Source organism: Streptomyces sp. NPDC091279, assembly GCF_044757465.1.
Lineage (GTDB): Bacteria > Actinomycetota > Actinomycetes > Streptomycetales > Streptomycetaceae > Streptomyces.
This window is the reverse complement of record NZ_JBIVVA010000003.1, coordinates 629,628-744,970: the sequence shown is the minus strand read 5'-3', so window position 1 is coordinate 744,970 and position 115,343 is coordinate 629,628. Positions and strand designations below refer to the sequence as shown.

Genomic DNA, 115,343 nt, shown 5'->3' with positions numbered 1-115,343 from the left:
ATCAGCCCGACGGCACTGCCGAGCGCGAGGCTCCCGAGCAGGAGCGCGAGGGCCAGCCGTCCGCGCCGGGGTCCGGACATGGCCCGCACCCGGGCGAGCACCCGGCGCCGCCCGCCGGTCCCCTCCGGGACCACCGCACCGGCCGCGTCGCCCGACCCCGCCTCGGGCACCCGCCCGACGACGTCCGACGACGGCATCTCCGCCGCGGGCCTCTCCGCACCCGGCGCCGACTCCCCCTCGACGACCGGTTCCGTCAGCCGGACCACCCGGTCGGCCACGCTCAGCAGGGCGGGCCGGTGGACGACCAGCAGCACCGCCCGACCCTCGGTCAGGCGCCGTACCGCTGCCACGATCTCCGCCTCGGTCGCGCCGTCCAGCGCCGCCGTCGGCTCGTCGAGCAGCAGCACGGGACGGTCGGCGAGGAACGCCCGTGCCAGCGCCAGCCGTTGCCGCTGCCCGGCGGACAGCCCAGCGCCGTCCTCACCGAGCACGGTCCGCACCCCGTCGGGCAGCGCGTCCACGAACTCCCGCGCCCCGGCGTCCGCGAGCGCCCGGCACAGGGCGCTGTCGTCGGCGTCGGGCCGGGCCAGCCGGACGTTCTCGGCGATGGTCCCGGCGAACAGGTGCGGCCGCTGCGGCACCCAGGCGATCCGCGACCGCCACTGCGCGAGGTCGACGTCGGCGAGGTCGGCCCCGCCGATCCGGACCCGCCCCCCGGTCGGCCGTACGAACCCCAGCACGGTGTTCAGCAGCGTCGACTTGCCCACGCCGCTCGGCCCGACCAGGGCGACCGTCTCCCCCGGCGCGACGGTGAACGACACGTCCGCGACGGCATCCCGGGACCGGCCCGGGTAGCGGACCGTGACGCCCTCGAAGGCCAGGGCACCCGAGGGCACAGGACCGGTGCCGGAGGCGGGGACCGGTGTCTCCAGGACGGCGAAGATCTCCTCGGCCGCGGCCAGCCCCTCGGCCGCCGCGTGGTACTGCGCGCCCACCTGCCGCAGCGGCAGATACGCCTCGGGCGCCAGGACGAGGACGACCAGGCCGATGTACAGGTCCATGTCGCCGTGGACAAGCCGCATGCCGATCGTGACGGCGACCAGCGCCACCGACAGCGTCGCGAGCAGTTCCAGGGCGAAGGAGGAGATGAAGGCGATCCGCAGGGTGCGCATCGTGGCCTGGCGGTACTCGCCGGTGATGTGCCGGATCGACTCGGCCTGCGCCTTGGCCCGCCCGAACACCTTCAGCGTGGGCAGTCCGGCGACGACGTCCAGGAAGTGCCCGGAGAGCCGGGACAGCAGCCGCCACTGACGGTCCATCCGGGACTGGGTGGCCCAGCCGATCAGCATCATGAAGACGGGGATGAGGGGCAGGGTGCCCACGATGATCGCGGCGGAGACCCAGTCCTCGGTGACGATCCTCGCCAGCACCGCGACCGGCACCACCACTGCCAGCCCCAACTGCGGCAGATAGCGCGAGAAGTAGTCGTCCAGGGCGTCGATCCCCCGGGTGGCGAGGGCGACGAGGGACCCGGTGCGCTGCCCGCTCAGCCAGCCGGGACCCAGGGCGCCCGCCCGTTCAAGGAGCCGCCCCCGCAGCTCGGACTTGACCGCGGCGCTGGCCCGGTGGGCGGCGAGTTCGGTGAGCCAGGAGACCAGCCCGCGGCCGCCCGCGACGGCCACCAACAGCAGCAGGGGAGTGCGGAGTTCACCGACGGACAGCCCGTGCCGGAAGGCGCCGACCACCACTTCGGCGATGAGCATCGCCTGCGCGATGACCAGCCCGGCCCCGACGGCTCCCAGGGCGACCACGGCCACCAGGAACCGGCGGGTCGCACGGGCGTGACGCAGCAGACGCGGATCGATCGGTTTCACGTGAAACATGCCCTTCGGTCCGAGCGGGGTGTTTCACGTGAAACATGACGCGGCACGTGAAACACCCCGCTGCCAGACTCAGTGCGCGGCTTCGGCGGCGATGTGCTGTGTGCCGATCCGCTTGCGGAACACCCAGTAGGTCCAGCCCTGGTAGAGCATGACGATCGGCGTGGCGATCGCCGCGCACCAGGTCATGATCTTCAGGGTGTACGGGCTCGACGAGGCGTTGGTGACCGTGAGGCTCCAGCCCGGGTCGAGCGACGAGGGCATGACGTTCGGAAAGAGCGTCAGGAACCACATCGCCACCATCGCCACGATGGTGATGCCGGACAGCGCGAACGACCAGCCTTCCCGGCCGACCTGATTGGCCGCCAGCGCGACGACCAGCGCCGCCACGGCCACCACGAGGGCGACCAGGCTCGCGCCGTCCCCGCCGTCGGCCTGCGTCCAGGCCAGGAAGGCCAGGACCAGCAGGGTGGCGGCGAGGCCGACCTTGAGGGCCAGCTTCCGGGCGCGGGCCCGGATGTCGCCGACCGTCTTGAGGGCCGAGAACACCGTGCCGTGGAAGGTGAACAGCGTCAGCGTCACCAGGCCGCCCAGCAGGGCGTAGGGGGTGAAGAGGTCCCCGACCGTGCCGACGTAGTCGAAGTTCCGGTCGATCTTCACGCCCCGGACGATGTTGGCGAAGGCCACGCCCCACAGGAACGCGGGAATCAGGGAGGTCCAGAAGATCGCGGTCTCCCAGTTGCGCTGCCAGTTCTCCTCCGGCCGCTTGGCCCGGTACTCGAAGGCGACACCGCGCACGATCAGACAGACCAGGATGACCAGGAACGGCAGGTAGAAGCCGGAGAAGAGGGTGGCGTACCACTCCGGGAAGGCGGCGAAGGTCGCACCCGCCGCCGTGAGCAGCCACACCTCGTTGCCGTCCCAGACCGGGCCGATCGTGTTGATCAGCACCCGCTTCTCCAGCCGGTCACGGGCCAGCAGCTTGGTGAGGACGCCGACCCCGAAGTCGAACCCCTCCAGGAAGAAGTAGCCGGTCCACAGGACGGCGATGAGGACGAACCAGACGTCGTGAAGTTCCATGACTTGAGCTCCCTGGGCCTAGTAGGAGAAGGCCATCGGCTTGTCGGCGTCCCGGGAGTCGCCGCCGATCTTCGTGGGCGGGTTGAGGTCGGCCTCGGTGAGCTCGGGCGGGCCGGCCTTGACGTACTTCACGAGCAGCTTCACCTCGACGACGGCGAGGATGGCGTAGAGCGTGGTGAAGACGATCATCGAGGTGAGGATCTCCCACTGGGAGACCCCGGGGGAGACCGCGTGCCGGGTCTCCAGGACGCCGTAGACGACCCAGGGCTGGCGGCCCATCTCGGTGAAGATCCAGCCCCAGGAGTTGGCGATCAGCGGGAAGCCCAGGGTCCAGATGGCGACGAGCCAGTAGAGCCGGGAGAGCTTCGGGCCGAGGGCCTTCTTGCGGAACAGCACCAGGTGCGGGATCTCGTCCTCGCCGACCCGCAGATGCTGGGGCAGCAGGAACTTCTTGCGGGTCAGCCAGAGTCCGGCCGCCCCGATGGCGAAGGACGCCATCCCGAAGCCGATCATCCAGCGGAACGCCCAGAAGGTGACGGGGATGATGGGCCGGTAGTCGCCGGGTCCGTACGTGGCCTGTTCTGCCTTGTTGGTGTCGTTGATGCCGGGGACGTAGGAGCTGAAGTCGTCGTTGGCGAGGAACGACAGTATCCCCGGGACGGACAGCTCGACGGTGTTGTGCCCCTTGCTGACGTCTCCGTAGGCGAAGATCGAGAACGGCGCGGAGTCCTGGCCGTCCCACAGGGCCTCGGCGGCGGCCATCTTCATCGGCTGCTGCTTGAACATGACCTTGCCGAGAGTGTCCCCGCTGACGGCGGTGAGCAGTCCGGCGACGGTGACGGTGACCAGGCCCAGGCGCAGCGAGGTCTTCATCACCCGCACGTGCTTCTTGCGGAACAGGTGCAGGGCGGCGATGCCGACCATGAACGCCCCGCCGGTCAGGAACGACGCGGTGAGCGTGTGGAAGGCCTGGGCGAGCGCGGTGTTCTGGGTCAGGACCTGCCAGAAGTCGGTGAGTTCGGCGCGGCCCTTGGCCTTGTTGATCCGGTAGCCGACGGGGTGCTGCATCCAGGAGTTGGCCGCCAGGATGAAGTACGCCGACAGGATCGTGCCGATCGAGACCATCCAGATGCAGGCCAGGTGGATCTTCTTGGGCAGCTTGTCCCAGCCGAAGATCCACAGCCCGATGAAGGTGGACTCGAAGAAGAAGGCGATGAGCGCCTCGAAGGCGAGCGGGGCGCCGAAGATGTCGCCGACGAAGCGCGAGTAGTCGGACCAGTTCATGCCGAACTGGAACTCCTGCACGATGCCGGTGACCACCCCCATCGCGATGTTGATCAGGAAGAGCTTCCCCCAGAACTTGGTGGCCCGGAGGTACTTCTCGTTCTCCGTGCGCACCCATGCGGTCTGCAATCCGGCCGTGAGGGCGGCGAGCGAGATCGTCAGGGGGACGAACAGGAAGTGGTAGACGGTGGTGATGCCGAACTGCCAACGCGCCAAAGTCTCCGGCGCCAGGGCCAATTCCACGTCGTCAGTCTCCTTACGTCGCCGTGGTACAGCGGCAGTTTGCCCGTTCTGTTACACACATCACAGGAGCAACCGGGACACGCTTGTGAACGCGTTCACATTCACAAGCCATTATGACCTACCGATTTTCGCCACCCATCAGGGGGGTCCCCCCAAGACGTGTTCCAGCCACCTCGGCGCCGCCCTCCCCCGCACCACCCGACGGCACCCGCCCCACCGGCGCCCTGGTTCCACGTGAAACCACCGCCGGGGCAACCCGCCGACACCGCCCAGGAGTCAGTTCACCGCCCCCGGACACACCAAGTCCCCCCGAGGAACGAACCCGGGGGGACTGAGCCTGAGAGGTGAACCGGGGAGCCGAACCCCGGGAGGCCTCAGAGGGCGTGCACCGGGGAGCCTGAGCCCGTCCGAGAGGACTTGGGTGCCGGAGAGCCGCCCCGGCCGGGCTACGCCTCCTGACGGAAGCTCTCCGCCGCCTTCAGGAAGATGTCGTTCGCCTCGGTCTCCCCGATCGTCACCCGCACACCCTCACCGGCGAACGGCCGCACCACCACCCCGTGCCGCTCGCACAGCTCCGCGAACGCGGCCGTGCGCTCCCCCAGCCGCAGCCACACGAAGTTGGCCTGCGTCTCGGGCACCGTCCAGCCCTGGGCCCGCAGTCCGTCGGCCACCCGGGCCCGCTCGCCCACCAGCGAGCCGACCCGGCCCAGCAGGGCGTCCTCGGCCCGCAGCGAGGCGATCGCGGCCTCCTGGGCGAGCTGACTCACGCCGAAGGGCACCGCGGTCTTGCGCAGCGCCGCCGCCACCGGCTCATGGGCGATCGCGAAGCCGACCCGCAGCCCGGCGAGGCCGTACGCCTTGGAGAAGGTGCGCAGGACACAGACGTTGGGCCGGTCCCGGTACAGCTCCACGCCGTCCGGCACCTCGGCGTCCCGGACGAACTCCCGGTACGCCTCGTCCAGCACGACCAGCACATCGCCGGGCACCCGGTCGAGGAACCGTTCCAACTCGGCCCGGCGCACCACCGTGCCGGTCGGGTTGTTGGGGTTGCAGACGAAGATCAGCCGGGTCCGCTCGGTGATCGCGTCGGCCATCGCGTCCAGGTCGTGCGCCTCGTCGGGCGTGAGCGGCACCCGCACCGACGTCGCGCCGCTGACCTGCGTGATGATCGGGTACGCCTCGAAGGACCGCCAGGCGTAGACGACCTCGTCGCCGGGGCCCGAGGTGGCCTGCACCAACTGCTGGGCGACGCCGACCGAGCCGGTGCCGGTGGCCAGGTGGGTGACGGGCACGCCGAACCGGTCGGCCAACTCGTTCAGCAGGCCCGTGCAGGCGAGGTCCGGGTAGCGGTTGAACGACGAGGCCGCCGCCGTCACGCTCTCCAGCACGCCGGGCAGCGGCGGATAGGGGTTCTCGTTGGAGGACAGCTTGTAGGCCACGGGGCCGTCGGCCGCCGCGGGCCGGCCCGGCTTGTAGGTGGGAATCCCCTCCAGCTCGGCGCGCAGCTTGGGGCTCGTCTCGCTCACCGCAGTCCTCCTCGCGACCACCGGCGGGCGGATGTCAGGACCGCCGGGTACCAATGCTCCTCACCCTATGAGGATTCGGCGTTCCCGAGTACCGCCGGGCACCGACCTCGCCCGTCCCACCGGCATCACGGGCATCGCCGCACGAAGAGGCACGAAACGAGGGGCGCGTACACATATATCTATGCGCCGGTGGCACGCGCCGTGGCGCGCATCACCCGTGCAGGTGAGTTGAGACCTCTTCGAAACATCAGGGGCTTGGCAGGCTCATGCGTGTCGACAAGTCACGTAGCATCATTTCATCGTCCAACTGGCTTTGTTTCAAAGGTAGTTGGCAGCTAATGACCATGCAGAAACGTGCCTGTCAACGCGTGCATATGCGTCCGCCCTACCCGGCCGCATGAGCCCTACTATCGGCTCGCCATGACAGCAGCAGGGAAGCACCAGGTGAGCCGCGCGGAAACTTCACGTCGAGGCAGCCGGCCAGGTCGGGCGGGTATCAGGGACGTCGCCGCCGCCGCCGGAGTCTCCATCACGACCGTCTCCGATGCCCTGAACGGCAAGGGCCGGCTCCCGGACGCCACCCGACGCCATGTCCGCGAGGTCGCCGAACGGCTGGGCTACCGCCCGTCCGCGGCCGCCCGCACACTGCGCACGGGCAAGTCCGGGCTGATCGGCCTGACCGTCACGACCTATGGGGATGAACCTTTCACCTTCACCGAGTTCGCGTACTTCGCCGAGATGGCACGCGCCGCGACCTCGGCCGCCCTGGCCCGCGGTTACGCGCTGGTCATCCTCCCGGCGACCTCACGTCACGACGTGTGGTCGAACGTCGCCCTGGACGGCACGGTCGTCATCGACCCCTCCGACCAGGACCCCGTCGTCAGTGAGCTGGTCAGACAGGGGTTACCCGTGGTCTCCGACGGGCGCCCGGCCGGGACGCTCCCGGTGACCGCCTGGGTCGACAACGACCACGAGGCCGCCGTTCTCGGCATCCTCGACCACCTGGCCGACGCCGGCGCCCGCCGTATCGGCCTGCTGACCGGGAACACCACGGACACGTACACCCACCTGTCGACCACGGCGTACCTGCGCTGGTGCGAACGCGTGGGCCAGGACCCCGTCTACGAGTCCTACCCGGCCCACGACCCGTGTGCGGGCGCGGTGGCCGCCGACCGGCTGCTGGCCCGCCCGGACCGTCCGGACGCCGTCTACGGGCTGTTCGACCCCAACGGCACCGATCTCCTCGCCGCCGCCCGGCGCTACGGTCTGCGCGTACCGGAGGACCTGCTTCTGGTGTGTTGCAGCGAATCCACCGTGTACGCCGCCACCGAGCCGCCGATCACCACGCTCTCCCTCAAGCCGCGCCGCATCGGCACCGCGGTGGTGCAGCTCCTCATCGACGCCATCGAGGGGGTCGATTCGGACCAGCCGGTCGAGCAGGTGATACCGACCGAACTGATCGTGCGCACGTCGTCGCAGCGGCGTCCGCCGCGCACCACCGTCAGCCCGCCGCGCCAGCCCGAGGACACCTAGCGGCAGCGGCCGAGGGCGGGCGGCGATGATCGACGGACGGTCGAAGCCGGGCCCAATCGGGGCGAAAGCCGCACTGAAGTGGACTCTCGCTCCGATTCACCACCCCTGGGTCATCACATGGCGCGATCGGCATTCCTATGATGGGCGCACGACACCGCGGGCCGCTGCGACCAGGCAGTCCGAAGCGGTGCAGACGCGGCGTGATGGTGGAGGGGTCTGATGACTCAGGGGGCCGGTCAGGGACCCGAGGTGGAGCGGACGGCGACGTTGCGCGACTTCCGGGTGCCTGCGTACGTCCACGAGACCGGTCCGTACGACCCGAGCACGCATCCCGGGAACGCCGTTCCGGCGCACGAGGAGGCCTTCCCGGAGGGGTACACGCCCACCGAGCGGGATCTGCCCGTCATCCGCCGGGGGGACACCCTTCAGCTGCCCGTCGACCCGGCCACGCTGCCGGCGCCGCAGCCCGTCCCGCACGACGGCACGGGCCCGCTGTACGTCGTCGGTGACGTCCACGGCTATCTCGACGAACTGCTCGCCGCGCTCCGGGAGAAGGGCCTCGTCGACGACGAGGGCCGGTGGTGCGCGGGCAACGCCCGGCTCTGGTTCCTCGGCGACTTCACCGACCGCGGCCCGGACGGCATCGGCGTCATCGACCTGGTGATGCGGCTGTCCGCCGAGTCGGCGGCGGCCGGCGGCTACTGCAAGGCGCTGATGGGCAACCACGAGCTGCTGCTGCTCGGCGCCAAGCGGTTCGGCGACACCCCCGTCAACTCCGGCGCGGGCACCGCCACCTTCCAGGCGGGCTGGCTGCTCAACGGCGGCCAGAAGACCGACATGGACCGGCTTCAGGACCATCATCTGCAATGGATGGCCCGGCTGGACGCCGTCGAGGAGGTCGACGGCTTCCTCCTCGTCCACTCCGACACCACCGCCTATCTCGACTACGGCGACTCGATCGAGGCGGTCAACGACACCGTCCGCGAAACCCTCACCCGCAACAACGCGGACGAGTGCTGGGATCTGTTCCGCAAGTTCACCAAGCGCTTCTCCTTCCGCGACGAGGGCGGCGCGGACGCCGTCCGTTCGCTGTTGGATACGTACGGCGGCACGCGCATCGTTCACGGGCACAGCCCGATTCCGTATCTGTTGGGCGAAGTGGGCTCCGAGGACGACGAGGACGATTCGGGACCCGTGGTCGACGGACCGCACGTCTACGCCGACGGGCTGGCCATCGCGATGGACGGCGGCGTGACCATGGCCGGAAAACTGCTGGTCCAGCAATTGCCTCTGGAAGACTGAGCATCACCCGGAAGGCCGATCCATGCGCTGAGGCCGCGCGGGACAGCGCAGGCCAGAGGCCAATTTACGTAAACCCTCTGTCACCCTGTGGTGTCACCGCTCTACCATCGGCTTATCCGTAGCAGGCTCCCCTCCGTTTCTGCCCGACGGCTCGTTGGCATGCGAGCCCCAAGCCCTACGGAGCATCGGGGGATGCACATGAACAGCGTTCCGCAGTACCTGCTGAACGAGGACCGCCAGGAGTACGACCGCCTCCTCGACGAGGCGCTGCGCTCCGCACCGCACCGCCCGGAACTGGCCGCTGTCGGTCAGCGTCTCAACCCCGAACAACTGCGCACTCTGGCCCTCAACGCCACCGCGTTCATCACGGCGGCCGCGGCGACCGAGTACCAGCACTATGTGAAGGCCCGCGAGGAACTGCGTCAACCGGCGTCGGCCACCTCGTCGTCCGTCCATGAGTCCGACCCCTCGGAGCCGGGCGCGGGCACGATGGGCCTCGCCACCGGCATCGACGGGGCCGCCGAGACGGCCGGGGCGGGCGCCGTCGCGGTCGTCGCCGTGCTCGCTCCGGTCCTCGCCGGAACGGCCGCGGCGATATTCCTCCTCGTCGGCTACATACTCAGGATGCTCAGCCCCGAACTGGCTTTCGCCCAGACGATGTTGACCGCCGGCTGGGTGTTCGGCGCCGTAACGGCGGCGGCGATCCTGGTGGCCGCGATCGGACTGCTGGTCACCGCACTGCGCAACCGGCCCTCCCCGGAGGCCACCGAGTACGACGAGTTGACCAAAGAGGTGGACCGGGCCCGGGAGGCCTGGCGCAGCGCCCTGCTGGAACGCGGTTTCCTGCCGTTCCTGCGGGAGTCCCTCGCCGACCCCGAGACCGCCGCGACCCTGCGCGAGCCGACCACCCCGGCACCACCGTCGACGCCGTCGGCACGGGCCGGCCGGATACCGCAACTCGGCTACGGGCGGCCCGGTTTCAGCAGCCCGGACGACAGCTCGGGTACCGGCCACCGGCCGCGCTTCTCCAGCCCGGACTATTCCAGCCCGGACTTCGGGGGCCCGGAGAACAAGCCGGAGTGACCCGGGGCTCGCGCCCTCCCCTGCGGCCGGGAAGGCCCGGTGGGAGAGCGCAGGCCGTGGGTCGCCCGGGCACCGGCCCGGTGCTGTCCGACGGCGCCACCTCATGTGGACCTCAGAAAACAGATCCTCGCCTGGAACGGCATGCGATCACCCCATAGTGTCCCGATATCCGGCATCCGACCCCCGATCAGGAGCGGTCGACGAGGAGGGGGAGCCATGGACGCGGAGGCACGCCGAACGAGCGTCGCGACCACAGCGGTGGACGCGGCAGGGCCGCCCTCGACGACCGTGCCGCACAACGGACTCCTCTCCTGACGTACCGGCCGCTGCGGGTCCTCGGCATCGCGCCGGCACCGGTACTGCCCCTCACCGCCTGCACCTCACAGGCCGCCTCCTCCGACGGCACCGCCCCCTCGCCACCCGGCCGAGCGGCCAGGCCACGCAGAAGAAGCAGCTCACCTCCCAGGTCGAAACGGCACTCGGCCTCACCACCGGCGCCCACAGCGGCTCCTTCGTCGAGTCCGGGGTCGAGCGGGTCTCCGAGGGAATCCACACCCGCCCCGAACTCACCGACGGCGCCTACCGGTTGAGCCTGGTGTGCGCGGGCGGCGGAGCCGCGACAACGGTGATCACGGCGCCCGGCACCCCCACCACGAAGCGGCTCCCCTGCGACCAGTCCCTGGACTCCGAGCACCTGACCGGCGGACGCTCGTTCCGGATCGACGTCGTCGGCGCACCCGGCGCGACCGGCATGGCCGCCTGGCGCATCGACCGAACCTGAGCCGAACCGGACATCAACTACCGCACCGGACGGGGCAGTTCGAGCCGCGATCACCCCGTGCCCCGGGACCAGGCCGTTCCCGCCGGAACCACCCCACCACCCCACGTGCAGCGGGCAGACCGTGCCAGGAACGCCCCAACGCCCCCGGCACGATGCACCCCGGCACCGGCACGACCTCCCCGTCAGGGAAGGGCGTTGCCGGAGCATCGACGGCTCACTCGGCGATCGGCAGGTACACGCGGCTCCCGCTCGCCGCGAACTCCTTCGACTTCTGAGCCATTCCGTCCTCGATCTCCGCCCGACTCCCGCCGTGCTTGCGGCGAATGTCCTGGGAGATCTTCATCGAGCAGAACTTCGGCCCGCACATCGAGCAGAAGTGGGCGGTCTTGGCGGGCTCCGCCGGGAGCGTCTCGTCGTGGAACTCGCGTGCCGTGTCCGGATCGAGGGCCAGATGGAACTGGTCCTCCCAGCGGAACTCGAACCGGGCGTCCGACAGCGCGTCGTCCCACTCCTGCGCACCCGGGTGGCCCTTGGCGAGGTCGGCGGCGTGAGCGGCGATCTTGTAGGTGATGACACCGGTCTTGACGTCGTCCCGGTCGGGCAGGCCCAGATGCTCCTTGGGCGTGACGTAGCAGAGCATCGCCGTGCCCCACCAGGCGATCATCGCGGCACCGATGCCGGAGGTGATGTGGTCGTACGCCGGCGCGACGTCGGTGGTCAGCGGGCCGAGCGTATAGAACGGAGCTTCATCACAGATCTCCTGCTGAAGGTCGATGTTCTCCTTGATCTTGTGCATCGGGACATGGCCCGGGCCCTCGATCATCGTCTGTACATGGAAACGCTTCGCGATCCGGTTGAGTTCCCCGAGCGTGCGCAATTCCGCGAACTGCGCCTCGTCGTTGGCGTCCGCGATCGAGCCGGGCCGCAGACCGTCGCCGAGCGAGTAGGTGACGTCGTAGGCGGCGAGGATCTCGCAGAGTTCCTCGAAGTTCTCGTACAGGAACGATTCTTTGTGGTGCGCGAGGCACCACGCGGCCATGATCGAGCCGCCGCGCGAGACGATGCCGGTCTTGCGGTTCGCGGTGAGCGGCACGTACGGCAGGCGCACACCGGCGTGGACGGTCATGTAGTCCACGCCCTGTTCGGCCTGTTCGACGACCGTGTCCTTGTAGATCTCCCAGGTCAGCTCCTCGGCCCGGCCGTCGACCTTCTCCAGCGCCTGATACAGCGGCACCGTGCCGATGGGGACGGGGGAGTTGCGCAGCACCCACTCGCGGGTGGTGTGGATATTGCGGCCGGTGGACAGGTCCATGACCGTGTCGGCGCCCCACAGCGTCGCCCAGGTCATCTTCTCCACCTCCTCCTCGATGGAGGACGTCACCGCGGAGTTGCCGATGTTGGCGTTGACCTTCACCAGGAACCGCTTGCCGATGATCATCGGCTCGATCTCCGGGTGGTTGACGTTGGCCGGCAGGACCGCGCGACCCGCCGCGATCTCCTCGCGGACCACCTCGGGCGAGACGTTCTCCCGCAGGGCCACGTACTCCATCTCCGGGGTGACCTCGCCCTGGCGCGCGTACGCGAGTTGGGTGACCGCGCGTCCGTCCCGGCTGCGGCGCGGCTGGCGCGGCCGGCCCGGGAAGACCGCGTCGAGGTTGCGCAGGCCACCCCGGGGCGCGGTGTGCTTGATCCCGTCGTCCTCGGGGCGGACGGGACGGCCCGGGTACTCGGCGGTGTCGCCGCGGGCGACGATCCAGTTCTCCCGCAGCGGGGAGAGCCCCCTGCGGACGTCGGTGTCGATGGTGGGGTCGGTGTACGGGCCCGAGGTGTCGTACAGGGTGACCGACTGCCCGTTGGTGAGATGCACCTGACGGACCGGCACCCGAAGGTCGGAGCGCGAGCCCTCGACGTATCCCTTGTGCCAGCCGATGGACTTCCCGGTCTCCTGGGACGGCTGACCCGAGGCGGGCTGTTCGTCCTGGCTGGAGGCAGGCGTGCGTGCGTCCTTGATGGTCATGAGACCTACTCCCTACGCCGGCATTACCCGGTAACAGGTTCAGCGGTCGACGCAGCGGCTTCCGTCTGCCGACGCTTCGTGTGGAACATCACTCGGCTTGAGTGATGTTCCACGTGAAACATCGCTGGGACGGAGGTCAGCGCCCTCTCAGCCCGGTGCTCCGAGCTCCCGCGTGTACAAAGGTGCCTCCACGCTAGCGCCAATTCGGGCGCGGTGAACAGGGGGCCTCTGCCGTTCTTGCGATGATCTGGCGGTGACCACGACACCTCAGTCCCCATACCCCCCGCCCGAGCCGCCGCACGGGCACGACCGGGGCGGGCCTGGGCAAGGACCGGGTCGTGGCGGCCAGCCCGGGCAGGGTCCCGGCGGACAGGGACAACGCCCGGACGGCCCCGGACAGCGCCCTGTTGGACAGGGCCAGAGTCCCGGCGCCCCCGGGCAGGCGAGGCATCCTGGCGGTCCCGGGCAGGGGCAGCGCCCCGGCGCGCAGGGGGCGGGACCTGGTGGGCAGGGCCATGGACCTGAGCCCGGTCACCCCGCTCGCCCCGGTCACCCCGGCCGCAACGGTGCTCCCGGCACCGGAGCGGGGGGCGGCAACGGACCCGGCAGCGGGCAGCGGCCCCCGGAACACGCCCAGAGGCCCGGCCCCGGAGGCGTCCACGGGCCGGGGCCTGGCCTAGGACCAGGCGGCCCCCAGAGGCCGGTCGGCGGGTATCGATCGGTCGGCCCCCAGGGACCGGGTGGCGGACGTGGACCGGACGGCCCCCAAGGACCAGGCGGTGGGCAGGGCGCAGGTGGCTCCCCGGGGACGGATGACGGGTACGGCCCGCACAGTTCCCAGATGCCGGGTGGCGAGCGCGGCCCTGGCGGTCCCCAGACACCGGGCAGCGGCTACGACCCAACTGGTGCGCACGGACCGGGCGGTGGCCTTCGACCGGACAACGGACACGGACCGGACGGCGACCACGGATCGCACAGTGGCCACGGTCCCGGCGGCGGCAGCGGTGGCGGCGGGCACTCGCACGGACACAGTCACAGCCACGGTCCTGCGGCCCCCGTCTCCAAGCACCTGCGCAAGGTGATCGCCGCCGTCCTCATCCCGTTCGCCGCCGCCGTGGTCGTCGGCCTCGCGGTGCTGTGGCCCGGTGGCGCCCCGCCGCACCAGCGCACCGGCGTCGGTTTCGACCGGCAGAGCCAGCAGGCGACGGTCACTCAGGTCGTGACGCTCAGCTGCAAGTCGGTCAACGCGTCGTCCGGGTCCTCCACCGGCGACACCTCCACCACGGCGGGCTCCTCCGGCGAGCAACAGGAGGACGGCGACTGCAAGAAGGCGACGATCCGCGTCGACACCGGCAAGGACAAGGGCCGGACGTTCACCGAGATCGTGCAGCCGGACCAGACACGGCAGTTGCACCAGGGCGAGAAGGTCGTCGTCGCCTACGAGCCCTCGGCGCCCAAGGACCTCCAGTACTCGGTGACCGACGTCAACCGTCGGCTTCCGATGGCCGTGCTCGCCGGCATCTTCGCGCTCGCCGTCGTGGTGGTGGGCCGCATCCGGGGCGTCATGGCGCTGGTCGCGCTGGCCATCAGCTTCCTGATCCTCAACTTCTTCATCCTCCCCGCGATCCTCCAGGGCTCGAACCCGCTGATCGTGGCGGTGGTCGGGGCGAGCGCCATCATGCTGATCGCCCTGTACATGTGTCACGGCCTCTCGGCACGCACCTCGGTGGCGGTGCTCGGCACGCTGATCTCCCTGATCCTGATCGGCGTCCTCGGCTCGATGTTCATCGGCTGGGCCGCGCTCACCGGCAACACGGACGACAACACCGGCCTCATCCACGGCCTGTACCCGCACATCGACATGAGCGGTCTGCTCCTCGCGGGCGTGATCATCGGCTCGCTCGGTGTCCTCGACGACGTGACCGTCACCCAGACCTCGGCCGTCTGGGAACTGCACGAGGCCAACCCCTCGATGGGCTGGCGCGGGCTGTACCGGGCGGGCATCCGCATCGGCCGCGACCACATCGCGTCCGTCGTCAACACCCTCGTCCTCGCCTACGCGGGCGCCGCGCTGCCGCTGCTGCTGCTCTTCTCCATCGCGCAGAGCAGCGTGGGCACGGTCGCCAACAGCGAGTTGGTGGCCGAGGAGATCGTGCGGACGCTGGTCGGCTCGATCGGCCTGGTCGCCTCGGTGCCGGTGACGACGGCCCTGGCCGCCCTGGTGGTCTCGGCAGACCGGACGGGCCAGGCAACGCCCGTGAGCACGAGCGGGGGTCCAGGCACCGGGAACGGCGCGGGCGGGGCCCCGGCGTTCGGGGCCGGCGCGGGCACGGCTGCGGCGACGTCCAACGGCGACACGGCCCCGCAGCAACGCACGGGACGGGGCCGACGCCGGAAGCGGTGAGGGGTCGGCGGCCGAGGAGCGAACGCCGGTGCGGTGGTCGCCAGTTACCGGCCGACGTCGCGAGCGGCGCCCAGGGCCGGTCTCGTGACCGACGCCGTGGCGGCTGCCAGCGGCCGCCGGCAGCGACCGGTGACACCAGCCGACGTCACCCGTCCGCCCAAGGCCCGCCCACATCTCCGTCCGCCCGCAGTGCACCGGCCCGCGTCTCTCCGTCCGACGGCCTCCGCCTCCGACGCCCGATTACGCGGGCCCGCGTCTGAGGCGAGGCGGGCTCGGCTGAGGCAGGCTCGGCGTCACCGCTCACGCACCCGTCCACACAGGCTCACGTCTGAGGCGCCGCGGACCCGGTGTCCCCGTTCGCCCGCTCACGCACCCGTCCACGCGGCCCTGCGAGCCCCGTTCACGCGGCCCTGCGGACCTGTGGCCCTTCCGCAGCTCTCCTGCGCCACCGCGATGCACGCGCCCCGCAGAAGCGTTACTGCATAGCCCTGGCTCCCAGGAAAGCCCACTGGACCCACCACCGCTCGCCCGCACCGGCCTCGCGCCCCGCCCCGCGCCCGTCATCCCGCGCTCTGCTCCTCCGCCAGAATCCGGTCCAACGCCTCCTCCAGGTGGGCGTCGAAGTCGGCGAGCGCGCCCTCCTGACCGAGCGGGACCAACTTGTCGGTGCGGTCGAGGAACGCGATGACCGGCGCCGTCGAGGAACGGAACAGCGCCTGGTCCCCGCCGACCTGAAGGCGGATCAGGACCTCGCTCAGGGAGTCGCCGTCGGCGGGTTCGACCCGCACATCGCCCTCTCCGCACGGTCGGCCCACTCCGTCGATCAGCAGTTCCCGACCGAACGTCCAGGTCACCGGAGCATCGCCCGGCAGGTGGAAGGTAAGCCGCACCGCATAGGGATCACCACTCTCGTAACGCAGTTCGACCGGGATGCGGAAGGAGAGCTCCTCGGAGACGAGAAAGCTCATCATGACTTCTGCCTGTACGGACTCGCGCATCGCCTACCCCGTCGTTTAAAGCCGGTTGGCTGGGAATGATCCCCCCTGTCACTCCAGGCATCTTGCTGAACGTGCGCGTCAGATCACAAGGAGTGATTTTTCAGATACTGATAGAGAGCGACAGCGAGCCCAGAAGACGCCCCACCTCGCCCTGCAATCGACGGGCCACGGGCAGCAGTCGTTCGTCCTGGTGAGCAGGCAGGGACAGGCCGATCGCCGCGGCCGTCGTGCCCGCGGTGATGGGAATCGCGGCGCAAACCGTGCCCAGCGCATATTCCTGACGTTCCATCACCGGCTCCATCCGACTCACCCGTTCGAGTCGCCGGAGCAGGCTGTGATCGTCACGCACCGTGTACGGCGTGAGGGAGCGCACGGGGTAGCGCGCGAGGTGATCGCGCCGGGCGTCGTCGTCTAGTTGGGACAACAGGCACTGCCCGATCGCATGCGCGTGGGCCGTCTCCCGGAAGTCGGCCCACTCGGCGACCGCCGGGATGGCCGGGGTGTCGGCGACGCACTTGACCTCGACCTCGCCGTCCCGGTAGACGGCGTAGTAGATGGGCACCCCGAGCACGTCCCGCCAGGCGGCGAGGATGTCGACGACCGTGCTGCGACGTTTCTGCCGGGCGCCGCTGCTGCTCAGCCGCTCGGCCGCGTCCCCGAGGAAGAACAGGCCCCGTTCCCGGCTGAGGTAGCCCTCGTGGACCAGGGTCCGCAGCAGGTGGTAGGCCGTGGGGAGGGCCAGCCCGGTCTCGCGGGCCAGTTGTTTGGCGGGGGCTCCGTGCTGGTGCTCGGCGACGCGCTCCAGCAGGCGCACCGCGCGCTGCACCGAGCCGATGAGGGTGGCGGACGGCGCCTCGGTGGAGGAGCGCGGCCGGGGAGCCGCGGATGCCGGGCGGGGCCTTGCCGCTGGGGCGTCCGGAGGCGCGGACGCCGGGTGCGGCCGGGACGCGGGAGTTTCCGGCGCCGCCGCACGAGGCGGGGCGGCGTGGGACTTCGGGGGTGACGGATGAGGGCGGGCTACAGGGGCCTTCGAGGGCGCTGGTGGGGGCGCTGTTGCGGGCGCCGCCGGGGGCCGGGACGCGGCAGGACCCGAGGGCGGCGGATGGGGCCGGGACGCCATGGAGGTGGGCGGCGGTGTCGCGTGCGGCCCGGTCGTAGAGGGGGCCGACGGTGTCGCGTCAGGCCGGTTCGAGGAGGTGGTCGACGGTGTCGCAGTGGTCGGCCGTGCCGACGGCCCGGGCGTTGACGTGAGCGGGGGCGTGGGGGCCGCGCGTTCCTGGGCCGAGGGGCCCGGCTGCTCGGGGGGCCTGGCGGGGCGTCCCGCGACGGGGATGGCGAGGCCAGTGGGGCGGAGGGGCTGGCGGAGAGGCTGGTGGGGTGGGGCGTGGGGGCCGGTGGATGCGGTGTCTACCGTCACCAAGGGTCACTCCCGATGCGCGAGGGGGCAGCCCGTGCGGAGGAACACGGGAGGGCGTGTACGCCGCTCACGGGGTGGTCCCCGCGTCGATTTCCGGACTCTAACCGCCCGTCGCCGCCCGTGGACCGCCCGTCGGGAAAACTTCCCTCGCGCGAGGGAACCGGTGGTTCCCGTCGCCGGTCACCGGTCTCCCGCGCCCCTCACCAGTCGCCGCGTGACGAGGAGCTGGACGTGAACTTCCGTACGACGTAGACGAGTCCGGCGACCAGTGCCACGAAGACCAGCGCCTTGAAGAGCAGCCCGATGACGAAGCCGAGGACGCTCGTTATCAGACCGCCGAAGACGACCAGCGCGATGACGGGCACCGCGATCCACTTCACCCACCAGGGCAGTCCCGCGAAGATCTCACCCATTGCTCTGTCCTTACCTCTCTGCCCGTTCTCGCACCGGGTCGTTTGGTGTTCCGCACTCGATGCTAGATCCGGCAGGGGCCCTCGCGGGGGCGTCGCGTCCCTTGTCCTTCCCTGACTGATCCCCTAGGGGATCGGAGGTCGCGCCTCAGCTTTCCGGTGGAGAGAACACGACGAGAACCCGCAGATCCTCGCTGATGTGGTGGAACTTGTGGGCGGCTCCGGCCGGTACGTACACCACGCTGCCGCGCGCCACCTGCGTGGTCTCCGTGCCGACGGTGATCGCGCCCCGGCCGCTGACGACGAAGTACACCTCGTCCTGGCGATGGGGCTGCTGCGGGTCCTGGCTCCCGGCGTCGAGCGCGTAGAGGCCGACGGACATGTTCCGCTCCCGCAGGAACTGGAGGTAGGCACCGTCGTTGGCGGCGCGCTCCGCCTCCAGTTCGTCCAACCGGAATGCCTTCATCGTCCTGTAGCCCTCTCGCGACGTTCGTGACCGACCTCGTCTGCAACGATCAGACACATGAAGAATTTCCTAGTCAAGACGATCGCCAACGCGGGCGCCCTCGCCGTCGCCGTCTGGCTGCTCGACAAGATCACCCTGACCGGCGACAGCACCGGCAAGAAGGCCGTCACCCTCATCATCGTGGCGCTGCTCTTCGGCCTGGTGAACTTCCTGGTCAAGCCCATCGTGAAGGTACTGACCTTCCCCCTGTTCATCCTGACGCTGGGTCTGATCACTCTGGTGATCAACGCCCTGATGCTGTTGCTGACGTCCTGGCTGGCCGACAAGTTCGACCTGAGTTTCCACGTCGAGGGCTTCTGGACGGCGGTCGTGGGCGGACTGATCATCTCTGTCGTTTCCTGGGCTCTGAACGTCGTTCTGCCCGACGGCGAATGAGCGTGCGATGACCTATCGCGTCTGTTTCGTCTGCACGGGCAACATCTGCCGCTCCCCGATGGCCGAGTCCGTCTTCCGCGCGCGAGTGGCGGAGGCCGGTCTCGAAGGCCTGGTCGAGGTCGACAGCGCCGGCACCGACGGCTGGCACGAGGGCGACGGCGCCGACCCGCGCACGGTGGCCGTCCTTGAGGAACACGGTTACGACAGCGCTCATACGGCACGCCGGTTCGAGCCGTCATGGTTTCGACGGCTCGATCTCGTCGTCGCCCTTGACGTCGGCCACCTCAAGTCCCTGCGCGGGCTCGCGCCGACCGAGGCGGACACGGCGAAGGTGCGGCTGCTGCGCTCCTACGACCCGGCGGCGGGCGGCGACCTCGATGTGCCGGACCCGTACTACGGGGGCCGGGAGGGCTTCGAGGAGTGCCTCGACCTGGTGGAGGCGGCGAGCGACGGTCTGCTCGACGCGGTCCGCGAGCACGTGGAAGGAGGGGTGGCATGAGTGATTCCGCCGGACACCCGTCGGTGCACGACGGCGACGGCACGCGCGCGGTACGCGCGGGGCTGCCCGAGCCGGTCAAGCACGAGCCCACGCTGCCGGGACCAGTGTTCGCGGCCCACTTCCATCTGCCGGGCGAACCGACTGGGCCCTACACCTACGGCCGGGACGAGAACCCGACCTGGACGCTTCTGGAGCGCGCCATCGGCGAGCTGGAGGCGCCCGCCCGGGACGACGCCGAGACGCTGGTGTTCGCGTCGGGGATGGCCGCCATCTCGGCCGTGCTGTTCTCGCAGCTCCGCGCGGGCGACACGGTCGTCCTCCCGAACGACGGCTATCAGGTACTGCCACTGGTGCGCGCGCAGTTGGAGGCGTACGGCGTCGAGGTGCGCACCGCCCCGACCGGCGGCGACGCCCAGCTCGACGTCCTGGACGGCGCGAAACTGCTGTGGATCGAGTCGCCGTCCAACCCCGGGCTCGACGTGTGCGACATCCGGAGGCTGGCCGAGGCCGCACACGCGCGTGGCGTGCTCGTCGCCGTCGACAACACGCTGGCGACCCCGCTCGGGCAGCGTCCGCTGGAGCTGGGCGCCGACTTCGCCGTGGCCAGCGGCACCAAGCAGCTCACCGGTCACGGTGACGTGCTGCTCGGATACGTCGTCGGCCGCGACGCCGAGGCGATGACCGCCGTTCGCCGCTGGCGCAAGATCGTCGGCGCGATCCCGGGGCCGATGGAGGCCTGGCTCGCGCACCGTTCGATCGCCACGCTCCAGCTGCGGGTGGAGCGGCAGTGCGCGACCGCCCTGCTGGTCGCCCAGGCGCTGCGGGAGCGGCCGGAGGTGACCGGGCTGCGCTACCCGGGGCTGCCCGGCGACCCGGCGCACCAGGTCGCCGCACGGCAGATGCGGCGCTACGGGTGCGTGGTGTCGTTCACGCTGCCCACGCGCGCGTGTGCCGACGCGTTTCTCGGCGCGCTGCGGCTGGTGGACGACGCGACCAGCTTCGGCGGGGTGCGCTCCACGGCCGAACGGCGCGGGCGCTGGGGCGGTGACGCGGTGCCGGAGGGCTTCGTCCGGCTGTCGGTCGGCGCCGAGGACCCCGAGGACCTGGTGGCGGACCTGCTCCGCGCACTGGACACCTCCGCACGGTGACCGGCTTACCCCCGGCACCTCGTGTGCCCCACCGGATACGACGGACAGTCCGAACCTCCCCCCTCGTGGCTCGGACCGTCCTCGGTTCCGCGCGCGAAGAACCGCATACACAAGGCTAGTTGACTCTGTGTCAGTGTCCAATCACAGTAGCGACAGGAAGCTATCGACTTATTTATAGTTGGCCCCTGTCCGGGGGCTGGAAAACGGGTGGGACGAGGAGAGAACGCACCGTGGATCTGGCCTTGCTGCGCACGTTCGTGACGGTGCACCGGGCCGGTTCCTTCACTCGTGCCGCCGCCCTGCTCGGCCTCTCCCAGCCCGCCGTGACCTCCCAGATACGCACACTGGAACGGCAGTTGGGCCGCCCCCTGTTCCTGCGCCAGGCCCGCGGGGTGACCCCGACGACCATCGGGGACGAACTCGCGCACAAGGCCGCCCCGCATCTCGACGCGCTGGTGGAGATCGCCGGGACCGGTCTCGACGACGACCACGCCCCGCGCACCCTGCATCTCGCCGGTCCCCCGGAGTTCACCGCGGAACGGGCGCTGCCCGCACTCACCGCACTGACGGGAGAGAACGGCCGGGGCTTCGCGCTCCGCACCTCCTTCGGGACCGCCGAAGAGGCCCTGGAAGGACTCGGCGCCGGCCACCACGACCTGGTCATCAGCACGGCCCGGCCACGCGGCGCCCTGCTCACGGCGACCGCGCTGTGCGACGAGGAGCACATCCTGATCGCCGCCCCGCGCCACGCCACCCACCGCGAGAGTCCGGCCGAACCAGCGGGCATCCCGGTGATCGAGGTGCACGAGACGCTGCCGTTCGTCTCCCGCTACTGGGCCTCCGTCTTCGACTCCCGGCCGACCGCCCCGGGCACCGTGATCGTGCCGGACCTCCGCGCGGTCCTCGCTTGTGCCGTCGCGGGTGCCGGGCTCGCCGTGCTGCCCCGCTATCTGTGCGCGCCCGCCCTGGAACGTGGGGACGTGGTCGCCCTCCACGAACCTCCGGTGCCGCCCCTGCGTACGTACTTCCTGGCGGTCCGCACCGGCACCCTCGCCCTGCCGCACCTCGCGCGGGCCCACGACTGGCTGCTGCGGGCCGCCGCGGACTGGTCCTGACCTGCGATGTCCCGGCGATGTCGGGGTAGGCTCGGTCGATGACGTCCTGCGATGTTTCACGTGGAACCAGCCGGGCCACATTTCTCCCATGACCGTCCGACCCGTGGTCAAGCGCACCGCACGTGCCGTCCTCCTGGACGGCGGCCATCTGATCCTGATCAAGCGCACCAAGCCGGGTGTCGATCCCTACTGGATCACCCCCGGTGGCGGGGTCGAGCCCGAGGACCCCACTGTCGTGCACGCCCTGCACCGCGAGGTGCACGAGGAACTCGGCGCCAAGATCACCGATGTCGTCCCCTGCTTCGTCGACACCGTGGAGCACATCGGCGAGGACGCGGCGACGACCGGCGTGAAGGTGCAGCACTTCTTCGTCTGCCGTCTGGAGTCCATGGACACGTCCCTGCGCCACGGCCCCGAGGTGGACGAGCCCACCGGCGAGTACGAGATCGTCCGGGTGCCCTTCACTCGCGTCGGGATCGCCACCGTCCACCTCGTGCCGCTGTCGCTGCGGCACTACCTGGACGGCAACATCGAGGGCGTCCGCGCCCTGCACGCCCCCGATCTCGGCTGAGGAACGGCGCCGGATCAGCCGTCGATGGTGAGGAGTTCCTCGACCTCGTCATGGCGTATGCGTTCGGACGGGAACCCGACCGTGCGCAGGACGTCGACGCCGCTGCGGATCATGCCGGGCGGGCCGGAGAGATAGGCGTCGTAGCCGTTCCACGGGCCGTACTCGCGGACCGCGCCCGGCAGTCCGATGTGCCCCTGCTGGTCGATGATCGCGCGGACCGAGAGCCAGGGGTGAACCTGCTGGAGCCTGAGCATCGTGTCGATGTCGTACAGGTCGATGTCGGTGCGGGCGCCGTAGAACACCTCGACGGTCCGTCGTGCGCCGTGCCCGGCGACGTCCTCGACGAGTGCCTTGATCGGCGCTATGCCCGTGCCGCCGCCCACACAGAGCAGTCCGCTGTCGGTGGTGTGGTCCACGGTCATCGAACCGCCGGGCGGCCCGAGCCGGATGACATCGCCGAGCCGGGCGCGGTGCACCAGGGAGTTGGAGACCCAGCCCGCCGGCACCGCCTTCACATGGAACGACAGCAGCCCGTCGGAGCGGGGCGCCGAGGCGAACGAGTAGTGCCGCCAGACACGCGGCCACCACGGCGTCTCGACACTCGCGTACTGCCCGGCGAGAAACGGATACGGCTGGTCCGGACGGACCGTGACGACGGCGATGTCCGGCGTCCTGCGTTCGTGCGCGACCACCTCGGCGTGCCACCAGGCCGGCGCGCGCAACTGGTCAGCGGCGGCGGCGTCGATCATGACCTGCGAGATCGTCGTGTACGCCCGGACCCAGGCCGCCTCCATGTGCTGGTCCCAGACATGCGACGTGTACTTGCTCAGCGCGCCGATGAGGCACTCGCCGACGGCCGGATAGTGCTCGGGGAGCGTGCCGTACTTGCGGTGACCCCGGCCGAGGTTCTGTAGATAGGCGACCAGCACCTCGGTGTTGTCGATGTGCTCGGCCGCGGTGAGCAGCGCCTTGAGCAGCCGGTCGCGCTGGGTGTCCATCGCGGCCGGGAACAGCGGTCTGAGGTCGGGGTGGCGGACGAACAGCAGCGCGTAGAAGTACGAGGTGACCTTGTCGGCGACCGGCCCGGCCTCCGCCATGGTCCGGCGGATGAGGATGGCGTCCGGCGATGCCTGCTGTGCCTGGGCGCCCGTCACGGGCGGTGCGGGCTGGGCCTCCTGGGCGCGCTGCGGGGGCACACGCGGCCGCTCGGGAGCGGGCCTGACCGCCTCTACAGGGGGCGCGGGGGGCGCGGACCTGACGGCCTCGGTGGGAGGCACGGGGGGTGCCGGGGGCACCGGGCGGCTGCTGCCAGGCGTCTCCCGCACACCGTCCGGTGCCGCCTCGGGCTGTCGGCGCGGGCTGAACCAGCCGCCGCCTCCGCCGCCGGAAGTGCCGCTGTCGGCCGACGCGGTGGTCGGAGCGTCCATCGTGAGCCTCGCCTCGAACATCTCTCGGTCGGTCTACGCACTTCCTCGATCGGAAGATGCCCGCTTTTCCCCGTAGACGACTTTCCTTACCCGTTTCGTTCCCCCGGCCGACGCGGCCCCATTCAACCCGCGTCAACCGCCCTTACCGGCGGGTAAGTCGAGAGTGTGACATGTGCCGCAGCACGGGCGACCATCACCCCCGGCCAACCGGAGTCGACCATACCGGGCGTCGCTCCGATCACAAGCCTGTGCTCCCGTCACTCTCAAACGCCTTCCCTCACAAGGCGACGCGAACCGGCAGTTCCCTCAACTACCGGGCTTCGCGGACCAATTCACGGACCTTTGGGAGCCCAGGACCGGGGTACGTGTGCCCAGCCGGACCGATCGCATGCCGACCGGCGACCTCCACCTCGACACGGCGGCGAGCCCCCCTCCCACATCGGACGCCCTCCGTTCGCCCATGTTTCACGTGAAACACCCCGAGGCGATCGCCCAGTTGTGCGGCAGACCACGGCATGGCCAAAAGCTCGTGCGTCTCCTCGCAAAGAGGTGGACGGCGAGGGTGCACGTCAGACAGCCTGACCTGCGTGCCGACTCCTTCCGTCAACGCTCTCCCCATCCGCCGTCTGACGCTCCGCGATCTCACCGCCTGCGCCGACTTGTCCGCGGACCGGGGGTGGCCACGGGAGGAGCACAAGTGGGGTTTCCTCCTCGCAGCCGGAAAGACCTATGGCATGGACGACCCCGACGGCGGCCTCGTCAGCGCCTGCGTCATCACCGAGTACGGACCACGTGAGCAACCGGACCTGGGCGCCATCGGCATGGTGCTGGTCGCCGAACGGCACGCCCGCCAGGGCATCGGGCGGCACCTGATGCGCCACGTCGTCGCGGCGATGGGCACCACCCCGCTGACCCTGTACGCGACCCCCAACGGCCGCCCGCTCTACGAGGAACTCGGCTTCAAGGTCACGGGTCAGGCCGAGATGCTGACCGGACGTTTCCTTCCCGGCGGGGCCGACCCGAAGGTCTCCACGCGCGCGGCCACCGCCGACGACCTCACGCGGATGCTCCGGCTCGACGAAGAGGTGTTCGGTACCGACCGCACCCACCTCATCACCCGGCTGCCCGCCTTCGCCGACCGACTCCGCGTCGCCGAGGAGAACGGCCGGCTCATCGGCTACGCGGCGGCCTGGCCCAACATGGACACCCATGTCGTCGGCCCGTTGATCGCCCGGGACACGGAGACGGCCATGGCGCTGATCGGCGCGCTCGCCGCCCACACCGACCGCCCGCTGCGCACCGACATCGACGTACGCCACGAGGAGTTGCGCGCCTGGGCGAAGGATCACGGCCTGGTCTCCGTCGCCCTCAACTCGGTGATGACCTACGGCATCACGGATCTACCCGGCGACTGGACCCGGCGTTTCGCCCCACTGACAGTGGCGGCCGGCTGAACCGACACCCCAAGCCGGTGCGTAGGGTGCGGGCATGGGAGATCTGGACATCCGCCCCGCCACGCCGGACGACGTACCCGCCATCGTCGCGATGCTCGCCGACGACCCACTCGGGGCCCAGCGCGAGTCGCCCGACGACCTGACCCCGTATCTGGCGGCCCTGAAGCGCCTGTCGGCGGACCCCAATCAGCATCTGGTCGTCGCCGTCCAGGAGGGCCGCGTCATCGGCACGCTCCAGCTCACGATCGTCCCGGGGCTGTCGCGGCGCGGCTCGGTCCGCTCGATCATCGAGGCCGTCCGCGTCCACGCCGACGCCCGCGGCAGTGGCCTGGGAACCCGGCTCATCGAGTGGGCGGTCGACGAATCCCGGCGCCAGGGCTGCCAGTTGGTGCAGCTGACCTCCGACCGGACCCGCACCGACGCCCACCGCTTCTACGAACGGCTCGGTTTCACGGCTTCCCATGTGGGATTCAAGCTCCAGCTGTGACACGGGGAAGCGAGACAGACGTCTCCCGGACGGCAAGCGTCATGTTTCACGTGAAACATGACGCTTGCCGCACATCGACGGCTAATCGATACCCCGCCACCCGCCCGGGTCCACCCCACCCGGCACGGAAGCCCCCTCCTCGTACGGCTGACGCGTGAACACGAACGACCCGAGGTCCAGATGGTCCACGGTCCCGTCCGGTCGCCGTACGGCCCTCAGAAGCTCTCCGGCGTAATAGCCCTCCTGCCCGGTCCAGGTACCGTCGCCGTTGGCGTGGAAGCGTGAACGGCGCCCGCTGCCCGTGAGCGGGCCCAGCGAGACCGTCCCGTCGGCCGCGAGCCGCAGCGCGAAGGCGTGTGTCCCCCAGTACCAGGGTCCCGTCAACTCCAGCACGGAGGCGTCCACTTCGGCGGCGGGCCGCCACGGCGCGGGAATGCGCGGCTCGGCCTCGGCGACGATGCGGACGAGGTCGGCGCCGACGGCGGAAGTCAGCGGGCCGGAGGTGCAGTTGGCCAGAACCACTGCGGCGACATCGTCGTCGACGCCGATGGTGAGGCTGGCCAGGAAGCCCGGCAGCGACCCGGAGTGCCCCACCAGCAGCCGTCCGCCGCGCTGCTGGATCTGCATGCCGAGCCCGTACGAGGTGCCGTCCGCGACGTCCGTGGCCTCGACCGCCGTCGCCGGTGTCCGCATCTCGCGCACCGTCCCGGCGCTCAGTACCCGGTGGTCTCCCCGGGCGAGAAAGACGGCGAAGCGGGCCAGGTCGGCCGTGGTGGACCAGAGTTGCCCGGCCGGGGCCATCAGACCGAGGTCCTCGACGGGTTCGGGCAACAGCGCGTCGGCCCAAGGGTGCACGGCCCAGCCGTCCGCGAACGGGGCGCTCGGCTGGGCGCCCGTGCGGTCCAGGCCCAGAGGTTCGAGTACTTCACGCCGAAGTACCTCCTCCCACGGTGCACCGCGCAGCTTCTCGACGAGCGCGCCGAGCAGGGTGTAGCCCGGGTTGGAGTAGTGGAAGCTCCGGCCGACCGGGTGCAGCAGGGGCCGCTCGCCCAGGACATCGGCGAGTTCGGGGCGCAGCGACCCCGGCGTCCGTTCCCACCAGGGCGCCGGCGACTCCGCCGCGAGGCCACCCGCGTGGGCGAGCAGATCGGCGACGGTAGCCTCTCCGACGCCGGTGCCTGGCAGATGCTTCTCCAGCGGGTCGCCGAGATCGAGGGCGCCTTCGTCACGCAGCCGCATCACCAGCACGGCGGTGAACGTCTTGGTGATCGAACCGATCCGGTACTGCACGTTCTCGTCCGGCGAGCCCTGTCCGCCCACCGAGCCCCGGGCACCGTGCCACACGATCCGCCCGTCCCGCACAACCGCCGCGACCAACAACGGCGCCCGTCCTTCACTCTGGGCCACGGCAATGCGGTGCAGCAGCGCCCGACGAGTACCGGGCAGCAACTCTTCCTGATGAGGTGTCGTCATCCCCCCAGTCCACCCTGCCCCACCCCATCAGCCGAACCCATTACGGCACCCATCCGCCCAACCGGGCCCGTCCTCCCCACCCCTGAACAAGCAACCGAAAACCCCCGCTCCAGACGGAGACCGCAGTGTTGCCCGACCGAACACGTCCACTCCAGCTAGTCGACCCGGCGCGGACCGTTCGCCCACACCAGCATCGCCAGCCGGCAGTCCACGCACATCCATGACCTCCTGCGGTCACCGGAGGCCAGCCGGAAATAAGCGCGTTCCTACAACCCAGCTGACGAAACCGCGATCGCCGACGCCCTGTAGGTTCTCCGGTCCGCTGTCATATGGCGATGCTGTGACCTGCTGTTCTCCCTCCTGTCTCAGACAGTGACGGATGAGTTGAGTCTCAGGATCGTGTCACTTCCTTCGACCGCCTCCGACGGAGTCGAGCAGGTCATGCGCGATTCAGATCGAGGCTCGGAGGACCTTCCGCAGGAGCTCGCCGAACTCTGCGGGGTGCGTGGTCAGTCCGATGTGCCCGCCGGGGAAGTGCTGGAACTCCGTGCCGAGACGCTCGGCCAGGAAAGCGGCCGAGCGGTAGGGCAGCTCACCGTGTGAGTCCTGGCCACCGGCGATCACGAGCCGGTCCGACAGCCCCTCCAGCCGGCGGATGTCCGGCGCGTAGGACATGAAGCTGGGCACGATCCGCCCGACGAAGTACGGCAGGTTGGCCATCGTCTGTTCGGCCCGCGCCGCTGCTTGGGGCGGAAGTTTGAGCTCGGCCTTCGGCTCGGTGGTGTCGCCGTCCTTCTTCAGGCCCGCAGCGAACACGGCCATGGCCGGCATCAGCCCTTGGGTGCGGAACGTGTCCTGCACGTGTTCGATGAGTGCGCGGTGTTCAGCCGCGTCCGGCAGGACCTCTACTACTGGCGGCTCGTGCGCCACAACGCGTGCGATGCGTTCGGGGTGGGTGGTGAGCAGGTGCAGGGCGGCGATCGCGCCTGAACTGGCGCCGAATACTAGGGCGGGCTCACCGGGCGACAGCAGTTCCAGCATCCGGAACGCGTCATCGGCGTGCTCGGCCACTTGCTGCTCGGTGTCGGGGTCGTCCAGCGTGCTGCGGGACATGCCGCGAGGGTCGTAGGTGGCGACTGTGTATTCGGCGGCCAGGTCTTCGGCGATGGCGTCGAAGGATGCCGCGCCACCCGTCCCTCCGGGGATCAGCAGCACGAGCGGGCCCTGGCCTCGCACTTCGTAGTGCAAGGTCGCGCCGTTCACACGCAGGCTGCCGATGGTCGGGTCGGTCATGAGGAGTCTCCTTCTCGGGACGGGGGCCAGTGCTCCAGGAGGGTGTGCAGGGCGTCGAGCGCGCGGGTCCAGGACTGCTGCGGCGAACGCTTGTGCGCGAAGCCGCCCGCCGCTTCCAGGGCGACGAACCCGTGGAACGTGCTGCGCAGCAACCGGACCGCGTCGGTCAGGTCCGGCTCGGCCAGTCCGTAGCCGCGCAGCATGCCGTAGGTCAGCTCGACCGCCCGCCGTGGTCCGGGCGCCTTTGCGGCCAGCTCGGGGTCGATCTGGATCGGGGTCTGCGTTGCCATGTAGCGGCCCGGATGCTGGTGGGCGTACTCCCGCCAGGCATTCGCGAAGGCGACGAGCGCGTCTTTGCCTGCTCGCCCGGCGGTCGCCTCCGCAATGCGGATGGTCTTCTCGTCCGCCGCCAGCAGGGCGATCCGACCGCGCAGATCCTCCAGGCTGCGGACGTGCGTATAGAGGCTCGCGTCCTTCACGCCCAGTCGCCGCGCCACCTGGGACATGGTCACCTGGTCGAGCCCGACGTCGTCCGCCAGCTCTGCGCCCGCGACCGTCACCCGCTCCGCTGTCAGCCCGGCCCGCACCATGTACCCTCCTAAGTTCCTTGAGATCCTAGTTTTAGCCTAGGGGTCCTAGGAAAACAATCGGGGGTGCAAGCAACAAGGGCGTCCGCGGGATCACGGACTGCCTGACAGTTCCTCGGTCGGTGGGCTCATCAGGGCATCACGCGGTAAGCCCGTTGCTCGTGCCGGCGCGGTCTGCCGCCCGGAGGGCAGCGTCGTGGGAGGCTCCGCCGCGGGCTCGGAAGGGGATCTTGTGGGTGTGGGCCCATCTCGCCATGTTCGCGGTGCTCATGCCCTTCTCCTGGGCGAGATCGGGCAGGGTCCGTCGGCGGTGAACGTACTGTTCGATGAGCCAGTCGCGGTCGATGGTTCCGCGGGGCTTGTAGTCCTGCGGGCCGTCGCGGAGCGGGATGCCGTACTCCTTGGCGACGTCGGTCAGTACTCTGCGGGAGAAGCCGGTGAGGGCGGCGATCTGCTGCAGAGAGCGGTGTTCGTCGAGGTAGAGGCGGGTGAACGTCTCTTTCGGCACTTCCTTTCGGGCTGTGAAGCGAATGTGTCCTGTGGCTCTGGCTGCGGCCTTCGTCGGTGGAAGTGCGGGGGCGGGCTGTGCGTCCAGGGCGAGTCGGACGGCTTCGATGCTGGTGCCGAGGACCTGGGCAGCGTGGCGGACGGGATTCCTGCGCTGCCGGACAAGTTGGTGCAGATGCGGGATGTCGATGCAGGCCGGGTCGGAGCCGGGCAGGTCGAGGCCGTTCAGCAAGGATGTGGGCGGATGCCAGGTCACAGGCTCGTCGCGGACGTTCTGTCCCGCGAGGAATGCCCTAGCTTCTTCGGCCAACTCGTGGGCCAATTCTGGGGTTTGCAGAGCTGCGAAACGGACGGTCTCGGCCCGGAAGTAGGCGTCGTCGAGATCGTGGCGGCCTGGGACAGTGTTGGCGGGCAACCCGCTGATGCGCTGGAAGAGCAGGCTGCGAACCAGGAGTTCACGGCGGATGCTGCCGGGGGCTGTGCCGGTGCGTCGGCAGATGTCCTGCCAGTGGTCGTGCGGTAGCAGGCCGGAGTAGTCCAGGCGGCGGCGCCGCTGGTAGTCGATGGGGACATCGGCGGCATCAAGGTGGTCGGCAAGCCGGATGAGGGCGGCGACGATGCCAGGCCAGTACTGCTGGTCTTCGAGTCGCTGCATGATGCGGGACATGTCGGTGCCGTCGGTGACCGCGCCGAGGTGCCTGGCGGCGTCATCAAGGCTGGTCCTGCCGTCGACGATCAGCAGGCAGGCGGCCATCACCGGGGCCAGAGTGCGCGGATAGGTGCCGCTGGCGGGTGCGAGCCGAACAGTCCAGGACGGCCAGAACATGCTGGGGATCTTCCGCGCTCGTCGCGCTGTGTCCCGGTCTGTCTTCACCGGGCGTCTGGGCATCGGGGATGGCGTGCGGCAACGCAATTGTTCGCTGGGCCGCAGCGAGGGAGCGAGTGCTGCCAGGTGCACCGCGTTCAGCACCGGGCTCAGACCGCGTCCCCAACTGTCGATGCTGGTGACACTGACCTGCCAGAGCTCGTCGCGCATCGCTTCGATCAGATCGCGCATCCGCTCTCCCGCCTGGTGGACATCGGGCTGCTCCAGGACGTCCAGCGCGATGGTCACCGCGGCGGCCGCACTCACTGCCCGGGGCGGGGCCATGAAGCCGGGTCGTTCCGCGGCACGCATGGCGAACTGGGAGTCGAGGTCTGCGGCGAAGTGCTCCTGGGTGATGTCGGACGGCAGCCGGCTCTTGATGTTCTGCTCAGGTAGGTCTGCGAGCACGCGGCCGGCGATCGCCCGGATGTCCGTCAGCGCCTTCGCCGCCGGCTGCGGGCTGAGTGCGTATGCGCCGAAGGAAGCAGTATTCGCGTCAATGACCTCCAGCAGCCGTTCCTGGGCTGACAGCGCGGGATGCCCGGCAGGAAGTCGGAGCGTACGGGTCTGTGTCAGATCGAATCCGCAGCCCCCGGAAGGCGGACGTCCCGGTCTCGAAGAGAGGGTGCCGCAAAGATCCGGGTGAGGGACGACTTCCCCGGACCGGAGCCGCTGCCTGGGAACGCGCCCGCAGGCAGGGCAGCAGTCCGCCAGCAGTTGCAGGTGCAGCGGGCAGGCGAAGGACCAGCCCAGACGCCAGGTGAGTTGCCAGCGGCCGCTGCTGTCCTTGAGGCAGTCCGGGCAGAACCGCGAGCCGGCACCACGGCCCCAGAGCACCCAGCGGTTGACGTACCGGCGCTCGAAATTGATGCGAAGGGCCCGCTCGGCGTAGTGCGCCAGCGTCATGGCCGTGACCGTCCGCTCGTCCAGCCCGCTCGCATGCGCGATGGCCGCGGTCTGGTCCGCGCCCAGCAGGATCGTCCAGTCCGGCGGAATGCCCCGCAGGTGATCCCCGCGCCCGGTCCGGGACGGCAGGCCGAGGTGGTGCAGCACCTCGCCGAGCGGGCTGTCCAGCCTGCGGGCGAGAGCCTCCAGCCACGAATCGAGCGCCTCTCCGGGCAGAGGCGCCAGCCGGATCGGCAGAGTCCGGACACGCGTGCTCATGCAACCTTGCGGCGGGAGCGTGGGCGGCTGGTCAGCCTCCGCTTCTCCAGCGCCGCTTCCAGTTCCTTGCGGGCCGCCTCCGACGCCTCGTCGTTCTTCACTCCATCGAGCAGGTCGCGGTCCAGGCTCTCAGCGCCGCTGCGGACAGCCCGCTGACAGCCTCGATTGATCAAGGTCATCAGCGAGCCGATGTGCCCGGTGCTGCGGGCGAAGAGGTAGTCGGACAACTCGTCCGCGAGCATCCCCGGCTGCTTGTCGGCCAGGACCACGCGCTGTTCCAGGGCCAGCAGCATCTGCCGCCACTCCCGCCGGCCGGGCTCGGACTCGATCGTGAAGGGCCGCACTCCCAACCGGGTAGTGCGACGTCCGGTCTGGGCCAGCGCCGCGTCCCACCTGGCGTCGCCCTCACTGAACAGGCCCTTGTCCGCGAGGCCGACACCGATCATCAGCAAGGTCACGGGAAACTCGTTCGCGATCCACTTCAGATGGTTGCTGACCTCGATGCCGTTGCGCTGGTTCCACTTCAGAAAGTGCAGGTCATCAAGGGCGAGGATGCGGACCTCGCAGGACAGCACGCAGTCCAGGGCCCGCTGGCCGAACTGGGCTGTTGTTCCGCGGTTGCGACCGGGGTGCCCGAAGAACTCCAGCATGGCGCGGTTGAGGTCCTTCATGCCGGTGTTCCCGGTCAGGCCGACCCGGCAGACCGGCAGACGCTCGTGCCCCTGGCCGGTGAACTCACCCCGCTCGGCGATCTCCCTGCGGTGGAACTCACGGGCGAACGCGAGGACCGAGGTGGTCTTGCCCAGCCCGGGAAAGGCGTCAATCGCCACGGCTCCCTTGGCCTTGTCACCGTCCTGAAGGTTGCTGTCGACGATGTCCCACAGATCCTCGTGTAATTCGGACAGTTGAGGGGTCTTGAGCGGGCCGATGTTCGCGTGCCACTCCCGCCGCCGCAGGTCGTACTCGACTCTCGCGTCCTCACCCAAGGCCTTCAGCTGGGCCCTCGTCAGCGCCTCGGGCTGCTTGCGGCGCGGAGCCTGGGCGAACGCCTTGAAGTCCTCCTTCCGCGACAGCGCCAGATTGCCCAACGCTTCCGGCAGACCGGCCGCGCTCATACGTCCTCCAAGGCATCCGCGTAGAAGTCCTCGTCCAGGTCCTCGAAGTCCGCCTCGTCGTCGTCTCCGGTCTCCGACGCCGCCTTCATCCCTTCGTCCTGCGGCAGTGCCTCTGTCCCGCTGAGGGCCCGGCGTACGGAGGGAAGAGAGACGACCGTCTCCGCCTCGGCCTCAGGCAGTTCGAGGACTGTCTGCTCGCGCGAGAGCCGAAGTGCCATGCGCCGCTCGGCCAGCGTGGTGCCCAGGCCAAGGTTCCAGCGCTCCAGCAGATCGGCGACTGCAAGCCGGTCATCGGGGTAGCGGTACTTTGCCGCGGCCAGCTTCCGGGCGAACGCCAGCGCGTCCTCGCTCAGCGGCATCCGCGCCGAAGGCGCATGCTCCCAGGTCAGCGTGTGCCAGACACGCGTGGACGGGTCACGGAAGTAGATCCGGGTGACATCGTCCGGGTCGACCTGGAACGGCCAGCCGTTCCGAAGCGGCCCGTCGTAGGGGCTGCGGACGCCGGGCTCAGGAAGGCCCGGACCGCTGTAGCGGCGGCGGCCGATCTCGGCCCCGTAGTGCTGGACCGTGCGCCACTTCGTGGCGAGGAACTCAAAGGCCAGGTCCTTGTCCCGCGGGACCTCAATCCAGCCGGCCCGGGCCATCCCGTGCTCGAACATCTTCGCTGGGGACATCCGCAGCCCCGGCACCCCCGGATCGACCAGACTCGCGTGCGGCCTGCAGTGATAGACCACCGCCGTCCACTCCTGGATCATCGCCTCCAACTCGTCCAGGAAGAAGAACGCATCGTCCTCCGGAGCCTCGCCGCGAGAGTGGATGTCCGGCCCCTTGTAACCGGGAAGCGCCTCAAGTAGCCCTTCCCTCAAGGTCCGGAAATACCGCTCCACCGGTCCCTTGTCCCGGCCCGTCCGCAGCCTCGCGGGCTGGATCGATATCCCCATCCGGCGGCAGACGCTCGTCAGATGCTCCGAGATGTAGACCTTGCCGTGATCGACCACCAGTGTCTCGGGCACCAGCGGTGGCGAGGCCAGCCCGGGACCGACGGCGCCCTCGACGTCGACCAGGACCGTGCGCGGGATGCCGTGCTCGGGCCAGACCGCGCCACGCGGCCAATCCCGCCCCGCCGGCCGCGGCCTGAACGACTGGAACAGCACCGCGCTGACATCTACCGCCTTCGTCGACACCGGCGTCAGCCGGATCCCGGTGATGCAGCGGGTGTACCAGTCCATCGCAACCGTCAGCTCGGCCTGCACCCACTTCAACGTCAGCGGATCGAACGCGAACACGTCCAACCGCGTGGTGTCCATCAGTAGATACTCACCCGGCCGCGTCGGCCGCAGCTTCCCGTACGGACCTTCCGGACGATCCGCGATATCCCGGTTCCGTTTCGTACTCAGCCGGAACAGCGGATGCCTCCGCTCCAGGCCCTCCAGCACCCGAAAGGCAGTCGCCCGGCTCGGCTGCGGCACCACCTCCGGACCGAACCGGGCAACCACCCGGGCCCGCGTCCGCTCAATCACCAGTGTCCGCGACGGCTTCGACTGATCAGTGCGCTCGACCATCACCTCCAGCGCGGTCTCCACCCACCGGTCATCGACCGACGGCTGCGTCGGTCCGGACAAGCCGCGCTTCGAGACAAGCCCGGCCTCACCATGACGCCGAAAATCCGCGACCCATTGCTTGATCGAGCGGACCGACACCCCAAGTTCCCGAGCCTTCGCTGCGTACTTGGCCTCGGCCGGCTCGCCGGCCCCGTACTCGGTGCGGGGTTCTCCTTCGCGTACGAGTTCCGCACTGCCCGAGCGGTAGCCCGTCAGGACCTCGCGGACATGTTCTGCTCGTTCGAGGACTTTCTGCCGCTCATCATCACGCAGTTGGCCCAGGACAACCGAAGCGATCTCCTCAGCATCATTCGCCGACGGACCGGCCTGGTCAGGAACGATCTCGGCACGGTCGGAGAACAACAGCTCCTTCAGGGACAGCCGCCGGACGCAGCCATGCCCGTCCTTGAGGACCACCTCGTTTCCCCTGGTCGTCGCCGTCAGCTCGACCACTTCGACGGTCTCTCCGTCGTAGCGGAATCGCGTACCGACTCCGACGCGAGCCCCGGCCCTGCTCATGCCGCCTGCCGCAGCGTGCGCGACGGGCCGAGTGGCTGGTCGAGATCGGTAACAATACTCTGCGTCCAGAGCAAATGATGGATGGCTGACCGGACCTGGGGTTCCGGCCGGCCAGGCAGACAGGCCGCAGCCCGCCCCAAGGGCACCCCATCGAGATCAATTCCACGAAGCTCTTCCAGCAGGGCGGCGTTGAACAGCCAGTCCCTGCGGTAGCCCGCCAGGAATCGGACATTCTCCAGCTCCACCGTCGGAGGCTCGCTCCAGACTTCGTACTTCCATCCGCGCGCCTCCACCGCCTGCCGGGTCCAATCGAAGGTGAACGCGACCTCGGGCTTGGACACGCGGTGAAGTGGCTTGACGTCAACGATCACCGGCACCTGGTCGGTGAGCAGGAGATAGTCCGGGATGTGCTTGCGGACCTTCCCTTCCAGCACGGTCTGAAGCAGGAAGGGCTGAGCCACGATGCCGTGGACGCTGCGATCGAAGTCCGCGAAGAGCAATCGGGCCAGCTCCAGGCGGGACTCGTAGATCACGTGGTCGTGCATGGTCGCCGACCAGTAGGTACCCGAGTAGTGCTTCTGCCCTCGGCGCCAGCGGAATACCCGCCATGGCGCCGCGGAGGACAACAGATCTTTGGAAGCGGCGGGCCAGGCATACTCCTCGACCTCGTCGCCATCATGGCGGCGCACTCTGACCACAACTTCCGCAGCAATGCCCACGACGTACCCCCACCCAGACCATGGTCCGTACGACCAGACTGTCCACCGTCGAGAGCAGACGCCTGAGCTTGGAGCCAAGTAGCCCGAAAGAGTGAACGCGCCGACCTGCTTGTCTCACGACCGCTTCATAAGTGCAGCCGATATGAAGCGGAACGTGAGACTGTGCAGCGAAATCTGAGACCCTACACGCCCGAATCAGGTCTGTGCCATGTCCACGAACCGTGAGTAGTGGCCCTGGAAAGCCACCGTGATCGTCGCCGTGGGGCCGTTACGGTGCTTGCCGACGATGATGTCGGCCTCGCCCGCGCGCGGCGACTCCTTCTCGTAGGCGTCCTCGCGGTGCAGCAGGATCACCATGTCCGCGTCCTGCTCGATGGAACCCGACTCACGCAGGTCGGACACCATCGGCTTCTTGTCCGTCCGCTGCTCGGGACCTCGGTTGAGCTGCGAGAGCGCGATCACCGGGACCTCCAGCTCCTTGGCCAGCAGCTTGAGGTTTCGGGACATGTCCGAGACCTCCTGCTGACGGCTCTCGGACCGCTTGGAACCGCCCGCCTGCATCAGCTGCAAGTAGTCGATGATCACGAGCTTGATGTCGTTGCGCTGCTTCAGCCGACGGCACTTGGCGCGGATCTCCATCATCGACAGGTTCGGAGAGTCGTCGATGTAGAGCGGCGCGGAGGAGACCTCGGGCATCCGGCGCGCCAGCCGCGTCCAGTCCTCGTCCGTCATGGTGCCCGACCGCATGTGGTGCAGCGCGACCCGCGCCTCGGCGGACAGCAGACGCATCGCGATCTCGTTGCGGCCCATTTCGAGGGAGAAGATGACACTCGGCAGGTTGTTCTTGATCGACGCGGCCCGGGCGAAGTCCAGCGCGAGGGTTGACTTACCCATGGCGGGGCGGGCCGCGATGACGATCATCTGACCCGGGTGCAGCCCGTTGGTGAGTGAGTCGAGGTCCGTGAAACCGGTCGGCACGCCCGTCATCTCGCCGCTGCGCGAACCGATCGCCTCGATCTCGTCGAGCGCGCCCTCCATGATGTCGCCGAGCGGGAGGTAGTCCTCGCTGGTGCGCTGCTCGGTGACGGCGTAGATCTCGGCCTGGGCGCGGTTGACGATCTCGTCGACGTCGTCGTCGGCTGCGTAACCCATCTGGGTGATGCGGGTACCGGCCTCGACCAGGCGGCGCAGGACCGCGCGCTCGTGCACGATCTCCGCGTAGTACTCGGCGTTGGCCGCCGTCGGCACCGTCTGGACGAGGGTGTGCAGATACGACGCCCCGCCGACCTTGTTGATCTCGCCGCGCTTGGTGAGTTCGGCGGCGATCGTGATGGGGTCGGCCGGCTCACCCTTCGCGTAGATGTCGAGGATCGCCTGGAAGATCGTCTCGTGGGCCGGTTTGTAGAAGTCGTGGCCCTTGAGGACTTCTACGACGTCGGCGATGGCGTCCTTCGACAGGAGCATGCCGCCGAGGACGGACTGCTCGGCATCGAGGTCCTGCGGGGGCACGCGCTCGAAGGCAGTGCCGCCGCCCTCCCACTCACCGTTCTCCCGACCGCGGTCGTGCTGGTCGTCGCGGCCGCGGGACCCGTCACCGCGGCGGCGGGAAGCCGGCAGCCGATCACTCGGTCCGCTGTCGGCCCACGGGTCGTCCAAGGGCTCGGAAACGCTCACCGAGCCACCTCCTCCCGTCCGCCGTGCGGACCTAGCCGTGCCCCACATTTCTACGGCACGGCACTGACAAATAAGAGGCCCAACTCCGGTTCGGGCGCGTCGGTTTTGTGACGGTTTCCCGGCCGACGGACGGAGTGGGCGCGGGACTACGGTAGGCCGGTGGGACCCCTCAGCCAATCTGGTTATCCACAGGCCATGTGGACGACGGGCCTGATGCTGTGGAGAACTCGCCGAAACCTGTGCACGACCCGGTGGACAGCTCTGTGAACAAGGTCGCGTTGACTCGCCCTCCACCCTCCTGACCAGCAATTTTCCCATCCACTGGCTGTGCAGAAGAAAAAGTTTCGCCATCGGGGCAAGATCTCTTCGAACGCTGCGCGAAAGAGCGCACCACAGGACCACATGTAAGGGTCAGAAGAGAATTGCATCTCTTACCTGTGGATGATTACATTGATGCTCATGACACAGGCTCCCGCGCCCACCAGGGCCGCCCGGCGACAGCACGATCGAGAGATCGTGGCACTGGCCGTCCCGGCCTTCGGCGCACTCGTCGCCGAGCCCCTCTTCGTCATGGCCGACAGCGCCATCGTCGGCCATCTCGGCACTGCCCAACTCGCCGGACTCGGCGTCGCCTCGGCCCTCCTCACGACAGCCGTGAGCGTCTTCGTCTTCCTTGCCTACGCCACTACCGCAGCCGTCGCCCGGCGCGTCGGAGCCGATGATCTACAGGCCGCCATCCGCCAGGGCATGGACGGCATCTGGCTCGCGCTCCTGCTCGGCGCCGCCGTCATCGCCGTCGTCCTGCCCACGGCACCGTCCCTGGTCGAGCTCTTCGGCGCCTCCGACACCGCAGCCCCCTACGCGACCACGTACCTGCGCATCTCCGCACTCGGCATCCCGGCCATGCTCGTCGTCCTCGCGGCGACTGGTGTCCTGCGCGGCCTCCAGAACACCAGGACGCCCCTGTACGTCGCCGGCGCCGGCTTCGTCGCCAACGGCCTCCTCAACGCACTCCTCGTCTACGGCGTCGGCTTCGGCATCGCCGGTTCCGCCTGGGGCACCGTCATCGCCCAGTGCGGCATGGCCGGCGTCTATCTCGTCGTGGTCGTCCGGGGCGCCCGTCGGCACGGTGCCTCCCTGCGCCCCGACCTCGCGGGGATACGGAACTCCGCCCAGGCGGGCGTGCCGCTCCTGATCCGCACCCTGTCGCTGCGGGCGGTCCTGATGATCGCCACGGCCATCGCCGCCCGGCTCGGCGATGCGGAGATCGCGGCTCACCAGATCATCCTGTCCCTGTGGAGCCTGCTCGCCTTCGCCCTCGACGCCATCGCGATCGCCGGGCAGGCCATCATCGGGCGCTACCTCGGGGCCGACGACCCCGCGGGCGCCCGTGTCGTCTGCCGCCGCATGGTGCAGTGGGGCATCGGGGTCGGCGTCGTCCTCGGTCTGCTGGTGGTGGCCACCCGGCCGATCTTCCTGACCTTGTTCACCGGTGACCAGATCGTCAAGGACGCCGCGTTGCCCGCTCTGGTGATCGTGGCTCTCGCCCAGCCGATCTGCGGCATCGTCTACGTCCTGGACGGCGTCCTGATGGGCGCGGGCGACGGCCCGTATCTGGCCTGGGCGATGCTGATCACTCTGGCCGCCTTCACCCCTGTCGCGCTGCTCGTCCCGACGGTCGGCGGTGGGCTCACGGCGCTGTGGGCAGCCATGACGCTGATGATGACCGTGCGCATGGCGACCCTGTGGCTGCGCACCCGCTCCGGCCGCTGGATCGTGACGGGCGCGACGCGCTGAACGAAGTCCGAGGCCCGGCACTCAACACCCGTTGCTCTCGGTACCCGGCACGGTCGACGCTCGACGCGGTCCGTGCTCGACGCGATCGGCGCCTCGCACGCGGTCGGTGTTTCACGTGAAACACCGACCGCCTCGACCAACCTCTGACTCGATGGCCGACCAGGTTGGCTAACAGGCACGGCAAGCGTCTACTGAATAGACGCTTCCTCCCACTCACGTTTCACGTGAAACATGGCCGAGCGGAACACCCCGCCCGCCGCGCCCCTCGGCCGTTCCAGCCACCTCGGTCGACGCGCCACCACGACCGGTGCCTCCACCCCGTCGCATCTCTCTCCACCTCAACCCGTGCCTCTGCTCAACGTCCCCCACAGAAAGCACGAAGAAGGGCCGTACCCCGGCTGGGTACGGCCCTTCTCTCAGCTGTTCAAGCCAAGCGCGGCGATCAGGCCGCGACGACCTCGATGTTGACCTTGGCGGCAACCTCGGGGTGCAGACGCACGGACGTCTCGTGACCGCCCAGGGTCTTGATCGGCGTGCCCAGCTCGATGCGGCGCTTGTCGACCTCGGGGCCACCGGCAGCCTTGATCGCCGAAGCGACGTCGGCCGGGGTGACGGAACCGAAGAGACGACCGGCGTCGCCGGAGCGGACGGCCAGACGGACCTTCACACCTTCGAGCTGGGCCTTGATCGCGTTGGCCTGCTCGATGGTCTGGATCTCGTGGATCTTGCGAGCGCGACGGATCTGCTCGACGTCCTTCTCGCCACCCTTGGTCCAGCGGATAGCGAAGTTCCGCGGGATCAGGTAGTTGCGAGCGTAACCGTCCTTGACGTCGACGACGTCGCCCGCGGCACCGAGGCCGGAGACCTCGTGGGTGAGGATGATCTTCATGTTTCGGTCACCCTTCCCTTATCGCGCGGTGGAGGTGTAGGGCAGCAGCGCCATCTCACGGCTGTTCTTGACGGCCGTGGCGACGTCACGCTGGTGCTGCGTGCAGTTGCCGGTCACGCGGCGGGCACGGATCTTGCCGCGGTCGGAAATGAACTTCCGCAGCATGTTCGTGTCCTTGTAGTCCACGTACGTGACCTTGTCCTTGCAGAATGCGCAGACCTTCTTCTTAGGCTTGCGCACAGGCGGCTTCGCCATGTGATTCTCCTGTGTGATCAAGAAGTGGGGATGCGGGCCCAGCCCTAGAAGGGGGGCTCGTCCGAGTAGCCGCCGCCACCGCCGCCGCCGGAGTTTCCACCCCAGCCGCCGCCACCGCCGCCGCCCTGCTGGTTGCCACCGGCGGGAGCACCGCCGGTCGCCCACGGGTCTTCTGCGGGAGCGCTGCCGCCCTGCTGGCCGCCGCCGGAGTTTCCACCCCAGCCGCCGCCACCCTGGCCGCCACCGCCACCGCCGCCGTAACCACCCTGGCCACCGCGACCGCCACCGGCGGTCTTGGTCACCTTCGCCGTGGCACTGCGGAGACTGGCGCCGACTTCCTCGACGTCCAGCTCGTAGACCGTGCGCTTGACGCCCTCACGGTCCTCGTAGGACCGCTGCTTCAGCCGGCCCTGCACGATGACGCGCATGCCTCGCTGGAGCGACTCGGCGACGTTCTCGGCCGCCTGACGCCAGACCGAGCAGGTGAGGAACAGGCTTTCGCCGTCCTTCCACTCGTTCGTCTGACGGTCGAAGGTCCGGGGCGTGGACGCGACACGGAACTTCGCGACGGCCGCACCGGAAGGGGTGAAGCGCAGCTCGGGGTCGTCGACAAGATTGCCGACGACCGTGATGACGGTCTCGCCTGCCATGGGGGAACCTCTCGGCGGGTTTGCTGCTGGCTGCTTGGTGCTGCTACTCGAATCCCGAGATCAGCTGAGCGGGAGAGCTCAGTGGTTCTCGGGGCGGAGGACCTTGGTCCGGAGGACCGACTCGTTCAGGTTCAGCTGGCGGTCGAGCTCCTTGACGACCGCAGGCTCGGCCTGCAAGTCGATGACCGAGTAGATGCCCTCGGGCTTCTTCTTGATCTCGTACGAGAGACGACGACGGCCCCAGGTGTCGACCTTCTCGACCTTTCCGTCGCCCTCACGGACGACGGAGAGGAAGTTCTCGATCAGGGGGGCGACAGCGCGCTCTTCCAGATCGGGGTCGAGGATGACCATCAGCTCGTAGTGACGCATGTAGAACCCACCTCCTTTGGACTCAGCGGCCACGGTCGTTCCGTGGCAGGAGGGTTGTGATGCGTGCGCAACGGTATCGGCCACCACTGACAATCGGGGGCCGCGAACGGAAACCCCGGTCTGGCCTGGGACGAATCCCGGGCACTGTCCGGGCAGACACCGGTGCAGACGGTACAGACTACCCGCACGGCGGCTTCCGGTTGAAATCCGGCCCCTCGGGCAGTCAACTTGTACACATCGGGTGTGTATGGCGCTACGGTGCGCCGTCTTCCGCAGGAGGTGCCTCATGGCACAGGCATTGCGACCCAACACCGTCGGCGGACTCTTCGCCACGGACGGAAAGTCCCACCCTCTCCAGGACACACTGCTCGCGGTGACGTTGGTGCTGGGCGTCCTCGCCTTCGTCACGGCGATGTTCCACAGCCTGCACCTGATCAGCTCCTGGGCCGGTCTGGTGGGCATCCTCACCGGGGCGTACGGCCAGTGGATCTCGGTGACGACGCGCGAGCGCTTCGGGCTCATCGTGGGGATGGGCGCCTCGGCGGTCGGTTTCTTCCTCGGCATGGCCCACGGCGGTCTGTTCGGCGGGATCGTCGGCTGACACCTCGGGGACCGTTTCCCCAAGGCCGTACAAAGCACCACGGAACGCCCCGGCTGCCCGCGGGCCGGGGCGCCGCTTCCGTACGCCCATCCAGGGCGCTCGCACGGCGCAGTAGGCTTCGCCGCGAGAGCCGGAGCCCCTGTACCCATGGGGACACACCAGCCCGAGGAGCGCCCCGAATGAGCCTGACCCTGAGGACGATCAGCCGCGAGCAGCATCTGGCGTACATCCAGAGCCTGCCGTCGGCGAGCCACATGCAGGTTCCCGCCTGGGCCGACGTCAAGGCGGAGTGGCGCTCCGAGAGCCTCGGCTGGTTCGACGACCGCAACGGCGAACTGGTCGGCGCGGGGCTCGTCCTCTACCGGCAGCTGCCCAAGATCAAGCGCTACCTCGCCTATCTGCCCGAGGGCCCGGTCATCAACTGGTTCGCGCCGAATCTCACCGAGTGGCTCGAACCGATGCTCGCGCACCTCAAGCACCAGGGCGCCTTCTCGGTGAAGATGGGCCCGCCGGTGATCATCCGGCGCTGGGACGCGAACTCGATCAAGCAGGGCATCCAGAACCCGGACGTGAAGCGGCTGCGGGACATCGAGGCCGACTTCATCGAGCCGCGCGCCTTCGAGGTCTCCGACAAGCTGCGCCGGATGGGCTGGCAGCAGGGCGAGGACGGCGGGGCCGGCTTCGGAGACGTACAGCCCCGTTACGTCTTCCAGGTGCCGCTGGCCAACCGGTCCCTGGAAGAGGTCCACAAGAACTTCAACCAGTTGTGGCGCCGCAACATCAAGAAGGCCGAGAAGGCCGGTGTCGAGGTCGTCCAGGGTGGCTACCAGGACCTGGAGGAGTGGCAGCGGCTGTACGAGATCACGGCCGTGCGCGACCACTTCCGGCCGCGTCCGCTCTCGTACTTCCAGCGCATGTGGACGGCCCTCAACTCCGAGGACCCCAACCGGATGCGGCTGTACTTCGCCCGCCACAACGGCGTGAACCTGTCGGCGGCGACCATGCTGATCGTCGGCGGGCACGTCTGGTACTCCTACGGCGCCTCCGACAACATCGGCCGCGAGGTCCGGCCCTCGAACGCGATGCAGTGGCGGATGCTGCGCGACGCCTACGCGCTCGGCGCGACCGCCTACGACCTGCGCGGCATCTCCGACTCGCTGGACGAGACCGACCACCTCTTCGGCCTGATCCAGTTCAAGGTCGGCACCGGCGGCCAAGCGGCCGAGTACCTCGGGGAGTGGGACTTCCCGCTCAACAAGCTGCTCCACAAGGCGCTCGACATCTACATGTCACGCCGCTGACATCACGTTCAGTGATTCCATACCTCTGACACACCGCAGCCACGAGAAAGGTCCCAGGTCCGGCCATGGCGCTCACGCTCTACGTCGACACCGCGCGCTGGCGGGCGCACCACAAGCACGTGCAGGAGCAGTTCCCGGCGCTCGTCCCGGTCTGCAAGGGCAACGGCTACGGCTTCGGGCACGAGCGGCTGGCGGAGGAGGCCACCCGCCTCGGTTCGGACGTCCTGGCCGTCGGAACGACGTACGAGGCCGCGCGGATCAAGGACTGGTTCGGCGGTGACCTGCTGGTGCTGACGCCGTACCGACGCGGCGAGGAGCCCGTCCCGCTGCCCGACCGGGTGATCCGCTCGGTGTCGTCGGTGGACGGGGTGTACGGCCTGGTGGGTGCCCGGGTGGTCATCGAGGTGATGTCCTCGATGAAGCGGCACGGGATCAGCGAGCAGGATCTGCCGCAGCTGCACGCCGCCATAGAGAACGTCCGCCTCGAAGGCTTCGCCATCCACCTGCCGCTGGACCGGACCGACGGCACGGACGCCGTCGAGGAGGTCATCGGCTGGATGGACCGGCTGCGCGCGGCCCGGCTCCCGCTGCACACGATGCTCGTGAGCCACCTCAAGGCCGATGAACTCGCCCGGTTGCAGCAGCAGTTCCCGCAGACCCGGTTCCGCGCCCGGATCGGCACGCGGCTGTGGCTGGGGGACCACGAGGCGACCGAGTACCGCGGGGCGGTCCTGGACGTCACGCGCGTCACCAAGGGCGACCGTTTCGGCTACCGCCAGCAGCGCGCGGCCTCGGACGGCTTCCTGGTGGTCGTGGCGGGCGGTACGTCGCACGGGGTGGGTCTGGAGGCCCCCAAGGCGCTGCACGGCGTCATGCCGCGTGCCAAGGGCGTCGCCCGGGCCGGTCTCGCCACGGTCAACCGGAATCTGTCGCCGTTCGTCTGGGGTGGCAAGCAGCGCTGGTTCGCCGAGCCGCCGCACATGCAGGTGTCGATCCTCTTCGTGCCGTCGGACGCGCCCGAGCCGCACGTCGGCGAGGAGCTGGTGGCCCATCTGCGGCACACCACCACGCAGTTCGACCGCATCATGGACCGCTGAGCCGCACGGACACGGGCAGAACGAAGGGCCGTACCCGGACTGATCCGAGTACGGCCCTTCGTCGTGGACGTGGCTGGGCGCAGCGGTTCCCGGCCTGTTCGCTCAGAGCGAACGGTCCGTGGGAGACTCCGTACCCGGGCCTCCCCACTCCACCGGCGTCCCCTCGACGGACGCCTCGTACCGCGCCGAGCGGGCGGCCGCGCCGAGCACGAAGACGTCCTGGGCGCCGTCGAGCACGCCTCCTGACGGGTCGTCGTCGCCGGACCTGCGCACCGGGTCCCGTTCCGGCATGAAGATGTCGCGCACCACCATGACGCACAGGTACAGCGTGCCGAGCAGGTGCACGGCGATCGCCCAGTGGTAGCCGTCCTGCGGCAGGCCCTTGTGGGCGTCGCCGCTGGTCGTGTAGGCGAGGTACATCCAGATGCCCAGGAAGTACAGGACCTCGCAGGCCTGCCAGATCAGGAAGTCCCGCCACTTGGGCCGGGCCAGGACGGCCAGCGGCACCAGCCACAGGACGTACTGCGGCGAGTAGACCTTGTTGGTGAGGATGAACACCGCGACGACCAGGAAGGCGAGTTGCGCGAACCGCGGCCGACGCGGCGCGGTCAGAGTGAGCGCCGCGATGCCCACGCAGCCGAGCAGCACCAGCAGCGTGGCCAGGGTGTTGACGGTCTCGGTGTTCAGGGGGCTGGTCGAGTTCTGGGCGAGGATCAGCCAGAACGATCCGAAGTCGACGCCTCGGCTCTGGCTGAAGCGGTAGAACTGCGCCCAGCCGTCCCAAGCGAGGAGCATCACCGGCAGATTCACCACGAGCCAGGCGACGACGGTGCCGGCCAGGGCCTTACCGAAGTCCCGCCACTTGCCGACCCGCCAGCACAGCACGAACAGCGGGCCGAGCAGGAAGACGGGGTAGAGCTTGGCGGCCGTGGCGAGCCCCAGGAGGACGCCGAACGCGACCGGGCGGCTCCGGGACCACATCAGCATCGCCGCAGCCGTCAGGGCGACGGCCAGCAGGTCCCAGTTGATGGTGGCGGTCAGCGCGAAGGCGGGTGCCAGGGCGACCAGCAGGCCGTCCCACGGGCGCCGACGCTGTGTGCGGGCCACGCTGACGGCGATGATGGCCGCGCACGCCATCAGCATCCCGGCGTTGACCATCCAGTACCACTGTTCCTGGTGCTGGATGGTGCCACTGCCCGGGGTGAGCCACTCGGCGACCTCCATGAACACACCGGTCAGCACCGGGTATTCGAGGTACGGCATGTCGCCGGAGAGCTTGTCGAAGTACGGCACGAGCCCGTCGGCGAAGCCACGCCCCTGGTACAGGTGCGGGATGTCCGAGTAGCACGCCTTGGTGTACTGCGAACTGGCCCCGAAGAACCAGGCGCCGTTGTAGCAGGGCGCCTTCTGGATCAGGCCCAGGGCGAACATCCCGATCGCGACGAGCGCGACGATCCGCACGGGCGTCCACCAGGACGACCCGGTCAGGGCGTAACGCCCCAGAGGGCCGCCGATCAGCTCACTCCCGGACCGGGAGACCGGGTCCTCCCTGGTCGGCAGGACCGGCTCCGGTTCGTGCGCGCTCACTTGCGTCGATTCAGCACTGGGCATGGCGCACATCCTGCCGTACGCGCCTGGGAATACGCCGAGGGCCACCGCACCGGATGAGTGCGACGGCCCACGTTTCACGTGAAACACCCGCTGAGCGATGTTTCACGTGAAACGTCGCTCAGCGGGCGAAACGGTGCTTAACCGGCGGGGCCTCCGAAGAAGCCCCCACTGTCACTGCCTCGGGTGTCCCCGGTGCCGTCCGTCTCCGAGGTCGTCGGGGACGGGGAGGTGCTTCCGTCAGTACCGCCGTCGTCCTCGCACTGCCAGCTGAACCGGCAGGTCTCGGACGCGGAGGGCGACGGAGTCGTCTCCGACTCGGTGGGCGTCGGGGTCGGCGTCGGAGTCGGCGTCTCCGACTCGGTCTCGGTGGGCGTCGGGGTCGGCGTCGGGGTCGGGTCGGCGTTGACGACCTCACCGATCGGCTCCGGAGTCGGGAAGTCCTTCACGGGCAGGCCCTTCATCGCCTGCTCCATGTAGTCGTGCCAGATCTCGGAGGGGAAGGACGCGCCGTGGATCTTCTTCTGGCCACCCGTACCGAACATCTCCAGGAACGTGCGGTTCTTCTGCGACTCGTCGTCGTCGTACCGGAACATGGTGATCGACGTGGACAGCTGCGGGGTGTAGCCCACGAACCAGGCGGACTTGTTGCCGTCGGTGGTACCGGTCTTGCCTGCCACCGCACGGTCGGACAGCTCGGCGTTGGTACCCGTGCCCTTCTCCACCACGGTCTTCAGCACGTCGGTGACGTTGTCCGCGACCTGCGGGGTGAAGGCCTGCTTCATCTTGTCCGTGTGTTCGTAGTCCGTGCCGTCCTTGCTGGTGACCTTCGTGACGGAAAACGGATCGCGCTGCTCGCCACTGGCCGCGAAGGTGCCATACGCGCCCGCCATGCGGATGGCGCTCGGGTCGGAGATGCCGATGGAGAACGACGGGAAGCTGGTGCCGGCCAGGCTGTCTTCCTTGAGGCCGGCGTCGATGGCGGCGTCCTTGACCTTGTCCAGGCCGACATCCATGCCGAGCTGCACGAACGCGGAGTTCACCGACTCCCGCATCGCCTCACGGAGGTCGATCTTGTAGTTGGGAGGAGTGCCGTAGTTCTGCTGACCGTCATTGGTCTGGAGCCACTCCTTGCCCTCCTCGTTCTTCCAGACCGTCCCGTCGTACTTCTTGATCTTGAGCCCGTTCTTACCGCTGAACAGGCTCTTCGGCGAGACCTTGGTGCGCTCGTCCTGGGCCTGCTCGTCGCCCAGGCTCGGGTTCCGCACGCCCCACTTCATCGCGGCGGCGAGCACGAACGGCTTGAACGTCGAGCCGACCTGGGCGCCGGTGACATCGGCGTTGTCGGTGAAGTGCTTGGTCGCGTCCTCACCGCCGTAGATCGCCTTGATGGCACCGGTCGTCGGATCGACCGAGGCACCGCCGAACTGGACGTGGGTGTCCGTCTTCGGACGCTGCTCGGGCTTGATGTTGGCCTTCTGGACCTTCGTGACGGCCGCTTCGAGTTCCTTGACCTTCTTCTTGTCGAAGGTCGTGTAGATCGAGTAGCCGCCCCGCTGGATCTCGTCGGCGCTGATGTCCGTGTTGTTGACCAGGTACGCCTTGGCGAGGTCGACGAGGTAGCCGACCTGGCCGCTCAGCCGGAAGTTGGAACGGGGGTTCTCCAGCTTGGGGAGCGTGGTGTACTTCGCCCGTTCCGTGGCGTCCAGGTGGCCGTACTCGACCATCTTGTCGAGGGTGTCCTGCATCTGCCGCGTGGCCCGCTTGGTGTTGGCCTCACGTGTGGCGTTCGTCGGGTCGATCGAGGGGTTGCCCGCGGGGTCGTAGTAGGTGGCGCCCTTGAGCATCGCCGCCAGGAAGGCACACTCGTCCGGCTTGAGGTCCTTGGCGTCCTTGTTGAAGTAGGCGCGCGAGGCCGCCTGGAGACCGTAGGCGCTACGGCCGAAGTACGCGGAGTTCAGGTACCCCGCCATGATCTTTTCCTTGGGCTCCGTGGAACCCACCTTGATCGAGACGAGGATCTCCTTGAACTTGCGGGAGATGGTCTGCGACTGGTCGTTGAGCATGGCGTTCTTCACGTACTGCTGGGTGATGGTGGAGCCACCCTGGACCTGGCCGCCACGTGCCATGTTGAAGAAGGCGCGCGCGATGCCCTTGGGGTCGACGCCCTTGTCGGTCTCGAAGGTCTTGTTCTCCTGCGAGATGACCGCGTACCGCATCTCCTTGGGGATCTGCGCGTAGTTGAGATTCTGACGGTTTATCTCACCACCGGTGGACACCATCTGGGAGCCGTCGGACCAGTAGAAGACGTTGTTCTGGGCCTTGGCCGTCTTGTCTATGTCCGGGACACCGACGACGGCGTACCCGACACCCGCGACCGCGATCAGGCCGCCGAAGAAGGCGATGAAGAGCCCGGTCACCATCTTCCAGGACGGCAGCCAGCGGGCGACGCCGTACTTGCCTGCCCGCGGATAGTCGATGAAACGCTTCTTGCCGGGATCAGCGGGGCGGCCTCTGCCCCGTCCGGGCCCGCTCGGGCCGCCCGGTGCGCCGCGGCGCCCCCCACGGGCGGGCTCGGCCGCCTTGCGACGGCCCCCTCCACTTCTCTGTGAGGCGCGCCTGGACTCGGCACGGCCGCCGTACGACCGTTCCTCGTCCATCGGCTCCTGGCCCAGCCCGTAATCGGACGGGGACCCGGTGGCGCCTCGCGGTGCCGCACGGCGGCCGGAGGACGAGCCGGACTGGCCGCGTCGGGCCGCGGCACGTCCGCCTCCCTGCGGCTGCGGCGGTTTGCGACGGTGCTCGCTCATCGAACGACTACTCCTCGGGCAGGCGCACCTTTGCGCGCCTGGAAACGGCGGCTGGTTTCCGGTCCCCCCGAAGTACGGATGTGGTCGTTTCCTCATTCACCCGTACTGCACCGAGGAGCATGACGTCCCCCTGCGTCACTCGGTTCCCGGTGGTCTGCATGGCGCACAGACTACGCACCGTCAAAACCCGCCGAGTCCATAACTTCACCCCAAATCAGGCAACTTGCCTGGGATGAATAAGTGATGTGACCCCGTTCACCATCTCACCACTTGTCGCATCCGCACCGCCGACCTATCGTCTAGATATATCGAGTCGATACATCAGCGCGACCGGAGCGAGGAGGCGAGGAGATGAGCCGGCGGTCCGGCATCCTTGAGTTCGCCATCCTCGGACTGCTCCGCGAGTGCCCGATGCACGGGTATGAACTGCGCAAACGACTCAACACGTCACTGGGCGTGTTCCGTGCGTTCAGCTACGGGACGCTCTACCCCTGCCTCAAGACGCTGGTCGGGCACGGCTGGTTGATCGAGGACCCGGGGAACGCCCCCGAGGACGCGTCGGCGGCGCCCCTGTCAGGGCGCCGCGCCAAGATCGTCTATCGGTTGACGACAGAGGGTAAGGAACACTTCGAGGAGCTGCTCTCGCAGACGGGCCCCGACGCGTACGAGGACGAGACCTTCGCCGCCCGTTTCGCGTTCTTCGGGCAGACGTCGCGTGACGTACGCGTGCGCGTACTGGAAGGCCGCCGCAGCCGGCTGGAGGAGCGGCTGGAGAAGATGCGCGCCTCCCTGGCACGCACGCGTGAGCGCCTCGACGACTACACGCTTGAGCTCCAACGCCACGGGATGGAGTCCGTGGAGCGCGAAGTGCGCTGGTTGAACGAGCTCATCGAGAGCGAGCGGGCCGGACACGACCTGAAGGGATTCACCTCCGGGAGGTCCGGTCGGCGGAGCACCACATCTGGAGCGTCGGGCGCCCTGCCCCGGCCCGGGGACACCCCTGGGCCGGATGCGTCCGACGACACCGCAACGTGACGGTCCGTCAAGGACGTCACCACTTACACACAGGGAGCAACCGGAATGGGTTCGGTTCGTGTGGCCATCGTCGGCGTGGGCAACTGTGCCGCGTCGTTGGTGCAGGGAGTCGAGTACTACAAGGACGCCGACCCGGCGTCGAAGGTCCCCGGTCTGATGCACGTCCAGTTCGGCGACTACCACGTCGGTGACGTCGAGTTCGTCGCGGCGTTCGACGTCGACGCGAAGAAGGTCGGCCTCGATCTCGCGGACGCGATCGGCGCCTCCGAGAACAACACCATCAAGATCGCCGATGTGCCGAACACCGGCGTCACGGTCCAGCGCGGGCACACCCTCGACGGTCTGGGCAAGTACTACCGCCTGACGATCGAGGAGTCCCCCGAGGCACCCGTCGACGTGGTGCAGATCCTCAAGGACAAGCAGGTCGACGTCCTCGTCTGCTACCTGCCCGTCGGTTCCGACGACGCGGCGAAGTACTACGCGCAGTGCGCCATCGACGCCAAGGTCGCCTTCGTCAACGCCCTCCCGGTCTTCATCGCCGGCACCAAGGAGTGGGCCGACAAGTTCACCGAGGCGGGCGTCCCGATCGTCGGCGACGACATCAAGTCGCAGGTCGGCGCCACCATCACGCACCGCGTCATGGCGAAGCTGTTCGAGGACCGGGGCGTGGTCCTGGACCGCACGATGCAGCTGAACGTCGGCGGCAACATGGACTTCAAGAACATGCTGGAGCGCGACCGCCTGGAGTCGAAGAAGATCTCCAAGACGCAGGCCGTCACCTCCCAGATCCCCGACCGCGACCTCGGCGAGAAGAACGTCCACATCGGCCCGTCCGACTACGTCGCCTGGCTCGACGACCGCAAGTGGGCCTACGTGCGTCTTGAGGGCCGCGCCTTCGGTGACGTCCCGCTGAACCTGGAGTACAAGCTTGAGGTCTGGGACTCCCCGAACTCCGCGGGCGTCATCATCGACGCCCTGCGCGCCGCGAAGATCGCCCAGGACCGCGGCATCGGCGGCCCGATCCTGTCGGCGTCGAGCTACTTCATGAAGTCCCCGCCGGTCCAGTACTTCGACGACGAGGCCCGCGAGAACGTGGAGAAGTTCATCAAGGGCGAGGTCGAGCGCTGAGCACCGCGCGCTGAGAGGCGTCGGCGCCTCTCTCCCTAAAAAATCGCTCCTGCCAGGGCTGTCGAGGGTCCCCGGGTCACGCACCCGGGGACCCTCGGCGTATGTGAGGCTGTGCCCATGGCCGTCGTCCGTGACCTGCGCACCCTGCTGCGCCTCGGGAACTTCCGGCGTCTGCTCGCCGTCCGGCTGCTCTCCCAGGGCGCCGACGGCGTCTACCAGGTCGCGCTCGCCGCCTACGTCGTCTTCTCCCCGGAGAAACAGACCTCGGCCGCCGCGATCGCCTCCGCGATGGCCGTCCTGCTGCTCCCGTACTCGCTGGTGGGCCCCTTCGCGGGCGTCCTCCTCGACCGCTGGCGCCGCCGCCAGGTCTTCCTCTACGGCAATCTGCTGCGCGCCCTGCTGGCCGCCGCGACGGCCGTCCTGATCGTCGTCCAGGTCCCGGAGTGGCTCTTCTACGCCTCCGCGCTGTGCGTCACCGCCGTCAACCGCTTCGTCCTGTCCGGCCTGTCCGCCGCGCTGCCCCGCGTGGTCGACGACGAGCGCCTGGTGGTGGCCAACTCCCTTTCCCCGACCGCCGGTACGCTCGCCGCGACTGCGGGCGGCGGCCTCGCCTTCGTGGTGCGGCTGATGGTCGCCGACTCCGACGCCGCCGTGGTGCTGCTGGGCGCCGCTCTGTACCTGTGCGCGGGCCTCGCCTCCCTACGGCTGGGCCGCGACCAGCTCGGCCCGGACCGCGCACCGGCCCACCCGCGCCTCTCGACGGCACTCTCGGACGCCGTGCGCGACCTGCTGGCGGCGGTACGGCATCTGGCCGCGCCCTCGCGCCGGGAGGCGGCCTGGGCGCTGGGCGCGATGACGCTGATGCGGTTCTGCTACGGCGCCCTGCTGGTCATGGTGCTGATGCTGTGCCGGTACGCCTTCTCCTCGACCACCGAGGACGGGCTCGCCCTGCTGGGCCTTGCGGTGGGCGTCTCCGGCGCCGGCTTCTTCGCGGCGGCCGTGGTGACGCCCTGGGCGGTGGGACGGCTCGGCCCCGGCCGCTGGATCGCCGTGTGCGCCGCTGCCGCCGCCGTTCTCGAACTCGCCCTCGGTCTCCCCTTCGCCGTGCCTCCCATGCTGGTCGCGGCGTTCGTCCTGGGCCTCACCACGCAGGGCGCGAAGATCGCGACGGACACGATCGTGCAGTCCTCGGTGGACGACGGCTTCCGCGGCCGAGTCTTCTCCCTCTACGACGTGCTCTTCAACATCGCCTTCGTCGGCGCCGCCGCCCTGGCCGCCCTGATGCTCCCGCCGGACGGCCGCTCGGCGGTCCTGGTGGTCACGGTCGCCGTGGTCTACGGGGCGGTTGCTGCGGCTATAGGCCGCTTTGAACGCCAGTAAGTGTCACATCAAGGCCACAGAGCCCTTCTGGGCCGCGGTGTTGTCGGTCCTGACCGATAACTTACGTGCGTCTTAACTCGGGCCTTACGCCCGTCACACACTCATGTCCAGGGGGACTTCCGCATGACCACACCACCGCCACCGGGCCAGAACCCGTTCGCGCAGGGCCAGCCGCTCGCACAGCAGCCCCAGGGGCAGGCCCCCTACCCTCCGCAGCCGGGATTCCCCCAGCAGGGCGCGCCGTTCGCTCCGGTTCCGCCGCCCCCTCCGGCCCGGCGGTTCAGCAAGAAGCTCATACGCCTCGTCGCGTTCATCGTCGTCGCGATCATCATCGCCGTCGTGAAGTTCTACATCTTCCGGACCGACGCGGAGACCACCTCGGTGGGCAGCTGCATGCACAACAAGGGCAGCGTGAGCAGTGCGGACCTTGAGACAGTCGACTGCTCCTCAAGCGACGCCCAGTACAAGGTCGTCGAGAAGTTCGACGGCACGAGCGACAGCAACAAGTGCGAGAGCGTCCAGAACGCGACGATCTCCTACTACCAGCAGGGCAACAACCACGACGTGGTGCTCTGCCTGACGGAAGTGAAGTAGCGAGCAGAGAGTGCGGTACGCGTACGGGAGGACGGAGCGCGTACGCCCGAGGGGCGGTGTTTCACGTGAAACACCGCCCCTCGGCACATCCGGAAGCCGTCGGCTCTCATGGCAGTGGGGTCATGTTTCACGTGAAACATGACCCCACTGTGTGCCCTCAGCCCTGTTCGGCCCACCACTCCTTGAGTGCCGCCACCGCCACAGTGTGCTCCATGGGCCCATTCTCCAGCCGGAGTTCCAGCAGGAACTTGTACGCCTTGCCGACCGCCGGGCCGGGGCCGATGCCCAGGATCTCCTGGATCTGGTTGCCGTCGAGGTCCGGGCGGATGGCGTCCAGCTCCTCCTGCTCCTGGAGCTGGGAGATCCGCTCCTCCAGCCCGTCGTAGGCCCGGGAGAGGGTCGCCGCCTTGCGCTTGTTGCGGGTGGTGCAGTCCGAACGCGTCAGCTTGTGGAGGCGGTCGAGGAGAGGACCGGCGTCCCGGACATAGCGGCGCACCGCCGAGTCCGTCCACTCCCCGGTGCCGTATCCGTGGAAACGCAGGTGCAGCTCGACCAGACGGGAGACGTCCCGCACCAGTTCGTTGGAGTACTTGAGCGCCGTCATGCGCTTCTTCGTCATCTTCGCGCCGACCACCTCGTGGTGGTGGAACGAGACCCGCCCGTCCTCCTCGAAGCGACGGGTGCGCGGCTTGCCGATGTCGTGCAGCAGCGCGGCCAGCCGGAGGACCAGGTCGGGGCCGTTCTCCTCCAGCTCGATCGCCTGCTCCAGAACGATCAGGGTGTGCTCGTAGACGTCCTTGTGCCGGTGGTGCTCGTCGCTCTCCAGCCGCAGAGCGGGCAGCTCGGGAAGGACGTGCTCGGCGATGCCCGAGTCGACGAGCAACGTCAGGCCCTTGCGCGGGTGCGCGGAGACGATCAGCTTGTTCAGCTCGTCCCGGACCCGCTCGGCGGAGACGATCCCGATCCGGTCGGCCATCTCCTTCATCGCCGTCACGACCTCGGGAGCCACCTCGAAGTCAAGCTGCGCCGCGAACCGCGCCGCCCGCATCATCCGCAGCGGGTCGTCGGAGAAGGACGCCTCCGGAGTGCCCGGCGTGCGCAGCACCCGTGCGGCGAGATCCTCGCGCCCGCCGTGCGGGTCGATGAACGTGCGTTCCGGCAGCGCCAGGGCCATCGCGTTCACGGTGAAGTCCCGCCGGACGAGGTCGTCCTCGATGGAGTCGCCGTAGGACACCTCGGGCTTGCGCGAGGAACGGTCGTAGGCCTCCGAACGGTAGGTCGTCACCTCGATCTGGAAGCCGTCCTTCTGCGCACCGACCGTGCCGAAGGCGATCCCGACCTCCCACACGGCGTCCGCCCACGGCCGGACGATCTTGAGGACGTCGTCGGGCCGTGCGTCCGTCGTGAAGTCGAGGTCGTTGCCGAGCCGACCGAGCAGCGCGTCCCGTACCGAGCCGCCGACCAGGGCGAGAGCGAACCCGGCCTCCTGAAAACGGCGGGCGAGGTCGTCGGCGACGGGGGCGACCCCCAGCGGCTCACTCATCGTGGGCTGCCGCTCCTGGCTCGGGACACGGGGGTTCTGTTCGTTGGCGTTCGGCACAACAGAAGAGGGTACGTGGCCCACGAGGCCCGGGGCGCCTCCATAAAACGTTCACGGACACCCCGTCCGATACGCCCCCAAGCCCCGCCCTTGAGACCTACTGAGGCGCTCCTCTTTATACGGGCATATACAGGACCCCCCGGACCGCCCTCCCGATCTTGTGGTGCACTCCGCGGCACTTCCGCTCCGCGGGCATCGTTACCATGCGTGGACGCACATTCCGACGACCACTGACGACGACGAGGGACGGGCGAGCGCGTGGCCGAGGCGGCAGACTTTCCGAGGACCAGTACCTCACCTGCCCGCCGCTGGCTGCGGCGCACCGGAGCAGTGCTCACGGGTGTGCCTCTGCTGGCCGGTCTGCTCCAGCTGCCCTCCGCCCTGCCCGCGCAGGCGACCGAGCAGTCCGCGCGGGAGGCCGCCGGTGCCGGATCGGTCTCCGTCGCCCTCGACACGCTCTCCCCGGCCGCGCCCACGGACGGGGACACGCTGACCGTCTCCGGCACGGTGACCAACAACGGCAAGCAGGCGGTCACCGGCGCCCATGTAGGGCTGCGGGTGGGCAATCCGCTCGACACCCGCTCGGCGATCGACGACGCCGCCGACGACAGCACCGATGTCCGCGCGTCCGCCGGCAGCGAGGTCGGCGGCAAGTACGTCGAGAAGTTCGCCAAGCTCACCCCGGGTGTCGCGCAGCACTTCAGCATCTCCGTGCCGGTCGACAAGCTGGACCTCGGTGACGACGGCGTCTACCCGTTCGCCGTCTCGCTCTCCGGCATGACCTCCGCGCAGCCCTGGGACCAGCTCCTGGGCATCCAGCGGACCTTCCTGCCGTGGCAGCCCGAAGAGGCCGACACGACGACGAAGACGACGTATCTGTGGCCGCTGCTCTCCACCGTGCACATGACGGCGGAGACCGGCGCCAACGACCAGCAGACGCCGGTCTTCCTCAACGACGACCTGGCCAAGGAGATCGCCCCCGGCGGCCGCCTGGACCAGATGCTGTCGCTGGGCGAGAGTCTCGACGTCACCTGGGTGATCGACCCCGACCTGCTGGCCTCCGTCGACGCCATGACCCGCAGCTACCGGGTACGCGGCGCCGACGGCACCACCACGGCCGGCACCCACCAGGCAGTCGCCAAGCAGTGGCTGGCGGAACTACAGAAGGCGGTGACCGACAAGGAGGTCGTCGCGCTGCCGTTCGCCGATCCGGATCTGGCCTCCCTCGCGCACAACGGCACGAGCGTGACCGGCTCGCTGGGCCACCTCAAGGAAGCCACCGACGTCGTCGACAACACCATCGAGCCGATCCTGCACGTGAAGCCGAGCACCGACTTCGCGTGGCCCGTGGACGGCGCCGTCGACCCGTCGATCGTCAAGGTCGCCACCTCGGCCGGCGCAGACACGATCATCGCGCGCAGTGACAGCCTCCAGGAGACCGGCCGGCTGTCCTCCACGCCCTCCGCCGCCCGCCCGATCGGCGGCGGCACCACGGCGGTGGTCGCGGACGCCCGGCTGTCCACGGGGTTCCAGGGCGATCTGACGTCGGCGTCCGCGTCCACGCTCGCCGTACAGGAGTTCCTCGCCCAGAGCCTGTCGATCGACGGGCAGACGGACAACCAGCGCAGCGTCGTCGTCGCCCCGCAGCGGATGCCGACGGCGAGCCAGGCCCAGGCGATGGCGGCGGCGGTGACGGCTCTCCAGGGCGGGAACTGGTCCACATCCCAGGAGCTGGCGACGGCCGCGAAGGCCAAGCCCACCCCGGGCGCCACCACCAGGGTCCCGTCGGCGTCCGCCTACCCCTCCTCGCTGCGCAAGCGGGAGCTGCCCCGGTCGGCGTTCGAGCAGATCGCGGCCACGCAGGACAAGCTCGACAGCTTCCAGGTGATCCTCACCGACAAGTCCCGGGTGGTGACCCCCTTCGGGCGGGCCATGAACCGGGAGATGTCCACATCCTGGCGTGGCCGGTCCGCCGAGGCGGAGAGCTTCCGCAGCTCGGTCGCCGCCCACCTGGACGATCTCGCCGACCAGGTCAAGCTGATCGACAAGTCCGACACCAAGCTCTCCGGGCGCAGCGCCACCATCCCGGTGACCGTGCAGAACAACCTCGTGCAGGGCGTCGACCACCTGGTACTGCGGCTCAGCTCGACGAACCCCACCCGCCTCCAGATCAGCGGGCACGACTATTACGAGCAGCCCATCACCGTCTCCGGCGGCCACAGCCAGACGGTGAAGTTCACCACCACGGCCAAGGCCAACGGCCAGGCCACCGTGGTCGCCCAGCTGTACACACAGGACGGCCAGACCTACGGCGCCCCGGTCACGTTCGACGTCAAGGTCACCGAGTTCACGGCCACCGTGATGCTGGTCATCGGCGGCGGCTTCCTGCTCCTCGTCCTCGCCGGCTTCCGGATGTACACCCAGCGCAAGCGGGCGGCAGCCCGCGCGGTGGACGACGGCCCCGACGAGACCGGCGGCGAACCCGCGGACGGACCGGAGAACCCGCAGGGCCCCGAGGACCGTCTCAAGGCAGAACCCGGCACCGACGCCCGGGCCGACGACCCGGAGCAGCCGAGTGACCCGACAGCGGACACCCCAGCGGAAAGCGCGGACCCGTCCGGCACGGGTGAGAGAGTGGACCGTTGAGGATGTCGTGGCCGGTGGGCCCGGGACGATGAGGTGGGGTAGCGATGAACGCGCCGTACGACGGTGACCGCGGCCAGGGCGCGGGCGGCCCGGGGCTCCCCGGTGGCCCGCAGCCCGAGGACGGCCAGGCATCGCCGCAGCCGACCGCCGACATGTACCTCCAGGACGCCTACGCCCAGGACCCCTACCGGGACCAGGACCTGTCCGCGCAGGACCCGGTCGCCGAGGCCCTCTACGACCGGGCCGCGCACCCGCCGCCCCCGCCGGGCAGCTACCCGCCGCCGCAGCCCCTGTACGGGCGGCCCCAGCAGACGCCGTACAGCCCCGACCCGCGGGTGTGGGCCCAGACTCCGGCGCCCGAGCCGGGCGGGGCGACCCAGTTCCTGCCGCACGGCGACGACCCGCGCACGACGCAGTTCGTCGGCGTGGACGACCTCGTCACCCAGGCCGGCGACGAACGCCCCGGGCAGGACGCCTTCGCCCACCTCTTCCGCGACCAGCAGCAGGGCGGCGGCTACGGCGGCCCCGGGCAGGGCCCCTCCCAGCCGTCGTACGGTCCGCCGGGCGTCCCCGGCCCGACACCGGCACCGGCCTCGTACGGGGCCACCGCACCCGCCGCCGAAACGCCCGCCCCGGCACCGGCCGCCGCTCCGGCGGCCCCCGCCAAGAAGAGCGGCAAGGCGGCGGGCCTGCTCAAGTCGAGCGCCCTGATGGCAGCCGGCACGATGGTCTCCCGCCTCACCGGCTTCATCCGCTCCGCGCTGATCGTCTCGGCGCTCGGCGTCGGCATGCTCGGCGACACCTTCCAGGTGGCCTATCAGCTGCCGACCATGATCTACATCCTGACCATCGGCGGCGGCCTCAACTCCGTGTTCGTGCCGCAGCTCGTGCGCGCCATGAAGGACGACGAGGACGGCGGCGAGGCCTTCGCCAACCGGCTGCTGACGCTGGTGATGGTGGCGCTCGGCGCCCTCACCGCGCTGGCCATGTTCGCCGCGCCGCTCCTGGTGCGCGTGCTGTCGGTGCCGGTCGCCGACGACCCCGCCGCCAACAGCGTCGCCGTCACCTTCACCCGCTACTTCCTGCCCACCATCTTCTTCATGGGCATCCACGTGGTGATGGGCCAGATCCTCAACGCCCGTGGCCGGTTCGGCGCGATGATGTGGACCCCGGTCCTCAACAACATCGTCATCATCGTCACTCTCGGCACGTTCATCTGGGTCTACGGCAGCTCCGCCAACTCCGGCATGACGGCCGGCAGCATCCCGCCGGAGGGCCAGCGGCTGCTGGGCATCGGCGTCCTGCTCGGCCTGGTGGTCCAGTCCCTGGCGATGATCCCGTACCTCCGGGAGACCGGGTTCCGGGTGCGGCTGCGCTTCGACTGGAAGGGCCACGGCCTCGGCAAGGCCGCGATGCTCGCCAAGTGGACCGTGCTGTTCGTCCTCGCCAACCAGGCGGGCGCCATGGTCGTCACCCAGCTCTCCACCGCCGCGGGCAAGAGCTCCCCGGTCCAGGGCACCGGCTTCGCCGCCTACGCCAACGCCCAGTTGATCTGGGGCCTGCCGCAGGCCATCATCACCGTCTCCCTGATGGCCGCCCTGCTGCCGCGTATCTCGCGCTCGGCCGCCGAGAACGACGGCGGCGCCGTCCGCGACGACATCTCCCAGGGCCTGCGCACCACGGCCGTCGCGATCGTGCCCATCGCCTTCGGGTTCGTCGCCCTCGGCATCCCGATGTGCACGCTGATCTTCGGCTCCTCGGGCACCAACTCGGCCACCAACATGGGCTTCATGCTGATGGCCTTCGGTCTCGGGCTGATCCCCTACTCGGTGCAGTACGTCGTCCTGCGCGCGTTCTACGCCTACGAGGACACCCGGACGCCGTTCTACAACACGGTGATCGTCGCCGTGGTGAACGCCAGCGCCTCCGCGGTCTGCTACTTCGTCCTGCCGCCCCGCTGGGCGGTGGTCGGTATGGCGGCCTCCTACGGGCTCGCCTACGCGCTCGGTGTGGGCGTCGCCTGGAACCGTCTGCGCAAGCGGTTGGAGGGGGACCTGGACGGAGCCCGCGTGCTGCGCACCTATGCTCGGCTGTGCATCGCCTCGATCCCGGCCGCGCTGCTCAGTGGTGCGGCCTGCTACGGGATCGGTCACACGCTCGGCCAAGGGGTCCTCGGCTCCCTCGCCGCGCTGGTGGCCGGCGGTGCCGTGCTGCTCGCCGTCTTCTACGTCGCGGCCCGCCGCATGCGCATCGAGGAGCTCAACTCGCTCGTGGGCATGGTGCGCGGGCGTCTGGGGCGTTGATAAAGGGGTAAGCGCGCAACCATCGTCCGCCGCCGTGTGTCGTGCATTGCGGCGGACTGTGGGCACAATTGGTTTCGGCGTCTGACGGGCGCGCACGGATGTCGGTCGGCGCGCGACGAGTGGGGAGGCAGGGACGACGGTGGCGGAACGGAGCACGGCTGCCGTCGACGTGGCAGACAACAGTGGCGACAAGCCGCTGACCGCACAGGCGGACCAGTCCACGGCCGACGGGGTGGCCCAGAACCGGGAGCGGGACACGGAGAACGACGAGGCGCAGGGGAGTGGCGGTACCGGGAGTCCCGGGAAGACCGCGCCACCCGAACTGCACAGTGGCCACAAGCTCGCCAGACGGTACCGGCTGGAGGAGTGCGTCACCCGTCTGGACGGGTTCAGCAGTTGGCGTGCCGTGGACGAGAAACTCCGGCGTGCGGTCGGCGTCCACACCCTGCCCGCCGATCACACACGGGCGCGTTCCGTGCTGGCCGCGGCACGTTCGTCGGCGCTGCTCGGCGACCCGCGGTTCGTCCAGGTCCTCGACGCCGTCGAGGAGAACGACCTCGTCTACGTCGTCCACGAATGGCTGCCCGACGCGGTCGAGCTGACCGCGCTGCTCGCTCCCGGCCCGCTGGAGCCGCACGACGCGTACCAGATGGTCAGTCAGGTCGCCTCGGCGATGGCCGCCGCGCACCGCGAGGGCCTCGCCCATCTCCGGCTGAACCCGAGCGCCGTACTGCGCACCTCCAGCGGCCAGTGGCGCATCCGCGGTCTCGCGGTGAACGCGGCGCTGCGCGGCATCACCTCCGACACCCCGCAGCGCGCCGACACCGAGGCGATCGGCGCCCTCCTGTACGCGTCGCTCACCCAGCGCTGGCCGTACGAGAACGACGCCTACGGTCTCTCCGGGCTGCCCAAGGCCATCGGTCTCATCGCCCCCGACCAGGTGCGCGCCGGTGTCCACCGGGGGCTGTCCGAGCTGGCCATGCGGGCGCTCGCCAACGACGGGGCGACCGCGTCCCGGCACGAGTCTGCCTGCACCACGCCGGAGGAGCTGGTGAAGGCGATCGGCGAGATGCCGCGCATCCGGCCGCCGGAGCCGACGTTCACCGCCCCGCCCGAGTACCAGCGCACGACGTACCAGCAGGGCACGTACGGCCGTCCGACGCCGCCCGGTGCCACCCAGCCGGTGCCGACGCTCCCCGCGCCGCTACAGAGCCGTACCGGCAAGGCGCTGAAGTGGGCCGTCTCGGCGCTCCTCATCGCCGCCCTGGGGCTGGGCAGTTGGCAGCTCGCGGACGCTCTGATGGAGAACGGCAACCAGTCCGAGGACCAGAACCAGACGCAGACGACCGACGAGGGCGACAAGAACAGCGCCGCTCCGAAGCCGACGAAGACCCTCAAGATCGCGGGCGCGCAGGAGTACGTCGCCAAGGGTGACGCCCAGCATCCCGGTGACGTCGACAAGACCTACGACGGCGACAGCTCCACGTACTGGCGTACCGCCAGCTACACGGACGGACCGGAGATGAAGCCGGCGTTCAAGCCCGGCGTCGGCATCGTCTACGACCTCGGGTCGGCGCAGGAGGTCTCGGCCGCCTCGATAGGGCTGCTGTTCAGCGGCGACCACACGACGGTCACGCTGTACGCGACCAGTTCGCTGAGTTCGTCGGTCCCGATCACCTCCATGGACAAGCTGGGATCGGTGACGACGACCGGCACGACCGCCAAGGTGTCGGTCGCCAAGCCGGTCAAGAGCCGGTACGTGCTGGTGTGGTTCACCGCACTGCCGTACGCGCAGGGGGACCGGTACAGCGGCAGCGGGTACAAGCAGGCGATCACGGACCTGAAGTTCACCGGCTGACCACCAGGTCCCAGGGGAGGGGGTCCGATGGCGGATGAGACCGCGTACGGCGACACCAGCGATCAGGACCTCCTGGCCCGCCACGGGGAGGGTGACCCGCACGCGTTCGGCGAGATCGTGCGGCGTCACCGCGACCGGCTGTGGGCGGTGGCCCTGCGGACGCTCGGCGACCGCGAGGAGGCCGCCGACGCCGTCCAGGACGCCCTGGTGTCCGCCTACCGGGCCGCCCACACCTTCCGGGGCCAGTCGGCCGTCACAACCTGGCTGCACCGCATCACGGTGAACGCCTGCCTGGACCGCGTCCGCAAGGCCGCCTCCCGGAAGACCTCGCCGGTCGACGACACCGAGCGCCTGGAACAGCTCCTGGAGCCGCACGAGTCGGCCTCGGCCCCGGCCGAGCGCAACGACCTGCACCGCCAGCTCATCGAGGCCCTGGGCACCCTGCCGCCCGATCAGCGCGCCGCGCTGGTCCTCGTGGACATGCAGGGGTACCCCGTCGCCGAGGCCGCCCGCATCCTCGACGTGCCGACCGGCACGGTGAAGAGCCGCTGCGCCCGGGGCAGAGCCAGACTGCTGCCCCTCCTCACCCATCTCCGGCCCGAGCGCACCGGCGCCGACGAAGAAGGCGGTGCCGGACGGAACCGCTCGCGCCGGACATCCGTCCCACCGGCAGCGGGACCGCCGACCGAAGGTCCCGAGGACACCGGGCCGAGTGATTCAGCTGCTGTGAAGGGCGGAGGTGGGCGCGCGTGACATTCACGACGGACATGACCGGACACCCGGACGTCGACGAGTTGTCCGACCTCACCGAGGACCTGCTCCCGCCGTCCCGGACCACCGAAGTACGTCGGCACCTGGACGGCTGCGAGCCCTGCGCGGACGTCTACGCCTCGCTGGAGGAGATCAGGGACCTTCTCGGTACCGCGCAGGCCCCGCCGGCCATGCCCGCCGACATCGCCCACCGGATCGACGCCGCCCTCGCGGCAGAGGCCCTCCTCGGCGCGACGGCATCCGACGGCTCCCCGGCGCACGGGGAGCTCGACGCACCGGCTCCCGTGGCCGAGTCCGACGACGACAGCGTGCGTGTTTCACGTGAAACAACGACAGCGGCGGACCGTCCCTCCGGACGCGCCCGAACCTCCACCACCGGCCCGGGCCGCAAGAACCGCAAGCATGGGGGGCGCCGTCGGGTCGCCGTCCTCGGCGCGGTGTTCACGGTGGCCGTCCTCGGACTCGGCTCCGTGCTGCTGACGACCCTGCACGACGACAGGCCGTCGACCTCCCAGGCACAGCCACAGGCCACCGCGAGGGACACCTTCTCCTCGGCCAAGCTGGAGACCCAGGTCGCGGCTCTCCTCAAGGACCAGAGCACGGCCAGCTCCAAGGCCCCGAAGAGCATGGGCATCGAGGGCGACCACGACCAGCCCAAGGTCCTGAAACAGCCCACCGTGCCCGAGTGCGTCCAGAACGGCATCGGCCGCGACGACACGGCGCTGGCGGCGCAGGAAGGCACCTATCAGGGCGGCGAGGCCCTCCTCGTGGTCCTGCCCGACGCCACCGACACGACCAAGGTGACGGCGTACCTCGTGGACGCGAGCTGCGTGGACCGTCCGTCGTCCGCGCCCAAGGCGAAGGTCCTTCTGACCGAGACCTACGCGCGCCCCTGAGCGGCGGCTCCCTCACCCCTCACTCGGGGCCTTCGTGTGCCCGGACACAGTGGGAATGCACGCCCCTTAGTATCCGTTGGGTGGGGTGAGAGTTCCGAAAGGCCTCCCCCGGTCCGCAGACGCAGTCCAGAGACGAGGAAACAAGCCGTGAGCGACGTCCGTAACGTGATCATCATCGGCTCCGGGCCCGCCGGCTACACGGCGGCGCTCTACACCGCGCGCGCCTCGTTGAAGCCGCTGGTCTTCGAGGGAGCCGTCACCGCGGGCGGTGCGCTCATGAACACCACCGACGTGGAGAACTTCCCGGGCTTCCGCGACGGCATCATGGGGCCCGACCTCATGGACAACATGCGCGCCCAGGCCGAGCGCTTCGGCGCCGAGCTGATCCCGGACGACATCGTCTCCGTCGACCTGACCGGTGAGATCAAGACCGTCACCGACACCGCGGGCACCGTCCACCGCGCCAAGGCCGTCATCGTCACCACCGGCTCCCAGCACCGCAAGCTGGGTCTGCCGAACGAGGACGCGCTCTCCGGACGCGGTGTCTCCTGGTGCGCCACCTGTGACGGCTTCTTCTTCAAGGACCAGGACATCGCCGTGATCGGCGGCGGTGACACGGCCATGGAGGAGGCGACCTTCCTCTCCCGGTTCGCCAAGACCGTGACGATCGTCCACCGTCGTGACACGCTGCGCGCCTCCAAGACGATGCAGAACCGCGCGTTCGCCGACCCGAAGATCAAGTTCGTCTGGGACAGCGAGATCGCGGAGATCCAGGGCGACCCGAAGCTGTCCGGCCTGAAGCTGCGCAACCTCAAGACCGGCGAGCTGTCGGACCTGGCGGTCACCGGCCTGTTCATCGCGATCGGCCACGACCCGCGCACCGAGCTGTTCAAGGGCCAGCTGGACCTGGACGAGGAGGGCTACCTGAAGGTCGCCGCCCCCTCGACGCGCACGAACCTCACCGGTGTCTTCGCCGCCGGTGACGTGGTCGACCACACCTACCGTCAGGCCATCACCGCCGCCGGCACCGGCTGCTCGGCCGCGCTCGACGCCGAGCACTTCCTCGCCTCCCTCTCGGACAGCGTGGCGGCCGAGCCCGCGACGACCACTGTCTGACCCCCCGCCTGCCGCACCGCACCAACCAGTAAAGGAGCCCCCCGCCGTGGCCGACCTGAAGAACGTGACCGACGCTTCCTTCGAGGAGGACGTCCTCAAGAGCGACAAGCCCGTCCTGGTGGACTTCTGGGCCTCCTGGTGCGGTCCGTGCCGCCAGATCGCTCCGTCCCTCAAGGCGATCGCCGAGGAGCACGGCGACCGTATCGAGATCGTGAAGCTCAATATCGACGAGAACCCGGGCACGGCCGCCAAGTACGGCGTCATGTCCATCCCGACGCTGAACGTGTACCAGGGCGGCGAGGTCGCCAAGACGATCGTCGGCGCCAAGCCGAAGGCCGCGATCCTGCGCGACCTTGAGGACTTCATCGCCGAGTGATGTTTCACGTGAAACACGAAGGGGCCGACTCCGTGGAGTCGGCCCCTTCGTCTGTGCGGCCTCCCTCTGCGGGACGCCCGCTTCACAGAGGACGCAGCGCCGGTTCCTTCTGTACAGCTCCCAGGAGCCGGTCCAGCGCCATCTCGACGTCTTCCTTCCAGGAGAGCGTGGTCCGCAGATCCAGCCTCAGCCGAGGGTGCGTGGGATGCGGACGGACCGTCTTGAAGCCCACGGCCAGGAGATGGTCGGCCGGCAGCAGACACGCGGGCTCCGTCCAGCGGGCCTCCCCGAACGCCTCGACCGCCTTGAAGCCCCGTCGCAACAGGTCCTTCGCCACCGTCTGCACCATGACCCGGCCCAGCCCCTGCCCCTGGTACCCCGGCACAAGGAACGCCGTCATCAGCTGCACGGCGTCCGGCGAGACGGGACTCGTGGGAAACGCCGTCGAGCGGGGCACGTAGGCGGGCGGGGCGTAGAGCACGAAACCCACCGGCACGTCGTCGACGTAGACGATCCGGCCGCAGGAACCCCAGTCCAGCAGGACGGCGGAGATCCAGGCTTCCTTCTCACGGGCGGACGTGCCCGCCTTCACGGCGGCTTCGCCTCTGACGGGGTCCAACTCCCAGAAGACACAAGACCGACAGCCCCGGGGGAGATCCTGGAGGTTGTCCAGCGTGAGCGGTACGAGCCTGCGCCCCATGAAGGCTGTTCCTCGCTTCCCTCGCCCGCGGCATCGCGAGCGGCAGTCAGAGCGCTGCGTCGTTCCCTGAACAGGCTGCCCGAACGCATCGTATCCACGAAGCGAATCGATCGATATGGAATGAAAGCAAAGAGCGGGCCGTGTCCGGCACACACCGGACACGGCCCGCTCAGACGGCCCACCGCGCGATGAAGCCCGGTCGGCCGAGGGCCTACTGCTCCTCGTCGCCCTCCGCGTCGTCCTCCAGAAGGCTCTTCTGAAGGACCCGGCCCTCGCCCGGAGCGAGGGAGCCGAGAATGCGCTCAAGGTCGTCCATGGAGGCGAACTCCACAGTGATCTTGCCCTTCTTCTGCCCGAGGTCGACCTTCACCCGCGTCTCGAAACGGTCCGAGAGCCGACCCGCGAGGTCACTCAGCGCCGGGGAGACCCGGGTCCCGGCCCGCGGCCCCTTGGAACGCTGGGCGGCCTGCGGACGCGAACCCATGAGGGTCACGATCTCCTCGACCGCCCGCACCGACAGCCCCTCGGCGACGATCCGGTGAGCCAGCCGGTCCTGCTCCTCCGAGTCGTCCACGGAGAGCAGGGCCCGCGCATGACCGGCCGAGAGCACCCCGGCGGCCACCCTGCGCTGCACCGACGGCGACAACTTCAGCAGCCGGAGCGTGTTGGAGACCTGCGGCCGGGAACGCCCGATCCGGTCCGCCAGCTGGTCGTGCGTGCAGTTGAAGTCCCTCAGCAACTGGTCGTAGGCCGCGGCCTCTTCCAGCGGGTTGAGCTGCGCGCGGTGCAGGTTCTCCAGGAGGGCGTCGAGAAGGAGCTTCTCGTCGTCCGTGGCCCGCACGATCGCCGGGATGGCCTCCAGGCCGGCTTCCCGGCAGGCCCGCCAGCGCCGCTCGCCCATGATCAGCTCGTAGCGCGCGGGGCCTGCCTGCCGTACGACGACGGGCTGGAGAAGGCCCACCTCCTTGATGGAGGTGATGAGTTCCTGCAATGCGTCGTCGTCGAAGACCTCACGCGGCTGGCGCGGGTTCGGCGTGATGGAGTCGAGCGGCAGCTCCGCGAAGTGAGCGCCCATCGGGGATGCCGGCAGCTCCGCACCGCCGCTCGACGGCAGTTCCTCGGTTTCACGTGAAACAGGCGGCAGCGTGGCCACCTTCGCCGCGGCCACTCCGCGGTCGCTCGTCAGCACCGGCACCGCCGACGGGGACGCGGAACCAGCGCCCCCCATTGCCGACTGGGCCGGTGTCTTCTCCGTCGGGGCAGCGGGGATCAGTGCGCCGAGACCACGACCCAGACCCCTTCGTCGCTCGCTCACTGGATGCCCTCCACCATGCTCGGATCACTCTGGGCGCCGATATGGGCGTGCTGCGCGTCATAACTGACGCCGACACCCCTCAACGCGATTTCTCGTGCCGCCTCAAGATAGGACAGGGCACCGCTCGATCCGGGATCGTAGGTCAGCACCGTCTGTCCATAGCTCGGCGCCTCGGAGATGCGGACCGAGCGGGGGATGCTCGTCCGCAGTACCTCGTCACCGAAGTGGCTGCGCACCTCGTCCGCGACCTGGGAAGCAAGACGCGTCCGGCCGTCGTACATGGTGAGCAGAATCGTCGAGACGTGCAGGTCGGGGTTGAGGTGCCCCCGCACCAGGTCGACGTTGCGCAGGAGTTGACCCAGACCCTCCAGCGCGTAGTACTCGCACTGGATGGGGATGAGCACCTCGGCCCCCGCGACCAGTGCGTTGACGGTCAGCAGGCCCAGGGACGGCGGGCAGTCGATGAGGATGTAGTCCAGCGGCTGCTCGTAGGCCCGGATGGCCCGCTCAAGTCGGCTCTCTCGTGCCACCAGGGACACCAACTCGATCTCCGCACCGGCGAGATCGATGGTGGCGGGGGCACAGAAGAGGCCTTCGACGTCAGGGACAGGTTGGACGACTTCCGACAGCGGTCTGCTGTCGACCAGGACGTCGTAGATGGAAGGGACTTCGGCGTGGTGGTCGATCCCCAGCGCGGTGGAGGCGTTGCCCTGGGGGTCGAGGTCGACCACCAGGACGCGGTTGCCGTGCAGGGCAAGGGACGCGGCAAGGTTGACGGTTGTCGTCGTCTTGCCGACACCGCCCTTCTGGTTGGCGACCACCATGACACGGGTCTGCTCGGGCCGTGGCAGGCCCTCGCCGGCACGGCCCAGAGCCTCTACCGCCAGTTGGGCAGCACGACCGATCGGTGTGTCGTCCATGGGGGGCGGTGTTTCACGTGAAACATCCTCCCCCATCGACTCGGTGCGGGGACCGGGGACCGGATCGGTCATCGGTCCCGCGATGTTGGCGTTGGACCGCAAGGATTCACTCTCCTCGACTTCAGGCTCGCGATGAACAGAGCCTGTCATGCCTTCGGGGTCATGAACCAGTGAGGCCTGGTCTTCTGTGGAGAAATCCACCTCTGTGGACAACTCCGCAACCTCTCCGAGTGAACCGAGAGGCTTCCGATCGCGGGGTTCGGCCGCAGCGCGGCCCCGGCTGATGATGCCGTGCAGCAGGGAGCGACGTTTCACGTGAAACACGATGCGCCCCGGCCAAGGCCGAACTGCCGCGACACTCCGGCATGCGTAGGTTTGACAGCTTGTGTGGAGTACGGCCCCCTGTCGAGCCAGATGGACGACCTGCACGACCCGACCACCCGTCAGAACGGGAACCCTGCACCCCGCACAGCCCGACCACCCGTCAGGACGGACCAGCACCCCGCACAACCCGCCCGCCCCACCGGCCTACCGAACCGTCGCCCCAGAGCCCCGTCGGCCCACCGACCGAGCGCCCCGCCGACTCGCGCCTCACCGGCGTCGGCGTGCCCGCCCTGTCCGTGCCGCCTTGGCGCGCTTCGCGGCGAACCGGACGCCGCCCGGGCTCTCCCCGACCTCGACGCGAACCACCGTCGACAGCGGGTCCACGATGCCCTCGCCCACCTGGAGCACCGACGTCTCCACCGCGCCGAGCTTGTTGAGCGCGGCCCCCGCGGCCTTCAGCTCCTCCTCGGCGGTGTCGCCCTTCAGGGCGAGCATCTCGCCGTAGGGACGCAGCAGCGGGATGCCCCAGGTCGCCAGCCGGTCCAGAGGCGCCACCGCACGTGCCGTCACCACATGGACGGGCGGCAGCTGGCCCATGACCTCCTCGGCCCGCCCCCTCACGACCGTCACATGGTCCAGGCCCAGCAGCTCGACGACCTCGGTGAGGAAGTTCGTCCGGCGCAGCAGCGGCTCCAGGAGCGTGATCTTCAGGTCGTCCCGGACCAGCGCCAGGGGAATGCCGGGCAGCCCGGCGCCCGAGCCGACGTCGCACACAGTCACGCCCTCGGGCACGACCTCCGACAGCACCGCGCAGTTCAACAGGTGCCGTTCCCACAGTCGGGGCACCTCGCGCGGGCCGATCAGACCGCGCTGCACACCGGCCTCGGCGAGCAGCTCCGCGTACCGCACCGCGTCCGCGTACCGCTCGCCGAACACCTCATGTGCCTGCTCGGGCACAGGGGGAAGCTCCGCTGCCTCCGTCACGGGGGACCGTCCTTCCGTACCGCATCAGCGCACCGAGCGCCGATCATCAGAACTATTCTGCTGACAAAGTTCGGCCCCGTCTGCGCAACAGACGGGGCCGGAGGAACGTAAGAACCGATCAGGCGGGAAGCACGACGACGAAGCGCTGCGGCTCCTCGCCCTCCGACTCGCTGCGCAGGCCCGCGGCCTTGACCGCGTCATGCACGACCTTGCGCTCGAACGGCGTCATCGGGGCCATCTTCACGGGCTCGCCGGTGCTCTTCACATCGGCGGCGGCCTTGGCGCCCAGCTCGGACAGCTCGGTGCGCTTCTGGGCACGGTAGCCCGCGATGTCCAGCATCAGCCGGCTGCGGTCGCCGGTCTCCCGGTGCACGGCCAGACGCGTGAGCTCCTGGAGCGCCTCCAGCACCTCGCCGTCCCGGCCGACCAGCTTGAGCAGGTCACGGCCTCCCGAGTCGCTGATGATCGACACAGCGGCCCGGTCGGCTTCGACGTCCATGTCGATGTCGCCGTCGAGGTCGGCGATGTCCAGCAGACCCTCAAGGTAGTCCGCCGCGATATCGCCCTCCTGCTCCAGGCGGTTCAGGGTGTCTGCACCCTCGACAGCGGCGGAGGTGGTGCCTTCCGTCACGGGATGGGCTCCTTCTTACTTCTTGGACGGGGACTTGGGGCGCTGCGGACCCTTGCGCTGCCCGGACTGGGCCTTGCTGCGCCCGCCACTGCCCGGCTGGGGCTTCTTGGCAGCGGTGGTGGACGTGGCGCCCCCCGACTCGTCGGACGACTTGATCAGCGACGGCGAGTCGGACGTCGACGACGCGTCCTCACCGGCCGCCTTGGGACCCGACTGGCGCTGCGACTTGCTCTGGCGCTTGGGCTGCTGGCGCTTGGGGGCGGCGGGGCCGGTGGTGGTCGACGTGCCGTCCTCGTTCTCCACGACGACGGCGCCGTCGCTCTTGGCCACGGTGCCGTCGGCCTGGGCCGCGAGACCCGCCTTCGTCAGGGAGTTGATGAACTTGCGCTCGAACTCGTTGCGGTCGCGGCCCTTGCCGACGATCGCCTTGACGATGGTCCGCTCGCTGCGCCGACGGGTCTTGCCGTGGTGCGTGACGTGCTTGGTCAGCCGCTCCAGGTAGGCGGCCTGGGCCTTGGAACCCGGCGTCGGGTTGTTGCGGATGACGTACATCTGCTGGCCCATGGTCCACACGTTGGTGGTCAGCCAGTAGACGAGGACACCGACGGGGAAGTTGATGCCGAAGATGGCGAACATGACCGGGAAGACGTACATCAGCATCTTCTGCTGCTGCATGAACGGCGTCTTGACCGTGGTGTCGACGTTCTTCGTCATCAGCTGGCGCTGTGTGTAGAACTGCGACGCCGACATCAGGACGATCATGACCGCGGTCACGACCCGGACGTCGAGGAGGGAGGCGCCGAGCGCCGTCACCGTCGCCGAGCTGTCGGTGAACTTCGCCGCGAGCGGGGCACCGACGATGTGCGCATTACGGGCGCTGGCGAGCAGCGACTCGTTGATGACGCCGATGGTCGAGCCCGTCGCGATGGCGTTGAGCACGTGGTACAGCGCGAAGAAGAACGGGGACTGCGCCAGGATGGGAAGGCACGAGGAGAGCGGGTTGGTGCCCGTCTCCTTGTACAGCTTCATCATCTCTTCGGACTGACGCTGCTTGTCCGTCTTGTAGCGCTCCTGGATCTTCTTCATCTCGGGCTGGAGCGTCTGCATGGCCCGGGTCGACTTGATCTGCTTCACGAAGAGCGGGATCAGGCAGATGCGGATCAGGATCACCAGAGACACGATCGACAGGCCCCAGGCCCACCCGGTGTCCGCGCCGAAAATCGCGCCGTACACCTTGTGGAACTGGACGATGACCCAGGAGACGGGTGTCGTGATGAAGCTGAACAGGCTGGCAATCGTGTCCACTAATCATGCTCCTTGGGCATGGGACGGGCTCTCTGCGGCCGGGCTCGAAGGACGGGGCCCCTCGATGGCCGGTTCGGCGGCGGAGGTCCCGCCCCTGCGTTTGCGCCACGCGTCACGCAGCATTTCGTGCCACCGCGGACGCTTGCGCGGCGGGACATGGTCCACGCCGCCCAACGACCACGGGTTGCAGCGCAGGATGCGCCAGGCAGTGAGTGCCGTGCCCTTGATGGCACCGTGCCGGTCGATGGCCGTGTAGCCGTAGTGGGAGCACGACGGGTAGTACTTGCAGACCGGTCCGAGCAGCGGACTGATGGTCCACTGGTACAGCTTGATCAGAGCCAGCAGCGGGTACTTCATCGCGCGCCCCCTCCCAGCAGCCGCTCCAGAGCGGCGTCCAGGTCTTGGGCCAGCTGTGCATGATCGGCGTCGCCCGCTCCGGGCAGCGCTCGTACGACCACCAGGCTACCGGGGGGCAGCAGGGCGACTCGGTCACGCATCAGATGGCGAAGTCTGCGCTTCACCTTGTTGCGGACGACAGCTCCGCCCACGGCTTTGCTGACGACGAAACCCGCACGCGTCGGGGGAGCGCTCTCCCCAGGCGCGTGCGGGTCCGTGGCACCGCTACGAAGGTGTACGACGAGGGACGGGCGGCCTGCCCGACGTCCTCGTCGTACCGCGGTCGCGAAGTCCTCGCGCCGCCTCAGCCGGTTCTCGGTGGGCAGCACGACGGCATGACCTGACCGGGATCAGGCGGAAAGGCTGGCGCGACCCTTGCTGCGGCGGGACGCGAGAATCGCGCGGCCGGCACGGGTCCGCATGCGAAGACGGAAGCCGTGGGTCTTCGCGCGACGACGGTTGTTCGGCTGGAAGGTGCGCTTGCTCACTCGGGGGCTCCAGAGATAAATCGGTGTTCGCGGGGTGCCGTCCTGGCTGTCACCGTGCGCCCACGAGTAGCTCGCGTCACGCCCGAGTGCACCGCTTCCCGATCACTGAGAGCGATCTGTGCCCATCGGAGGCAGGCGGCAGCAGCCATCGACAACTCGACCTGGTTACGGTACGCGCGGCTCCGCCATCCGGTCAAACCAGCAGCCTGCGGGAGACACTGTCCACAGGCTGGGGACAACAACTTGAACCGCAGCCATCGCCCTGACTACCTTGGCGGGACTCCGATTCGTTCCCTTGTCCCCGACGCCACCCGATTTAGATCCCCACCGTCCCGCAACCACACGTTCGTGGGACCCTCGAGAGAGCGTGCTCTGTGGCTGACGTACCTGCCGATCTTGCCGCAGTGTGGCCACGAGTACTGGAGCAGCTCCTCGGGGAGGGCCGCGGACAGGGCGTCGAGTCCAAGGACGAGCACTGGATTCGACGCTGTCAGCCGCTCGCGCTGGTCGCCGACACGGCGCTGCTCGCCGTTCCGAACGAATTCGCGAAGGGCGTCCTCGAAGGACGCCTCGCGCCCGTCGTCAGCGACACCCTGAGCCGTGAGTGCGGCCGGCCGATCCGCATCGCGATCACCGTCGACGACTCCGCGGGCGAGCCCCCCGGCCCGCCCGCCCCGCCGTCGCGCCCCCAGCAGCGCTACGAGGAGTCCGAGCCGCCCGCCTACGAGGGCGGCTACGGGCGGCACCGCGCCGACGAGCGCTCGCCCGGGCGCGGCGACCAGTTGCCCAGCGCGCGCCCCGCCTACCCCTCGGAGTACCAGCGCCCCGAGCCCGGCGCCTGGCCGCGCCCCGCGCAGGACGAGTACAGCTGGCAGCAGCCCCGGCTCGGCTTCCCCGAGCGCGACCCCTATGCCTCGCCGCCGCAGGACACCTACGGCCAGCAGCAGGACGCCTACGGTTCCGGGCAGGACGGATACGGGCCGCCCGGACAGGACGCGTACGGGCCGCCGTCGCGCGACTACCGCCAGCAGCCGACGGACCGCTCGCCCTACGACAACCAGCGCTCCGACTACGACCAGGGCCGGTCCGACTACGACCAGCGCGACACGCGGCGTGAACGGGCCGAGCAGTCCCCCCCGGGACGCGTCCACCGGGGCGGTCCTGTCGGCTCCGCGCTGCCCGCCTCCAGCGGCGCCCCCGGTCCGCTGGCCGCGCAGCCCGCGCCCGCCACCGGACCCGGCGAACCCACCGCGCGTCTCAACCCGAAGTACCTCTTCGACACGTTCGTCATCGGCGCGTCCAACCGCTTCGCGCACGCGGCGGCCGTCGCCGTCGCGGAGGCGCCCGCCAAGGCCTACAACCCCCTCTTCATCTATGGGGAGTCGGGGCTCGGCAAGACCCACCTGCTGCACGCGATCGGGCACTACGCGCGCAGCCTGTACCCCGGCACGCGTGTGCGGTACGTCAGCTCCGAGGAGTTCACGAACGAGTTCATCAACTCGATCCGGGACGGCAAGGGCGACAGCTTCCGCAAGCGGTACCGCGAGATGGACATCCTTCTTGTCGACGACATCCAGTTCCTCGCGGACAAGGAGTCGACGCAGGAGGAGTTCTTCCACACGTTCAACACGCTGCACAACGCGAACAAGCAGATCGTGCTCTCCAGCGACCGGCCGCCCAAGCAGCTGGTGACGCTGGAGGACCGGCTGCGCAACCGCTTCGAGTGGGGCCTGATCACCGACGTCCAGCCGCCCGAGCTGGAGACCCGGATCGCCATCCTCCGTAAGAAGGCGGTGCAGGAGCAGCTGAACGCCCCGCCGGAGGTGCTGGAGTTCATCGCGTCCCGGATCTCGCGGAACATCCGTGAGCTGGAGGGCGCGCTGATCCGGGTGACGGCGTTCGCGTCGCTCAACCGGCAGCCGGTGGACCTGGGCCTGACGGAGATCGTCCTGAAGGATCTGATCCCCGGCGGCGACGACTCCGCGCCCGAGATCACCTCGACGGCCATCATGGGCGCGACCGCCGACTACTTCGGGCTCACCGTCGAGGACCTGTGCGGCACCTCGCGCGGACGCGCCCTGGTGACGGCCCGGCAGATCGCCATGTATCTGTGCCGCGAGCTGACGGACCTGTCGCTGCCGAAGATCGGCGCGCTGTTCGGCGGCCGCGACCACACGACGGTCATGCACGCGGACCGCAAGATCCGCAATCTGATGGCCGAGCGGCGCTCCATCTACAACCAGGTGACGGAGCTGACCAACCGCATCAAGAACGGCTGACGGCGGCCCCCAGGGGCACCACGGCCGCGCGCGGACGTCCTGTCGAGGGCGCCCACCGGAGTTCCGGCGGGCGCCCTCTTCCTGTGTCCGGTGGCCCGCCGTTCCGCTGCCCTGTGACGCGCCGCTCCTCTTTCTTTTATGGGCCCGGCGGCCCGGCGACCGGGCCGCGCGACGGCCGTCAGGCGGCGGCAGCGGCCGGTGGCGAGGTGCGGGGCGGGCGGTGCGGGGTGGGCGGTGGCCGGTGACTGTTCGATTCCGGGCGAGGTTACGGCCGTCGTCCACAGATTCGGCGACTTTTTCCCCTCCACAGCCTGGGGACCACGAAGTTGTCCAGATCGCTGTCCACAGGGTCCCCGGGTGCGAGACGATCAAGGCAGGTCAGGTGGCTGTGGATTCGTGGACAAAAGATATCCACAGCCTGTGGACGGACTGACGGTCCACACCCTGTGCATGGAGTTGTCCACCGGCAACTCACAGACTGAGGCCGCTTGTCCCCAGCAAAATCCACCTTCTCCACAGAGCTGTCCACTGTTCGGCAACGTGACGCGCCACCTCACCGGGTCGAGTGAAAGGCGTCACACGAAGGTGCCGGGTTGGCCTGTGGGCAAGTGGGGAAAAGCTGGGGACGCGTCTGGGGAGAACTCGCCGCTTCCTGTGCATGGAGTGTGCAGAACTTTCTGTTCTCCACAGAGACCCCGAGTTGTCCACCGGCTCCGCCCACAGGGGCAGTGGATAAAATTTCGGGTCTGAGCTGCGAAAACGGGGTTATCCACCGTATCCACAGGCCCTACTACTACGACCAACTAGAGAGGGCTGGGAAACCGTTTCGAAGTGGGTCCTGTGCACAACTCGCCGCCAGGACGTCGACCGCGCCCCGGTACGACTTGACCCCGAGGGGCACCTACTGTCAGTGCCGTGCGTCAGACTGTTCCCCGGTGTCCTTCCCCTCTCCGGGGCCCGACGACACCTCGACAGACGACAAAGCCAGGCAGGCCTAGCAGCGCCGGCAACAGCAGGAGGCGGCAACAGTGAAGATCCGGGTGGAACGCGACGTACTCGCGGAGGCAGTTGCCTGGGCGGCGCGCAGCCTCCCGGCCCGTCCGCCGGCGCCGGTCCTCGCGGGCCTGCTGCTGAAGGCGGAGGAGGGGCAGCTCAGCCTCTCCAGCTTCGACTACGAGGTCTCCGCACGCGTGTCGGTGGAGACCGAGGTCGAGGAGGAGGGCACCGTCCTGGTCTCCGGCCGGCTGCTCGCCGACATCTGCCGGGCCCTGCCCAACCGGCCCGTGGAGATCTCCACAGACGGTGTACGGGCGACGGTGGTCTGCGGTTCCTCGCGGTTCACCCTGCACACCCTGCCGGTGGAGGAGTACCCGGCCCTGCCCCAGATGCCGAACGCGACGGGCACGGTCCCCGGCGAGGTCTTCGCCTCCGCCGCCGCCCAGGTCGCCATCGCGGCGGGGCGTGACGACACGCTGCCCGTGCTGACCGGCGTGCGCATCGAGATCGAGGGCGACACGGTCACCCTCGCCTCCACCGACCGTTACCGCTTCGCGGTCCGTGAGTTCCTGTGGAAGCCGGAGAACCCGGAGGCCTCCGCGGTCGCCCTGGTCCCCGCCAAGACGCTCCTGGACACCGCCAAGGCGCTCACCAGCGGCGACAGCGTCATCCTGGCGCTGTCCGGTGGCGGCTCCGGCGAGGGCCTGATCGGTTTCGAGGGCGCCGGACGCCGGACCACGACCCGGCTCCTGGAGGGCGACCTCCCGAAGTACCGGACGCTGTTCCCGACCGAGTTCAACTCCGTCGCCGTGATCGAGACCGCGCCCTTCGTGGAGGCCGTCAAGCGCGTCGCCCTGGTCGCCGAGCGCAACACCCCGGTGCGGCTCAGCTTCGAGCAGGGCGTGCTCATCCTGGAGGCCGGCTCCAGCGACGACGCACAGGCTGTGGAGCGCGTCGACGCCCAGCTGGAGGGCGACGACATCTCGATCGCGTTCAACCCGACGTTCCTGCTGGACGGACTGAGCGCCATCGACTCGCCGGTCGCGCAGCTGTCGTTCACGACGTCGACGAAGCCCGCGCTGCTCAGCGGCAAGCCGGCGCTGGACGCCGAGGCGGACGAGGCCTACAAGTACCTGATCATGCCGGTGCGGCTGAGCGGCTGACCCTCGGGTCGGCACAAAGCCCCAGGTGAGGGTGTACGTATGAGCGCGTATGCCCACAGGTGTGCGGGAGCGTCCGGGTCTAGGCTCGGACGTCGGCACGCAGGTGCCTCACACGCCACACCGCAACCTAAAGGAACCAACTGATGGACCTCGGTCTCGTCGGCCTCGGCAAGATGGGCGGCAACATGCGCGAGCGGATTCGCCGCGCGGGCCACACCGTGTACGGATTCGACCGCAACCCCGACCTCGCGGACGTCCACAGCCTCGAAGAGCTGGTGGGCAAACTTCAGGGCCCGCGCGTGGTCTGGGTGATGGTCCCCGCCGGACAGCCCACCCAGTCCACGATCGACGAACTGGCCGAGCTGCTGGAGCCGGGTGACGTCGTCGTCGACGGCGGCAACTCCCGCTGGACGGACGACGAGAAGCACGCCGAGGAGCTGGCGGCCAAGGGCATAGGTTTCGTCGACTGCGGCGTCTCCGGCGGCGTCTGGGGCCTGAAGAACGGCTACGCGCTGATGTACGGCGGGGCCGTCGAGGACGTCGACAAGGTGCGGCCGGTGTTCGACGCGCTGAAGCCGGAGGGCGAGTTCGGCGCGGTGCACGCCGGGAAGGTCGGCGCCGGCCACTTCGCGAAGATGGTCCACAACGGCATCGAGTACGCCATGATGCAGGCCTACGCCGAGGGCTGGGAGCTGCTGGAGAAGGTCGACTCCGTCACCGATGTGCGCGAGGTCTTCCGGTCCTGGCAGGAGGGCACCGTCATCCGCTCCTGGCTGCTCGACCTCGCCGTCGACGCGCTGGACGACGACGAGCACCTCGACAAGCTCAAGGGGTTCGCGCAGGACTCCGGCGAGGGACGTTGGACCGTCGAGGCCGCGATCGACCACGCCGTTCCGCTTCCGGCGATCACGGCGTCGTTGTTCGCGCGGTTCGCGTCGCGGCAGGACGACTCGCCGCAGATGAAGATGATCGCGGCGCTGCGCAACCAGTTCGGCGGGCACGCCGTCGCGACCAAGTAGGTCCGGCGGCACGGTAGTTCACAGCCTGGGGACGGCGGTCCGCCACCGTCCCCGGGCGGCCCCGGTTCGTCCACAGGCGGTGGACGGGGCGGGGGACGGAGCAGGAGCAGAGACCACGGTGGGGGAGGACGGCCTACGACCATGCATGTGACGCATCTTTCGCTGGCCGATTTCCGCTCGTACGCCCGGGTCGAGGTGCCGCTCGATCCGGGCGTCACCGCGTTCGTCGGTCCGAACGGGCAGGGCAAGACCAATCTCGTCGAGGCCGTCGGCTATCTCGCCACCCTCGGCAGCCACCGGGTCGCCTCCGACGCGCCCCTGGTGCGGATGGGCGCCGAACGGGCCGTGATCCGGGCCCAGGTCCGCCAGGGCGACCGGCAGCAGCTGATCGAGCTGGAGCTGAACCCCGGCCGCGCCAACCGGGCCAGGATCAACCGGTCCACGCAGGTCAGGCCGCGTGATGTGCTGGGCATCGTACGGACCGTGCTGTTCGCGCCGGAGGATCTGGCGCTGGTCAAGGGCGATCCCGGTGAACGGCGCCGGTTCCTCGACGAGTTGGTCACGGCGCGCTCGCCGCGGATGGCCGGGGTGCGGGCGGACTACGACCGGGTGCTCAAGCAGCGCAACACCCTGCTGAAGTCGGCGGCGCTGGCCCGGCGGCACGGCGGGCGTTCGATGGACCTGTCGACGTTGGACGTGTGGGATCAGCATCTGGCGCGGGCGGGTGCGGAGTTGCTCGTTCAGCGGCTGGATCTGATCGCTTCGCTGCGGCCGCTCGCGGACAAGGCGTACGAGCAGCTGGCGCCTGGCGGGGGGCCCCTGGCGCTGGAGTACAAGCCGTCGGCGCCCGGTGAGGCGCACACCCGCGAGGAGCTGTCCGAGCAGCTCCTGGGGGCGCTCGGGGAGGCGCGCAAGCAGGAGATCGAGCGGGGCGTGACCCTGGTGGGCCCGCACCGGGACGATCTGCTGCTGAAACTCGGTGAGTTGCCCGCGAAGGGGTACGCGTCCCACGGCGAGTCGTGGTCGTACGCGCTGGCGTTGCGGCTGGCCTCCTACGACCTGCTGCGGGCCGAGGGCAACGAGCCGGTGCTCGTCCTCGACGACGTCTTCGCCGAGCTGGACGCCCGGCGCCGGGAGCGGCTGGCGGAGCTGGTGGCGCCCGGCGAACAGGTCCTGGTGACGGCCGCGGTCGACGACGACGTTCCGCAGGTGCTGGCCGGGGCGCGGTACGCGGTGGCCGACGGGGCGGTGGAGCGGGCGTGACGGGCGACGAGGCCCGGGAGCCCGGCGCGGCCAAGAAGGTGGCGGAACCCTCCGGTGTCGACCTCGCGCGCGTGGCGTTGCGGCAGGCGAAGGAGGCGGCACGCGCGCGGGGCGACGCGGTGCAGCAGCGCAAGCAGGCGCGGCGCGGGGGCCTGCGCTCCGGCGCGCGCGCGGACGGCCGCGACCCGATGGCGTTCGGGGCGGCGATCCACCGGCTGATCAACGAGCGGGGCTGGGAGACGCCCGCGGCGGTCGGCGGGGTGATGGGGCGGTGGCCGCAGATCGTCGGCGCGGACGTGGCCAAGCACTGCGAGCCGGAGAAGTACGACGAGGACGAACATGTGCTCGTGGTGCGCTGCGACTCGACGGCGTGGGCGACGAACCTGCGCCTGCTCGCGCCGAACCTGGTGGCGCGGCTGAACGAGGATCTCGGGCACGGCACGATCACGTTGATCAAGGTGCTGGGTCCGGGCGGGCCCGTCCGTCGCTACGGTCCGCTGCGGGCCCCGGGCAGCACCGGACCGGGTGACACCTACGGGTGATGGACATCACGTCACGGGCGCGTACGCGCGCGCGTGACGTCGATCGTCGCGCGGTCGCGGGGCGCCGCGGATCTTGACCTGACTCCCAAGTAGCCATGGGTTGACAGCCGGAAGCGCTGAGTGCCTCCGTGAGCCTCTTGGAGCCCCGCTCCCCATATGGGGACCCGGAAGAGACCGGTTGAGGGCGGCACATGAGGACTCAGGTACCCGCAAACCCCCATCACTGTCGGCGCTACCGGTAGACTGGAAGCCAATCCCGCCCCATTCGTGGGGACCGCCGGGACAAGCTGAGCAACGCTGATCAAGGCTTACCAACGCAACATGCCGCAGCCGCTCCGGCAACCTGCCGACGAGCCCGGCTCGTGCTGTGCCAGAAAGGGCGCTTCGTGGCCGATTCCGGCAACCCCAACGAGAACATCCCGTCCACCGACGATGCCGGCGCGAGCGCCGCGGTGACCCCGCACTCCAGCGAGGTCACCGCTTCGTACGACGCCAGCGCGATCACCGTCCTCGAAGGGCTGGACGCGGTCCGCAAGCGACCCGGTATGTACATCGGTTCGACCGGCGAGCGCGGTCTGCACCACCTCGTGTACGAGGTCGTGGACAACTCCGTCGACGAGGCGCTGGCCGGACACGCGGACACGATCGACGTGACGATCCTGGCCGACGGCGGCGTCCGCGTCGTCGACAACGGCCGTGGCATCCCGGTCGGCATCGTGCCGTCCGAGGGCAAGCCGGCCCTTGAGGTCGTGCTGACGGTGCTGCACGCGGGCGGCAAGTTCGGCGGCGGCGGCTACGCGGTCTCCGGCGGCCTGCACGGCGTCGGCGTGTCGGTGGTGAACGCGCTGTCGGCCAAGGTGTCGGTGGAGGTGCGCACCGACGGCCACCGCTGGACGCAGGAGTACAAGCTCGGCGTGCCGACGGCGCCGCTGGCGAAGCACGAGGCGATCTCCGAGACGGGCACGTCGGTCACGTTCTGGGCCGACGGGGACATCTTCGAGACGACCGAGTACTCGTTCGAGACCCTGTCGCGCCGCTTCCAGGAGATGGCGTTCCTCAACAAGGGTCTGACGATCAAGCTCACGGACGAGCGGGACTCGGCGCGGGCGACGGCCGGGGCGGACGAGGCGGGTACGGACGCCAAGGACGAGGTCAAGACCGTCACGTACCACTACGAGGGCGGCATCGTCGACTTCGTGAAGTACCTCAACTCCCGCAAGGGCGAGGCGGTCCACCCGACCGTCATCGACCTGGAGGCGGAGGACCGGGACAAGAGTCTGTCCCTTGAGGTCGCCATGCAGTGGAACAGTGGTTACAGCGAGGGCGTGTACTCCTTCGCCAACATCATCCACACGCATGAGGGCGGTACCCACGAGGAGGGTTTCCGCTCCGCGTTGACGAACCTGATCAACAAGTACGCGCGCGACAAGAAGCTGCTGCGCGAGAAGGACGACAACCTCACGGGTGACGACATCCGCGAGGGTCTGACGGCGATCATCTCGGTGAAGCTGAGCGAGCCGCAGTTCGAGGGGCAGACGAAGACCAAGCTGGGCAACACGGAGGCGAAGACCTTCGTCCAGAAGGCCGTCTATGAGCACCTGAACGACTGGCTGGACCGCAACCCGGTGGAGGCCGCGGACATCGTCCGCAAGGGCATCCAGGCGGCCACCGCGCGCGTGGCGGCGCGTAAGGCGCGGGACCTGACGCGTCGCAAGGGGCTGCTGGAGTCGGCGTCGCTGCCGGGCAAGCTGTCCGACTGCCAGTCGAACGACCCGACCAAGTGCGAGATCTTCATCGTCGAGGGTGACTCCGCCGGCGGTTCGGCCAAGTCGGGCCGCAACCCGCAGTACCAGGCGATCCTCCCGATCCGGGGCAAGATCCTCAACGTCGAGAAGGCCAGGATCGACAAGATCCTCCAGAACCAGGAGATCCAGGCGCTGATCTCCGCGTTCGGCACGGGCGTGCACGAGGACTTCGACATCGAGAAGCTCCGCTATCACAAGATCATCCTGATGGCGGACGCCGACGTCGACGGGCAGCACATCAGCACCCTGCTGCTGACCTTCCTGTTCCGCTTCATGCGGCCGCTGGTCGAGGCCGGGCACGTGTTCCTGTCGCGTCCCCCGCTGTACAAGATCAAGTGGGGCCGTGACGACTTCGAGTACGCGTACTCGGACCGGGAGCGCGACGCCCTGATCGAGCTGGGCCGGCAGAACGGCAAGCGGATCAAGGAAGACTCGATCCAGCGCTTCAAGGGTCTCGGCGAGATGAACGCCGAGGAGCTGCGCGTGACGACCATGGACCAGGAGCACCGCGTGCTCGGCCAGGTCACCCTGGACGACGCCGCGCAGGCCGACGACCTGTTCTCGGTTCTCATGGGCGAGGACGTCGAGGCGCGCCGCCAGTTCATCCAGCGCAACGCCAAGGACGTCCGCTTCCTCGACATCTGAGTCGGTCTCAGCTGACCGCGTCAGAAAGGATCTTCACCAGCAATGGCCGACGAGAACACTCCCCCTGCGTCTGATGAGGGCGTCATCGCCCAGCGTGTCGAGCCCGTCGGGCTTGAGACGGAGATGCAGCGCTCCTACCTCGACTACGCGATGTCCGTCATCGTGTCGCGCGCGCTGCCCGACGTCCGTGACGGCCTCAAGCCCGTCCACCGCCGCGTCCTGTACGCGATGTACGACGGCGGCTACCGGCCCGAGAAGGGCTTCTACAAGTGCGCCCGTGTCGTCGGCGACGTCATGGGCAACTACCACCCGCACGGCGACTCCTCGATCTACGACGCGCTGGTCCGCCTCGCGCAGCCGTGGTCGATGCGGATGCCGCTGGTGGACTCCAACGGCAACTTCGGCTCCCCGGGCAACGACCCGGCCGCGGCCATGCGTTACACCGAGTGCAAGATGGCGCCGCTGTCGATGGAGATGGTCCGTGACATCGACGAGGAGACCGTCGACTTCACGGACAACTACGACGGCCGTTCGCAGGAGCCGACGGTTCTGCCGTCGCGGTTCCCGAACCTGCTGATCAACGGCTCGGCGGGTATCGCCGTCGGTATGGCGACGAACATTCCGCCGCACAACCTGCGCGAGGTCGCCGCCGGTGCCCAGTGGTGCCTGGAGAACCCCGAGGCCGACCCGGACGAACTGCTCGACGCGCTGATCGAGCGGATCAAGGGCCCCGACTTCCCGACCGGCGCGCTCGTCGTGGGCCGCAAGGGCATCGAGGAGGCCTACCGCACGGGCCGCGGCTCCATCACGATGCGCGCGGTCGTCGAGGTCGAGGAGATCCAGAACCGCCAGTGCCTGGTGGTCACGGAGCTGCCGTACCAGACCAACCCCGACAACCTCGCGCAGAAGATCGCCGACCTGGTGAAGGACGGCAAGGTCGGCGGCATCGCGGACGTCCGCGACGAGACGTCGTCCCGGACCGGCCAGCGTCTGGTCATCGTCCTGAAGCGGGACGCGGTCGCCAAGGTCGTCCTGAACAACCTGTACAAGCACACCGACCTCCAGTCGAACTTCAGCGCCAACATGCTGGCCCTGGTCGACGGGGTGCCGCGCACGCTGTCCCTGGACGCGTTCATCCGGCACTGGGTGGCCCACCAGATCGAGGTCATCGTCCGCCGGACGCGCTTCAGGCTGCGCAAGGCCGAGGAGCGGGCGCACATCCTGCGCGGCCTCCTGAAGGCCCTGGACGCCATCGACGAGGTCATCGCGCTCATCCGGCGCAGCGACACCGTCGACATCGCGCGCACGGGCCTGATGGGCCTCCTGGAGATCGACGAGATCCAGGCGAACGCCATCCTGGAGATGCAGCTGCGCCGGCTGGCCGCCCTGGAGCGCCAGAAGATCATCCAGGAGCACGACGAACTCCAGGCGAAGATCACCGAGTACAACGCGATCCTGGCCTCGCCGGTCCGCCAGCGCGGCATCGTGAGCGAGGAACTGGCCGCGCTCGTCGAGAAGTTCGGCGACGACCGCAAGACGATGCTGGTGCCCTTCGACGGTGACATGTCCATCGAGGACCTGATCGCCGAGGAGGACATCGTCGTCACCGTCTCGCGCGGCGGCTACGTCAAGCGGACCAAGACGGTCGACTACCGGGCCCAGAAGCGTGGCGGCAAGGGGGTGCGCGGGACGAAGCTGAAGGAGGACGACATCGTCGACCACTTCTTCGTCTCCACCACGCACCACTGGCTGCTGTTCTTCACCAACAAGGGCCGCGTCTACCGCGCGAAGGCGTACGAACTGCCGGACGCCAGCCGGGAGGCGCGCGGCCAGCACGTCGCGAACCTGCTCGCCTTCCAGCCGGACGAGGCGATCGCCGAGATCCTCGCGATCCGCGACTACGAGGCCGCGCCCTATCTGGTGCTCGCCACCAAGGGCGGTCTGGTGAAGAAGACGCCTCTGAAGGATTACGATTCGCCGCGTTCCGGCGGTGTCATCGCGATCAATCTGAGGGAGCGTGAGGACGGTTCCGACGACGAACTGATCGGCGCCGAACTCGTCTCGTCCGACGACGATCTGCTTCTGATCAGCAAGAAGGCGCAGTCGATCAGGTTCACCGCCACGGACGACACGCTGCGTCCCATGGGCCGTGCCACCTCGGGTGTCAAGGGCATGAGTTTCCGCGAGGGCGACGAACTCCTGTCGATGAATGTTGTTCGACCCGGTACGTTCGTGTTCACTGCCACAGACGGCGGGTACGCGAAGCGCACCGGCGTCGACGAGTACCGCGTCCAGGGCCGCGGCGGCCTCGGTATCAAGGCCGCCAAGATCGTGGAGGACCGCGGATCGCTCGTCGGGGCGTTGGTCGTCGAGGAGACGGACGAGATCCTCGCGATCACGCTGTCCGGCGGTGTGATTCGTACGCGAGTCAACGAGGTCAGGGAGACGGGCCGTGACACCATGGGCGTCCAACTGATCAACCTGGGCAAGCGCGATGCCGTCGTCGGTATCGCACGTAACGCCGAGGCGGGGCGCGAGGCGGAAGAGGTCGACGGTGACATCGCCGTCGACGAGACCGCCGGGGACGTCGCGACCACCGGTACGGACGAGGGCGAGGCGCCCTCCGTCGAGTAGCACGAGGAGAGAGTCATCGTGAGCGGAGCCACGGGCGCCGGTTCGGCCGGAAGTACCTCCACGGGTACGGACACGGACGGCGGCGGCCGTGGCTCCGCCGCGCGTGAGGCGGACCCGCACACCACGCAACTGCGCAAGATCGACGTGGCGGCGGAGGAGTCGCGGGCGTCCGGGGGCAAGGCGGCCAAGACGCCCCAGCCGGCCCAGGGGGCAGGCGCGGACACGCTGGACCCGACGTCCCCTCCGGCCAACGGCTCCAAGTCCTCGCCGCTGCCGGGCGAACGGCAGCCGCAGCAGCCGTCGGGCCCCTACCACCCGCCGCAGGCCTACGAGGCCCAGGACGGGTCGACGACGGGCTCGGTGCGCCGGCCGCGGACCGGGGCGCGGACCACGCCGCGCATCCGCAAGGCGCGGCTGCGGGTGGCGAAGGCCGACCCGTGGTCGGTGATGAAGGTCAGCTTCCTGCTCTCCATCGCGCTGGGCATCTGCACGATCGTCGCGTCCGCGGTGCTGTGGATGGTCATGGACGCGATGGGCGTGTTCTCGACCGTCGGCGGCACGATCTCGGAGGCGACCGGCTCGAACGAGTCGAACGGCTTCGACCTCCAGTCGTTCCTGTCGCTGCCGCACGTCCTGATGTTCGCGTCGATCATCGCGGTCATCGACGTCGTCCTCGCGACCGCGCTGGCGACGCTGGGCGCGTTCATCTACAACCTCGCCGCGGGCTTCGTCGGCGGCATCGAGCTGACGCTCGCCGAGGACGAGTGACGGCGGCGAGAACCGATTTTGGGACTGCCCACGTCGTGCGCTAATCTTCAGGAGTCAGCGCGCGGGACATACACCGCAGAGCGCGGCGGGGCTATAGCTCAGTTGGTTAGAGCGCATCCCTGATAAGGATGAGGCCACAGGTTCAAATCCTGTTAGCCCCACCAGCGAGAAGGCCCCCGGTCCGGGATGGATCGGGGGCCTTTTGTATGCGTGCGCGGTGTGCGCTGCGGGGTCAAGTGGGCCTGGGGTGGCTGGAGTTCGGTGCTTGGAGGGGTGGGGCTCGGGTTCGTGGTGCTGGTGGGTGGCGTCAGTGGGGAGGGCGCTGCCCGGGGTGAGGCTCGGGGTGTTCTGGGTGTGGGCGAGGGGGCTGTCGGGCTCGGTGGGGTGGGCATGGGGAAACCCCCGATCCGTTTACTGGGCCGGGGGTTTGTCGTGCAGGCGGTTTTGTGTACGCAAGGTCGCCTTGGCGTCGGGGCCGGGGTGGTGCGGTGGGTCAGGGCTGGAGCGAGGGGGCGCAGTCGGGAGGTGACTGGAGAGGGACCTCGGGTTCCGTCGCCGCGGTGTCGGCGAGGGGGCGTTGGCGGCAGCTGGGGGAGTTGCCGTGGGCCTCGGCCCGGATGCGCTGTTTCATCGTCGGGGGCAACGACTTGGCGTGGGACCAGGACCAGAGGGGCGCTGTCGGCGTCGTCGCCGTCACGTGGGTCGCGTGGGTCGTGCTGTTGCGGGACTGCTCGGCGGAGGGTACGGCCGCGGCGGCGGTCGTCGTGATGAGTCCGAGCGTCGTGCACAGCGCGAGGAAGGCGGTGACGATCGCGGTCCACAGCTTCAAGACCTGGTTCCGGGCCATGGCCCCTCACTTTCGGGTCGGGCGATTTGCGTACTTTCCTCATGATGTGTATGTCGGCGCCGAAAGCACGGATCTCCGCTCGTGGCGCGTCGATGTTCAGATGAACACCACCCTTTTGGCGGCAAAGAGCCTGGAAAGTGGTGAAGAGCGCGCAAAGTCACTGTCCGTACGGATGTGATCACCCTCCGATCGGAGCGGTCGGTGGGGGCCCTACTGCGTTCCAGCGGTGGGGAGTTGGGGGTCCTGGCAGGTCACCGATCGGTATCGGCCGGTGTGTATAGTCGGGCGCCAGAGGTCCCCTACGTCAAAGAAAGACGAGGTCGCGCGGTGAAGAAGCTTCTCCTGGTCGCACTGGCCGCCATCGGCGGGCTCCTCGTGTACCGCCAGATCCAGGCGGATCGAGCCGAGCAGGACCTGTGGACGGAGGCGACCGACTCCGTGCCCACGGGTTCCTGAAGAACGACACGAACGACGAGCGATACCGAGCAGACCCCGGCCGCCCCGCGGTCGGGGTTTTGTGTTGCCGCGCCGCCGATCCGCGGATGACGTCCCGTCCGGCGGGGCAGGATGTGCCACGGCCTTGCGGAGAGCGCGAACGACGGACCAGGGGGCGTGGGATGGGGCGGCGGCGTACGGCACGCGCGCGTGGGGCGGCCGTTGGAGTGGCGGTGCTGGGCATGCTCGCGGGGCTGTCGGTGGGGCCGGCCGTCGCCGCGCCGTCCGGCTACGACTACGCGTTCGCCGCGGGCGCCAGGGCCGTCGACGGCGCCTCGGACACCGCCGACGCCCCGCTCCTCGCACCCGGCGGGACCTACCGCGACGCCCTCCCCCGGGGCGCCGAGCGGTACTACCGCCTCGACCTCGACGCCTCCTCGAACGCCTACGTCTCTGTCACCGCCGTGCCGCCCGCCGACAGCGCGCTCACCGTCTCCGAGGGCATCAGGGTGTCCGTGCAGAGCGCCGACGGGCACTCCTGTTCCTTCGAGAACGCCGCTTTCGGCGCGGCCCACAGCCCGCACCCCGTCACCGCGTGGGGCGCCCGCACGGTCACCCCGGTCAACCGCGCCTGCGAAGGCGCCGGCGCCTATTACGTCGTTGTCGAACGTGTCGGAACGGCGGACGCGTCGCGCGGCGACTGGCAGCTGGAGCTGACCTCCGCCACCGAACCCGCGCTGAAGGCGGCCGGCGCGACGAAGGCGCCGGACGTCTGGGACTCCGCCTCCCCCGCCCCCGCCGTCGGCGAGCCGCGCAGGCGTGCGGGGGGCGCCGGGTTCGAGCGGGCCACGCCGATCGGTGCGGGCGTGTGGCGCACCGACATCGCGCCCGGGCAGACCCTCTATTACCGGGTGCCGGTCGGCTGGGGGCAGCAGCCGCACGCCTCCGTCGAGCTGGGCAGCTCGGGCACCGACTCCGGCTACACGCTCGCCGCCCTCGAACTGGGGCTGTACAACCCGGTGCGCGCGGACGTCCAGAAGGTCAGCGCCGGATACGCCGGGAGCCAGCGGAACCTCGCGCTCGCCGCCGTCGCGCCGGTCGACTACGCGAACCGGTTCGCCGGGAGCGAGCAGGTGAACGGGATGCGGTTCGCCGGGGGCTACTACCTCGTCGTGCATCTCGCGGCCCGGGTGGCCGACGAGTTCGGTGCCGGGCCGTACGGGCTGACGCTGCATGTGAGCGTCGAGGGCGCCGAACGGGACGGGCCCGGATACGCCGGGCAGTCCGTGCCGCGCGACCTCTTCCAGGTCACCGCCGACCAGCGGCGCGGCGCCGCCGAGGGCACGGCCGCGCCGGACGACACCGTGATGCGCGTGCTCGCGGTGGGCGGCATCGGCGGCGGGACGGCTGTTCTGGTGGTGCTGGGGGCGTGGACGGCGGTGGGACGGCGGCGGTCGGCGGGGGCGGTGTGACGCCGGGGGCGCGGGGCGACGTTCAGAGGTGGGTCAGGGCCCAGATGCCAACGGCGTAGCAGGCCAGTGCCAGGAGTAAGAGGGGGACGGCGGCCTTGGCGGGCGGGCCGTGGCGGCGGGCGCGGTGGCTTCGGCGCGGGGTGTCCGTGGTGGGGGGCGGGGCTGTGGCGGTGTAGGACGCGGTGGGGGCGTCGGGGTGGTGGTAGGGGAGCGCCGGGGGGAGGGGCTGGGCCGGCGGCGCGGGGGGCGTCGGCCGTGGGGGTGGCAGGTGGAAGCTGCCGGTGTCCGACATGGGCAGGTCAGGCGGGGGCGTGTCCGGCATCGGGAGGGGGGACGGGGGTGCGCCGGGGACCTCGTTGTCGTTCTTCCGGGTGGGTGGGTTCTTGAGGCCCGCCGCTCGGTTCAAGGGGCCCTGGGCGGTGAATCCCCTGGGCAGCGGGCCGAGTTGGTCGAAGATCTCGATCAGTTCGTCGTCGGGGCCGGGGGCCGGGAGGAGTTCGGTGGCCGCGGCGAGGGCCTTGCGCGCCCCGGTGGCCGTGCGGAAGCGGGCGTGCGGGTCGGGTTGCAGCAACGACGCCACGACCTGCCAGAGCGGCTCGGGGATGCCCTTGGGGGCGCCCGGGGTGCCGTGCGTGAGGAAGTGCTGCACGAGTGCCTTGGCGTCCGGCTTGGCGCCCTCCAGGAGGTACAGCGCGACCAGGCCGACGGCGAACAGGTCGGCCGGGAAGTCGGGTTCGCCGCCCATCATCTGCTCGGGGGCGAGGTAACCCGGCGTGCCGACGACGAGGTTGGTCTCCGTCAGCCGCGGTTCGCCCATCCGCATCGCGATGCCGAAGTCGGACAGGCGCAGTCGTGGGCGGGCCGTGCCGGTGGCTTCGAGGAGGACGTTGGCGGGCTTGACGTCCCGGTGCACGACGCCTTCCGCGTGGACGGCGGACAGGCCCGCGAGGAGCTGGTCGAGGAGCGTGCACACGACACCGGGCGGCAGCGGACCGTAGTCCCCCACCAGGTGGACCAGCGAGCCGCCGGCGACCAGGTCCATGGTGAACAGGACCTGGTCGTCGTCGGCGGCCCAGCTGGCCGGAGCGAGCACATGAGGGTGGTCGATGCGCAGAGCCTGCTCGCGGACGAACCGCAGCAGCGAGTGCGCGTCCCGCTGCTGGAGCACCTTGGCGGCCACATAACGGCGCCGACGGTGGTCCCAGGCACGCCAGACGGCGCCTACCCCGCCCCGTCCGATCGGGTCGACCAGTTCGTACCGGCCGGCGAAGACCTCACCCATGACCGTGCGTCGCTCCTCCCCCTTCGGTTACCTCCTTGCTTCCCCCGCGACGGGCGAAACGACTCCCGTACGGCGGTGACAACGTGATGAGTGATACGTCCCCGTGGGCGCCCCCGCGCCCTTCTCGCCCGTGCCCCGGTCGCCGAACCCCCTTCGGCGACCGGACCCCGGACGTTAGTTCTGGTGGGACTGGTAGTGCGCGACGGCGTCCGAGGTGCGGCCGGCGCCGTAGACCCGGAGGAACTCGGCGAGTTCCGGGTGGGCCGGGGCGAGTGTGTCCGCCGCGTCGATGATGTCGCCCGCGGCGGCCACCGACCGCAGCAGCGACTGGATCTCGCGGACCACCCGCTTGACCGTCGGAGCACCTGAACTGCTCGTCGTGGTCGTGGTGTTGCTCAGCACCGAGCCTCCTTGCGACTTCTTGATCTCGTCCATGCGGTCGGTGGCCTCGGCCGCGCTGACGCTGCCGTCCGCGACCTGCCCCGCCAGGTCCTGGAGCAGCTGCACCCGCTGTACGACGGCCGGGTTGCCGATCTTCGCGCGCTGACCGCTCATCAGCTGTGACAGCATCGGAGCGGACAGACCCAACACCCCCGCGAGACGAGCCTGGTTGAGACCAAGATCGTCGATGAGCTTACGGAAGAGCGCCCCCAGTGGCTCTCCGTACCAGTTCCGCTGCAGTTCCCGCGCTCTTGCGGTCGCTTCCTGCTGTGCGGCGTCCATTGCGTCTCCCCATCGCTTCCCCAAGTACTGTGGTTCGCTGCCGCGAACCACGCCGAGCATCTTACGGAGCGTGGTCGTGCGCGGGGAGCCCCAATGCTTTTGCGAGATCCCCCAGTGGACCCGGTAGTCTTGTCCTCGGTGTTCACCGGCGGGTTCCCTCCCGGGGTGGACGCTGTGGCTCGGGGCCTTAGCTCAGTTGGTAGAGCGCTGTCTTTGCATGGCAGATGTCAGGGGTTCGACTCCCCTAGGCTCCACATCAATAGAGGTCCCCTGACCAGCGGAAACGCTGGTCAGGGGACCTCTCTGCGTTGATAACGTCACCGCCGTGTCAACGCCGATCTGTCATACGGTCCCCGCACGGCATCCATCAAGAAGCGTGGCAAAAGGGGCGAGACGGCGAGCTTCACCGTGCTGGGCGGGCCGACGGGGCGCGGAACACCAGCAGAAGCCAGAGGTCTTCGACGACGAGACAGCGGCTGAGCGCCTCCGGGACCTGGCGAACGGAGACCGGCAACGGTGGCCACCCGGGGTGGGTGCGAGGGCACGGGTTCGCCGCCGACTTGCGCAGGCCGGAACCAATGTTTGAGCGCTTTGCGCCGACCCGCATTGAACGGCTGACGGGCATCCAGGGGGATACCCGGACGAAGTGCAGAAGCTGGTGAGGGAGGCGCCCTCGACGCCAACGTGCTGCACGTCGCCGTACCGGGCATGAACCTCGATCTCCAGCTCAGCGCGGCCCAGTTGCTGCGGATCGTAGCCGTGTATTGCCTGGCGCCGGCTGCCGAGCAGCGGGGGTGGAGCAGCGCCGTCTTCCTGGCGAACGTGCCTGGTCGTCCGGCGCCTCGTGGAGGCTTCACCTGCGTGCACGCCCAGCAACTCCGCGAGCTGCTCGGCGTCGTTGTCGAACAGTGCTTCTAGCAGGAAGTGGTGCCTCCGGTACCAGATCGGCAGTGATCCGTCCCTGGTGATGACCCCGGGAAGGCGTGCGCCGGTGTGGTGATCCGGTCGGGTGATGCGCGGGATGGATCGCGAGTTTCCTGCGGCTTGTCTCCCGCCCGTTTCGCGTCGTCGCGGATAGCCCTGCGGTACTCGAAGCGAACGGAGCGATCGGTGAAGCGATCACACAGGCTGGCCATGGGACTCGCGGCGATGTCGGGTGCGGCGGTGATGACGGTGCCTCTGGGCTCTCCGGCCGGGGCCGCGCCCGCGGCTCACGGTCATCTGGTCGTCCTGGTCAAGGACGGTAAGAAGCAGTGGACGGTGCCTGCGGGGGTGGATCACATCGTCGTCTATCTCTGGGGCGCCGGAGGTGGGGGCGCGAGCGCCGGGAGCCAGGGAGGCGGCGGTGGCGGGGAGCGCGGCAGCAGGACTCTCTTCTCCGGCTCCGGAGCCGGCGTGAACGGCGGGATCGGCGGGGGTGGCAGCGGCGGTGGCGCAGGCGGGGGCGCGGCCTTCCAGCGCTGCTATCTGAAGGTGACACCCGGCCAGGTGTTCACCGCCACAGCGGGTAAGGGCGGTACGGGCGGTGCCGCCGTGGCGGGAGGAGCCGGCGGCTCCATCGGCGGCAACTACTGGGGCGCCGACGGCAAAGCAGGCAGCAAGGGCAAGCCCGGCAAGGAAGGCGGGGCGGGGGGCCAGAGCGTGCTGAACAAGGCGACCGGTTCTGCCGCGACCGTCGTGGCCGCGACGGCCGGCGGCAAGGGCGGCAAGCCCGGCCAGCCCGGAACCGGCGGCGGAGGCGGCGACAGCAGCGGCACCAAGCAGGGGCAGCCGGCTACCACCGTGGGCAAGGGAGGCGGAGGTGCGCCCGCACCCGCCAACTGCGTGGACGGAACGAGTTCCAAGTATGCCGCGGGAGGCAAGGAGGGCTTCCCCGGAACTCCCGGAAAGCCCGTCATCAGGCCGGGAATCGGTGACGGCGGTGACGGCGGTGCGGGCGGCAAGCGCGGCCACTACCGTCTCACGCTGGGTGAAAAGGCGAAGATGTCCCTCGCGGGTGGGGTGAAGCTGTGGTCGATCACCAGGGTCGGCATCGGCGGCGACGGCGGGACGTCCTTCTACGAGAGCAACGGAGGACTGGGCGGCGGCGCTGACGACCCCACCAAGGGAAGGACCGGCGGCCAGGGCGGCAGGGGATACCCGGGAGCCAACGGGGAGGTCGTCATCAGCTGGTAACCCCGCCCACCAGCCGGGCACAGCAACACCGGGCATCCGGCGGCCCACAGCCGCCGGATGCCCGCCGGGCCTGATCCAGCGCGCGTAATCGGCCTCCTCGGGCGTGCCCCGTGGGGCCGCTACGCCGGTGTCTTCGGGATCGCACGACGGGGGTTGAAGCCGGTCAGGGCATAGGGAGACGCAGGAACAGGGGCGCTGGACAGCGGCTTCTACTCGGCCGCCGAGTGGGGGTTGTTGCGCAGACCGGCGGCGAACACGGTCCGGACGTTCTTCAGGGCGTTGAGGTCCGTGAGCGGGTCCGTCGACGACGAGGAGGTCCGCGCGGTAGCCGGGGGCGATCCGTCCCGTGGTGGAGCCCAGTCCCAGCGCTGTTGCCGCTTCGGATGTGGCCATGCCGATGATCGAGGTGTTGTCCAGGCCCAGGTGGGAGTAGAACGACAGGGCCGGGACCAGGCCGTCGAAGCCCGCGCGTTGCACGCCGGCGTCGGTTCCGGCTACCAGGTGTACGCCTGCGTCGGCCATCTGCCGGACCAGGTCGAACATCGCGGCGGCGCGTTCCTCGCCGAAGAAGCGGGGCAGTGTCTGCCAGTGCGGGCTGACCGCCGGGCAGACGGAGATGCCCAGGTCGATGATCTGTTCCACCACCTCGGGCCGGAAGGCGAGGCCACCGTCGGTCATCCACGTGCAGTGCTCGATCGTGTCGACCCCGGCTTCCACGACCGTGGTGATGCCGTCGGCGCCGTGCGCGTGGGCCGCGACGGGACGCCTGCTGTGTGGACTTCGTCCACCAGAGCTGCCAGTTCCTCTGCGGTGAACTGGGACTGGTGGCTCTTGGGGCCGTCCTTTGTCAGGCCGCCGCCGGTGACATGGCCTTGATGACCCCGGCCCCCGCTGCGCGGTCGCGGCGGACGAGGTCGCGGATCTCGGCTTCGCCGGAGACCTCGCCGCCGAGGAAGTGGCAGCGCCCGCCCACGGTGGTCGCGGGCGTGCCCGCGGACACGATCGTCGGGCCCGGCGTCCGGCGGTCGCTGACCTCCGCAGCCAGGCGAAGCGCCGGCCCGCCGTGGTCACCGAGGTCACGAGCCGTGGTGACACCGCTGTGCAGGAGCTGCTCGGCACGGTGGCGCATGTCTATCCAGCAGGGCTTCGTCCGTCGAGTTCTGGAGGGTGGACAGCGGATCGGGGTCGCCGTCGAAGACGAGGTGGACGTGCGCGTCGATCAGGCCCGGCAGAACGGTTCCGCCGAACGCGAACCGGGGAACGTTGGCGGCGGCCTGTGCCTCGATCTCCTGACGTGGCCCGACAGCAGACCTCTTCCGACTGCCCGACTCCGGTCTTCTGCGCGGCCCGCTCGTTCTCCGCGACGAGGATGTGACCCACCTCGTGGAGAACGATGTGATCTTGATGGAGGCGGCTCGTCTCCTGCTGGTACAGGATCACGTCGAAGCCTCGTACTCGACCCACATCCCCGAGGGCCCCGGCTTCGGCAGGGGAGCCTCCCGCAGGTACAGGGGGCGCCCGCGCCGTCGGCTGAGCGCCTGGCAGAGTTCTTCGACGTCGAGCGGGGGAGTACGCCCCCCCAGGTCTTGCAGCTCACGCCGTATCAGACGGTGCAGATCCTTCTCCACGGTCCGGTTGGCGGCTGTGCGCCGGCGTCCGAGGCGCCCACGGCCGGTTCTACCTTGCGCGGGAACCGTCGGCTCCGTCGCGTCTCGGTCACTCTTCTCTGACCACACTGAATAGTTCCTCCAACCGGCAAGTGATGGCTCCCCGAGCCGGGGCGGTATCGCGCCCGTATCGATGTCGTCCGGTTCCCGATGCCGGAAGCGACTGCGGTGGGGCACGCCTGCGGGCAGGCGGCCCGGGCCGCGGCATAGGGTCAGCAACCGGAGTTGGCATCGGTGTCCTGGCGGAGGCGTGTGTCGACCCAGATAGCTACTCAGCCGTGAGTTTCCTCGGGCTCGGCGATCGAAGTGGCTCTAGTGCGAGACCTCCAGGATGCGGGGCCCCGCAGGTGCGGGGATCACGGGCGACAACCCTAATTTCCGGGTGATCAACGGGGACCACCCCCGCAGGTGCGGGGATCACGCCGCCCTTTCGGAGATCGCGGAGGCCCGGTGGGGACCACCCCCGCAGGTGCGGGGATCACGACCGCCATCCTCTAAAAACACGCAACCAGAAGGGACCACCCCCGCAGGTGCGGGGATCACAGGCCGTGGGCTGGGTCTTTTTTGGGGAGTGGGTGGATTTTGCTTACTTCTTGGGAAACGGATATATCGCCTACTCGGGGTGGGTGAAGTGGACGCAAGCGGAACAGCGCTTACCGGTTTCCGAAGTTCCGTCTCTTGGCTGCCTTGCTCCAACCCTGGCGCGGTGGGTTCGGAGACGTGGCTCTGGTGGACGGTGCTTGCTGGGACGGGCGGTGGAGGAGGACGAGGCCCTCGTGGTCCTTCGGGCGCCAGGCGTGTTCATGGGTGGCGAAGGTGAAGCCTTGCTCGTTGTCGGTCTGGTAGGCGAGGAGGGCTCGGCCTTTGCCGCGGTACTGGCGGACTTCCTCCCAGAGGATGTCGCGTACCCGGGCGGTGGGGGAGCCGAGGAAGACACCGGGGGAGATTTCCAGGAGCCAGCGGGTGAGGAACCCTCGAAGGCCGGCGGGGCAGTTGGCGAGGACGATGACCGTCACCAGATGGGCTCCTCCCAGGTGGGGTTCTCCGCGGTCAGGTTCTCCGCGGACGGGCTCTCTGGCGGGGCGTGGCCGTAATTGCGTCCGCCGGCGACCAGCAGATCGCCGTCCGACTGGAGGCTCACACTGTCTGCCGTGTCCTGCGGTGGCTCGGTGGTGTGGTGGGCGAGGAGGCCCTTGATGTCCTGGACGCAGCGGTCCAGCAGGCTGGTGGCGTTGATGCGGTCCCTGAGAGCACGTCGGGTGCGGGTGGCGACGTCCTGCTCGTCGTGGGCGGCTGCGTCGAAAGCGGCCGGGATGGCGATGTCGGTCTTGTAGAGGTCGGCGACATCGAGGACGAAGGAGCGTTCGTGCCCTGAGTGCACGAAGCCGAGTCCGGGAGCACAGCCGAGTGCCGCCACCACGGCGTGGGCGATGCCGTACATGCACTGGGCGGCGGCGGTGACGGCTTGGTTGGCGGGGTCACCGGCGTCGAAGTCGCCGTGGTGGTAGTCGCGTCGGCGCCAGGGGACCCCGGTGCGGGCTGATTCGCGTTGGTAGCACTCCTTGACCCGGCGGCCTTCCATGCTGAGCAGTTGCTGCCGGGTTCGGGTCGAGGGGTCGTCGCCGGGGAAGCGGAGCCGGTACATGGCGCGGGCGACATCGAGGCGGGTACGGCGGTTGGCCCAGGCCGTGGCCTGTGCCTCGACGAGATGGCTGGAGCGGGTGAGAGCGCGGCCTCCGGCGTAGAAGCGCACGCCGTGCTCGCCGACCCAGGTCACGCCTGCTCCGCACTCCCCGAGGACGGACATGGCCTGGTGGGTGATGCGGGTGCCGGGGCCCAGGAGGAGTGTCCCGATGGTTGCGGAGGGGATGTGCGTGACGCCGTCCGCGTCCGTGGCCGTGATCGCGTTGTCCTCGCGGTGGACGGTGCAGCGTTCCAGGTAGATGAAGGAGACGCGGTCTCCGACCCGGGTGAGTTCCCTGGGCGTGGCGGTGCTGCGTCGGCCGATGGTGCTCATGAGGGCTGGAGGGGGGCGAGGGTCATCAGGCCGCACCCGTAGGCCTTGGCTTTGCCCAGTCCGTTGGTGAGGGTGCGGCGAAAGGCTTTGGTGTCGGTGACGCGCAGTCGGCCGTCGAAGGTGACCCGGGTGAAGCGGACCGGCTTGCGGTCGGCGGTCGCTGAGCCGCTCTTGTGGAACTGCAAGGGGTACCGGTCGTGCACGATCACTTCGTGCTGGTTGCCGTGCTCGGTCAGCCGGCGTTCGGCGGGAGTCTCCACCACCTCGAAGCCCGCGCGTTCCTGCCGTTGGAGCAGCCAGCCGATCTGGTGGCGGGGGGTGACGTGCGCGGCCCGCTTCGTCGGGGTGTCCCTGGAATCCTCCGGCCTGCGGATGTTGCGCACCGGGTTGGCGGTGAGCCGGAAACCCCAGGTGCTGCCCGGTGCGATGTGGTCGAGGAACTCGTCGTAGGCGAAGGTCGTCCAGCCGGGTTCCGGCAGGCCGGGCCACCCCGCTTCCTCGACGAGGTGGGTCAGGTCGGGTCGTTCGGGGCTGACGATGAGCAGGTCGGCGCGGCCTGCGGCGGCCGGGTCCACCCGCCACAGCACGCGCGGCTCGATCCCGTCCCGGGCCGGCGGTTCGGGGAAGGCCATGTTCACGGCGCCGTGCATGAAGTTCGGCGAGCCGAGCAGCCGACGCGCGCCGGCCCGTGCGGTGTTGATACGGAAGCGGGTCAGGTACATCAGCTGGTCCTCGGGGCGGGCGTGATGCTTCTGGGAGGGGCGAGGGGGCGTAGGACGGTGGTCGGGTCGTGGGACGGCGGGGCGGCTTCCGACGCGGGAGCCGGTACGTCGACATGGCCGGTGATGACGCCGCGCAGCGCGTACTGCCGGTGCCTGGGGTCGAAGCTCACCGGGGTGTCCCGTAGGGACAGATGCGGTACGTCGGCCGGAGGGCAGTCGATCAGCAGATCCAGCGCCGTCGGTCCGCCGTCCCTGCCGCGTCGAGCACGCCGTCGATACCAGTGGGACGCCTGCCAGGGAGCGGTGCGCAGCGCCTCCTCCAGGTCCGTGTCCGGCAGCGGCTGACCCAGGTCGAGGGGGCGTGAGGGGGGACAGGAACGTCGGCCGAGGTACGGCAGGAAGCGGGGTGCGCATACGGCGTTGTACAGGCTCCACAGCAGTGCGTGATCGCCCTCGACGCCGGCCACGAACACGGCGTCGGCGAGATAGAACCGTTGGGACAGTGGCATGGACTTGCCGGTGTCGGCGTGGTGGGCGGTGTGGAAGTCCCGCATCCTGGAACCGGGTTGATCGATCCGTACGCCGAACCGCAGCGCGGCCAGGTCGGAGAGGTCCGCTCCGCGGGGGCGGCCCTCGGCGGAGGCGAGCAGGCCGAGCACGCCGCTCTTGGTGGGGGCGTTCTCGGTGCTGCGGCGGGCGAAGCGGGCTGACGAACCCCAGGACTGGAGGGGGCCGGCGAGCCGCAGCAGTAGCACGGTCATGCGCTTGCTCCGGGTGCCAGCCGCTGTGCCACCGCCGCACGTACTTCTCGCAGCAGAACGTCCAGGGAGACCTGTCGGCCGAGGGAAGCGAGCGCCTCGGTCTCGTTGCCGACGCGGAAGACCCAGGCGTGTGCCTCGGGCGTCTCGATGCCGTACTGCCTCTCCAAGTTCTCTACGTGTTCGGCGAGTTGGTGACAGCTCTGCCGGAGGTATCCGCCCTTCGATCCCTGCGGCACGGGTTCCTCGAATGCGCTGACGAAGCTCACCGGCCGTCGGTCACGCAGCTTCACGATCACGGCGGAGGGCAGGGTGTGGTTGCCGAAGGTGTTGATCTTTCCGGTCGGAAGGGAGGTGATGAACGCATCCAGGAATGCGACGACCGCCTTCTCCACAGGGGTGCTCGGCGTCTCGTTCTCCCGGAGTCCGAGACCGAGGTTGCGCTGCAACTCGTCGACGTCCACGGCCGCGTAGCGGTACAGGGTCGCGGAGTTGAAGTCGATGGTGCCGATCATTCCGGCGCCGGACTCGTCATCTCTGCTGAGGTCGTCCACCGCCGTGTAGTAGTCCGACTCGATATCCGACTTATGGACGCTGATGGCGTGGGCCACCTGCGTCGCGGCCTCCACATTGAGGTCGGCGGAATCGGCGACCATGCGTCCGAAGAGCGCGATGTCCACCGAGTGGCGGGCGTCCACGGCTTGCCTGGCCAGGGACTTGTTGTCCTTCAGATAGTTCTTGAGGACTTTGAGGTCACCCTCCGGACCGCTGTGCTCGATCGCGAGGTCGGCGAGAGCATCCAACTGCCGCCTGCTCAGGAACATCAGATACGAGGAGACCGGCGCCGCGGTCGACTCCTCGCCGTCCTTCGCCTTCCGCTTCGGGGCATCGATCTTGGAGCCGGTCGCCGCCCTCAACGTTTCGGCGGCCAACAGGGTGGCGACGGACAACTCCATTGCCTTCAAAGAATTCGAGGACTTGCTTTTGGCGATGATCCGCTCCGCCAGCTCCGCGGTGAGCTTCTTGGACCGGACGCCGAGTTCCTCGGGAGGCAGCAGTTCGTTGAACGCATTTCGGGTCGCACGTTTCCATGCCTGGCTCGATACCCGTGCTCGCCGAACGCCGCCGTAGTAAGCCGATTTCGGCGTTCCCGTGTCGTCGCGGTTCAGGTTGCTGGGCGGGACCACCTGGAGGATATGAACATCGAGGATGGTGCGGGTCACCGTGATTCCGTTCTTCTCGGTCAACTATGTCTGCTTGGGTCACTCGCCCGCGTCGTCGGCCACGGGGTCGCCGGGCGGTGCGGGCGGTTGGGGCTTGGCCTCGTCGTCATCCGATGCGGCCGCTCTGTACACGCGGTGGAATTCGCGCCCCCAGGCTCGTCGGACACCGGCCCGTTCCCCCTCGTCCTGCCAACGGTCGAGTTCGCCGGCGAGCCGCCCGTAGTCCAGAGGGATGCGCGCTTCTCGCAGCAGCAGCACCATCTCGCGCAGACGGCGGCCCAAGATGTCGATGTCGGAGGAAGTACCCAGGCGTACGAAGCGCTTTCGGATGGTGGGGCTGACGTCCTCGACCGCTCCCTGCTGTTCCCCCTCCCGCTGCTCTTCCTCAGCGGGCGCTTCGGGCTTCTCCTGCTTCGCCTGTTTGTCCTGGGCGAGCTGCCGTACGGCGCGGCCCAGTGACCAGCCGTGGACATGCATGGCTTCCTCGCGCAACGACTGCTGGTGGAGAGCCCACAGGGTCACGGCCAGGTGCACCGCCCGGTCCTCGCGCTCCACTTGCGCTTCGCGTTCATGCCGCTTGCGCGATACGAGGTAGCGCTCGGTGTCGTCGTTCTCCTCAGCCTGTTTCTCGCGGAGTCTGGTCAGTGCTTCCAGATCGTCGAGTCCCCAACTGGTGGGCGACGCGTGGGGCTCGCGGCCGGCTTCACGCCGTAGCCGCGCCACGGCGGCCACGGCGGCCACGTTGTCTCTGCGATAGCCGCCCTGCAACCGCAGCACCGTGGTTCGGGTGGCCTCTTCGACGAGGGAGACCCGCTCACGGTCGTCTCGGGAACCGGCCGCCTGAGTGGTCGTGCTCATGAAGCGCTCTCCGTACGCTCGGCGGAATGGGGTGGAGGACCCGGGGGAGTCGATGGGCCCAGGACCTTGTGGAGTCGCAGACGGAAGAAACGGTCGGCCCGGCCGGCATCCATCAGCCGGCTGCCGAGGCCGGGGAGATCGGTCAGCCGGCCCTCGTCAGCGGCGGGCCCGGCGGAGTCGAGGACCTGCTGACCGAGCCGCAGGACGTGACGGCGGACGGTGGCTCTCCACTCCCGGCGTGCCGTTTCCAGGTCGGGGAAGGAGAGCAGATCCCTCAGCCACGCCCGGTACGGCCCGTCCAAGGTGCCGAAACCCAGGTCACGGGCGGCCTCAAGGGGAGTCGTCGGATCGGTACCGGCGGCGCGGGCCAGATTGCCGGCGAGGTGGCCCAGGGCGGTGACGGCGTTCTCCGCGTCGCTCACGGCGTCGACGGCCGCCGCTCCGTAGAGCTGGTTCGTCTCGTGCAGGGTGATGATGGGCAGGACCACGGAGTCGTCCATGATCTCGTCCACCACCGACTGCTGGGTGCCGTACACCGCGCCCACCAGGCGGAGCCGCACGAGTGTGCCCGCATGGATCTCGCTCGTGGTGATCACCTTGGTGAACCAACGGGCGACCCCGGAGCGCAGGACACGGTCCGGTTCGCCGCGCCGGCCGCCGTCGGACGCCTGCCGACGAGCCGGGAGCAGCGTCTCCAGCCCCCGCCAGGCCGCTCTGCTCGGGTCGTGCCGCAACGGCGTGTAGACGCGCGAACGCCCCTGCTTCTTCTCTTGGGCCTCGCTGCGCCGCCAATGCGACATCGGCTCGCTCTTCCACGGGGCGGAGAGCACGAGTGGATCTCCGTAACCGAGGACCACGCCGGTCACGACCCCGGCCTCCGTGTGCAGTCGGAGGCGGCGGGACTGCCAGGTGTAGAGGTCCCGAAGACCGGCGGGACCTGATCGGCCGTCGGGGTTCTCGCGCTCGCCGGCCCCGAGAGGCTCCGGCCGCCGCCAGACCGGCAGGTCCTTCACTGTCCGGTCGTCGAAGCCGGCCTCCGGCTCCTCCAGGGCGATGAGGTTGAGCAGGAGCGTCTCCCGGAGGGTCGCGCCCTCGGCGAACACTCCGCCGAGATGACCCAGCGACCCCACCCCGAGCGGATAGACCTTCCCCGCCTTCGCCCGTACGTCACCCGCCATCGCGGACTTGATGCCGGACGTGTCGAAGGCGTGGGCGTGCACCAGCCAGCGGGCGGCCTCCGCGTACGTCAGCGCCTCGACGCCCGGACGGCGCATGGCGAAGAAGGGCTCGCCCACCGGGACGTCCGCGACGATCCGGCTGAGCGGCGCGACGTCGTTCTTCGCGGTGTGCAAGCCGGCAACCTGGTAGAAGGGTCGCTCAGGATCGAACAGGTCGAAGAGGGCCTGGTGGCGAGCGAGGTAGTCCGCCACGACGGCGAACGGATCGGCCGACAGCCACAGGTCCTCCCAGTCCTCCACCTCCGCCGGCCCGTCCAGTGCGTCGTAGAGGACGGCGAGCAACAGCCGCAACAGGGCGATCTCCTGCGTCGGTACGTCTCCCACCAGTCGGCGCAGAGAACCCGCCTGCCCGAAGAGTTCGAGGAGGGAGACCTGCGTGACCGTCCCGTCCGCGCGCTGGACGGGCAGCCACGGCTCGACGGCCAGGTTGAAGGACGGTGGCCCGGACGCCGCCGTGGGTTCCTCGCTCACCGCGCCTGCCTCCACCTCTCCTTCGGGCACCTGGCTGAGCCACTGGCCGCCCGAAGGGAGCACCTGCTCGTCGTACCCACCCTGTTCCCCCTCTGTCCTCGTCCGTCCGTCCGCGGGCTCGCCGTTCTCCCGCTCGGTCGAGGGGTGCGCGTCGGCGGACGTCACCCGTAGACCGTCCGCACGGCTGTAGGTGAGAACGAAGCCTGCCAGAGAGGTCTGACAATCCGGATCGAGAACGAGAATCAGCTCCCCAGCGAGCCAAGGACACTCCTTGACCTGCCAGGCTGGGACCAGAAACCGCTCCAATTCCGGAATAGTTCGATCGATCATGTACCGCTTGCTGAAGCGCCCCGGCAACGTGAGGGCACTGGCCGCCACCGCCTTGCACGCACGCTGACTCGGCATGAAGTCGACAGGCAGCTCCAGACCACCCCGTTTCCCGTCCCCGTCGTCGGTCAGCCACGGCACGGTCGTCAGTCGCCCGTCGGCCTGCCGTTGGACGACGAGAACCTCCAACGTGTCCTCGCTGTCCCGTACTTGCGCACGACCCTCGGGGCTGTCGTCCACGTCACCGGCGGCGGCCTCCTGCCACCCGTACAGCGGCCGACCCGCCCGTCGCGCCGAGTCCAGCAGAAAGGCCCCGGCCTTGTCCCGCTTCTCGTCCAGCAGCTGCCGGTGAGCGCCGTACGCCTCCTCCTGCCGTTGCTCCCACTGTGGGGGGACGACCTGTTCGTCACCGTAGACGGCCTGCACCAACGGGCTGATGAGGCCGGGGAGTTCCAGCGCCAGGCCGTCCAAGTGCGGGCCGAGCACGGCCAGCGAGCGCAGCAGGGGGTACTCGCTGCGGTAGACGGCGAGGGTCCCGGCCACCGGCTGTGGAGGAACGGCTTCCCAGTCCACGCCCGTGATCAGGCAGCGCGCCCGTGTCAGCCCTGGCGGCCGACGCCTGGTATGCCGGTGCAGTCGGCCCATCCGCTGCAACACCAGGTCCACCGGCGCCATATCGGTGACGAGCAGGTCGAAGTCCACGTCGAGCGACTGTTCGGCCACCTGGCTGGCTACCACGACATGCCGATACGGCCGTTGCTCTCCGTCCGGGCCGAACCGCCGCAGCAGGTCCGCGTCCTTGGCAGCCCGGTCCGCCGCGAGGAAACGGGAGTGGGCCACAGTGACCGCATCGTCGCCCAGCCGGGCCCGCAGCACATCGGCGGTCTCCAGTACTCGGTCGACCGTGTTCCGTACGACCAGCACGCAGCCGCCGTCGGCCAGTTCGTGTTCCAGGCGATCCGCCAGCGAGTCCAGGTCCTCGTCCACGCGCTCCACGGCCACGTCGACCTGGCGACCGGAGGCGGCGGGGGGACGCGCGGTGAGCACGGGTCGGCCGGGGGACGCGGCGGTGATCAACGGGTACGCGTCGGGGGCCGTTTCCACTCCGTCGTCCGAGGAACCTGTGTAAGCGGCGACGAGTGCTCGCCGACGATCAGACGGCAACGTCGCCGACAGGAGGACGACGGGCACTCGGTACGCCGCCAGCCACTCCAGCACACGGTCCAGATATCGACCCATGTAGGCGTCGTAGGCGTGGACTTCGTCGATCACGACGACTTTGCCCGCCACCGCCAGATGCCGCAGCATCAGGTGCCGGCTCTTCAGCCCGGCGAACAGCACCTGGTCGATGGTTCCCACCGCGAACGAGGCCAGCAGCTGCTTCTTACGGCCCCGCAGCCACTGATGGGCATGGAATCCGGCCGGCTTGGCATATCGGGTACTGATCTCTTCGTGCTCCCGGCCGTTCGGATCGACCGCGAGGATCGTTCGCCTGCCTTGACTCAGGAGGCCCGCCCATACGTCGTTGAGCGCGGCCTTGGCATGGGCGAGTACGACGGAATGCCGTCCCGTGTCTCGCTCGCCGGAGTGGGGGACGCACTCCAACCACTTCAGCAGTCGAGGGAACATGGCGTCCCCCGTCGCGCGCGTCGGCAACGCCAGCAGCACACCGCCCGCACCGGACCGCGCGGCAAGAATCTCCGCTGCGGCGAGCGCTGCCTCGGTCTTTCCCTCCCCCATCGGCGCCTCGATCACGAGCATGCCGGGCGCGGGCATTTCCCGGGCCATCCGGACGGCTTCGGCCTGGACCGGCCGGATGACCGCTTCCTTCAGGCGGGGGAAGCGCAGTCGGAACAACTCGTCGGCCGGTTGTCCGGGCTCCTGCGGTGCCCAAGGCGGAAGAAGGTCCAACCCGGCCCAGGCGGCGGCGAGTCGGCGCCGCTCCCCCACCGGCCCCACCGGCTTCCAGGTCTCGGGATCGTAGGGAAACAACTCGGGTGAACTGGCGATCCAGTCCGCGAGGATCACGACCGCTGTCAGCACGACCTGGGCCGGCTGCGGAAGCCGTACGTCACCCCACTCCGGCAGCCGATCGGTGACGCCCGCCGCGACGGCGCAGGCGTCCATCAACTCGAACTGGACTTCTCGCCAAACGGCTTCACTCGGCCCGGGATGCCGTACCAAATGCGGACGGAGCTGAAGATCATGGATCTGCTGATGTTCGGGAAACGTACCGTGATGGCCGCCCACCACCACGGCGAACTGCCCCGACACCCGCCCGCGCAGCCCGAACCGCTCTGCCATCCACTCCTGGAGCAGCAGTTGCCCGGCGAGACCGTGCGGCGCTAGGCGACGGTCCTGCCCGTACTCACTGGAGAGCGGCATCTGGAGCCCGGCGTCACGCATTCGGTCGGCGAGAGAATCTACTTGGCAGGCGAAGGCAGGAGATGCCTTGCCTATGTCATGGACCTGCGCAAGGAAGCGGGCGAGTTTACGGGCGTCGGCTTCTCCGGCGGGCAAGGCCTCCGCCACCAGGTCCCTGATCGAGCGGGGTACCCATTCCGCCCAGAGGCGATCGGCTGCCGCCCCACTGTCAGCCAGGTGTCGCCAAAGGGGTAGCCAGCCGCCCGACTTGGACTCGGACTTCGCCCAGGCCGATCTGGCGGAGGCGGACAGATTTCCCCATGGGAACGGGCTGTTCGAAGGATCTGCGTCCGTGGTCGCTTCAGACATGGCTCCCATTTCCTGTGCGCCGGGGCGGAGGCCCCTCTCGGGCGAGAGGAGCCTCCGGGGATGGGAAATGGGCGACCGGTCCAACCGCGGTTGAACGGCCGCCCAGAAGTGCGGAGTTCAGGCGAGGCGCCGCTTCAACGTCTTCGACTGGAGCGCCAGGACCACGATCACCACGACGGTCACCCACACCCACGGCGCATGCGCGGACGGGGTGGTCGGGCATGCGGCGATGACGGCTGCGAGCAGTGCGAGTACACCGGGTAACGGCGCCGGTTCGGGAGGTTGCGCTGCTGTGTTGTTCGGGCTCATCGGTAGGCTTCCCTTGTCTTGACGCCAGTTGAGACGGGCCGGACCTGCGCTGAACCTTTACCGAGGGGTGCGTAGGCCGGCCCATTTTGCTGCTGTGACCCAGATGGCTGGGTCGGTGACGTTACGTTACCAGCACTTCAGGCACCTCCGGACGCTCTTTCATGAAGAGGGTTGATGAGGAGATCCCCCAGTTGATCCATTGGCGGGTTCCTCAGAGGAGCAGAGAGCCACGCGATTTTTCCAACCCCGCGTGCGCGGGGACCACATCCTTGATGAGATTCCCCAGGGGCCACCCCCGCAGAGGCGGGGACCAGCGATTTCCTTGACGTCTGGGGTACGTCCCGCAGGGGATCACCGTCGGGAGCATGGTGACCACGGTACCGGTCGCGCGGCCAAGGTCAGGCTGCACCCGCTCCGATCCGGATCGCGATCGAGGCGGAGCTGGAGACAGAGGAACGTGGGCTGCGCGTTGCGCTCGCCGAGTACTTGGAGGCAGTCCCTGTCTCTGAGGGGAACCAGCGTTCGACGGGATGTTCTCGCTTGAGTACCCCGAGATCTTTGCCGAACCGTACGACGGTCTTGAGGCAGTCCACGCGGGGGCAGCCTTGCTGCTTCAGCTGGGCAGTGCCGTTGGGGGCAGGAGGAGGGGCTGACGGGAGGAGCCGCCGTCGCCCTTCGGCGGAGCTGCCTGCTGTCCCGCCCCCGAGCCGGACTAGGAAGGGTGGGAGCAGGGGACGGAGCAGGGGCCATCTCCGCAGATGTGGGGATGCGCTGCCGGGGCCAATGCCCGGTCGTCCGGCGCCGTGTAGCGGCTTTACCCGCCCCACGCTCACTCCCCCACCCGCACCGCTCGCTCCCGTAGCCACGGTAGTGGGGGGATTGCTGAGCCCAGGTATGGGGTGACGCGGACCTCGAAGTGGAGGTGGGGGCCTGTGACGTTGCCGGTGGCGCCGGAGAGGGCGATGCGTTGGCCCGCGCGGACTCGCTGGCCCTTGCTGACCTCCATGCGGGACAGGTGGGCGTACTGCGTGAAGTAGCCGCCGCTGTGCCGGACCAGGATCTGGTTGCCGAAGCCGTCGCCGCAGGTCGTGGCCCATACGGTGCCGGGGCCTACGGCGTGCACGGGGGACCGGGAGGGGACGGCGAAGTCCTGGCCCGTGTGCCGGTGGACCCAGTGGCTGCCCTTGGCCCGGTAACCGGCCGACAGGCGGTAGTTGCGGGTCGGGGCCGTCCAGGCGGCGGGCCGGGATGCCGTGCGCGGGGCGGGTTTCTCGCGGCGGGGGACGACGGGGCAGGCGCCCGCGCGGCCCGACGGGTCCACCGCGACCGGGTCGCCGTTCGCACGTTGCCTCGTGCGCAGCAGGTCCCACAACTCCCCGCGGAGTTTCCACCGGTGCCGTTCGGCCGACCGCATCTCGGCGCGCGGGGCGTGCTCCCCGCGCAGCCGGTCGGTCCGCGCGCGTGCCTTCTCGTGCGCCCGCACCAGGAGGGCGGCCTCGGAGCGCGGCGAGAGGTCGGCGGCCTCGGCGCGCGGAGGAGCGAGCGCGATCAGCAAGGATGCCGTGAGGGCCGTGGCGAGGAACGGGATACGGGTGCGGTGATCTCGTCGCATCGTCAGATCATCGGATCGTGACGGTTGTGCGGGCGTCGTCGACGCGGGTGACCAGCGGCAGTTCGCCCGATTGGGGGCTCGGGTCGCCCTTCGCGCGCCGGTCGGGGCGGGGCATGTTTCACGTGAAACGTGATGGGGGTGGAGGTGGAGGCGGGGCACGTGAGGCGTGGTGAAGGGCGGGAGGTCTCGGACGGGTCCGGGGCTCCCGCCCCTCATGCGTTTTCCTCGGGCGTCCCCTTGGGGCGCCTCTCGGGTGGGGCGCGGCTCAGCGCTGGTCGTCGCCCTCCGACGTCTCGTTCTCGGCCTGCTTGGCCTGGACCTCGGGGTCCAGGACCGACGGGACGCTGCCGTCGACGGACGTCAGCCGGGTCGTCGGCTCGGTGACCTCGGTCGGGGCGGGCGGCTCGACCAGCCAGTCCGGGTTGGCCTGCTTGTCCCACCACTTCCAGACGGCGAAAGCGCCGCCCGCGACGGCGCCGGCCACCAGCACCACCTTGGCCGCGCGGCCCGCCTTCGCCCGCCGCCGGTGCTTGCGGACGAGCTTCTGGATCTCCTTCGCCGTCACCTGGCCGCGCAACGCGGCGACGGCGGCGGTGGCACGCGTGGCGGCCTCGTCCTTGACGGGACCGGCCGCCGCCACGGCCTGCTCCAGCTTCGGCCGGGAGTACTCGGCGGCCTGCTTGGCCGCCTGCCGGGTGTAGACGGCCGCGTCATGGGCTGCCTGGTCGACCTTCGGCGGCACATGCGTGCGGGCCTGTTCCAGGCGTGGGGCGACATGGGCGCCGTAGTGGACGCGGGCCTGGTCCGCGGCCAGCGACACCTTCGGCGCGAGTCGTACGCGGGCTTCCTGTGCGAAGTGCGCGGCCTTGTCCTTGGCCGTGTCGGCGTAAGGCGCCACCGCTTCTGCGGCGTGCAGCACGCTGTCCTTGGCCGTACCGGTCGCGGCGCGCACGCTGTCGATGCGGGTCACGGCATCCTCCTCCTCGGTGGCGTACGGTAATTCGACTTTCCACCCTTTTACGGATCATGCCTGCCGACGGTCCCGGGAGCATGTAGAGGGCGGGCATCCGGGTCATGCGGATCGGTATGTGGATCTATAGGGAGTAATGGGGGTCTGCCGTCGACCATGTCATGGATCGAGGCCGGGCGCCCCTGACTCCGCCGCACCCGACCAGTGCCCCGGCCCGGGTCCGCGAAGGGTCCCGGCCATTCACGGACGCGGGTTCCCTGGATCAGGCCTTCGAACACGTCGTCGTGCGTGGGACCTCCCGGGCCGTGCGAGGATCGGTCCGTCACGGAAGACAACGGAAGGCAGATCGTGGCCGAGCAGCTCTACGCCACCCTCAAGACCAGCCACGGCGACATCGAGATCCGGCTCCTGCCGAACCACGCGCCGAAGACCGTCCGGAACTTCGTCGAGCTCGCCCGGGGCGAGCGTGAGTGGACCAACCCGGAGACGGGTGAGAAGTCCCAGGCCAAGCTCTACGACGGCACCGTCTTCCACCGGGTGATCAGCGGGTTCATGATCCAGGGCGGCGATCCGCTGGGCAACGGCACAGGCGGCCCCGGCTACCAGTTCAAGGACGAGTTCCACCCCGAGCTGTCCTTCAACAAGCCCTATCTGCTGGCCATGGCCAACGCGGGCCCCGGCACCAACGGCTCGCAGTTCTTCGTCACCGTCTCCCCGACGGCCTGGCTGAACCGCAAGCACACCATCTTCGGCGAGATCACCAGCGCGGCCAGCCAGAAGGTCGTGGACGCCATCGCCGGGCTCCCGACCAACCCGCGCACCGAGCGCCCCCTCACCGACGTGGTCATCGAGACCGTCGTCGTCGAGACGCGCCAGGGCTGAGCCCCGGGACGACGGCCGCCGAGCCCGGTTCGGCGGCCGGCACCGACCTGCGGTCCCGAGGGAAGCGGGCGTGGGTGCGGTGGGGAACAAAACGGCTCGCTCGTCCGTAGAAAGGGGCGGGTGGGTGCAGTGTGGCGACGACGATCTAGGGGATGTCATGGACCAAGCGGCAGACAGCTCGCAGGACGCCCACACCCTGCCCGGCTGCTACCGCCACCCGGACCGTGAGACGGGCATCAGCTGTACCCGCTGCGACCGTCCCATCTGCCCGGAGTGCATGGTCAACGCCTCGGTCGGCTTCCACTGCCCCGACTGCGCCCGCGGCGACTCCGGCACCGGCCACTCCCCGGCCGCCTCCCGCCCCCGCACCCTGGCCGGCGGCACCATCGCGGCCGACCCCCGGCTGGTCACCAAGCTCCTGGTCGGGATCAACCTCGCCCTTTTCGCCGTCCAGCTCGCCGTCGGCGACGGGTTCACCGACCGGTTCGACCTGATCGGCCAGGCCTATGTGCCGTTGCTCGGTTCGGTCGAGGGCGTCGCGCAGGGGCAGTGGTACCGGCTGCTGACCGCGATGTTCCTGCACGGCAGCTACATCCACATCCTCTTCAACATGCTCAGCCTGTGGTGGATCGGCGGCCCGCTGGAGGCGGCCCTCGGCCGGGTCCGCTACCTCGCCCTCTACTTCGTCTCCGGGCTGGCCGGCAGCGCGCTCACCTATCTGATCGCCGCTCCGAACCAGCCGTCCCTGGGCGCGTCCGGCGCGATCTTCGGGCTGTTCGGTGCCACCGCCGTCCTGATGCGCCGCCTCAACTACGACATGCGCCCGGTGATCGCCCTCCTGGTGATCAACCTGATCTTCACCTTCGGCTGGGCCAACATCGCCTGGCAGGCCCACATCGGCGGGCTCGTCGCCGGTGTCGTCACCGGGTACGCCATGGTCCACGCGCCGCGCGGGCGCCGGACGCTGGTGCAGTTCGGGACCTGCGCGCTGTTCCTGGTGGCCGTGGTCGTCGTCACACTCGTCAGGAACGGTCAGCTCGGCTGATACCAAACTGTTGTCCACAGCGTGTGCCCGATCTTGTGCACACGGTGGGGGAACGACTGTGCCCCCGGTAGCTGATCCGTGTTTGACCAGGTCAGCAGGGGGCGAACAGGCATTCGGATGGCGGTGGGGTTGTTGTACCGGCGTCAACCGCGCGAGGAGTTATCCACAGATCATCTTCCCTTTTCCCCACTGTGGACAGCGCCTGTGGATAACTCGCTGGATAGCCCTGGGCAGAGCTGGGTTCACCGGGAGAGGGCCGTGCGTTTCACCGACGGCCGCGCACGTTCCGCCGGGCCAGGTGGGGGCCGTGTGCCCCCACCCGAGCCGCTTGCCAGGGCTACTGCCCGGGCGGCGTCCGGCGGCCTACTTCCACCGGCCTACTTCCACTGGGTGGAGACGCCGAAGCCCGCGGCGATGAAGCCGAAGCCCACCACGATGTTCCAGTTGTCCAGCTTGTCGATGGGCAGGGAACCGTCGGTCACGTAGAACACGACGATCCAGGCCAGTCCGATGAGGAACATGGCCAGCATCACCGGAGCGACCCAGGCGCGGCTGTTGAGCTTGATGGCGGTCGCCTGCTTCGCCGGCGGCGGCGTGTAGTCGGCCTTCTTGCGGATACGTGACTTCGGCACGAGGGTCTCTCCTGTCGATGCGCTGCGTGGCCGCGCAGATAACTGGATCGGGCTCCGGGGCAGCGTACAAGGGGACACGTGGTGCTCCCCCGGGCGTCCGTTAGCGTAGTGCTTCCGCGGCGCCGAAGGAGATAAGGGTACGTTGACCAATTCTGCCGACTCCCCCGGTACAGAATCCAGTCCTGCCCGCGGGCGGCGTCTGCGGCCCGCGCGCATCCTCACCGTGGGCGTCTTCGCACTCGCCGGCCTCATCTTCTTCACCAGCTTCAACACCGCCAAGGGCACCAACATCCGCACGGACGCGTCCCTGCTGAAGCTCTCCGACCTGATCCAGGAACGCAGCCACAAGAACGGCACGCTGGACGAGTCCAACGGCACCCTGCGTCACGAGATCGAGTCCCTCGCCGAGCGCGACGACGGCCGTTCCGAGGCCGAGGACAAGAAACTCACCGGCCTGGAGAAGAACGCCGGCACCCAGAAGGTGACCGGCACGGGCATCACCGTCACCCTCAACGACGCCCCGCCCGACGCCACCGCCAAGCTCCCCGGCTATCCGGAACCGCAGCCCGACTACCTCGTCATCCACCAGCAGGACCTGCAAGCCGTGGTGAACGCCCTGTGGGAGGGCGGCGCCCAGGGCATCAAGGTCATGGACCAGCGGCTGATCTCCACCAGTGCCGTGCGCTGCGTCGGCAACACCCTGATCCTCCAGGGCCGCGTCTACTCGCCGCCCTACAAGATCACCGCCATCGGTGACCCCGACCGGCTGAACAAGGCGATGTCCGCGTCCAAGGCGATCCAGAACTACATGGTCTACGTCAACGTCTACGGCCTGGGCTGGAAGGTCACCCAGGACGGGACGGTGACCCTGCCCGGCTACTCGGGCACGGTGGACCTGCACTACGCCCAGCCCGTGGGGTGAGCTGACCCGCTCAGGCGCCGCCGGGGTGGCCGACGCGCGGCCGTTCGCGGTCAGGCGCGTTCCGCGGCTTGGTTTCACGTGGAACATGCCACGACATGGTTCACGTATCGGATCGACAAAGGGCCCTACAAAACCGTCCCGACCGACGGTGAGGTGATCGACGCTGTCCCTCGTAAGTCGGGGTAGGCGCGCGAGGGCCGCTCTCTCACGCTGACCACGTGCGATCCGGAACGGGGCCACGGCCACCGCCCGATCGTCGGGGCGCGTCCGGCCTCCACACGGCTCGTGGAGGCCGGGGAACCAGTGGCTCTGCGCCGTTAGTCTGGTGCGGTACGGCGTGAATCCGGTGCCGTGGTGGAACGGAAGGGACGGCATGTACGGCTGGATCTGGCGGCATCTGCCGGGGAACACGTGGGTGAAGGCGCTGATCTCACTGGTCCTGGCGCTGGTCGTGGTCTACGTGCTCTTCCAGTACGTCTTCCCGTGGGCCGAGCCGCTGCTTCCCTTCAACGATGTGACGGTGGACAACCAGTGAGTGCGCGGATTCTCGTCGTCGACAACTACGACAGCTTCGTCTTCAACCTGGTCCAGTACCTGTACCAGCTCGGCGCCGAGTGCGAGGTGCTGCGCAACGACGAGGTGTCGACGGCGCACGCCCAGGACGGTTTCGACGGGGTGCTGCTCTCGCCGGGGCCCGGGACGCCCGAGGAGGCCGGCGTCTGCATCGAGATGGTGCGCCACTGCGCGGCCACCGGGGTCCCGGTCTTCGGCGTCTGCCTGGGCATGCAGTCGATGCAGGTGGCGTACGGCGGGGTCGTGGACCGGGCGCCCGAGCTGCTGCACGGCAAGACCTCGCTGGTCGAGCACGGCGGCAAGGGCGTCTTCGCCGGGCTGCCGAGCCCGTTCACGGCGACCCGGTACCACTCGCTGGCCGCCGAGCCGGCCACGGTCCCGGCCGAGCTGGAAGTCACCGCGCGCACCGAGGACGGCATCGTCATGGGCCTGCGCCACCGTGAACTCCCGGTCGAGGGCGTCCAGTTCCACCCCGAGTCGGTGCTCACCGAGCACGGTCACCTGATGCTGGCCAACTGGCTGGTGGAGTGCGGCGACGCGGGCGCGGTGGCGAGGTCGGCGGGGCTCGCCCCGGTGGTGGGCAGGGCCACGGCGTGACCGTGCCGCGCCCCGAGCGCGAGTCCGGCGCCTCGTACGGGAAGCAGCCGTACGAGGCGTCCGACACGTTCGAGGAGCGGCCGGGCGACGGGCAGCGGACGGCGTATCTCCCGCGGATCGACGAGGAGACGGTGGCGCTGCGGATACCCGGTCCGCCGCCGGACGATCTTCTGGGCGCCATATCCGCCGCTGCCGCCTCCGGAACCTCAACCGCCTCGGGAACCACGCCGGGTGGGCGGGCGGCCCGCAGAAAGGCCGCCAAGCGCCGTCACGGCCGTCGGGGCGGCTCCCCCGCGCTCGCGGACGCGCCGGAGGACGAGGTCGACGACGCCGCGAAGGCGCCGTTGTCCCGGGTCGAGGCGCGTCGGCAGGCGCGGGCGCGCAAGGCGAGTCCGGGCGTGCTCATCAGCCGGGGCATCGGCGAGGTGTTCATCAGCACCGGTGTGGTGATGCTGCTGTTCGTCTCCTACCAGCTGTGGTGGACCAACGTGCGCGCGCACGCCCAGGCCGACAAGGAGACCAGCAGCCTCCAGGACGACTGGGCGAACGGGAAGCGGGCGCCGGGCGAGTTCGAGCCGGGGCAGGGCTTCGCGATCCTGCACATCCCCAAGCTGGACGTGGTCGTGCCGATCGCCGAGGGCGTCAGCAACAAGAAGGTGCTCGACCGGGGCATGGTCGGCCACTACAGCGAGGGCGCGCTGAAGACGGCGATGCCCGACGCCAAGACCGGCAACTTCGCGCTCGCCGGTCACCGCAACACCCATGGCGAACCCTTCCGGTACATCAACCGGTTGAAGCCGGGCGACGAGGTCGTCGTCGAGACGCAGAGCGAGTACTTCGTCTACAAGACGACGTCGATGCTCCCGGTGACGTCGCCGAGCAACACGAGTGTGATCGACCCGATCCCGAAGGGGTCCGGGTTCACGAAGGCCGGTCGCTACATCACCCTGACGACCTGTACACCGGAGTTCACCAGCACATACCGCTTGATCGTCTGGGGCAAGATGGTCGAGGAACGGCCGCGCAGCAAGGGCAAGCCGGATGCGCTCGTCGAGTAGGGACAAGGGAACGTGGCAGCGACCACCGACGGCACACAGCACGAGGACCAGCGCACGGGGACGGGGGCTCTGGCCCGCCGTCGGCCCGGCCGGGTCGCGCTGGCCGTCAGCTTCTTCGGGGAACTCCTCATCACCGCGGGCCTGGTGCTCGGCCTGTTCGTCGTCTACTCCCTGTGGTGGACGAACGTCCTGGCCGACCGCAAGGCAGGCCAGGAGGCCGACAAGGTCCGCGACACCTGGACCCACCCGGGCACCGGCTCCGGCGGCCCCGGCGCCCTCGACACCAAGAACGGCATCGGCTTCCTGCACGTGCCCGCGATGAAGAACGGCGAGGTCCTGGTCGAGAAGGGCACCTCGGCGACCGTCCTCAACGACGGTGTCGCCGGCTACTACACCGACCCCGTCAAGGCGACCCTGCCGACCTCCGACAAGACCGGCAACTTCACCCTCGCCGCCCACCGGGACGGCCACGGCGCGAAGTTCCACAACATCGACAAGCTACGCAAGGGCGACCCGATCGTCTTCGAGACCAAGGACGACTGGTACGTCTACAAGGTCTACTCGATCCTCCCGGAGACCTCGAAGTACAACGTCCAGGTCCTCACCAAGGTCCCCGAGGAATCCGGCAAGAAGAAGCCCGGCCACTACATCACCCTGACCACCTGCACCCCGGTCTACACCAGCCGCTACCGCTACATCGTCTGGGGCGAGCTGGAGCGCGTGCAGAAGGTCGACAGCGCACGGACCCTGCCGAAGGAACTGCGGTAGCTGTCTGACGGATCGCGGCGGAACGACGGAGCCCCGGCGCCCTTGGGAAGGGGGCCGGGGCTCCGTTGCTGGAGCGGTGGGTCAGTCCTCCGTGCGGGCCGCTGTTCCGGTGAGGCCGCCGAAGAAGTTGGTGCCGCCGTTTCCGTTGCCGTTGTTGTTGCCGCCGTTGCCGCCGACGGCGGTGAGGTTGACCGTGGTGCCCTTGTCGACGGTGCTGCCCTGGGACGGGTCCGACGTCAAGACGGTCGCGTTGTCGTCGTTGGAGCCCTGGATGTCGCCGACCTGGAGACCGGCGTTCTGGAGGGCCTGCTTGGCGGTGGCGAGGGTCTGGCCCTGGATGTTGGGGACCTGGACCTGCTCCGCCTGCTTGGCCTTGCCGATCTGGATGGTCACCGAGGTGTTCTTGTTGACCTGGGTGCCCGCCGCCGGGTCGGTCGAGATGACCTTGCCGACCTTGGAGGTGTCGTCGGTCTCGACCTCGGTGCAGTTGCCGGTCAGTTCACTGCCGGAGAGCTGGGACTTGGCGCCGTCGCAGTCCTGGCCGGTGACGTCCGGGACCGGGACCGTCGCCGCGGCCTTGGCGATCGTCAGGGTGATCGTGGAGCCCTTCTCCAGCTCCTTGCCGTTGACGGGGTCCTGTTCGAGGACCGTGTTGGGGTCCTCCGACGACTCGCGGCTCTTGGTGTCGACCTTGAACCCGTAGTCGTCGCCCTCCAGCTTCGCCTTGGCGTCGTCCAGGGAGAGGCCGACCACGCTGGGGACCTGGACCTTCGGGGCGCCGGTCGACACGACGAGGTCGACGGTGGTGCCCTTCTTGACCGAGGTGTCCTTGACGGGGTCCGTGGAGCAGATGGTGCCCTTGGCCTCGCTCGCGCAGGCCTTCTTGGTGACCGTGCCCACGTTGAGGTCGCTGTTCTCCAGCTGGTTGGTGGCGTCGCTCTGGGAGAGGCTCACCAGGTTGGGCACCGTGACCTTGTCGTTGCTGACCCCGCCGTTGCCGGTGACCGCCCATCTGCCGATGAGGATCGCGCCGATCAGGACCAGGACACCGGCCACGACCAGCACGATCGTCGAGGTGCTGGCCTTCTTCTGGCGGCGCCGGCCCTGGCGGTCGTCGTAGCCGTAGCCGGGGCCGTCCGCGGTCATCGGGGGCATCATCGACGTGGCGCCGGCGTCCGTGGAGCGCAGGGCCGTCGTCGGCTGGTCGTCCGGGTAGCCGCCGTAGCCGACCGAGCCCATCGCGGCGGTGGCCCCGACCGGCTGGCCGTCGAGACACGCCTCGATGTCCATGCGCATCTCGTCGGCGGACTGGTAGCGGTAGTTCGGGTCCTTGACCAGGGCCTTGAGGACGATGGCGTCCATCTCGGGCGTGATCTCGGGGTCGAAGACGCTCGGGGCCTGCGGTTCCTCGCGGACGTGCTGGTAGGCCACGGCCACCGGGCTGTCGCCGACGAACGGCGGGCGCACGGTGAGCAGTTCGTACAGCAGGCAGCCCGTGGAGTAGAGGTCGGACCGGGCGTCCACCTGCTCGCCCTTGGCCTGCTCGGGGGAGAGGTACTGGGCGGTGCCGATGACCGCGGACGTCTGCGTCATCGTCATGCCGGAGTCGCCCATGGCGCGGGCGATGCCGAAGTCCATGACCTTGACCTGGCCGTTGCGCGTGAGCATGACGTTCGCGGGCTTGATGTCACGGTGGACGATGCCGGCCCGGTGCGAGTACTCCAGCGCCTGGAGGATGCCGATGGTCATCTCCAGCGTCCGCTCCGGCAGCAGCTTGCGGCCGGAGTGCAGCAGCTCGCGGAGCGTGGACCCGTCGACGTACTCCATCACGATGTACGGGATCGAGACCCCGTCGATGTAGTCCTCGCCCGTGTCGTAGACCGCGACGATCGCGGGATGGTTGAGCGAGGCGGCCGACTGGGCCTCCCGGCGGAACCGGGCCTGGAAGGACGGGTCGCGCGCGAGGTCCGCGCGCAGCGTCTTCACCGCCACGGTGCGGCCGAGACGGGTGTCATGCGCGAGGTAGACCTCCGCCATGCCACCACGACCGAGCACGTGGCCCAGCTCGTACCGGCCGCCGAGGCGACGCGGCTCTTCCATAGCTTCCTACCAGCCCTCTCCGTCGGTCCCGACTCACACGGGTGTGCGGTCGGAGGCTGCCGTCCGGGCCTACCGTACCCGGCTCGTTCTGTGTGACCTGGCCAAGCCCGTCACCCGATACAGGACCGGTATCGCAACGTGCACCGATGTGAAGGGGACGTGAGCGGTGTCACTTCTTGGAGTTGATGACCGCCTCCATCACGCTCTTCGCGATCGGCGCCGCGAGGCCACCACCGGAGATGTCGTCACGGACGGCCTTGTCGTCCTCGATGACCACGGCGACGGCGACCGGGGAGCTGCCGTCGCTGGTCTTGGCGTAGGAGAGGAACCAGGCGTAGGGGTTCTCGCTGTTGGCGACGCCGTGCTGGGCGGTACCGGTCTTGCCGCCGACGGTGACGCCGGGGATCTGCGCGTTCTTGCCGGTGCCGTCCTTGACGACGGTCTCCATCATCGACTGGAGGATCTGCGCGTTCTTGGCGGAGAGCGGCTGGCTGAGCTTCTCCGGGTCGGTCTGCTCCAGGGTGTCGAGGTTCGACGACTGGAGCTTGTCCACCATGTACGGCTTCATCAGGGTGCCGTTGTTGGCGACGGCG

97 protein-coding genes, 2 tRNA genes, 2 pseudogenes, 1 CRISPR repeat array and 1 riboswitch (2 of these 103 cut by a window edge) are annotated in these 115,343 nt (G+C 69.2%); of the genes and pseudogenes, 49 read left to right on the top strand and 52 right to left on the bottom strand.

What is annotated here, in order from left to right; genetic code table 11:
• The 4 genes from cydD to hisC form a co-directional block, all read right to left on the bottom strand.
• Positions 1–1,874: the 5' portion of a thiol reductant ABC exporter subunit CydD gene (cydD, locus tag ACIQOU_RS10245; protein WP_401535723.1), read on the bottom strand. 1,642 nt of this gene lie to the left of the window's left edge; only the first 1,874 of its 3,516 coding nucleotides appear in the window; it begins with the start codon at positions 1,872–1,874; its stop codon lies beyond the left edge, outside the window.
• Between the two features lie 78 nt (positions 1,875–1,952).
• Entirely contained in the window at positions 1,953–2,960 is a 1,008-nt protein-coding gene (cydB, locus tag ACIQOU_RS10240) for a cytochrome d ubiquinol oxidase subunit II (protein WP_401535721.1), read from the bottom strand.
• Between the two features lie 18 nt (positions 2,961–2,978).
• Positions 2,979–4,487: a cytochrome ubiquinol oxidase subunit I gene (locus ACIQOU_RS10235; RefSeq protein WP_401535719.1), complete on the bottom strand. Its 1,509-nt coding sequence runs from the start codon at positions 4,485–4,487 to the stop codon at positions 2,979–2,981.
• A gap of 446 nt (positions 4,488–4,933) precedes the next feature.
• Complete coding sequence (hisC, locus tag ACIQOU_RS10230) at positions 4,934–6,013, bottom strand: histidinol-phosphate transaminase (protein WP_401535717.1); 1,080 nt, start codon at positions 6,011–6,013, stop codon at positions 4,934–4,936.
• 420 nt (positions 6,014–6,433) lie between these two features.
• On the opposite strand from hisC, the gene ACIQOU_RS10225 reads away from it, so the two are divergent.
• The 4 genes from ACIQOU_RS10225 (at position 6,434) to ACIQOU_RS10210 (ending at position 10,712) form a co-directional block, all read left to right on the top strand.
• Positions 6,434–7,546 carry a LacI family DNA-binding transcriptional regulator gene (locus tag ACIQOU_RS10225; protein ID WP_401535716.1) on the top strand — a complete coding sequence of 371 codons (1,113 nt, stop codon included), beginning with the start codon at positions 6,434–6,436 and terminating at the stop codon, positions 7,544–7,546.
• Between the two features lie 219 nt (positions 7,547–7,765).
• On the top strand, positions 7,766–8,848 hold the full coding sequence (locus ACIQOU_RS10220) for a metallophosphoesterase (protein ID WP_401535713.1): 1,083 nt from the start codon (positions 7,766–7,768) through the stop codon (positions 8,846–8,848).
• Positions 8,849–9,040: 192 nt separating this feature from the next.
• Positions 9,041–9,931 (top strand): hypothetical protein, encoded by an 891-nt coding sequence (locus ACIQOU_RS10215; RefSeq protein ID WP_401535711.1) that lies wholly within the window; start codon positions 9,041–9,043, stop codon positions 9,929–9,931.
• A 157-nt stretch (positions 9,932–10,088) separates the two neighbouring features.
• Positions 10,089–10,712, top strand: a complete 624-nt coding sequence (locus tag ACIQOU_RS10210; protein WP_401535709.1) for a hypothetical protein — start codon at positions 10,089–10,091, stop codon at positions 10,710–10,712.
• Between the two features lie 214 nt (positions 10,713–10,926).
• On the opposite strand, the gene thiC is transcribed toward ACIQOU_RS10210, so the two are convergent.
• The gene (gene thiC / locus ACIQOU_RS10205; protein ID WP_401535708.1) at positions 10,927–12,729 is read right to left on the bottom strand and encodes a phosphomethylpyrimidine synthase ThiC; all 1,803 of its coding nucleotides are present in this window, start codon (positions 12,727–12,729) and stop codon (positions 10,927–10,929) included.
• Positions 12,722–12,911: riboswitch (TPP riboswitch) on the bottom strand. (Overlaps the previous gene by 8 nt.)
• Positions 12,912–13,570: 659 nt before the next feature.
• Between thiC and ACIQOU_RS10200 the strand changes: the two genes are divergently transcribed.
• Entirely contained in the window at positions 13,571–15,133 is a 1,563-nt protein-coding gene (locus ACIQOU_RS10200) for a YibE/F family protein (protein ID WP_401535707.1), read from the top strand.
• Between the two features lie 560 nt (positions 15,134–15,693).
• Here the strand turns inward: ACIQOU_RS10200 and ACIQOU_RS10195 are convergent.
• The 4 genes from ACIQOU_RS10195 to ACIQOU_RS10180 all read right to left on the bottom strand — a co-directional run bounded on the left by ACIQOU_RS10195 (position 15,694) and on the right by ACIQOU_RS10180 (position 18,424).
• On the bottom strand, positions 15,694–16,131 hold the full coding sequence (locus tag ACIQOU_RS10195; RefSeq protein ID WP_401535705.1) for an SsgA family sporulation/cell division regulator: 438 nt from the start codon (positions 16,129–16,131) through the stop codon (positions 15,694–15,696).
• Between the two features lie 100 nt (positions 16,132–16,231).
• Entirely contained in the window at positions 16,232–16,966 is a 735-nt protein-coding gene (locus tag ACIQOU_RS10190; protein WP_401535824.1) for an IclR family transcriptional regulator, read from the bottom strand.
• 782 nt (positions 16,967–17,748) lie between these two features.
• Positions 17,749–17,961, bottom strand: a complete 213-nt coding sequence (locus ACIQOU_RS10185; RefSeq protein ID WP_401535704.1) for a DUF5326 family protein — start codon at positions 17,959–17,961, stop codon at positions 17,749–17,751.
• Between the two features lie 145 nt (positions 17,962–18,106).
• A complete protein-coding gene (locus tag ACIQOU_RS10180; protein ID WP_401535703.1) occupies positions 18,107–18,424 on the bottom strand; it encodes a cupin domain-containing protein in 318 nt (105 codons plus the stop codon).
• 57 nt (positions 18,425–18,481) lie between these two features.
• On the opposite strand from ACIQOU_RS10180, the gene ACIQOU_RS10175 reads away from it, so the two are divergent.
• From ACIQOU_RS10175 to ACIQOU_RS10155, 5 genes are all read left to right on the top strand, one after another.
• Positions 18,482–18,859 (top strand): phage holin family protein, encoded by a 378-nt coding sequence (locus ACIQOU_RS10175; protein WP_401535702.1) that lies wholly within the window; start codon positions 18,482–18,484, stop codon positions 18,857–18,859.
• A 7-nt stretch (positions 18,860–18,866) separates the two neighbouring features.
• Entirely contained in the window at positions 18,867–19,358 is a 492-nt protein-coding gene (locus ACIQOU_RS10170; RefSeq protein ID WP_401535700.1) for a low molecular weight protein-tyrosine-phosphatase, read from the top strand.
• Positions 19,355–20,506 (top strand): cystathionine gamma-lyase, encoded by a 1,152-nt coding sequence (locus ACIQOU_RS10165; protein ID WP_401535698.1) that lies wholly within the window; start codon positions 19,355–19,357, stop codon positions 20,504–20,506. The genes ACIQOU_RS10170 and ACIQOU_RS10165 overlap by 4 nt, the downstream gene beginning before the upstream one ends.
• 230 nt (positions 20,507–20,736) lie before the next feature.
• Positions 20,737–21,621 (top strand): LysR family transcriptional regulator, encoded by an 885-nt coding sequence (locus tag ACIQOU_RS10160; protein ID WP_401535696.1) that lies wholly within the window; start codon positions 20,737–20,739, stop codon positions 21,619–21,621.
• A gap of 88 nt (positions 21,622–21,709) precedes the next feature.
• Positions 21,710–22,192 (top strand): NUDIX domain-containing protein, encoded by a 483-nt coding sequence (locus tag ACIQOU_RS10155; protein WP_401535695.1) that lies wholly within the window; start codon positions 21,710–21,712, stop codon positions 22,190–22,192.
• A 14-nt stretch (positions 22,193–22,206) separates the two neighbouring features.
• Here the strand turns inward: ACIQOU_RS10155 and ACIQOU_RS10150 are convergent, their stop codons facing one another.
• Positions 22,207–23,619, bottom strand: coding sequence for a globin domain-containing protein (locus ACIQOU_RS10150; RefSeq protein ID WP_401535694.1), 1,413 nt, complete (start codon positions 23,617–23,619; stop codon positions 22,207–22,209).
• 587 nt (positions 23,620–24,206) lie between these two features.
• On the opposite strand from ACIQOU_RS10150, the gene ACIQOU_RS10145 reads away from it, so the two are divergent.
• Together ACIQOU_RS10145 and ACIQOU_RS10140 are read left to right on the top strand one after the other, a co-directional pair.
• On the top strand, positions 24,207–25,073 hold the full coding sequence (locus ACIQOU_RS10145) for a GNAT family N-acetyltransferase (protein ID WP_401535693.1): 867 nt from the start codon (positions 24,207–24,209) through the stop codon (positions 25,071–25,073).
• A 34-nt stretch (positions 25,074–25,107) separates the two neighbouring features.
• The gene (locus ACIQOU_RS10140; RefSeq protein ID WP_401535691.1) at positions 25,108–25,560 is read left to right on the top strand and encodes a GNAT family N-acetyltransferase; all 453 of its coding nucleotides are present in this window, start codon (positions 25,108–25,110) and stop codon (positions 25,558–25,560) included.
• Positions 25,561–25,641: 81 nt separating this feature from the next.
• On the opposite strand, the gene ACIQOU_RS10135 is transcribed toward ACIQOU_RS10140, so the two are convergent.
• From ACIQOU_RS10135 to dnaB, 8 genes are all read right to left on the bottom strand, one after another.
• Positions 25,642–27,033, bottom strand: a complete 1,392-nt coding sequence (locus ACIQOU_RS10135; protein WP_401535690.1) for a serine hydrolase domain-containing protein — start codon at positions 27,031–27,033, stop codon at positions 25,642–25,644.
• A gap of 450 nt (positions 27,034–27,483) precedes the next feature.
• Positions 27,484–28,326: an alpha/beta fold hydrolase gene (locus tag ACIQOU_RS10130; RefSeq protein ID WP_401535688.1), complete on the bottom strand. Its 843-nt coding sequence runs from the start codon at positions 28,324–28,326 to the stop codon at positions 27,484–27,486.
• Positions 28,323–28,916, bottom strand: coding sequence for a TetR/AcrR family transcriptional regulator (locus ACIQOU_RS10125; RefSeq protein ID WP_401535686.1), 594 nt, complete (start codon positions 28,914–28,916; stop codon positions 28,323–28,325). The genes ACIQOU_RS10130 and ACIQOU_RS10125 overlap by 4 nt, the downstream gene beginning before the upstream one ends.
• A 136-nt stretch (positions 28,917–29,052) precedes the next feature.
• Positions 29,053–31,449 (bottom strand): TniQ family protein, encoded by a 2,397-nt coding sequence (locus ACIQOU_RS10120; RefSeq protein WP_401535684.1) that lies wholly within the window; start codon positions 31,447–31,449, stop codon positions 29,053–29,055.
• Complete coding sequence (locus ACIQOU_RS10115; protein ID WP_401535683.1) at positions 31,446–32,564, bottom strand: AAA family ATPase; 1,119 nt, start codon at positions 32,562–32,564, stop codon at positions 31,446–31,448. The genes ACIQOU_RS10120 and ACIQOU_RS10115 overlap by 4 nt, the downstream gene beginning before the upstream one ends.
• Entirely contained in the window at positions 32,561–34,684 is a 2,124-nt protein-coding gene (locus tag ACIQOU_RS10110; RefSeq protein WP_401535682.1) for a helix-turn-helix domain-containing protein, read from the bottom strand. The genes ACIQOU_RS10115 and ACIQOU_RS10110 overlap by 4 nt, the downstream gene beginning before the upstream one ends.
• Complete coding sequence (locus ACIQOU_RS10105; RefSeq protein ID WP_401535679.1) at positions 34,681–35,403, bottom strand: TnsA-like heteromeric transposase endonuclease subunit; 723 nt, start codon at positions 35,401–35,403, stop codon at positions 34,681–34,683. The genes ACIQOU_RS10110 and ACIQOU_RS10105 overlap by 4 nt, the downstream gene beginning before the upstream one ends.
• A gap of 195 nt (positions 35,404–35,598) precedes the next feature.
• Positions 35,599–37,077 (bottom strand): replicative DNA helicase, encoded by a 1,479-nt coding sequence (dnaB, locus tag ACIQOU_RS10100; protein ID WP_401535677.1) that lies wholly within the window; start codon positions 37,075–37,077, stop codon positions 35,599–35,601.
• A 459-nt stretch (positions 37,078–37,536) separates the two neighbouring features.
• On the opposite strand from dnaB, the gene ACIQOU_RS10095 reads away from it, so the two are divergent.
• A complete protein-coding gene (locus tag ACIQOU_RS10095; protein WP_401535674.1) occupies positions 37,537–38,874 on the top strand; it encodes an MATE family efflux transporter in 1,338 nt (445 codons plus the stop codon).
• Positions 38,875–39,316: 442 nt separating this feature from the next.
• On the opposite strand, the gene rplI is transcribed toward ACIQOU_RS10095, so the two are convergent.
• The 4 genes from rplI to rpsF form a co-directional block, all read right to left on the bottom strand.
• The gene (gene rplI, locus ACIQOU_RS10090) at positions 39,317–39,763 is read right to left on the bottom strand and encodes a 50S ribosomal protein L9 (RefSeq protein WP_401535672.1); all 447 of its coding nucleotides are present in this window, start codon (positions 39,761–39,763) and stop codon (positions 39,317–39,319) included.
• A gap of 18 nt (positions 39,764–39,781) precedes the next feature.
• Complete coding sequence (gene rpsR, locus ACIQOU_RS10085) at positions 39,782–40,018, bottom strand: 30S ribosomal protein S18 (RefSeq protein ID WP_003949403.1); 237 nt, start codon at positions 40,016–40,018, stop codon at positions 39,782–39,784.
• 44 nt (positions 40,019–40,062) lie between these two features.
• Entirely contained in the window at positions 40,063–40,668 is a 606-nt protein-coding gene (locus ACIQOU_RS10080; protein ID WP_401535670.1) for a single-stranded DNA-binding protein, read from the bottom strand.
• A gap of 78 nt (positions 40,669–40,746) precedes the next feature.
• Entirely contained in the window at positions 40,747–41,037 is a 291-nt protein-coding gene (gene rpsF / locus ACIQOU_RS10075; RefSeq protein ID WP_401535669.1) for a 30S ribosomal protein S6, read from the bottom strand.
• Positions 41,038–41,323: 286 nt separating this feature from the next.
• Between rpsF and ACIQOU_RS10070 the strand changes: the two genes are divergently transcribed.
• From ACIQOU_RS10070 to ACIQOU_RS10060, 3 genes are all read left to right on the top strand, one after another.
• Positions 41,324–41,638: a hypothetical protein gene (locus ACIQOU_RS10070; protein ID WP_401535668.1), complete on the top strand. Its 315-nt coding sequence runs from the start codon at positions 41,324–41,326 to the stop codon at positions 41,636–41,638.
• A 179-nt stretch (positions 41,639–41,817) separates the two neighbouring features.
• Positions 41,818–42,939 carry a peptidoglycan bridge formation glycyltransferase FemX gene (femX, locus tag ACIQOU_RS10065; RefSeq protein ID WP_401535667.1) on the top strand — a complete coding sequence of 374 codons (1,122 nt, stop codon included), beginning with the start codon at positions 41,818–41,820 and terminating at the stop codon, positions 42,937–42,939.
• Between the two features lie 65 nt (positions 42,940–43,004).
• Positions 43,005–44,036 (top strand): alanine racemase, encoded by a 1,032-nt coding sequence (locus ACIQOU_RS10060; RefSeq protein WP_401535666.1) that lies wholly within the window; start codon positions 43,005–43,007, stop codon positions 44,034–44,036.
• 102 nt (positions 44,037–44,138) lie between these two features.
• On the opposite strand, the gene ACIQOU_RS10055 is transcribed toward ACIQOU_RS10060, so the two are convergent.
• Together ACIQOU_RS10055 and ACIQOU_RS10050 are read right to left on the bottom strand one after the other, a co-directional pair.
• Entirely contained in the window at positions 44,139–45,647 is a 1,509-nt protein-coding gene (locus tag ACIQOU_RS10055; RefSeq protein WP_401535665.1) for a glycosyltransferase family 87 protein, read from the bottom strand.
• A 137-nt stretch (positions 45,648–45,784) separates the two neighbouring features.
• Positions 45,785–48,454: a transglycosylase domain-containing protein gene (locus tag ACIQOU_RS10050; protein WP_401535664.1), complete on the bottom strand. Its 2,670-nt coding sequence runs from the start codon at positions 48,452–48,454 to the stop codon at positions 45,785–45,787.
• A gap of 351 nt (positions 48,455–48,805) precedes the next feature.
• Between ACIQOU_RS10050 and ACIQOU_RS10045 the strand changes: the two genes are divergently transcribed.
• The 4 genes from ACIQOU_RS10045 (at position 48,806) to ACIQOU_RS10030 (ending at position 52,591) form a co-directional block, all read left to right on the top strand.
• Positions 48,806–49,489 carry a PadR family transcriptional regulator gene (locus ACIQOU_RS10045; protein WP_401535662.1) on the top strand — a complete coding sequence of 228 codons (684 nt, stop codon included), beginning with the start codon at positions 48,806–48,808 and terminating at the stop codon, positions 49,487–49,489.
• A 45-nt stretch (positions 49,490–49,534) separates the two neighbouring features.
• Positions 49,535–50,617, top strand: coding sequence for an inositol-3-phosphate synthase (locus tag ACIQOU_RS10040; protein ID WP_401535660.1), 1,083 nt, complete (start codon positions 49,535–49,537; stop codon positions 50,615–50,617).
• A gap of 117 nt (positions 50,618–50,734) precedes the next feature.
• Positions 50,735–51,997, top strand: a complete 1,263-nt coding sequence (locus tag ACIQOU_RS10035) for an MFS transporter (protein ID WP_401535659.1) — start codon at positions 50,735–50,737, stop codon at positions 51,995–51,997.
• 123 nt (positions 51,998–52,120) lie between these two features.
• The gene (locus tag ACIQOU_RS10030) at positions 52,121–52,591 is read left to right on the top strand and encodes a hypothetical protein (protein ID WP_401535657.1); all 471 of its coding nucleotides are present in this window, start codon (positions 52,121–52,123) and stop codon (positions 52,589–52,591) included.
• A 157-nt stretch (positions 52,592–52,748) separates the two neighbouring features.
• Here the strand turns inward: ACIQOU_RS10030 and ACIQOU_RS10025 are convergent, their stop codons facing one another.
• Complete coding sequence (locus ACIQOU_RS10025; RefSeq protein ID WP_401535656.1) at positions 52,749–54,191, bottom strand: CCA tRNA nucleotidyltransferase; 1,443 nt, start codon at positions 54,189–54,191, stop codon at positions 52,749–52,751.
• 258 nt (positions 54,192–54,449) lie between these two features.
• Here ACIQOU_RS10025 and ACIQOU_RS10020 point away from each other — a divergent pair, with 258 nt between their 5' ends.
• The 7 genes from ACIQOU_RS10020 to trxA all read left to right on the top strand — a co-directional run bounded on the left by ACIQOU_RS10020 (position 54,450) and on the right by trxA (position 64,157).
• A complete protein-coding gene (locus tag ACIQOU_RS10020; RefSeq protein ID WP_401535655.1) occupies positions 54,450–56,837 on the top strand; it encodes a DUF6049 family protein in 2,388 nt (795 codons plus the stop codon).
• A gap of 44 nt (positions 56,838–56,881) precedes the next feature.
• Positions 56,882–59,140, top strand: a complete 2,259-nt coding sequence (murJ, locus tag ACIQOU_RS10015) for a murein biosynthesis integral membrane protein MurJ (protein WP_401535654.1) — start codon at positions 56,882–56,884, stop codon at positions 59,138–59,140.
• A gap of 139 nt (positions 59,141–59,279) precedes the next feature.
• Positions 59,280–60,998 (top strand): serine/threonine protein kinase, encoded by a 1,719-nt coding sequence (locus tag ACIQOU_RS10010; RefSeq protein WP_401535651.1) that lies wholly within the window; start codon positions 59,280–59,282, stop codon positions 60,996–60,998.
• 27 nt (positions 60,999–61,025) lie between these two features.
• On the top strand, positions 61,026–61,751 hold the full coding sequence (sigM, locus tag ACIQOU_RS10005) for an RNA polymerase sigma factor SigM (protein ID WP_401535649.1): 726 nt from the start codon (positions 61,026–61,028) through the stop codon (positions 61,749–61,751).
• A complete protein-coding gene (locus ACIQOU_RS10000) occupies positions 61,748–62,665 on the top strand; it encodes an anti-sigma factor family protein (RefSeq protein WP_401535648.1) in 918 nt (305 codons plus the stop codon). Before sigM ends, ACIQOU_RS10000 begins: the two co-directional genes overlap by 4 nt.
• Positions 62,666–62,812: 147 nt before the next feature.
• Entirely contained in the window at positions 62,813–63,781 is a 969-nt protein-coding gene (trxB, locus tag ACIQOU_RS09995; protein WP_401535647.1) for a thioredoxin-disulfide reductase, read from the top strand.
• A gap of 46 nt (positions 63,782–63,827) precedes the next feature.
• Complete coding sequence (gene trxA / locus ACIQOU_RS09990; protein WP_401535646.1) at positions 63,828–64,157, top strand: thioredoxin; 330 nt, start codon at positions 63,828–63,830, stop codon at positions 64,155–64,157.
• 82 nt (positions 64,158–64,239) lie between these two features.
• On the opposite strand, the gene ACIQOU_RS09985 is transcribed toward trxA, so the two are convergent.
• The 9 genes from ACIQOU_RS09985 to rpmH form a co-directional block, all read right to left on the bottom strand.
• Positions 64,240–64,857: a GNAT family N-acetyltransferase gene (locus tag ACIQOU_RS09985; protein WP_401535645.1), complete on the bottom strand. Its 618-nt coding sequence runs from the start codon at positions 64,855–64,857 to the stop codon at positions 64,240–64,242.
• 211 nt (positions 64,858–65,068) lie between these two features.
• The gene (locus ACIQOU_RS09980) at positions 65,069–66,172 is read right to left on the bottom strand and encodes a ParB/RepB/Spo0J family partition protein (RefSeq protein ID WP_401535644.1); all 1,104 of its coding nucleotides are present in this window, start codon (positions 66,170–66,172) and stop codon (positions 65,069–65,071) included.
• Positions 66,169–67,242, bottom strand: coding sequence for a ParA family protein (locus tag ACIQOU_RS09975; protein ID WP_401535643.1), 1,074 nt, complete (start codon positions 67,240–67,242; stop codon positions 66,169–66,171). Before ACIQOU_RS09975 ends, ACIQOU_RS09980 begins: the two co-directional genes overlap by 4 nt.
• Positions 67,243–67,683: 441 nt before the next feature.
• Complete coding sequence (gene rsmG, locus ACIQOU_RS09970; protein WP_401535642.1) at positions 67,684–68,400, bottom strand: 16S rRNA (guanine(527)-N(7))-methyltransferase RsmG; 717 nt, start codon at positions 68,398–68,400, stop codon at positions 67,684–67,686.
• A 118-nt stretch (positions 68,401–68,518) separates the two neighbouring features.
• A complete protein-coding gene (locus tag ACIQOU_RS09965) occupies positions 68,519–69,031 on the bottom strand; it encodes a protein jag (protein WP_401535641.1) in 513 nt (170 codons plus the stop codon).
• A 15-nt stretch (positions 69,032–69,046) separates the two neighbouring features.
• Positions 69,047–70,336, bottom strand: a complete 1,290-nt coding sequence (gene yidC / locus ACIQOU_RS09960; protein ID WP_401535640.1) for a membrane protein insertase YidC — start codon at positions 70,334–70,336, stop codon at positions 69,047–69,049.
• Positions 70,337–70,339: 3 nt separating this feature from the next.
• Positions 70,340–70,693 (bottom strand): membrane protein insertion efficiency factor YidD, encoded by a 354-nt coding sequence (yidD, locus tag ACIQOU_RS09955; RefSeq protein WP_401535639.1) that lies wholly within the window; start codon positions 70,691–70,693, stop codon positions 70,340–70,342.
• Positions 70,690–71,061 carry a ribonuclease P protein component gene (gene rnpA, locus ACIQOU_RS09950; protein ID WP_388349094.1) on the bottom strand — a complete coding sequence of 124 codons (372 nt, stop codon included), beginning with the start codon at positions 71,059–71,061 and terminating at the stop codon, positions 70,690–70,692. Before rnpA ends, yidD begins: the two co-directional genes overlap by 4 nt.
• A gap of 21 nt (positions 71,062–71,082) precedes the next feature.
• Positions 71,083–71,220: a 50S ribosomal protein L34 gene (rpmH, locus tag ACIQOU_RS09945; protein WP_006348049.1), complete on the bottom strand. Its 138-nt coding sequence runs from the start codon at positions 71,218–71,220 to the stop codon at positions 71,083–71,085.
• 374 nt (positions 71,221–71,594) lie between these two features.
• Between rpmH and dnaA the strand changes: the two genes are divergently transcribed.
• The 9 genes from dnaA (at position 71,595) to ACIQOU_RS09900 (ending at position 84,498) form a co-directional block, all read left to right on the top strand.
• On the top strand, positions 71,595–73,499 hold the full coding sequence (dnaA, locus tag ACIQOU_RS09940) for a chromosomal replication initiator protein DnaA (RefSeq protein WP_401535638.1): 1,905 nt from the start codon (positions 71,595–71,597) through the stop codon (positions 73,497–73,499).
• A 1,028-nt stretch (positions 73,500–74,527) separates the two neighbouring features.
• On the top strand, positions 74,528–75,658 hold the full coding sequence (dnaN, locus tag ACIQOU_RS09935; protein ID WP_401535637.1) for a DNA polymerase III subunit beta: 1,131 nt from the start codon (positions 74,528–74,530) through the stop codon (positions 75,656–75,658).
• Positions 75,659–75,801: 143 nt separating this feature from the next.
• Entirely contained in the window at positions 75,802–76,677 is an 876-nt protein-coding gene (gene gnd / locus ACIQOU_RS09930; protein ID WP_401535635.1) for a phosphogluconate dehydrogenase (NAD(+)-dependent, decarboxylating), read from the top strand.
• Between the two features lie 141 nt (positions 76,678–76,818).
• On the top strand, positions 76,819–77,940 hold the full coding sequence (gene recF / locus ACIQOU_RS09925) for a DNA replication/repair protein RecF (protein ID WP_401535633.1): 1,122 nt from the start codon (positions 76,819–76,821) through the stop codon (positions 77,938–77,940).
• Entirely contained in the window at positions 77,937–78,482 is a 546-nt protein-coding gene (locus ACIQOU_RS09920) for a DUF721 domain-containing protein (RefSeq protein ID WP_401535632.1), read from the top strand. Before recF ends, ACIQOU_RS09920 begins: the two co-directional genes overlap by 4 nt.
• A 362-nt stretch (positions 78,483–78,844) precedes the next feature.
• Positions 78,845–80,932 carry a DNA topoisomerase (ATP-hydrolyzing) subunit B gene (gene gyrB / locus ACIQOU_RS09915; protein WP_401535629.1) on the top strand — a complete coding sequence of 696 codons (2,088 nt, stop codon included), beginning with the start codon at positions 78,845–78,847 and terminating at the stop codon, positions 80,930–80,932.
• A 42-nt stretch (positions 80,933–80,974) separates the two neighbouring features.
• Positions 80,975–83,566: a DNA gyrase subunit A gene (gene gyrA, locus ACIQOU_RS09910; protein WP_401535628.1), complete on the top strand. Its 2,592-nt coding sequence runs from the start codon at positions 80,975–80,977 to the stop codon at positions 83,564–83,566.
• An 18-nt stretch (positions 83,567–83,584) separates the two neighbouring features.
• Positions 83,585–84,334: a DUF3566 domain-containing protein gene (locus tag ACIQOU_RS09905; RefSeq protein ID WP_401535627.1), complete on the top strand. Its 750-nt coding sequence runs from the start codon at positions 83,585–83,587 to the stop codon at positions 84,332–84,334.
• 87 nt (positions 84,335–84,421) lie between these two features.
• Positions 84,422–84,498: transfer RNA gene (locus ACIQOU_RS09900), tRNA-Ile, on the top strand.
• A gap of 329 nt (positions 84,499–84,827) precedes the next feature.
• Here the strand turns inward: ACIQOU_RS09900 and ACIQOU_RS09895 are convergent.
• Entirely contained in the window at positions 84,828–85,181 is a 354-nt protein-coding gene (locus tag ACIQOU_RS09895) for a DUF6344 domain-containing protein (RefSeq protein ID WP_401535626.1), read from the bottom strand.
• A 327-nt stretch (positions 85,182–85,508) separates the two neighbouring features.
• Here ACIQOU_RS09895 and ACIQOU_RS09890 point away from each other — a divergent pair, with 327 nt between their 5' ends.
• On the top strand, positions 85,509–85,637 hold the full coding sequence (locus ACIQOU_RS09890; RefSeq protein ID WP_003999697.1) for a DLW-39 family protein: 129 nt from the start codon (positions 85,509–85,511) through the stop codon (positions 85,635–85,637).
• A gap of 221 nt (positions 85,638–85,858) precedes the next feature.
• A complete protein-coding gene (locus ACIQOU_RS09885) occupies positions 85,859–87,088 on the top strand; it encodes a hypothetical protein (protein WP_401535823.1) in 1,230 nt (409 codons plus the stop codon).
• 22 nt (positions 87,089–87,110) lie between these two features.
• Here ACIQOU_RS09885 and ACIQOU_RS09880 read toward each other — a convergent pair whose 3' ends face one another.
• A complete protein-coding gene (locus ACIQOU_RS09880) occupies positions 87,111–88,370 on the bottom strand; it encodes a serine/threonine-protein kinase (protein WP_401535625.1) in 1,260 nt (419 codons plus the stop codon).
• Positions 88,371–88,544: 174 nt separating this feature from the next.
• Complete coding sequence (locus ACIQOU_RS09875) at positions 88,545–89,093, bottom strand: helix-turn-helix domain-containing protein (RefSeq protein ID WP_401535624.1); 549 nt, start codon at positions 89,091–89,093, stop codon at positions 88,545–88,547.
• Positions 89,094–89,274: 181 nt separating this feature from the next.
• On the opposite strand from ACIQOU_RS09875, the gene ACIQOU_RS09870 reads away from it, so the two are divergent.
• From ACIQOU_RS09870 to ACIQOU_RS09860, 3 genes are all read left to right on the top strand, one after another.
• Positions 89,275–89,347 (top strand) — tRNA-Ala (locus tag ACIQOU_RS09870).
• Between the two features lie 454 nt (positions 89,348–89,801).
• Positions 89,802–90,011, top strand: a complete 210-nt coding sequence (locus ACIQOU_RS09865) for a hypothetical protein (RefSeq protein ID WP_401535622.1) — start codon at positions 89,802–89,804, stop codon at positions 90,009–90,011.
• A gap of 192 nt (positions 90,012–90,203) precedes the next feature.
• Complete coding sequence (locus ACIQOU_RS09860; RefSeq protein ID WP_401535827.1) at positions 90,204–91,268, top strand: hypothetical protein; 1,065 nt, start codon at positions 90,204–90,206, stop codon at positions 91,266–91,268.
• A gap of 339 nt (positions 91,269–91,607) precedes the next feature.
• Here the strand turns inward: ACIQOU_RS09860 and ACIQOU_RS09855 are convergent.
• The 12 genes and pseudogenes from ACIQOU_RS09855 to ACIQOU_RS09800 form a co-directional block, all read right to left on the bottom strand.
• A pseudogene (locus tag ACIQOU_RS09855) lies at positions 91,608–91,985 on the bottom strand (amidohydrolase family protein); the annotation flags it as partial.
• A 130-nt stretch (positions 91,986–92,115) separates the two neighbouring features.
• A complete protein-coding gene (locus ACIQOU_RS09850; protein WP_401535621.1) occupies positions 92,116–92,397 on the bottom strand; it encodes a hypothetical protein in 282 nt (93 codons plus the stop codon).
• Between the two features lie 868 nt (positions 92,398–93,265).
• Positions 93,266–93,479: a CRISPR direct-repeat array (repeat unit 31 nt; unit sequence GGGGACCACCCCCGCAGGTGCGGGGATCACG).
• Between the two features lie 109 nt (positions 93,480–93,588).
• Complete coding sequence (gene cas2e, locus ACIQOU_RS09845; RefSeq protein WP_401535619.1) at positions 93,589–93,951, bottom strand: type I-E CRISPR-associated endoribonuclease Cas2e; 363 nt, start codon at positions 93,949–93,951, stop codon at positions 93,589–93,591.
• Positions 93,948–94,952 carry a type I-E CRISPR-associated endonuclease Cas1e gene (cas1e, locus tag ACIQOU_RS09840; protein WP_401535618.1) on the bottom strand — a complete coding sequence of 335 codons (1,005 nt, stop codon included), beginning with the start codon at positions 94,950–94,952 and terminating at the stop codon, positions 93,948–93,950. The genes cas2e and cas1e overlap by 4 nt, the downstream gene beginning before the upstream one ends.
• On the bottom strand, positions 94,949–95,674 hold the full coding sequence (gene cas6e, locus ACIQOU_RS09835; RefSeq protein WP_401535617.1) for a type I-E CRISPR-associated protein Cas6/Cse3/CasE: 726 nt from the start codon (positions 95,672–95,674) through the stop codon (positions 94,949–94,951). The genes cas1e and cas6e overlap by 4 nt, the downstream gene beginning before the upstream one ends.
• Positions 95,674–96,435 carry a type I-E CRISPR-associated protein Cas5/CasD gene (gene cas5e, locus ACIQOU_RS09830; RefSeq protein WP_401535616.1) on the bottom strand — a complete coding sequence of 254 codons (762 nt, stop codon included), beginning with the start codon at positions 96,433–96,435 and terminating at the stop codon, positions 95,674–95,676. The genes cas6e and cas5e overlap by 1 nt, the downstream gene beginning before the upstream one ends.
• On the bottom strand, positions 96,432–97,655 hold the full coding sequence (gene cas7e, locus ACIQOU_RS09825) for a type I-E CRISPR-associated protein Cas7/Cse4/CasC (protein ID WP_401535615.1): 1,224 nt from the start codon (positions 97,653–97,655) through the stop codon (positions 96,432–96,434). The genes cas5e and cas7e overlap by 4 nt, the downstream gene beginning before the upstream one ends.
• Positions 97,656–97,694: 39 nt before the next feature.
• The gene (gene casB, locus ACIQOU_RS09820; RefSeq protein WP_401535614.1) at positions 97,695–98,513 is read right to left on the bottom strand and encodes a type I-E CRISPR-associated protein Cse2/CasB; all 819 of its coding nucleotides are present in this window, start codon (positions 98,511–98,513) and stop codon (positions 97,695–97,697) included.
• Positions 98,510–103,282: a type I-E CRISPR-associated protein Cse1/CasA gene (casA, locus tag ACIQOU_RS09815; protein ID WP_401535613.1), complete on the bottom strand. Its 4,773-nt coding sequence runs from the start codon at positions 103,280–103,282 to the stop codon at positions 98,510–98,512. Before casA ends, casB begins: the two co-directional genes overlap by 4 nt.
• A gap of 117 nt (positions 103,283–103,399) precedes the next feature.
• Entirely contained in the window at positions 103,400–103,591 is a 192-nt protein-coding gene (locus tag ACIQOU_RS09810; protein WP_401535612.1) for a hypothetical protein, read from the bottom strand.
• Positions 103,592–104,420: 829 nt separating this feature from the next.
• Positions 104,421–105,203: a M23 family metallopeptidase gene (locus ACIQOU_RS09805; RefSeq protein ID WP_401535610.1), complete on the bottom strand. Its 783-nt coding sequence runs from the start codon at positions 105,201–105,203 to the stop codon at positions 104,421–104,423.
• Positions 105,204–105,468: 265 nt separating this feature from the next.
• Positions 105,469–106,173 (bottom strand): DUF5324 family protein, encoded by a 705-nt coding sequence (locus ACIQOU_RS09800; RefSeq protein ID WP_401535609.1) that lies wholly within the window; start codon positions 106,171–106,173, stop codon positions 105,469–105,471.
• 348 nt (positions 106,174–106,521) lie between these two features.
• On the opposite strand from ACIQOU_RS09800, the gene ACIQOU_RS09795 reads away from it, so the two are divergent.
• Positions 106,522–107,055, top strand: a complete 534-nt coding sequence (locus tag ACIQOU_RS09795; protein WP_401535607.1) for a peptidylprolyl isomerase — start codon at positions 106,522–106,524, stop codon at positions 107,053–107,055.
• A 157-nt stretch (positions 107,056–107,212) separates the two neighbouring features.
• Positions 107,213–108,100 (top strand): rhomboid family intramembrane serine protease, encoded by an 888-nt coding sequence (locus tag ACIQOU_RS09790; protein ID WP_401535606.1) that lies wholly within the window; start codon positions 107,213–107,215, stop codon positions 108,098–108,100.
• Between the two features lie 377 nt (positions 108,101–108,477).
• Here the strand turns inward: ACIQOU_RS09790 and crgA are convergent, their stop codons facing one another.
• Positions 108,478–108,732, bottom strand: a complete 255-nt coding sequence (gene crgA, locus ACIQOU_RS09785; RefSeq protein ID WP_054242100.1) for a cell division protein CrgA — start codon at positions 108,730–108,732, stop codon at positions 108,478–108,480.
• A 142-nt stretch (positions 108,733–108,874) separates the two neighbouring features.
• On the opposite strand from crgA, the gene ACIQOU_RS09780 reads away from it, so the two are divergent.
• The 6 genes and pseudogenes from ACIQOU_RS09780 to ACIQOU_RS09755 all read left to right on the top strand — a co-directional run bounded on the left by ACIQOU_RS09780 (position 108,875) and on the right by ACIQOU_RS09755 (position 112,650).
• A complete protein-coding gene (locus ACIQOU_RS09780) occupies positions 108,875–109,654 on the top strand; it encodes a DUF881 domain-containing protein (protein ID WP_401535604.1) in 780 nt (259 codons plus the stop codon).
• Positions 109,655–109,744: 90 nt separating this feature from the next.
• Positions 109,745–109,975 (top strand): annotated as a pseudogene (locus ACIQOU_RS09775) (class E sortase); the annotation flags it as partial.
• 52 nt (positions 109,976–110,027) lie between these two features.
• Complete coding sequence (locus tag ACIQOU_RS09770; RefSeq protein WP_401535602.1) at positions 110,028–110,189, top strand: hypothetical protein; 162 nt, start codon at positions 110,028–110,030, stop codon at positions 110,187–110,189.
• Positions 110,186–110,824 carry an aminodeoxychorismate/anthranilate synthase component II gene (locus ACIQOU_RS09765; RefSeq protein ID WP_401535601.1) on the top strand — a complete coding sequence of 213 codons (639 nt, stop codon included), beginning with the start codon at positions 110,186–110,188 and terminating at the stop codon, positions 110,822–110,824. Before ACIQOU_RS09770 ends, ACIQOU_RS09765 begins: the two co-directional genes overlap by 4 nt.
• On the top strand, positions 110,821–111,882 hold the full coding sequence (locus ACIQOU_RS09760; RefSeq protein WP_401535599.1) for a class E sortase: 1,062 nt from the start codon (positions 110,821–110,823) through the stop codon (positions 111,880–111,882). Before ACIQOU_RS09765 ends, ACIQOU_RS09760 begins: the two co-directional genes overlap by 4 nt.
• A 12-nt stretch (positions 111,883–111,894) precedes the next feature.
• Positions 111,895–112,650, top strand: a complete 756-nt coding sequence (locus tag ACIQOU_RS09755; RefSeq protein ID WP_401535598.1) for a class E sortase — start codon at positions 111,895–111,897, stop codon at positions 112,648–112,650.
• 81 nt (positions 112,651–112,731) lie between these two features.
• Here ACIQOU_RS09755 and pknB read toward each other — a convergent pair whose 3' ends face one another.
• Positions 112,732–114,750 (bottom strand): Stk1 family PASTA domain-containing Ser/Thr kinase, encoded by a 2,019-nt coding sequence (pknB, locus tag ACIQOU_RS09750; protein WP_401535597.1) that lies wholly within the window; start codon positions 114,748–114,750, stop codon positions 112,732–112,734.
• 169 nt (positions 114,751–114,919) lie between these two features.
• Positions 114,920–115,343: the final stretch of a peptidoglycan D,D-transpeptidase FtsI family protein gene (locus tag ACIQOU_RS09745; RefSeq protein WP_401535596.1), read on the bottom strand. It continues 1,064 nt past the right edge of the window; only the last 424 of its 1,488 coding nucleotides appear in the window; its start codon lies beyond the right edge, outside the window; it ends in the stop codon at positions 114,920–114,922.

Bases quoted from the DNA above. Each gene is read 5' to 3' on its own strand.
- rplI (WP_401535672.1), bottom strand. From the start codon at position 39,763: ATGAAGATCATCCTCACCCACGAGGTCTCCGGCCTCGGTGCCGCGGGC.
- femX (WP_401535667.1), top strand. From the start codon at position 41,818: ATGAGCCTGACCCTGAGGACGATCAGCCGCGAGCAGCATCTGGCGTAC.
- ACIQOU_RS10220 (WP_401535713.1), top strand. From the start codon at position 7,766: ATGACTCAGGGGGCCGGTCAGGGACCCGAGGTGGAGCGGACGGCGACG.
- rpsR (WP_003949403.1), bottom strand. From the start codon at position 40,018: ATGGCGAAGCCGCCTGTGCGCAAGCCTAAGAAGAAGGTCTGCGCATTC.
- ACIQOU_RS10215 (WP_401535711.1), top strand. From the start codon at position 9,041: ATGCACATGAACAGCGTTCCGCAGTACCTGCTGAACGAGGACCGCCAG.
- ACIQOU_RS09810 (WP_401535612.1), bottom strand. From the start codon at position 103,591: ATGAGCCCGAACAACACAGCAGCGCAACCTCCCGAACCGGCGCCGTTA.
- thiC (WP_401535708.1), bottom strand. From the start codon at position 12,729: ATGACCATCAAGGACGCACGCACGCCTGCCTCCAGCCAGGACGAACAG.
- ACIQOU_RS10080 (WP_401535670.1), bottom strand. From the start codon at position 40,668: ATGGCAGGCGAGACCGTCATCACGGTCGTCGGCAATCTTGTCGACGAC.
- ACIQOU_RS10035 (WP_401535659.1), top strand. From the start codon at position 50,735: ATGGCCGTCGTCCGTGACCTGCGCACCCTGCTGCGCCTCGGGAACTTC.
- ACIQOU_RS10110 (WP_401535682.1), bottom strand. From the start codon at position 34,684: ATGAGCAGGGCCGGGGCTCGCGTCGGAGTCGGTACGCGATTCCGCTAC.
- ACIQOU_RS09880 (WP_401535625.1), bottom strand. From the start codon at position 88,370: ATGGGTGAGGTCTTCGCCGGCCGGTACGAACTGGTCGACCCGATCGGA.
- ACIQOU_RS10140 (WP_401535691.1), top strand. From the start codon at position 25,108: ATGGGAGATCTGGACATCCGCCCCGCCACGCCGGACGACGTACCCGCC.
- ACIQOU_RS09790 (WP_401535606.1), top strand. From the start codon at position 107,213: ATGGACCAAGCGGCAGACAGCTCGCAGGACGCCCACACCCTGCCCGGC.
- ACIQOU_RS10150 (WP_401535694.1), bottom strand. From the start codon at position 23,619: ATGGACGCTCCGACCACCGCGTCGGCCGACAGCGGCACTTCCGGCGGC.
- cydB (WP_401535721.1), bottom strand. From the start codon at position 2,960: ATGGAACTTCACGACGTCTGGTTCGTCCTCATCGCCGTCCTGTGGACC.
- ACIQOU_RS10060 (WP_401535666.1), top strand. From the start codon at position 43,005: ATGGCGCTCACGCTCTACGTCGACACCGCGCGCTGGCGGGCGCACCAC.
- rpsF (WP_401535669.1), bottom strand. From the start codon at position 41,037: ATGCGTCACTACGAGCTGATGGTCATCCTCGACCCCGATCTGGAAGAG.
- cas6e (WP_401535617.1), bottom strand. From the start codon at position 95,674: ATGTACCTGACCCGCTTCCGTATCAACACCGCACGGGCCGGCGCGCGT.
- ACIQOU_RS10165 (WP_401535698.1), top strand. From the start codon at position 19,355: ATGAGTGATTCCGCCGGACACCCGTCGGTGCACGACGGCGACGGCACG.
- ACIQOU_RS09805 (WP_401535610.1), bottom strand. From the start codon at position 105,203: ATGCGACGAGATCACCGCACCCGTATCCCGTTCCTCGCCACGGCCCTC.
- ACIQOU_RS10180 (WP_401535703.1), bottom strand. From the start codon at position 18,424: ATGAAGGCATTCCGGTTGGACGAACTGGAGGCGGAGCGCGCCGCCAAC.
- ACIQOU_RS10155 (WP_401535695.1), top strand. From the start codon at position 21,710: ATGACCGTCCGACCCGTGGTCAAGCGCACCGCACGTGCCGTCCTCCTG.
- ACIQOU_RS09875 (WP_401535624.1), bottom strand. From the start codon at position 89,093: ATGGACGCCGCACAGCAGGAAGCGACCGCAAGAGCGCGGGAACTGCAG.
- murJ (WP_401535654.1), top strand. From the start codon at position 56,882: ATGAACGCGCCGTACGACGGTGACCGCGGCCAGGGCGCGGGCGGCCCG.
- ACIQOU_RS10115 (WP_401535683.1), bottom strand. From the start codon at position 32,564: ATGAGCGCGGCCGGTCTGCCGGAAGCGTTGGGCAATCTGGCGCTGTCG.
- ACIQOU_RS09885 (WP_401535823.1), top strand. From the start codon at position 85,859: ATGCTCGCGGGGCTGTCGGTGGGGCCGGCCGTCGCCGCGCCGTCCGGC.
- ACIQOU_RS10200 (WP_401535707.1), top strand. From the start codon at position 13,571: ATGCCGGGTGGCGAGCGCGGCCCTGGCGGTCCCCAGACACCGGGCAGC.
- cas1e (WP_401535618.1), bottom strand. From the start codon at position 94,952: ATGAGCACCATCGGCCGACGCAGCACCGCCACGCCCAGGGAACTCACC.
- ACIQOU_RS10045 (WP_401535662.1), top strand. From the start codon at position 48,806: ATGAGCCGGCGGTCCGGCATCCTTGAGTTCGCCATCCTCGGACTGCTC.
- ACIQOU_RS10050 (WP_401535664.1), bottom strand. From the start codon at position 48,454: ATGAGCGAGCACCGTCGCAAACCGCCGCAGCCGCAGGGAGGCGGACGT.
- ACIQOU_RS10225 (WP_401535716.1), top strand. From the start codon at position 6,434: ATGACAGCAGCAGGGAAGCACCAGGTGAGCCGCGCGGAAACTTCACGT.
- sigM (WP_401535649.1), top strand. From the start codon at position 61,026: ATGGCGGATGAGACCGCGTACGGCGACACCAGCGATCAGGACCTCCTG.
- cas5e (WP_401535616.1), bottom strand. From the start codon at position 96,435: ATGACCGTGCTACTGCTGCGGCTCGCCGGCCCCCTCCAGTCCTGGGGT.
- ACIQOU_RS10055 (WP_401535665.1), bottom strand. From the start codon at position 45,647: ATGCCCAGTGCTGAATCGACGCAAGTGAGCGCGCACGAACCGGAGCCG.
- ACIQOU_RS10195 (WP_401535705.1), bottom strand. From the start codon at position 16,131: ATGCGCGAGTCCGTACAGGCAGAAGTCATGATGAGCTTTCTCGTCTCC.
- recF (WP_401535633.1), top strand. From the start codon at position 76,819: ATGCATGTGACGCATCTTTCGCTGGCCGATTTCCGCTCGTACGCCCGG.
- ACIQOU_RS10135 (WP_401535690.1), bottom strand. From the start codon at position 27,033: ATGACGACACCTCATCAGGAAGAGTTGCTGCCCGGTACTCGTCGGGCG.
- casA (WP_401535613.1), bottom strand. From the start codon at position 103,282: ATGTCTGAAGCGACCACGGACGCAGATCCTTCGAACAGCCCGTTCCCA.
- ACIQOU_RS10130 (WP_401535688.1), bottom strand. From the start codon at position 28,326: ATGACCGACCCGACCATCGGCAGCCTGCGTGTGAACGGCGCGACCTTG.
- ACIQOU_RS10170 (WP_401535700.1), top strand. From the start codon at position 18,867: ATGACCTATCGCGTCTGTTTCGTCTGCACGGGCAACATCTGCCGCTCC.
- ACIQOU_RS09975 (WP_401535643.1), bottom strand. From the start codon at position 67,242: ATGACAGGCTCTGTTCATCGCGAGCCTGAAGTCGAGGAGAGTGAATCC.
- ACIQOU_RS09895 (WP_401535626.1), bottom strand. From the start codon at position 85,181: ATGGCCCGGAACCAGGTCTTGAAGCTGTGGACCGCGATCGTCACCGCC.
- gyrA (WP_401535628.1), top strand. From the start codon at position 80,975: ATGGCCGACGAGAACACTCCCCCTGCGTCTGATGAGGGCGTCATCGCC.
- ACIQOU_RS09985 (WP_401535645.1), bottom strand. From the start codon at position 64,857: ATGGGGCGCAGGCTCGTACCGCTCACGCTGGACAACCTCCAGGATCTC.
- pknB (WP_401535597.1), bottom strand. From the start codon at position 114,750: ATGGAAGAGCCGCGTCGCCTCGGCGGCCGGTACGAGCTGGGCCACGTG.
- ACIQOU_RS10120 (WP_401535684.1), bottom strand. From the start codon at position 31,449: ATGAGCACGCGTGTCCGGACTCTGCCGATCCGGCTGGCGCCTCTGCCC.
- ACIQOU_RS10030 (WP_401535657.1), top strand. From the start codon at position 52,121: ATGACCACACCACCGCCACCGGGCCAGAACCCGTTCGCGCAGGGCCAG.
- ACIQOU_RS10040 (WP_401535660.1), top strand. From the start codon at position 49,535: ATGGGTTCGGTTCGTGTGGCCATCGTCGGCGTGGGCAACTGTGCCGCG.
- yidD (WP_401535639.1), bottom strand. From the start codon at position 70,693: ATGAAGTACCCGCTGCTGGCTCTGATCAAGCTGTACCAGTGGACCATC.
- ACIQOU_RS10125 (WP_401535686.1), bottom strand. From the start codon at position 28,916: ATGGTGCGGGCCGGGCTGACAGCGGAGCGGGTGACGGTCGCGGGCGCA.
- ACIQOU_RS09770 (WP_401535602.1), top strand. From the start codon at position 110,028: ATGTACGGCTGGATCTGGCGGCATCTGCCGGGGAACACGTGGGTGAAG.
- ACIQOU_RS09850 (WP_401535621.1), bottom strand. From the start codon at position 92,397: ATGCGCCACCGTGCCGAGCAGCTCCTGCACAGCGGTGTCACCACGGCT.
- ACIQOU_RS09865 (WP_401535622.1), top strand. From the start codon at position 89,802: ATGAACCTCGATCTCCAGCTCAGCGCGGCCCAGTTGCTGCGGATCGTA.
- casB (WP_401535614.1), bottom strand. From the start codon at position 98,513: ATGAGCACGACCACTCAGGCGGCCGGTTCCCGAGACGACCGTGAGCGG.
- ACIQOU_RS10070 (WP_401535668.1), top strand. From the start codon at position 41,324: ATGGCACAGGCATTGCGACCCAACACCGTCGGCGGACTCTTCGCCACG.
- ACIQOU_RS10175 (WP_401535702.1), top strand. From the start codon at position 18,482: ATGAAGAATTTCCTAGTCAAGACGATCGCCAACGCGGGCGCCCTCGCC.
- ACIQOU_RS10185 (WP_401535704.1), bottom strand. From the start codon at position 17,961: ATGGGTGAGATCTTCGCGGGACTGCCCTGGTGGGTGAAGTGGATCGCG.
- gnd (WP_401535635.1), top strand. From the start codon at position 75,802: ATGGACCTCGGTCTCGTCGGCCTCGGCAAGATGGGCGGCAACATGCGC.
- ACIQOU_RS10095 (WP_401535674.1), top strand. From the start codon at position 37,537: ATGACACAGGCTCCCGCGCCCACCAGGGCCGCCCGGCGACAGCACGAT.